The organism is Streptomyces sp. NPDC051776 (genome assembly GCF_040681345.1).
Classification (GTDB): domain Bacteria; phylum Actinomycetota; class Actinomycetes; order Streptomycetales; family Streptomycetaceae; genus Streptomyces.
This window is the reverse complement of record NZ_JBFAYQ010000004.1, coordinates 115,344-230,686: the sequence shown is the minus strand read 5'-3', so window position 1 is coordinate 230,686 and position 115,343 is coordinate 115,344. Positions and strand designations below refer to the sequence as shown.

The following is a 115,343-nucleotide window of genomic DNA, read 5'->3' as shown; positions in this document are numbered from 1 at the left end:
GCGGCCGCCCCGTCCCCTCCGTCCGTGTCCGCCCCGTCCCCGCCCCGCTTCCAGCCGTCGAACTCCTGCAGACCCTCGGGCCCGACGCCACGCGCTGGGCGCTCCTGCGACCCGTGGCCCACGACCACCCCCGTACGGATCCCGCGGAGCTGCTCGTCCAGCGCGATTGCAATCCACTCTTCCGGGTCCAGTACGCTCATGCCCGCGCCTGCGCCCTTCTGCGCAACGCTGCCGATCTGGGCATCACCCCCGACCCGTCGGCCCCCGATCCGGCAGACGGCGACCCGAAGGCGGCCCCCGCCGCCCCCGCCCCGAACGGCGGCCACCCCGCCGCACTCCTCGCCGAGTACCCCGGCGTCCTCGCCTCCGCCGCCCGCCTCCGCGCGCCCGACCGGGTCGCGCGGCACCTCGAGGCGACGGCCGACGCATTCCTCCGCCTCCAGGCGATCAGCCCCGTCCTCCCTCGCGGTGACGAGAAACCCGAGGCCGCCCACCGAGCCCGCGTCGCCCTCGCCCAGGCGGCCGGGACGGTGCTCGCAGGCGGCCTGCACCTGCTCGGCATCACCGCCCCCGCACACCTCTGACGAGGACCGAGGAAAGATTGGACCCATGAGCCGCTCCGCCCACCCCGCCGGCCCCCGCTACGCCGACGTTCTCCCCGAGGGCCACTACACCGCACCGCCCGCCGACCTCAACGAGCTGGACCCGCGCGTGTGGTCCCGTACGGTCGCGCGCGACGCCGAGGGTGTCGTCACCGTCGGCGGCCGCGACGTCAAGCAGCTCGCCGAGGAGTTCGGCACCCCGGCCTACATCCTCGACGAGGAGGACTTCCGCGCCCGCTGCCGCGCCTGGCGCCAGGCGTTCGGGGACGGTGCCGACGTCTTCTACGCGGGCAAGGCGTTCCTCTCCCGCGCCGTCGTCCGCTGGTTGTACGAGGAGGGCCTGAACCTCGACGTCTGCTCCGGCGGCGAGCTCGCCACCGCGCTCGCCGCGGGCATGCCCGCCGAGCGCATCGCCCTGCACGGCAACAACAAGAGCACCGAGGAGATCCGCCGGGCCGTCGAGGAGGGCGTCGGCCGGATCGTCCTCGACTCGTTCCAGGAGATCGTCCGCGTCGCGCACATCGCCGAGCAGCTCGGCAAGCGCCAGCGCGTGCAGATCCGGGTCACGGTCGGCGTCGAGGCGCACACCCACGAGTTCATCGCGACCGCGCACGAGGATCAGAAGTTCGGCGTCCCGCTCGCGCACGGACAGGCGGCCGAGGCCGTACGACGTGTGTTCGGCCTGGAGCACCTCGAACTCGTCGGAATCCACTCGCACATCGGCTCGCAGATCTTCGACACCTCCGGCTTCGAGGTGGCGGCCCACCGCGTCGTGGGGCTGCTGCGGAAGGTGCGCGACGAGCACGGGGTCGAGCTGCCCGAGATCGACCTCGGCGGCGGTCTCGGCATCGCGTACACCTCGGAGGACGACCCCCGGGAGCCGCACGAGATCGCCAAGGCCCTCGGGGAGATCGTCACCCGCGAGTGCGAGTCCGCCGGCCTGGCCGTGCCCCGAATCTCGGTCGAGCCGGGCCGCGCGATCGTCGGCCCCACCGCCTTCACGCTCTACGAGGTCGGCACGGTCAAGCCGCTGCCGGGCCTGCGGACATACGTGAGCGTGGACGGCGGCATGTCCGACAACATCCGTACCGCCCTCTACGACGCCGAGTACAGCGTCGCCCTCGTCTCCCGCCGCTCCGGCGCCGAGCCGATGCGCGCCCGTGTCGTCGGCAAGCACTGCGAGTCCGGCGACATCGTCGTACGCGACGCCTTCCTGCCCGCCGATCTGGCGACCGGTGACCTGATCGCCGTTCCCGCCACCGGTGCCTACTGCCGTTCCATGGCGAGCAATTACAACCACGCGCTGCGTCCGCCGGTGGTCGCGGTCAACGACGGCGGGGCGCGGGTGATCGTGCGGCGCGAGACCGAGGAGGACCTGCTGCGCCTGGACGTCGGGTGAGCGCCGGGTGGGCCTGGGCGGAAGGGGGCCCGGGCGGCGGCCGGTGCAGAGGGGATGCGGTGGTTGGGCACGGGAGGACACCGCGGCGGCCGGAACCGTATTCCGGGATGTGAGTCTCGGATTCTGGAACGGGGATAGAAAGTCCGGTCCGGTGAGTGAGACTGGTTCAGCACCTATTGGCAGGGAAGTGAGGTCGGATGATGCGTACGCGTCCGCTGAAGGTGGCGCTGCTGGGCTGTGGAGTGGTCGGCTCAGAGGTGGCGCGCCTCATGACGACGCACGCGGACGACCTCGCGGCACGCGTCGGCGCCCCGGTCGAGCTGGCCGGGATCGCCGTACGCCGCCCCGGCCGGGAGCGCGAGGGCGTGCCCTCCGAACTGGTCACCACCGACGCCACCGCGCTGGTCAAGCGGGGCGACATCGACGTGGTGATCGAGGTCATCGGCGGCCTGGAGCCGGCCCGCAACCTCATCACCACGGCCTTCGCGTACGGTGCCAGCGTCGTCACGGCCAACAAGGCCCTGCTCGCCGAGGACGGCGCGGCCCTGCACGCCGCGGCCGAACAGCACGGCGCCGACCTCTACTACGAGGCGGCCGTGGCCGGCGCCATCCCGCTGGTGCGTCCGCTGCGCGAATCGCTCGCGGGCGACAAGGTCAATCGTGTGCTGGGCATCGTCAACGGCACCACCAACTACGTCCTCGACAAGATGGACACCACCGGCGCCGGCTACAGCGAGGCGATCGACGAGGCCACCGCCCTCGGATACGCGGAAGCCGACCCGACCGCCGACGTCGAGGGCTTCGACGCCGCGGCCAAAGCCGCGATCCTCGCCGGGATCGCCTTCCACACTCGCGTGACCATCGAGGACGTGCACCGCGAGGGCATCACCGAGGTCACCACGGCCGACATCGTCTCCGCGAAACGCATGGGCTGCACGGTCAAGCTGCTGGCGATCTGCGAGCGCGCCGCCGACGGGCGGTCGGTCACCGCGCGCGTGCACCCGGCGATGATCCCGCTGACCCACCCGCTCGCCTCCGTGCGCGAGGCGTACAACGCGGTGTTCGTCGAGGCGGACGCCGCCGGCCGGCTGATGTTCTACGGGCCGGGTGCGGGGGGCCCGCCGACCGCGTCCGCCGTCCTTGGCGATCTCGTCGCCGTCTGCCGCAACAAGGTGGGGGAGACGACGGGCCCGGGCGAATCGGCGTACACGCAACTGCCGGTCGGCCACATGGGCGAGGTCGTCACGCGCTACCACATCAGCCTCGACGTGGCCGACAAGCCGGGCGTTCTGGCCCAGGTCTCCACGGTCTTCGCCGAGCACCACGTGTCCATCGACACCGTCCGCCAGCAGGGCAAGGACGGGGAGGCCTCGCTCGTGGTCGTCACCCACCGGGCGCCGGACGCCGCTCTCTCGGCGGTCGTCGAGGCGCTGCGGCAACTCGACACCGTACGCGACGTCGCCAGCATCATGCGGGTCGAAGGGGAATAGGGAGTCAAGGAACCATGCCTGCAATCGTCGACCGGCCCACCGGCACCCACCAGTGGCGCGGCATCATCGAGGAGTATCGTGACCGCCTCCCGGTGACCCCGAAGACGCCGGTCGTCACGCTCCGCGAGGGCGGTACGCCGCTGGTGCCCGCTCAGGTGCTCTCCGAGCGCACCGGTTGCGACGTCCACCTCAAGGTCGAGGGCGCCAACCCCACCGGGTCCTTCAAGGACCGCGGCATGACGATGGCCATCACGCACGCCAAGGAAGAGGGCGCGCAGGCCGTCATCTGCGCCTCCACGGGCAACACCTCCGCCTCGGCCGCCGCGTACGCCGTACGGGCCGGGATGGTGTGCGCCGTGCTCGTGCCGCAGGGGAAGATCGCGCTGGGCAAGATGGGTCAGGCCCTGGTCTACGGCGCCCGCATCCTGCAGGTCGACGGGAACTTCGACGACTGCCTGACGCTGGCCCGCGGGCTGTCCGAGAAGTACCCGGTCGCGCTGGTCAACTCGGTCAATCCGTATCGCATCGAGGGGCAGAAGACCGCGTCGTTCGAGATCGTCGACGCGCTGGGCGACGCGCCGGACATCCATGTGCTGCCCGTCGGCAACGCGGGCAACATCACCGCGTACTGGCGTGGCTACCGTGAGTATGCGGAGAGCGGCGACGCCTCGCAGCGCCCGCAGATGTGGGGCTACCAGGCCTCGGGCGCGGCTCCGATCGTACGCGGCGCCCCGGTGAAGGAGCCGGCGACCATCGCGACCGCGATCCGGATCGGCAACCCGGCGTCCTGGGCGCAGGCGGAGCAGGCGCGGGACGAGTCGGGCGGGTTCATCGACGAGGTGACGGATCGTCAAATCCTGTCGGCGTACCGCCTGCTGGCCTCGCAGGAGGGCGTGTTCGTCGAGCCGGCCTCGGCGGCGAGCGTCGCCGGGCTGCTGAAGGCCGCCGAACAGGGCAAGGTCGAGCCGGGCCGGCGTATCGTCTGCACGGTCACCGGCAACGGTCTGAAGGATCCGGACTGGGCGGTGGCGGGGGCGCCGCAGCCCGTCACGGTGCCGGTGGACGCGGACGCCGCGGCCGAACGGCTGGGCCTGGCATGACCGTCGGTGGGCGAGCCGGAAACCGCCGGTGAGAGCGCAAGCATGACCGTCGGTGGGCGAGCCGGAAACCGCCGGTGAGAGCGGAAACGCACCGGGGAAGCACGGCAGGAGACGCGACACGCTTCGTGCGCCTCCCGTGCGCCCTATGTCGGAGAGGAACCTTCCTTCGATAGGCTGGCAGTCGAACCCCGCCCCGCTGCAGCCTTCCGCCCTGGATGCGCGGCGCTGCCGCCGGGCCAGGGGATGCGTCCCGGGGACGCCCAGGGGCAGTTCTGAAGATCCACACCAAGGAGAGTCATCGAGCGATGGCCGGTCCCGCCTTCCGCGCCGCCGCCGTACGGGTGCGCACCCCCGCCACCAGCGCCAATCTCGGCCCGGGCTTCGACTCCTTCGGCCTCGGCCTGGGGCTGTACGACGACGTGGTCGTCCGCGTGGCGGACTCCGGCCTGCACATCGACATCGCGGGTGAGGGGGCGGACACCCTCCCCCGGGACGAGCGCCATCTGCTCGTACGGTCCCTGCGGACGGCGTTCGATCTGCTCGGCGGGCAGCCGCGCGGTCTGGAGGTGGTCTGTGCCAACCGCATTCCGCACGGCCGTGGTCTGGGCTCCTCATCCGCCGCCATCTGCGCGGGGATTACCGCCGCCCGCGCGGTGACGATAGGCGGTGCCGAGAAGCTCGACGACACGGCGCTCCTCGAACTGGCCACCGAGATCGAGGGGCACCCGGACAACGTCGCCGCTTGCCTCATGGGCGGATTCACGGTGGCGTGGACGGAGGCGGGGGCGGCACGGGCCATCAGGATGGAGCCTGCGGAATCCATCGTTCCGGTGGTTTTCGTGCCCGCGAAACCGGTCCTCACCGAGACCGCGCGCGGCCTCCTGCCGCGTACGGTCCCCCATGTGGACGCGGCGGCGAACGCGGGCCGTGCGGCCCTGCTCCTCGAGGCACTGACCAGGCAGCCCGAGCTGCTGTTCGCCGCGACCGAGGACCGTATCCACCAGGAGTACCGGGCTCCGGCGATGCCCGAGAGCGCGGCCCTGGTCAGCAGGCTGCGGGCGGACGGTGTGCCCGCGGTCATCTCCGGCGCGGGCCCCACGGTGCTCGCGCTGGCCGAGGACAGTGCGGCCGACAAGGTCGCACAGCTGGCGGGCGAAGGATGGGCGGCCAACCGTCTGACGCTCGACATGGCAGGCGCCAGTGTCCTGCCGCTCGCATGACACACGATTGCCGGTCTTGGAGAGGGGGAATGTTTGTTGGATCCGGTAGTGTTAACCTCATGTCTGCACCCGACACCTCCACGGTGCGGTGCTCCATGTCCCCCTGTCGGGACGACCTTCTTCCGGGAGCCTCCCAAACTGCCTGAGCAGCCTGCCTGAGCAGATTTCGAGCACGCTCCGGAAACCGGCGCGAAGAGCGCCGGAGTCATCAATTGTTCTCTCCGCCGTACTGGCGGACCACCGCCCCGGCCCGGTCCGCACACCAGGACCGCAAGCCGGACAGCACAACCGGTCGCCGAGCCAGACAGGCCGACGCCCGCTCCAGGGAAGGACCCTTCGTGAGCGACACCACCGATCTGATGGGCGTGACTGCCGACAACACGGTCGGCGCTGCCTCCGCGCCCGCCACGGACGCTGCCGCGCCTGCCGCCGGTGCTGCCACTGGTACGACCTCGCGGCGACGCCGCTCCGGCACCGGACTCGAGGGCATGGTGCTGGCCGAGCTCCAGCAGGTCGCCTCAAGCCTCGGCATCAAGGGCACCGCGCGGATGCGCAAGAGCCAGCTCATCGAGGTCATCAAGGAGAAGCAGGCCGGGGGCGGAGCCCCCGCAAAGGGAGCCGACGCTCCCGCTGCCGAGACCGAGACCAAGCCGAAGCGCCGTGCCACCTCCCGGGCCCGTACGGGTGACGCCCAGGCCGAGGCCCCCGCGGACGCCCCCGACGGGAAGGCTGCGTCGCAGCAGCAGATCGAGATCCCCGGCCAGCCGGCGAGCGACGAGCAGCCGGCCGGTGAACGCCGCCGCCGTCGCGCCACAGCGCAGGCCGGCAGCCCGGACACTGCCGAGGCGGGGACCGACACCAAGGTCGAGACCAGGACCGACACCAAGACCGACACCAAGTCCGAGGCCGCCGTGGACACGGCCGAGGGCCGTGGCAAGGGCGGCGGCGACCGTCAGGACCGCGGTCAGGGCGGCCAGGGCCAGGGCGGCGGCCAGGGCCAGAAGGGCGACCGCCGCGAGCGCGGCCGTCGCGGCAAGGGCGGCGACGACGGCCAGGGGGGTGGCGGCGGCAACCGCCAGCAGCGCGACAACCGCGGCCAGGACGACGACGAGTTCGAGGGCGGGCGGCGCGGACGGCGCGGCCGCTACCGCGACCGCAGGGGCCGTCGCGGCCGCGACGAGTTCGGCGGCGAGCCGCAGCTCGCCGAGGACGACGTCCTGATTCCCGTTGCCGGCATTCTGGACATTCTTGACAACTACGCCTTTATTCGGACGTCCGGCTACCTTCCGGGCCCCAACGACGTGTACGTGTCGCTGGCCCAGGTCCGTAAGAATGGCCTGCGCAAGGGCGACCACGTCACCGGCGCGGTCCGCCAGCCCAAGGAGGGCGAGCGCCGCGAGAAGTTCAACGCGCTGGTCCGCCTGGACTCGGTCAACGGCATGGCGCCCGAAACCGGCCGTGGGCGCCCGGAGTTCAACAAGCTGACCCCGCTGTACCCGCAGGAGCGGCTGCGTCTGGAGAACGAGCCGGGCGCGCTGACCACGCGGATCATCGACATGGTCGCGCCGATCGGCAAGGGCCAGCGTGGTCTGATCGTCTCGCCGCCCAAGGCCGGCAAGACCATGATCATGCAGTCGATCGCCAACGCGATCACGCACAACAACCCCGAGTGCCACCTCATGGTCGTCCTCGTCGACGAGCGGCCGGAGGAGGTCACCGACATGCAGCGGTCGGTGAAGGGCGAGGTCATCTCCTCGACCTTCGACCGTCCGGCCGAGGACCACACCACCGTCGCCGAGCTCGCCATCGAGCGGGCCAAGCGCCTGGTGGAGCTCGGCCACGACGTGGTCGTGCTGCTGGACTCCATCACCCGCCTTGGCCGCGCGTACAACCTCGCGGCGCCCGCCTCCGGACGCATCCTCTCCGGTGGTGTCGACTCGACCGCGCTCTACCCGCCGAAGCGCTTCTTCGGTGCGGCGCGGAACATCGAGGACGGTGGTTCGCTGACCATCCTGGCCACCGCGCTCGTCGAGACCGGCTCGCGCATGGACGAGGTGATCTTCGAGGAGTTCAAGGGCACCGGCAACATGGAGCTCAAGCTCGACCGGAAGCTCGCCGACAAGCGCATCTTCCCGGCCGTGGACGTGGACGCCTCCGGCACCCGCAAGGAGGAGATCCTCCTCGGAGGCGAAGAGCTGGGTGTGGTCTGGAAGCTCCGCCGGGTGCTGCACGCGCTCGACTCGCAGCAGGCCATCGAGCTGTTGCTGGACAAGATGAAGCAGACCAAGTCCAACGCCGAGTTCCTGCTGCAGATCCAGAAGACGACGCCGACGCCGAACGGCGACTGATACTCCGGACCCGCGGCACCGCGCCGTAACCGACAGGGCCCCCTCGTCACCGCACCGTAGCCGGTGACGAGGGGGCCCTTCGGCAGTTGCGGGACACCTCAACGAGGGCGCGGAGAGCCGCTTTTCGTGCTGCGAGCGCGTGCGGATGTTCAGGCTTACGCGCTGCTCTGTGATGCCCGTCACGCGCCCATGCCCGTTTCCTGGAGCGCGTATGCCCGAAGGGCTTGCGGGCACCTTCGGCGTGCGCTGGGAACGGCCGGACTGCGCCGTTGGCGGACGACATGAGGCCGGGATCAAGGCGACATGCGTCCGGGATCAAGGCGACATGCGGCCGGGCTCGAGGTGGTGTCCGACGAGGTGGGCTGCCATGCCTCTGCGGTCCCTGGCCGGCATGGCCGGCAAGCGACCGACTACACAGAGCATTCGGTCGAAATCGTGCTGTATCCGGATCGAAGGGCCCGCCACGGTGCCGACGGAGATTCATGCCACACGCATCAAGATCGACAACGGCTGTGACCGAGATTGCAGCTTCGGATGAATCCGCAGGTGAGAGCCGCTTTTCAGGGCTGATGTCGAGCGCGCTCCCCCGGATTCCGGGCACGAGGCGCCCAGCGGATGCCGTGCTCGCCTGAACCCCGCTCCGGGAGCCGTCGTCCTGACAGGTGACGACATTCCGCACTTGGCCGACTACGTACAGAGCTGTGTCGGTCGGGTCGGCGGGGGAACCCGGAGAAGACCAGCGAGGACTGAGGAGCACATGGCGGAAGAGGGCAGCGCAAAGGGATCACGGCCCGGTGGCATACGCGCCACCGGGCGCCGTCGCAAGCCGCCCGGTCGCGGCCGCAGGGCCGTCACCGTCGCGGCCTGGTCCGCCGTGGGCCTGACGCTGGCCGCCGGTGGCGCCCTCGGCTTCGTCTACGTCCAGCTCGACGGCAACCTCAAGGGCATCGACATCAACGCCGCCCTGGGCACCGACCGCCCGCGGAACGTCGACGACGGCTCGATGGACATCCTGGTGATGGGCTCGGACAGCCGTAAGGGCGCCAACGGGAAGTACGGCACGGACGACGGCACCTCCCGCTCCGACACCGCGATGATCCTGCATGTCCACAAGGGCCACAAAAAGGCCAGTGTCGTCAGCATCCCGCGCGACACCATCGTCAGCCGCCCGGAGTGCAAGAAGACCAAGGGCAAGGGCACGGCCCCGGCCGCGAAGCATGCGATGTTCAATGAGTCGTACCAGGTCGGAGGCCCGGCCTGTGCGGTCAAGACCGTCGAGAAGATGTCCGGCATCCGCATGGACCACTACCTCGAGGTCGACTTCTCCGGCTTCAAGAAGATCATCAACGGGCTCGGCGGGGTGCCGGTCACCACGAGCCAGGCCATCAAGGACAAGGAGAGCCACCTCGACCTGCGGCCCGGCACGCACAAGCTGAACGGCGAGCAGGCACTCGGCCTCGTCCGCACCCGCCACGCGGTGGGCGACGGCAGCGACCTCGGCCGGATCAAGCTCCAGCAGGCCTTCATCAAGGCCCTGATCACCCAGGTCAGGGAAGTCGACCTGTTCGGCAGCCCCGGCAAGCTCTACGGACTGGCGGACACCGCGACACGCACCGTCACCACCGACTCCGAGCTCGCCTCCGTCAACAAACTCCTCGACTTCGGCAAGGGCCTCAAGGGCATCGACGCCAAGAACGCGAAGATGGTGACGCTGCCCGTCGCGTACGACAAGGAAGACCCGAACCGCGTCATACCGATGACCGGGCAGGCCGATGCGGTGTGGGCGGCGCTGCGCGCGGACAAACCGATACCGGCGTCCGCGACCAAGGGAACGGTCAGCGACATGGCGGACACCGAGGGTGTCGTCAAGGGATCGTGACGCGGCTCTCCGGGGCGCGAGGGGCGGCCCCGGCCGGCTCCGTACGGGCCCCGGGCGGGTTTCATGGGTGCCCCGGGAATACCGGGGCACGTACCCCGGTTTTGGCGGACACGACCGGTCCTGGCAGACTGGTACGTCGGCCCCGGTTCACGCACGGGCAGCCCGCCCGCTGCGACCCGGAGCCCTCCCGAACCTAGGAGAACCCTTGAAGCGCGACATCCACCCCGAGTACGTCGAGACCCAGGTGAGCTGCACCTGCGGAGCCTCGTTCACCACGCGCAGCACCGTCACCGGCGGCTCCATCCGCGCCGACATCTGCTCCGCGTGCCACCCGTTCTACACGGGCAAGCAGAAGATCCTCGACACCGGTGGCCGTGTGGCCCGCTTCGAGGCTCGCTTCGGCAAGAACGTCGGGTCCGCGAAGAAGTAGCGACCCCATAGCGCCGGTCCTCGGCCGCCCTGCCCGGGCGGCCGGACCGGCGCTTTTGCGATGGCCGGACCCTTCTTTACGCAAAGGAAAAACGATGTTCGAGGCGGTCGAGGAACTGATCGGTGAGCACGCCGACCTCGAGAAGCGGCTCGCCGATCCGGCGGTCCACGCGGACCAGGGCACTGCCCGGAAGCTCCACAAGCGGTACGCGGAACTCACCCCGATCATCTCCGCCTACCGCGACTGGAAGCAGGCCGGGGACGACATCGAGACCGCCCGTGAACTCGGCGCCGACGACCCGGACTTCGCGGCCGAGGTCAAGGAGCTGGAGAAACACCGCGAGGAACTCACGGAGAAGCTGCGGTTGCTGCTCGTCCCGCGCGACCCCAGCGACGACAAGGACGTCATCCTCGAGATCAAGGCCGGCGAAGGAGGCGACGAGTCCGCCCTGTTCGCCGGCGACCTGCTGCGCATGTATCTCCGCTACGCCGAGCGCAGCAACTGGAAGACCGAGATCATCGAGACCAACGAGTCCGACCTCGGCGGGTACAAGGACGTCCAGGTCGCGGTGAAGACCAAGGGCGGCGCCCCCGCCGAGCCGGGCCAGGGCGTCTGGGCCCGGCTGAAGTACGAGGGCGGGGTGCACCGCGTGCAGCGCGTGCCCGCCACCGAGTCCCAGGGCCGTATCCACACCTCGGCGGCCGGGGTCCTCGTCCTGCCGGAGGCCGAGGACGTCGACGTCGAGATCAACGCGAACGACCTGCGGATCGACGTCTACCGCTCCTCCGGCCCCGGCGGGCAGTCGGTCAACACCACCGACTCCGCCGTCCGCATCACCCACCTCCCCACCGGCATCGTCGTCTCCTGCCAGAACGAGAAGAGCCAGCTCCAGAACAAGGAGCAGGCACTGCGCATCCTGCGCGCCCGGCTGCTCGCCGCGGCCCAGGAGGAGGCCGAGAAGGAGGCGTCGGACGCCCGGCGCAGTCAGGTCCGCACCGTCGACCGCTCCGAGCGCATCCGGACGTACAACTTCCCGGAGAACCGCATCTCCGACCACCGGGTCGGCTTCAAGGCGTACAACTTGGACCAAGTGCTCGACGGCGAGCTGGATCCGGTGATCCAGGCGTGCGTCGACGCCGACTCCGCCGCGAAGCTGGCGGCCGCGCAGTAACGGGCTCCGTGACGAACCCCGCTGGAGGATTGACGTGAACGTGCTGCTCGCCGAGGTGGCCCAGGCCACCCAGCGGTTGGCCGACGCCGGCGTTCCCTCGCCGCGCTTCGACGCGGAGGAGCTCGCCGCGTTCGTCCACGGCGTCAAGCGGGGCGAGCTGCATGCGGTCGCGGACGCCGACTTCGACGCCCGCTACTGGGAGGCCGTTGCCCGGCGCGAGGCCCGCGAGCCCCTCCAGCACATCACCGGCCGCGCATTCTTCCGCTACCTCGAACTCCAGGTGGGCCCCGGCGTCTTCGTGCCGCGCCCCGAGACCGAGTCCGTGGTCGGCTGGGCCATAGACGCCGTTCGGGCCATGGACGTCGTCGAGCCCCTGATCGTCGACCTGTGCACCGGCTCCGGCGCCATCGCGCTGGCGCTGGCCCAGGAAGTGCCCCGCTCGCGTGTTCACGCTGTCGAACTCGACGAGGGCGCCCTGCAGTGGGCCCGCAAGAATGTCGAGGGCTCCCGCGTCCAGCTCCGGCACGGCGACGCGCTCACGGCCTTCCCCGAACTGGACGGCCAGGTCGACCTGGTGATCTCCAACCCGCCGTACATCCCGCTCACCGAGTGGGAGTACGTCGCCCCCGAGGCCCGTGACCACGACCCCCAGCTCGCCCTCTTCTCGGGAGAGGACGGGCTGGACACCATCCGCGGCATCGAGCGCACCGCTCACCGGCTGCTGCGCCCGGGGGGTGTCGTCGTCATCGAGCACGCCGACACCCAGGGCGGCCAAGTGCCGTGGATCTTCACCGAGGAACGGGGCTGGGCCGATGCCGCGGACCATCCCGACCTGAACAACCGACCGCGGTTCGCCACGGCCCGCCGGGCCACACCATGACAGCGCCCGCCGGACCGCCCCCACGCCCCAAGTCCCGGAACAGAGAGGCCCGTTAGATGGCACGGCGCTACGACTGCACCGACGCGACCGACCGCATCGCCGGTCTGCGCGAAGCCGCCTCCGCCGTCCGCCGCGGCGAGCTGGTCGTGCTGCCCACCGACACCGTCTACGGGATCGGGGCGGACGCCTTCAGCTCCGAGGCCGTCGGCGATCTGCTGGAGGCGAAGGGCCGCGGCCGCAACATGCCCTCGCCCGTCCTCGTCGGCTCCCCGAACACCCTCCACGGACTGGTCACCGACTTCTCCGAGCAGGCCTGGGAACTCGTCGACGCCTTCTGGCCCGGCGCCCTGACCCTCGTCGCGCGCCACCAGCCGTCGCTGCAGTGGGACCTGGGCGAGACGCGCGGGACGGTCGCGGTGCGGATGCCGCTGCACCCGGTCGCCATCGAGCTGCTGAACGAGGTCGGCCCGATGGCGGTCTCCAGCGCCAACCTCACGGGACACCCCTCACCCCAGGACTGCGACGCCGCCCAGGAGATGCTCGGCGACTCCGTCTCCGTCTACCTCGACGGCGGCCCGACCCCGGCCGCCGTACCGTCCTCCATCGTGGACGTGACGGGCAAGGCGCCGGTGCTGCTTCGCGCGGGCGCGCTCAGCGCCGAGCAGCTCCGGGAGGTCGTACCCGACCTCGAGGTGGCCAATTGACGGCCCCTGAGGGGCGTGGCATAGCGGTCTCCGGCACGGACGACACCTTCCGCATCCTCCACGTCAGCACCGGCAACGTGTGCCGCTCGCCGATCACCGAGCGGCTGACGCGGCATGCCCTGGCGCACCGGCTCGGGAGCCGCCCCCGCGCCGCCGGGGTGCCGCCGGCGCAGCGCGGGGGAGAGGGCGCGGTGACCGGTGGGCTCATCGTGGAGAGCGCGGGCACCTGGGGACACGAGGGCGCCCCGATGGAGGCCCACGCCGCCACCGTACTGACCGACTTCGGCGCCGATCCGTCCGGGTTCACCGGCCGCGAGCTGCTCGACGAACACGTCATCCGCGCCGATCTCGTCCTCACCGCGACACGCGACCACCGGGCGCAGGTGATCTCCATGGGGCACTCGGCGGGGCTGCGCACCTTCACCCTCAAGGAGTTCACCCGGCTCGTACGGGCGATAGACCTCGCGACGCTGCCCGACCCCGCGCCCTCCGGCTCCGTCGTGGGCCGGGCCCGCGCCCTGGTCCAGGCGGCGGCCGCCCTGCGCGGCTGGCTGCTCGCGCCGAGCCCGGACGCCGACGAGGTGTACGACCCGTACGGCGCTCCGATCACCTTCTTCCGCAGCATCGGCGACGAGATCCACCAGGCGCTCGACCCGGTCGTCACGGCGCTGACCGGCGTGCCGGCGACCACCTGCCCCCCGGCCGGGAACGGATAGCCGCACACACCGCGCGGCCCCGGCCTCCCGGCCCTACATTGGGTCTCGACGCCCGGTGCACTCCTCCCTGGCAGTGCACCAACCCGAGGCCCGGAGCACGCCATGCCGGTCACCACATCAGGCAGCCAGGGGGCGCAGCCCGGCGCCCGTGCCGAACACCCCGCCACCGGCGCGCAGACGGAAGCAGCCGGAGCCGACCGCGGAGCGGACGGCGCGTTCGCTGCGGACGCCCGCTGGGGCCCGGACTTCGGGATGCTGCGCCGCCAGGACCCCGAACTCGCCGGTCTGGTGCTCGCCGAACTGGAGCGGCAGTCGGCGGGGCTGCAGCTCATCGCCGCAGAGAACTTCACCTCGCCCGCCGTGCTCGCCGCGCTCGGCTCGCCGCTTGCCAACAAGTACGCCGAGGGCTATCCCGGCCACCGCCACCACGGCGGCTGCGAACTGGTCGACCTCGCCGAGCGGCTCGCCGCCGAGCGGGCCACCACGCTCTTCGGTGCCCAGCACGCCAACGTCCAGCCGCACTCCGGCTCCTCGGCCGTCCTGGCCGCCTACGCGGCGCTGCTCAGGCCCGGTGACACGGTGCTGGCCATGGCTCTGCCGCACGGCGGCCACCTCACCCACGGCTCCCCGGCGAACTTCTCCGGCCGCTGGTTCGACTTCGTCGGCTACGGCGTCCACCCGGAGACAGGACTGATCGACTACGAGCGGGTCCGCCGCCTGGCCCGCAAGCACCACCCCAAGGCCATCGTCTGCGGATCCATCTCCTACCCCCGGCACCCCGACTACGCCGCCTTCCGCTCCATCGCGGACGACGTGGGCGCCTATCTGATCGCCGACGCGGCCCATCCGATGGGGCTTGTCGCCGGAGGTGTGGCACCGAACCCCGTGCCGTACGCCGACGTGGTGTGCGCGACCACGCACAAGGTGCTGCGCGGACCCCGCGGCGGGCTCATCCTTTGCGGCGCGGACCTGGCCGAACGGATCGACCGGGCCGTCTTCCCCTTCACCCAGGGCGGCGCCCAGATGCACACGATCGCCGCCAAGGCCGTCGCCTTCGGGGAGGCGGCGACCCCGGCCTTCGCCACGTACGCACGGCAGGTCGTCGCCAACGCAACGGCGCTCGCCGAAGCCGTCGCCGCCGAGGGCCTCGCCGTCACCACCGGCGGCACCGACACCCATCTGATCACCGCCGATGTGGCCCCACTGGGCCTCGACGGGCGCACCGCGCGGGGCCGCTGCGCCGCCGCCCGTATGGTCCTGGACTCCTGCTGCCTGCCCCAGGGAGCCCCGCCGCCCGCTCCGGCGACGGGCATCCGCCTCGGGACGGCGGCAGTCACCACGCAGGGGATGGGGGAGGAAGAGATGCGGCGGATCGCGAACCTTCTGGGGGCGGCGCTGCGGGACGACCCGGGGACGGGCGCGCAGGCCGCGGAACTCGCCGAGGCGTTCCCGCCGTACCCGGCGGAGGAGTGAGGTCCGTGACGCCGGTGGCGTTCGGGATGTGAGTGAACTCACGGGGTGGACGGCGTGCCACCGCCGCATCCCGCGGAATTCCGGGGGCCGCTGCGAGAGGGTGGGAGAGGCCGTACCGGTTCGACCGGGACGCCGGATCGTGCCCTACGTCGGTGAGCGCTCGGAGTCCTCGTTGCCAGCACCAGCGGTTTGCTGCAAGTCCCGCCCCCACGGGGCGCGTTCGGCCCCGTCCAGGGGCGCCGGCCCCGCCTGCGCGTCCGCCGGGAGGCGGTGACCATGGGCCCTGGGCGGCTGCTCGCCATCAGCGACCTGCACATCGCGTATCCGGAGAACCGCGCCCTCGTCGAGGGCCTGCGCCCGGAGTCCCCGGACGACTGGCTCCTCGTGGCCGGCGACGTCGCCGAGAAGGCGGAGGACATCTCGTGGGCCCTGGGGGTCCTGAAGGACCGCTTCGCCACCGTCGTCTGGACGCCGGGCAACCACGAGCTGTGGACCCACCGGGCCGACCCGGTCCAGCTCCGCGGAGAGGCGCGATACCGCCACCTCGTGGACGTATGCCGCGGACTCGGTGTGCTGACGCCCGAGGACCCGTACGCGGTGTGGGAGGGGCCGGGCGGGCCGGCGGTCGTCGCGCCGCTGTTCGTGGGCTACGACTACACCTTCCGGACCGAGACCGCCGCCACCAAGGAGGAGTCGCTCGCCCAGGCGGAGAAGGCGGGCGTGGTGTGCACGGACGAGTTCCTGCTGCACCCCGACCCGTACCCCAGCCGGGACGCCTGGTGCGAGGCACGGGTCGCGGAGACCGAGGCGCGGCTCGGGGACTGCGACCCGGACCTGCCGACCGTCCTGGTCAACCACTACCCGCTGGTGCGCGAGCCGACCCGGGTCCTGCGCTACCCGGAGTTCGCTCAGTGGTGCGGAACGGTGCGCACCGCGGACTGGCACGTCCGCTTCCGTGCCGCGGCGGTCGTCTACGGCCATCTCCACATCCCGCGGACGACCTGGCACGACGGCGTGCGCTTCGAGGAGGTCTCCGTCGGCTACCCGCGCGAGTGGAGTCGGCCACGGCACCCCAGCCCGCGGCTCCACGAGATCCCGGTCGGGGCGGAGGAGCGCTGCTGAGCCGGGTGAAACTGTCCCGAGCCTGTGAACTTGTCCCGGAGCGGCTGCCGTTCGTCATGAAGTCGGTCACGGAAGGGCCGGTACGGACCCGTTCGGGCCCGGCTTACGGGCATTCTGAGAAGCGGAGGATCACGGCCTGACATGCGGTGCGGCCAGGGCTACCCTCTGAGCAGCCATCCAGGGCTTGCCTGCGCGCGTCCCACCCCTGGCCTAGGGTGTGGCCTGGTAGGACCTCGAGACGTCTGGGGAATCGGTGCGTGAATATCTGCTGACGCTGTGCGTCACGGCAGCGGTGACATACCTGCTGACCGGGCCGGTGCGGAAATTCGCCATCGCGATCGGGGCCATGCCGGAGATCCGCGCCCGTGACGTGCACCGCGAGCCGACCCCGCGGCTCGGCGGGATCGCGATGTTCGGCGGCCTGTGCGCGGGACTGCTCGTCGCGGCGCACCTCCCCAACGTCGGCAAGGTCTTCGAGGTTTCCAACGAACCGCGCGCGCTCCTCTCCGGTGCCGCGCTGATCTGGCTGCTCGGCGTGCTCGACGACAAGTGGGGCGTGGACGCCCTGGTGAAGCTGGGCGGCCAGATGATCGCCGCGGGCGTCATGGTCATGCAGGGTCTGACGATCCTGTGGATCCCGGTCCCCGGTGTGGGATCCGTCGCACTCACGTCCATGCAGGGCACGCTGCTCACCGTCGCCCTCGTCGTGATCACCATCAACGCCGTCAACTTCGTGGACGGCCTGGACGGTCTCGCCTCGGGCATGGTCTGCATCGCGGCCGCGGCGTTCTTCCTGTACGCGTACCGCATGTGGTTCGGCTACGGCCTGGAGCCCGCGGCACCGGCCACCGTCTTCGCCGCGATCCTCATGGGCATGTGCCTGGGCTTCCTGCCCCACAACATGCACCCCGCGCGGATCTTCATGGGCGACTCCGGCTCGATGCTGATCGGGCTGGTGCTGGCCGCGGGTGCAATCTCCATCACGGGCCAGGTGGACCCCGACTCGCTCAGCCTCTTCTTCAAGGGATCCGAACGGGCGGCGGTGCACGCGACGGTGCCCGTCTACATCCCGTTGCTGCTGCCTCTCACGGTACTGATGGTGCCGGTGGTGGACCTGGTGCTGGCGATCGTCCGCCGCACTTGGAAGGGCCAGTCCCCGTTCGTCGCAGACCGCGGCCACCTCCACCACCGCCTGCTGGAGATCGGCCACTCCCACAGCCGGGCCGTCCTGATCATGTACTTCTGGTCGGCGCTGATCGCCTTCGGCGCGGTCGGCTACTCGGTGCACTCGGCCAACGGCTGGATCGTCCTGATCGTTGTCGCCCTCAGCGCGGTGGGCCTGCTCCTGCTGCTGATGCCGCGCTTCACCCCGCGCACCCCGAGCTGGGCGGACTCCTTCGTCCCGCCCCGCTACCGCCGCCGACGCAATACGGCGGACACCCCCGGGACCGAACTCCCGGTGCGGGAAGGGGTGTCCGCGCCGCACGCGAGCGACAACGGCAGCGCGAACGGGACGGGCAGTGCCGGGACTCCCACGACGACCCGGGTCCCGGCGGGCGCGACGGCGATCGGCGCCCGCTCGCGCAACTGGTGATCGCCGGACGCCATCTGTCATCGGCATAACACCCCATAGGGGATACCCGCGTTCGCGTCAGCTCATTGGTGCGCGGGGTAGCTCGTATGTGTGACGGGCAGCACATCAACTAGGTAAAGACCTCATCAAATAGTTTGTGATACCGTTCACGAAACCGGGTGGCCAGCACCGAAGCACCGTCGGCGGGACGGTTCCTCGGTGTGAGGTGAGACCTCGATCGGCCCCTACGCTCGTCCATGACGACACTCGCCCCAACCCCGAGCGGAGTTGCCGCCATGCAGTCAAACGACGCCCGAATGCTCCTTCGAACTGCCGTACCCACGGCCGCCGTCGGCGTGATCGCCGTCGTTGCCGGTGCCGTGCTCGGCGGCGGGAAGGGGGCGCTCGGAGCGGCCGTCGGTGTACTGCTGGTGATCGTCTTCATGGGCATGGGGCTGGCCGTTCTGCAGCGGACGGCCAAGTCCCTGCCGCACCTCTTCCAGGCCATGGGGCTGATGCTCTACACGGCCCAACTCCTGCTGATGCTCGTGTTCGTGGCCGTTTTCAAGGACACCACGCTCTTCAACCCCAAGGCGTTCGCCGCCACCCTTGTCGCCTCCACGCTCGTGTGGATCGCCGCACAGGCGCGGGCGCACATGAAGGCCAAGATCCTTTACGTCGAACCGGATCAGGCGGAGACGAGCCGTCCGCGCGCGGCGGAGTCCGCGACGTGACAGGTAGGGCCGGAATAAACATGGGCCTACGCGCCTGCTATCGTCCGATGCCAACTGCGGCATCGCGGGCGCAGGCGGCCGAGTTCCCCAGTTCCACGGGACGGAACCGGCAGCCCATGACGCTGATGCCTGACCGGTCGCTCGGCTCAGCGCCGACCAGCCGCCCCCAAGTTCTCAAGACCAGTCCAGTGCCGAACCGCGGCTGCTCGCCGCGCCGACACAACGAGGTTGCCGTACCCATGCGCCACGCAGAAGGAGCCCGCGGTGAGTGCTGACCAGAACCAGCTCGCCTTCGACTGGAGCTGCCGGATCCTGTCCGACGACGGCTGCGGCTTCCCGGCTCCCGGCCTGCACTCCTTCCTGTTCCAGCCGCTCTTCACCGTCGGCGGCTACGAGTTCGACAAGGTGATGGTGCTCGCACTGCTGGCGTCGGTCATCGTCGTCGGCTTCTTCTGGACGGCATTCGGGAAGGCGAAGGTCGTACCCGGCAAGCTGCAGATGGTGGGCGAGGCCGGCTACGACTTCGTGCGCCGCGGGATCGTCTACGAGACGCTCGGCAAGCGCGAGGGCGAGAAGTACGTCCCGCTCATGGTCTCGCTGTTCTTCTTCATCTGGATCATGAACATCTGGTCCGTGGTACCGCTGGCCCAGTTCCCGGTTTCGTCGATCATCGCCTACCCGATGGTTCTCGCGGCCGTGGTCTACATCCTGTGGATGTCGCTGACCTTCAGGAAGCACGGCTTCATCGGCGGCTGGAAGAACATCACCGGCTACGACAAGTCGCTCGGCCCGGTGCTGCCGCTCGTCATGGTCATCGAGTTCTTCTCGAACGTCGTCGTCCGGCCGTTCACACACGCGGTGCGACTCTTCGCCAACATGTTCGCGGGCCACCTGATGTTGGTGATGTTCACCGTCGCCAGCTGGTACCTGCTGAACAGTTACATGATCCCGGCCGCGGGCGTCTCGTTCGTGATGACCATGGCCATGATCGCCTTCGAGCTCTTCGTCCAGGCCGTGCAGGCATACGTCTTCGTCCTCCTGGCCTGTTCATACGTTCAGGGCGCTCTCGCCGAGCACCACTGAGCAACCGCCCCACAGCCCATATTCGTCCGGTGGCCAACCCCCACCGGTCCGCGTAAAGAGAAGGAAGAGACAGCATGTCCGCTGTTCAGCTCGCCGCAGAGGTCACCGGCTCGCTCGGCTCCATCGGCTACGGTCTCGCCGCCATCGGCCCCGGCGTCGGCGTCGGCATCATCTTCGGTAACGGCACCCAGGCGCTCGCCCGTCAGCCCGAGGCTGCCGGTCTGATCCGCGCCAACCAGATCCTGGGCTTCGCGTTCTGTGAGGCGCTCGCCCTGATCGGCATTGTTATGCCGTTCGTGTTCGGTAAGTGATCCCGCGCCGAACCGTTTTCGACGAAAGGCATTGATGTGATCGCCAACTTGGTTCAGCTGGCGGCCGAGGAAGAGCAGAACCCCCTGGTCCCGCCCGGCCCCGAGCTGCTCGTCGGAGCAATTGCCTTCGCCATCGTTTTCTTCTTCCTCGCCAAGAAGCTCCTCCCGAACATCAACAGGGTTCTGGACGAGCGCCGCGAGGCGATCGAGGGCGGGATCGAGAAGGCCGAGGCGGCTCAGGCCGAGGCCCAGGACACGCTCGAGCAGTACAAGGCTCAGCTCGCCGAGGCCCGGCACGAGGCCGCGCGCCTGCGCCAGGAGGCGCAGGAGCAGGGCGCCGCGCTGATCGCCGAGATGCGCGCGGAGGGTCAGCGGCAGCGCGAGGAGATCGTCGCCGCCGGCCACAGCCAGATCGAGGCCGAGCGCAAGCAGGCCGCCGCGGCGCTGCGCCAGGACGTCGGCACCCTCGCCACCGAACTGGCCGGCAAGCTCGTCGGTGAGTCCCTCGAGGACCAGGCCCGGCAGAGCCGTGTGATCGACCGCTTCCTCGACGAGCTCGAGGAGAAGGCCGAGGCAGCGCGATGAACGGAGCGAGCCGCGAGGCACTGGCCGCCGCGCGCGAGCGGTTCGACGCGCTGACGGACACCGCGTCCGTCGACGTCGAGAAGCTCGCCGCGGACCTGGTCGCCGTCACGGGGCTGCTCGACCGCGAGGTGTCGCTGCGTCGGGTCCTCACCGACCCGGCGCAGGCCGGCGAGGCCAAGGCCGAGCTGGTGGCGCGCCTGCTGGGCGGCCAGGTCGGCGGCGAGGCCGTCGACCTGTTGTCCGGCATGGTCCGCTCCCGCTGGTCGCGGTCGCGCGACCTGGTCGACGCCGTCGAGGAGCTGGCCGCGAGCGCCGAGTTCGTGGCGGCGCAGAGGGCGGGCACGCTCGACGACGTCGAGGACGAGCTGTTCCGGTTCGGGCGGATCGTCTCCTCGACGCAGGAGCTGCGGTCCGCGCTCACCGACCGTGCGGCAACGGCCTCCGCCAAGGCGGAGCTGGTGCGCACCCTGCTGGGCGGCCGGGCCAACCCGGTCACCGTCCGGCTGGTGGCCACCCTTGTGACCCGACCGCGGGGCCGTAGCCTGGAGGGAGGGCTGGAAGCCCTCTCCAAGCTCGCCGCCGAACGCCGGAACCGGATGGTCGCGGTCGTCACCTCCGCGGTGCCGCTCAGTGACCGGCAGCGGCAGCGCCTCGGTGCGGCCCTGGCACAGCTGTACGGCCGGCAGATGCATCTGAATCTCGACGTGGACCCAGGCGTCGTCGGCGGGATCTCGGTGCAGGTCGGCGACGAGGTCATCAACGGCACCATCGCCGACCGCCTCCACGAGGTGGCCCGGCGGGTGGCCGGCTGACCACCACCAACTCAACACGATTCACAGCGGCCCGAGTTGGGCCGTGAAGAGTCCTCTGGGGGTCGCCCCCAGACCCCCAAAAGACTTCGGGCCCAACAAGGAGAGCAGGGAACCCAGATGGCGGAGCTCACGATCCGGCCGGAGGAGATCCGGGACGCGCTGGAGAACTTTGTCCAGTCGTACAAGCCGGACGCGGCCTCGCGCGAGGAGGTCGGGACGGTCAGCGTTGCCGGAGACGGCATCGCGAAGGTCGAGGGTCTTCCCTCGGCCATGGCGAACGAGCTGCTGAAGTTCGAGGACGGCACCCTCGGCCTCGCCCTCAACCTCGAGGAGCGCGAGATCGGTGCGATCATCCTCGGCGAGTTCAGCGGCATCGAGGAGGGCCAGCCGGTGCGCCGTACCGGCGAGGTCCTGTCCGTCGCCGTCGGCGAGGGATACCTGGGCCGGGTCGTCGACCCCCTGGGCAACCCCATCGACGGTCTCGGCGAGATCGAGACCGAGAGCCGCCGCGCCCTCGAGCTGCAGGCACCGGGCGTGATGGCCCGTAAGTCCGTGCACGAGCCGATGGAGACGGGCCTCAAGGCCGTCGACGCCATGACCCCGATCGGCCGCGGTCAGCGTCAGCTGATCATCGGCGACCGCCAGACCGGCAAGACCGCGCTGGCCGTCGACACGATCATCAACCAGCGCGACAACTGGCGTTCCGGCGACCCGAGCAAGCAGGTCCGCTGCATCTACGTCGCCGTCGGCCAGAAGGGTTCCACCATCGCGTCCGTGCGCGGCGCGCTGGAGGAGGCCGGCGCCCTGGAGTACACGACGATCGTCGCGGCCCCGGCGTCCGACCCGGCCGGCTTCAAGTACCTCGCCCCGTACACCGGCTCGGCCATCGGCCAGCACTGGATGTACCAGGGCAAGCACGTGCTGATCGTCTTCGACGACCTGTCGAAGCAGGCCGACGCCTACCGGGCGGTCTCCCTGCTGCTGCGCCGCCCCCCGGGTCGTGAGGCCTACCCGGGTGACGTCTTCTACCTGCACTCCCGCCTGCTGGAGCGCTGCGCCAAGCTCTCCGACGACATGGGCAAGGGGTCGATGACCGGTCTGCCGATCGTCGAGACCAAGGCGAACGACGTCTCGGCGTTCATTCCGACCAACGTCATCTCCATCACCGACGGCCAGTGCTTCCTGGAGTCCGACCTGTTCAACGCGGGCCAGCGCCCGGCGCTGAACGTCGGTATCTCCGTCTCCCGTGTGGGTGGTTCGGCCCAGCACAAGGCGATCCGCCAGGTCTCCGGCCGCCTCCGTGTGGACCTCGCCCAGTACCGCGAGCTCGAGGCGTTCGCCGCCTTCGGCTCCGACCTGGACGCGGCCTCCAAGGCCTCGCTGGAGCGCGGCAAGCGCATGGTCGAGCTGCTCAAGCAGGGCCAGTACGCCCCGTACTCGACGGAGGACCAGGTCGTCTCCATCTGGGCCGGCACCACCGGCAAGATGGACGACGTGCCGGTCCAGGACATCCGCCGGTTCGAGCGCGAGCTGCTGGACTACCTGCACCGCGAGCACAAGGGCCTGCTGACCTCCATCCGCGAGGGCGGCAAGATGTCCGACGACACCCTGCAGGCCCTGGCCGAGGCCATCGCCTCCTTCAAGCAGCAGTTCGAGACCTCGGACGGCAAGCTGCTGGGCGAGGACTGAGCATGGGTGCTCAGCTTCGGGTCTACAAGCGCCGGATCAAGTCCGTAACGGCCACCAAGAAGATCACCAAGGCCATGGAGATGATCGCCGCGTCGCGGATCGTCAAGGCACAGCGCAAGGTCGCCGCCTCGACGCCGTACGCGAGCGAGCTGACCCGTGCGGTGACCGCCGTGGCCACCGGTTCCACCACCAAGCACCCGCTGACCACCGAGGTGGACAGCCCGACCCGGGCCGCGGTCCTGCTCGTCACGAGCGACCGCGGACTGGCGGGCGGCTACTCCTCCAACGCCATCAAGGCGGGTGAGCGGCTCACCGAGCGGCTGACCGCCGAGGGCAAGGAAGTCGTCACCTACGTCGTCGGGCGCAAGGGCGTGGCCTACTACAGCTTCCGCGGCCGCAAGGTCGAGGAGTCGTGGACGGGCTTCACCGACAACCCCTCGTACGCGGACGCCAAGAACGTCGCGGCCCCGCTCATCGAGGCCGTGACCAAGGAGACGGCCGAGGGCGGGGTCGACGAACTGCATATCGTCTTCACGGAGTTCGTGTCGATGATGACGCAGACACCGATCGACCGCCGACTGCTGCCCCTCAGCCTCGAGGCCGACGGGCAGCCGGAGGAGAGCGAGAAGACGAAGGGCGAGATCCTTCCTCTCTACGACTTCGAGCCGTCCGCCGAGGACGTCCTCGACGCGCTGCTGCCGCGGTACGTCGAGAGCCGGATCTACAACGCGCTGCTGCAGTCGGCCGCTTCCGAGCACGCCGCCCGCCGCCGTGCGATGAAGTCGGCGACCGACAACGCCGAGGAGCTCATCAAGTCGCTCACGCGGCTTGCCAATGCGGCCCGCCAGGCCGACATCACCCAGGAAATCAGCGAGATCGTCGGTGGCGCGAGCGCACTGGCCGACGCGACCGCGGGGAGTGACTGACAACTATGACCACCACTGTTGAGCCGACCGCTTCCGCCGGCGTGGCCGCGGGCCGCGTCGCGCGGGTCATCGGCCCGGTCGTCGACGTGGAGTTCCCCGTCGACGCGATGCCGGACATCTACAACGCCCTCACCGTCGAGGTCATCGACCCGACCGAGGAGGGCAAGACCAAGACCCTGACCCTCGAGGTCGCCCAGCACCTGGGCGAGGGCGTGGTCCGTGCCATTTCGATGCAGCCGACCGACGGCCTGATCCGTCAGGCCCCGGTGACCGACACCGGCGCGGGCATCACCGTGCCGGTCGGTGACTTCACCAAGGGCAAGGTGTTCAACACCCTCGGTGAGGTGCTGAACGTCCCGGAGGAGAACGGCAAGGAGACCGACCGGTGGGCGATCCACCGCAAGGCTCCCGACTTCGACCAGCTCGAGTCCAAGACCGAGATGTTCGAGACCGGCCTGAAGGTCGTCGACCTGCTGACCCCGTACGTCAAGGGCGGCAAGATCGGCCTGTTCGGCGGCGCCGGCGTCGGCAAGACCGTCCTCATCCAGGAAATGATCATGCGTGTGGCGAAGCTGCACGAGGGCGTTTCCGTGTTCGCCGGTGTCGGTGAGCGTACGCGTGAGGGCAACGACCTCATCCAGGAGATGGAGGAGTCCGGCGTTCTCGACAAGACCGCGCTGGTCTTCGGTCAGATGGACGAGCCCCCGGGCACCCGTCTGCGCGTCGCCCTGGCCGGTCTGACCATGGCGGAGTACTTCCGCGATGTGCAGAAGCAGGACGTGCTGTTCTTCATCGACAACATCTTCCGCTTCACCCAGGCCGGTTCCGAGGTGTCCACCCTGCTCGGCCGCATGCCGTCCGCGGTGGGCTACCAGCCGAACCTGGCGGACGAGATGGGCCTCCTGCAGGAGCGCATCACCTCGACCCGCGGTCACTCGATCACCTCGATGCAGGCGATCTACGTTCCCGCGGACGACCTGACCGACCCGGCTCCGGCAACCACCTTCGCGCACCTCGACGCTACGACGGTGCTCTCCCGGCCGATCTCGGAGAAGGGCATCTACCCGGCGGTGGACCCGCTGGACTCGGTGTCCCGCATCCTGGACCCGCGCTACATCTCGCAGGACCACTACGACTGCGCGTCGCGCGTCAAGGGGATCCTGCAGAAGTACAAGGACCTCCAGGACATCATCGCGATCCTCGGTATCGACGAGCTCGGCGAAGAGGACAAGCTCGTCGTCCACCGCGCCCGCCGTATCGAGCGCTTCCTGTCGCAGAACACCCACGCGGCGAAGCAGTTCACCGGCCTCGACGGATCGGACGTCTCGCTCGACGAGTCGGTCGCCGCGTTCAACGCGATTGCCGACGGTGAGTACGACCACTTCCCCGAGCAGGCATTCTTCATGTGCGGTGGCCTGGACGACCTGAAGGCGAAGGCCAAGGAGCTGGGCGTCTCCTGACCCCGGCAGATCCGGGTCAGGGGTGGGCCGCCCCCACCCCTGACCCGTACGCCCGTTATTCTTGACACCCCAGTATTGAATCTGGACACCTGCTATGCGCAGGTGGAGACCCGAGGAGCCACGTTTTGGCTGCTGAGCTGCACGTCGAGCTGGTCGCCGCGGACCGCAGTGTCTGGTCCGGCGAGGCCACCCTGGTCGTTGCGCGCACCACATCGGGTGACATCGGGGTCATGCCCGGCCACCAGCCGCTGCTCGGTGTGCTGGAGTCCGGCCCGGTGACCATCCGCACCAGCGACGGCGGTACCGTCATCGCAGCGGTGCACGGAGGATTCATCTCCTTCGCCGACAACAAGCTCTCCGTGCTTGCCGAGATCGCGGAGCTGGCGGACGAGATCGATATCGCCCGTGCCGAGCGTGCGCTCGAGCGGGCGAAGTCGGAAGCCGACGCGGCCGCCGAGCGGCGCGCCGAAATCCGGCTGGCGGCGACGACGGCGGGCAACCGCTGAGCCGCCCGGCGAACGATTGTCACTCAGCCGCGGACTGCCCTGGGACTCACCAGAGCGGTCCGCGGCTGTGGTAGATCAAGAGGTCATACTGGTCCGGTTCGCCCAGCTGGCGCTGGGTGGTACCCCCAAGCGAGGAGGTCGGTGAAGATGTTCCTCGCACTGCTGGTCAGCTGCGTGGTCATCGCACTGGTGCTGCTGGGACTGTTCGTCTTCGGCCTGCGGCGCAGGCTGATCCAGCGGTCCGGCGGCACATTCGACTGCAGCCTGCGCTGGAATGTGCCCGTCACGGAGGACTCGGACGTCGGACCGGAGTCCCACGGGCCCAGGGGCAAGGGCTGGATCTACGGTGTTGCGCGCTACAGCGGTGACCGCGTCGAGTGGTTCCGTGTGTTCTCGTACGCCCCGCGCCCCCGCCGAGTCCTGGAGCGCTCCGCGATCGAGGTGCTGTCCCGCCGCACCCCGCGGGGCGAGGAGGAACTGGCTCTGCTCTCCGACGCGATCATCCTCGGCTGTGTGCACCGCGGTACGCATCTGGAGCTGGCGATGAGCGAGGACGCGCTGACGGGCTTCCTGGCGTGGCTGGAGGCGGCACCGCCGGGGCAGCGTGTGAACGTCGCCTAGGGGGCACCCCTCCGCCGCGGACGTTCGGCAGACGGAGAGGGCGCTGTCGTGGGGGTATAGGTCAGCGGTTGTTCCAGGCAGGCTGCTTGCTCAGTATCTGCGCGGCGACATCGCGGGCCGCGTTGTCCTGGAGGCCCTGGGTGTGCTGAAGGAACCCGGCGAAGCCTGTCAGGACTTCCTCGTAACTCTTCATCCGGCCGTCTTCACGCGCGCAGTGGTGGCAGAAATCCTTCGACGGGTCGGCAGCTGCGTGCTCCTCGACGGTGCGCATGGGCATCCCGCAGCTGACGCAGGAAGGGGTGTCGTGCTCGGGCATGGGAACTCTCCTTTTGGTTCGCTCAGGCGTGCAACAGGGTCATGAAGTGCTCCACCAGCACCGTGCCGTGCGCGGCGATGACGGACCCTTCAGGGACGAACAGGTCTTTGTTGATCACGTAGTGGTGCACCAAGCCGATCCAGGTGTTGAACACGAGATGCGCGGGCAGCGTCCGGATCCGTCCTTGCGACGCCTCGGTCTCCGCGGCTGCGCACAGATAGGACGCGACGGCCGACTGCAACCCCACCCACGTGGCCCGGAACTCCGCAGGCAGCAGGGGCGCCTCAGCCACCAGTTGGCGGTAGGCGCCCTCGTTCTCCTCAAGGCACCGCAGGTGCGCTTCCAGGACGTCCCGCAGGCCGCTGCCTGAGCCGGCCAGCTCATGAAGACGATCGGTGATCACCCGGCCGATGTGCGCGGCCACCGCCAGGACGAGGTCTTCCCGCGAGGGGAAGTGCGCGAAGACCGTGCCGTGCGACACCTTCGCGGCTCTCGCCACATCCACCGTGCGGGTGTGCGCAAAGCCCTGTTCCCCCACGAGCCGGACGGCCTGGATGATCAAGCGGCGCCTCGTGGCTTCCTTCTGCTCCACGCGACTCGACATCACCACTCCTTGTTGAGTTATAACTCAACGAGTTGTAACTCAACGAAGCGGGGACTGTCAAGCGTCCTAGAACGACTGGCCGTGGCGGTGGCGGCGCCCGCCTCCCCGTGCGTGGGGTCGGTGACCGGGCCCGCCTCGAACTCCCCGCCCAGCAGCGCCACCCCCTCCGGCATGCCGACGAGCCCTGGCCCGAACCCGGCGCGCGGGGGGCCCGAGTCGTCGCCGTACGGGCTGGTGACCCGGACCGTCGGGGAGGCACCGGCCGGGGGAGGCGCCCGGGGCCCCGAGTGGTACCCGAGCCGTACGAGGACTTCTCCGGCGGTCGCGCGCTTGAGCGCGTTCGTGAGGGCTTCCTGGACGATCCGGTAGGCCGCGAGTTCGACGGGGACGGGGGGAGCGGGGGCTTCCGCGGGGCGCTCGTCGCGCAGCACGAAGCGGAGGCCGCCTGGGGTGCCGTCGCCGTACGGGTCGCTGCCGTCTCTTCGCTCTCCGGCTCGTCCGTTGACGTCGGTAACGCTGTCGGCCCCGTCGTTGAGGGCGGTGCCGGGCCGTGGGCTGCCGCTCATCGTGCGGGCGCCCTTCGTGGTGCCGTCCGGGGCGCCGCGGGCGACGCGCCCGCGCGACGGACCTGCCTCATCAGCGCCTCGAGACCGTCGAGGCGGGGCGCGGCCGACGGTCCGTCCGCGGCGCCGGCGTCGCGCAACAGCCCGATGAGGTGGCGCATTTCGGCCAGCCCCTGCACGCTGTTCTCGCGGATGCCGGTGAGGGCCTCACCCGTGGCGGCCGGGTCGCAGATCGACTGGGCCGCGGTCGCGTGGATGACGATCGCGGACAGGTGGTTCGTCACCACCTCGTGCAACTCCCGTGCCATCCGCGCCCGTTCGGCCATCACCGCCTGGGTGCGGTCCATCTCGGCGAGCGGCGCGGTCTGTTCCGCGCGCAACCGGGCGGCCTCGGCGGCCCCACGGTGGTTGCGGATGGCCGCCCCGGTCGCCGCCGGTCCGGCTGGATCCTCGCCGCGGTGATCGCCATCGCCCTGCTCCAGGGCGCGGCCTGGTACGTCGCGACCCGGACCAGACCGGTCCCTGCGGACCTGGCAGGTGCGGATGGCGTGGGTGATCGGCATCAACCTGGTGATCGCGGTGAGCCACACGATCTGGCCGAAAAAGGCCCCTGCCGGTGCAGTCGATGAGCAGCGGGACCGTTCGCTCGCCGGGCCCTGATGCCGCACCGGTTTTCCGCGCGCTCACCGCATTCGGGCAGGTGCCCCGTACGCCCGCCCCGGGTCCGTGTGGCCGCCCCGGCTGCGTACGCCCGCCCCGAGGCCGTACCCCGGGTCCGTGTGCCCGGTCCGTGCCCCGGGTCCGTGTGCCCGGGTCCGTATGCCCAGGGTCGTCCGCCCGGGGTCGTCCGCACGCGCCCGAACGCCAGGCCCCGTACGCGGCGCCTCCCCGGCTAGCGGTTCTCGCCCGGCACCCAGAGCACGTCCCCGACCTCCTTGTTCGCCGTCCTGGCGAGGATGAACAGCAGGTCGGAGAGACGGTTGAGATAGGTGGCCGTGAGGGGGTTCATGATGTCGGCGTGCTTCTCCAGCGCCGCCCACGTCGACCGTTCTGCCCGCCGGACCACCGTGCACGCCTGATGCAGCAGCGCCGCGCCCGGCGAGCCGCCGGGGAGGATGAAGCTCCGCAGCTTCTCGACCCCTTCGAGGAAGCGGTCGCAGTCCGCCTCCAGCCGGTCGATGTACGACTGCTCGACGCGCAGCGGCGGGTACTCCGGCTCCTCGACGACCGGGGTGGCCAGGTCGGCTCCCACGTCGAACAGGTCGTTCTGCACGCGGACCAGCACATCGACGATGTCCTTGGGCAGTTGGCCGAGGGCGATGGCGACACCGATGGCGGCGTTCGCCTCGTTGGCGTCGGCGTACGCCCCGATCCGCGAGTCCGTCTTCACCGTGCGGGACATGTCACCGAGGGCGGTCGTGCCGTTGTCCCCGGTCCGGGTGTAGATGCGCGTCAGATTGACCATGCCTCCGAGCCTAGTGCCGCCCCCGCCGCAGGGGCCTGTGCCCAGGGTCACGGCCGCCGCGACCGGCCGCTCCGGCCATGATCCGGCACGGCAGGTGATGCGGGCTGAACACGCTCTTCCCCCGCCTCCGACCCGCCGCGGCGGGGCCGGTCCGGTGTCCCCGACCTGTGGTGCGAAAACGGGCCAACTGCGCACTCCGGTCAACTGCGTGGCCGTCCCGGTGTGATGTCCGTCTGATGAGACGTGACGCGCATCTCTTCCGCGCCCCAGGGGTCCTCACGAGCGCTAAGGTCCGCCGGAGAGCCTATCCGTGCGGTCGCTCCGGAGAGCCTCGGGACGCCCCGCGCGCGACGAAGAACCAGAGGAGCAGCAGTGGCCAGGAAGCTCGCCGTCATCGGCGCCGGTCTCATGGGGTCCGGTATCGCTCAGGTCTCCGCCCAGGCGGGCTGGGACGTCGTGCTGCACGATGTCACAGACGCTGCGCTGGCCCGCGGCGCGAGCGGCATCGAGGGCTCGTACGAGAAGTTCGTCTCCAAGGGGAAGCTCGAAGCGGCCGAGGCGGAGGCCGCCCTGGCCCGGATCACCACGACCACCGACCTCGAGGCCGTGGCGGACGCCGCCATCGTCGTCGAGGCGGTCTTCGAGAAGATCGAGATCAAGCAGGAGATCTTCCGCAGCCTCGACAAGCTGGTGAAGGAGGACGCCGTCCTCGCCTCCAACACCTCTGCCATCCCGATCACCAAGATCGCGGCGGTGACGAGCCGTCCCGAACAGGTCGTCGGGACGCACTTCTTCTCACCCGTCCCGATGATGAAGCTCTGCGAGCTCGTACGGGGCTACAAGACCAGTGACGAAACCCTGGCCACCGCCGCTGAGTTCGCGGAGGGTATAGGCAAGACCTGCATCGTCGTCAACCGCGACGTGGCCGGATTCGTCACCACGCGCCTCATCTCGGCCCTTGCCGTCGAGGCGGCGAAGCTGTACGAGTCGGGTGTGGCCTCGGCCGAGGACATCGACGTGGCCTGCCAGTTGGGCTTCGGCCACGCCATGGGCCCGCTCGCCACGATCGACATGACCGGGATCGACATCCTGCTGCACGCGACCAGCAACATCTACGCGGAGACGCAGGACGAGAAGTTCGCCCCGCCGGAGTTGATGCGCCGGATGGTGGACGCGGGTGACGTCGGCCGGAAGAGCGGGCAGGGGTTCTACAAGCACTGACAGCCCGTCAACCTCGGGGGGGTCCCCCCAAAGGGTGAATTCGGTATCGGTTCGCTTACGGGCGGCAACTTTGCCGCGTGAGAGGCAGTCAGTTCTGTAGATGTTGACCAGGTAACGCATCACGTTCAGGGGAGCGCATATGCACATCAGGGGCGACCACACCGAGCTGGTCGTCGGGGGCCGCCTCGACGTACGCAGCGCGGCGGACGCCCGCACGGTCCTGCATACCGCCGTCGACTCCGGCCGCGGTGACCTTGTGCTCGACCTGACAGAACTCGACTCCTGGGACGCCACGGGACTCGGAGTGATCATGGGCGCGCACCGCCGGGCCGGGCGGGCCAACCGCCGCCTCGTGCTGCGCGGCGTACCGCCCCAGATGCAGCGTCTGCTGGTCGCCACCAGGCTCCACCGCATCCTCGCCATCGAGGGCGGTATCGAGGCGGAGTCGCTGCCCCGGGTCTGACCGGGCAGGCGGCCCCCGGCCCTCCCGCCGCTGTGACCTTCCGCACGGAGGGGCGTCCCGCTCGTTCCGAGAAGCCTCCTCAGGGTTTAGGGTTCGGCGTGCCGACAGGCCGGGAGGAAACCGACATGCGACCCGGATCCGGGGGGCTGTGACATGAACCCGAACAACCGGGGACCCGAAGGGTTCGACCACGAGGACCAGCGCCGCGACGCAGACCGCCGCGGTGCCCACGGCGATGCTCCGACCGCTGCGCCGCGGCAGACGTTTGCGCGGACCGTCCAGCTCGTGGCGGCCGAGTATCTGCTCACCGTCAACCCCGTCGACGGCAGCGAGATCGAACCGTGCCCGCCCGGTGCCTACCCGGGCCTGCCCGCGCGCCGCACCGCCGAGGACCGCGCCGCACGCAGCCGCGCCGCCCGGCCGCCCGAGCCGGTCGGCCCCGCCGCGCCGGAGCCCCGACCGGTCCTGGATCGGGAGGAGGAGCGGGAGCGGCTCGTACGGCTGCTGTCCCGCGGCCGCTCCGTGCGGGTCACAGGCCCGGCCGGTTCCGGTCGTACGGCGCTGCTCGACGCTGTGGCCGCCGAGTGCGCGGAGCTGGCTCCCGACGGTCTCGTCCGGCTCTCCGGCTACCACCGCACCCCCACCGACCTGCTGTACGAGCTGTACGCCACCGTCCACGACACCTCCGCGCACCGTCCCGGACGGACGGAGCTGCTGGCCGCCGTCCAGGCGATCGGGGCTGTCGTCGTCCTCGACGACATCGAGTTCGGCGGCAGCGCCCTCGACGAGCTGCTCACGTCCACCCCCGAGTGCGCCTTCCTCATCGCCGCCACCCCCGATGTGGCCGCCCCGTCCCCCGACTCGCACCTCGAAGAGGTCTTCCTCGGCGGACTCGGCCGCTCCGCATGCGTGGAGATTTTGCAGCGGGCGGTCGGGCGGCCGCTCGCGGACATCGAGACGTCATGGGCGGGCGACCTGTGGTTCGAGTCCGAGGGGCTGCCGCTGCGCTTCGTCCAGGCCGGGGCGCTGCTGCGGCAGCGCGACGAGCTGCGGGCGGCGGCGGAGGCCGACGCGTGGTCCGGTGCCCCGGACGGGACGGAAACCGGTGGGGCGGAATCCGGCGATACGGCGGAGTCGCCGGTCGCTGAGGCCGGCTCCGGCGCCGTCCCCGTGACGGGCCTGCCTCTCCCCGACGAGACGCCCACCGTGGGCACCCCCCTCGTCGACGGCACGCCTCCGATGGGCACGCCACTGCCCGAGGACATCACCAGCCTCGCCCTGCCCTCGGTCGGCCAGGCCGCGGCCCCCGCCGCCCTGCTCGGCTCACGGCTCAGCGAGGCCGCGCGGGAGGCCATGGGGTTCGCCCTCGCCCTCGGCGGCGAGTGCCCGCACCAGGCGCATCTTCCGGCGCTGGCCGGGGACACCCACGCCGACGCCGCCGTCGGGGAGCTGCTCGGCTGCGGTCTGCTCACCGCGGTCGGGTCGCACTACCGTCTCGCCCCCGGCGCCGTCGTCCAGCTCGACGCAGCGGGCTACGAGGAAGGCGCCGGGGCGCGCGCCCTGACCGCGGCTCAGCACTACGCCTGGTGGGCCGGCCACCCGTCCGTGACGCCCGAGCGCGTCGCCGTCGAGGCCGACGCGATTCTCGCCGCACTGGCCGCGCTGGTGGCACAGGGCGAGTCCGGCCAGCCGAGCGCCGCCGTTCTGCTGGCCCGTACGGTGGCGCCCGCGTTCGCCGCGGCCGGCGCCTGGGGCGCCTGGGAGCGGGCGCTACGGCAGGGTCAGGCGGCGGCGCGGGTGGCCGGTGAGGTCGCGGAGGAGGCGTACTTCCACCACGAGTTGGGCATCCTGGCGCTCTGCACCGGGAATCTGGAGCGGGCACGCGCCGAGCTGGAGGCGTCCACAGGGTTGCGCGGCGCGCTCTCCGACCGGCGCGGCGCGGTCGCGGGGCGCAGGGCCTTGGCGCTCGTCACGGACAAGGCGGGCGGATACGTGCCGGGCGTGCGGCGTACGGGAGCCGATGAGGAGGCCGGGGAGCCGCTGACGGACCCGGGCGCGATCGTCGCCGCGTCCCCCTCCGCCGGGCGCACCGCGCTGTTCAAGCCCGGCCCGGACGAGACGGCGACGGTCGTGACGCACCGGGCCGTGCCCCCCGGCAGGGCCCGGCGATCCGGCCTGCGCCGTTCGGTCGCGGGCGGAACCCGGCGCAATGCGGTCGCGGCGGGCGCGGGCGCCCTGCTGGCCGCGGTACTCGGCACGTACGTCACGATCGGCATGACGTCGGGCGACGACGGACCGGCCGACCGCGTCACCTCCGAGCAGAGCGCGAACCAGGACGACGGCAACAACGGGCTCCTGCCCCGGGACCCCTCCACGAGTGACGGGACGAGCAGCCCGCGGAAGCCGAGCGGGTCCACCTCGTCCGGATCTGCGGACGAGGCCGGGCCGAGCGGCAGCGGGGAGGAGTCGCAGAAGCCGTCGGACTCCGGCAAGCCGACCTCGTCGAAGCCTGAGGAGACCGACGACCCGCCGACGACGCCGAAGCCGCCGTCCTCCACGACGAGCCGGCCCACGACGCGTCCGCCGTCCTCGACCACTCCGCCGACGCCGAGCCAGACGCCGACGTCCCCGACGTCGCCGGGCACGCCGTCGGGCAGCGGTTCGGGTTCGTCGAGCCAGTCGGCGCCGGGCACGCCCTCCGACAGCGGTCCCGTGTCGCCGACGGAGACCAGCGGTTCGCCGACGCCGACGCCGACGCCGACGCCGACGCCGACGCCGACGACGAGTGCCCCGGCCACTGGCACGACCACGCCCTGACACAGGCCGGCAGCCCCGTGTGTCCCGGCCCTTGACGTCAACGGCCGGGACACACGGGGCTTTCCGCGCAACACACGGGGTTTCCGCGCACCGGGGGGAGGCGCGGGCCTGCGGAGTGCTACGGCCCCCGCCGGAGCGGCCCGCCGTCAGAAGAGGCGGAGCTTGTCGTCCTCCAGGCCGCGCAGCGCGTCGTAGTCGAGCACGACGCAGCCGATCCCGCGGTCGGTGGCCAGCACGCGCGCCTGTGGCTTGATTTCCTGGGCCGCGAAGACCCCCTTCACAGGCGCCAGATGGGGGTCGCGGTTGAGGAGTTCGAGGTAGCGGGTGAGCTGTTCCACCCCATCGATCTCGCCACGGCGCTTGATCTCGACCGCGATCGTCCCGCCGTCCCCGTCGCGGCAGAGGATGTCTACGGGGCCGATAGCGGTGGGGAATTCACGCCGAATCAGAGAATAGCCGTCACCGAGGGTTTCGATACGGTCCGCAAGCAGTTCCTGCAGGTGTGCCTCGACACCGTCCTTGATCAGGCCCGGGTCCACGCCGAGTTCGTGGGAGGAGTCGTGCAGCACTTCCTCCATGGTGATGATGAGCTTCTCGCCCGCCTTGTTCACCACGGTCCACACACCGTCGTCCCCTTCTTTGAGCGTGCACGGCGGGGACATCCAGTTGAGGGGTTTGTAGGCCCGGTCGTCGGCGTGCACCGACACGCTTCCGTCCGCCTTCACCAGGATCAGACGGGGGGCGGAGGGGAGGTGGGCCGTGAGCCGGCCCGCGTAGTCCACGGAGCACCGGGCAATGACGAGACGCATGGTCGGCCACGCTACTCGACACCCCGCCGTCCACGCGATTCGCCCTGGATGGACCTGTTCGGGAGTGGCCGGTTGTGTGCCCATTCTCCTGGTGCGGCTGCCATGACCCGCTTAGATTGAAGCGGGAAGTTGTCGAACGAGCACGCTGCGTGCGCGAAAACTTTCCTTCCCTGCCCGTAAGACCCCGATTCCGGGGTCGCGAGAGGAGAACCCATGTCGCTCGACGTCTCACCGGCCCTGCTTGCGAAGGCCGAGCGAGGCGAGGTCGACGAAGCCGAATTCGTCGACTGCGTCCGGACCTCCCTGCCTTATGCATGGGAGATGATCAGCTCTCTGGTGGCTCAACTGAAGGTTGACGGCGGCGAGTTCGCCGACAACCACGTGCCGCCGCCGGACGAGCAGGCGCGCGGCCAGTTGCTTCGTGCGCTGGCGAGCGACGCGATACGGGGTGCGCTGCAACGGCACTTCGGGGTACGGCTGGCGTTCCAGAACTGCCACCGCGTGGCGGTCTTCCCCCTCGACTCGTCGGTCGACGAGCGACTGGCCCGGTTCACTTCCGTACGGGGGCAGTTGCTCAATCAGTCGCCGGAGTTCAGGGACTGCTGAGGCTTCGGCTGCCGCTCCGGCACGGGGGGAGGTGCATCAGGGCAGGAGCGGCAGCACCTCGCTGCCCAGCCGCCGTACGTTCTCCTCGGTGGACGCGAGGTCGCCCGATCCCTCGACGAGTAGGGCGAACCGGTCGATGCCGGTGCGCTCCGCCGTGGCCGCCAGACGGTCGGCGCACAGCGCGGGCGGGCCCACCGGGTGCAGTCGGCACAGGAGTTCGGTGTACTCCTCCGGGTCGCGCATGCGCCGTGTCCGGCCGTCGACCGTGACATGGGCGCCCAGGCCCTGACGCAGCCAGCCGGGCATGGCCTTGGTCAGCGCCTCGACCGCGTCCCGCCGGTCGTCGGCGATCTGCACCACGCCCGCCGAGACATGGGCGGCGGAGGCGATCTCCTCGGGTGAACGGCCCGCCGCCAGCGCCGACTTCCGCCAGAGCGCCACCGCCTCCGCCTTCTCCTCGTCCCCGCAGTGCATCCCGAGCAGCATCGGCAGCCCGCGCTCCGCCGCCATACGCACGCTCGTGGGGGAGGTACAGGCGACGACGACGGGCGGGCTCGCGGGCCCGTCCAGTAATTCGTCCGGGCGCGGCACCACGGGGACCTCCCGGAACGAGAAGCGCTCGCCGTCCGCGCCGACGCGCGGCTCGCGCAGCCAGCGCATCAGCAGATCGAGGGATTCGGGGAAGCCCGACTCGTACGCCTCCAGGCCCGAGCCGAAGACCTCGAGATCCACCCAGGGGCCCCCGCGCCCCACCCCCAGTGTGAACCGGCCACCCGACGTGAGGTGCAGCAACGCCGTCTGCTCACCGAGCGCCACGGGATGGACGTTCGGCAGGACGCTGATGGCTGTGCCCACGCCGATGCGCCGGGTCCGGCCCAGCAGCAGCGCAGCGAGCGTCACGGCGGACGGACAGACCCCGTACGGTACGAAGTGGTGCTCGGCGAGCCAGACCGCGTCGAGCCCCGACGTCTCCGCGACATCGGCGGACCGCACCGCGCGGTGCAGCGCCTCCCCCTGTCCCTGGCCCGGGAATTGGGCGGCCAGTACAAAAATTCCTAAGCGCATCGCCTTCTGCCTCCTCGCGGCCGACGCGGCATTCCCCCTACTGGCATTAACGCCTGACACGTGCCAAAGGCACGGCCTCGCAAGAGTTTTTGCCGATAATCAGCGCGATACGGGTGCCCCGCGCGGCGGAAGCGATTACTCCGGGGGCGCCAGGCGGGAACTCCGTTGCGCCAAGGGGGTGTTCCGGGGGGCCAGTGGCGTTCGGCGGGCGGGAGGCGGGAGGCGGGAGGCGGGAGGCGGGAGGCGGGAGGCGGGAGGCGGGAGGCGGGTGTTCGGGGGTTCCGGTGGGAGCTCTGCCGAGTGCGAGGTGCCGTGGTCGGCGGGGCGTCCGGCGCGCTGCCCACGGTGTTCCCGGCGCGTAGGCTGGGGCGACCAGCCCGTCCCCGGATGATCGAGAGGTGCCCGTGTCTCCGCGTCGAAACCGCCCGTCCGGCGCAGGGAAGACGCCTCCCCCGCGCGGCACCGGCGACCGCCACGGGCTGGAGCGGACCGAGAACTGGCAGGGCGAGTCCTGGGTCGTCCGGCAGATCAGCGGCAGCGCCGCGACGAAGTACTACCGCTGCCCCGGATGCGACCACGAGATCCCGCCCGGTTCCCCGCACGTCGTCGCCTGGGCGCAGGACGGCACGGTCGACGACCGGCGGCACTGGCACCGGGCGTGCTGGAACGCGAGGGACCGCCGCACCACGCGGGTGCAGCGGTCCCGTAACGCTCCGCGGTACTGACCGGGCGGTCTCACGCGCCGGCGGTCATACGCCGGCCGTCACACGTCGCGCTTCTCCATCAGGGCGAAGGCGGCGACGAGCGCGGCGGCGGTCGCGCCCGCCAGGATCCACAGCAGGTCCCAGCCGGTGCCGTCGCCGCCGTCCATCGGGATGCGGTAGAGCGAGGCGAGGCCGTTCAGCGGCGAGTACTCGATGAGGGCCTCGCGGACCTTCTGCAGGCTCTCGGTCACCATGAACAGCGCCAGCAGCAGCGGCAGCAGAACGACACCGAGCATCGTGGTGATGGCACCCGCGGAGTGGCGGAGCATCGCGCCCACGGCCAGCGAAAGCAGGCCGAGGAGCGCCACGTACAGCCCCGCGCCGACGGTCGCGCCCAGCCACTCGCTGCTGGTGGCGATGACCTTGCCGGCCTCGATGGACTCCTTGGGGAGTGAGGCGTACTCGGCCGGCGGACGGCCTCCCAGCATCGAGGAGTTGATGAGCGCCGTGAGCCCGGTGGCCACGGTCGTCATGACGAACGACAGCAGGAAGAAGATCACGGCCTTCGCGCCGAACACCCGGCCGCGCGAGGGGCAGGCGGTCAGCGTCGTACGGATCATGCCCGTGCCGTACTCGGAGGTGATCACCAGCACGCCGAGCGTGATGACGCAGATCTGACCGAGCATCAGACTGAAGAAACCTCCGGACAGCACCGGCATCTGGGTCTCGTCCGAACTGCTGAGCAGGAGGGCGATGAGCAGGCCCACGCCGACGACCAGGACGAGCATGCTGCCCAGCGTCCACATCGTGGAGCGCACCGTACGGATCTTGGTCCACTCGGAGGTGAGCGCATGGCCGAAGTTGGTGCGGCGGACCGGGATCGGTGAGTGGTAGCCCGCGTGTCCGCCCGGCCTCTGCGGGCTCCCACCGTGCCCGCTCTGTGGGTGCCCGCTCTGTGCGTGTCCGCCCTGTGGGTGCCCGCCGGGGGCCTGCCGCGGGTCCGGCGCCGCCGGCGCCGGACTCTGCGGGGCCGCCTGCGGCGGCAGGGGAGCGGCGCCGTGCTGCTGGTAGGGGGTCGTCATCGGGCGTCCTCGCTGTTGCGCGTCGTCGGGTTCGGGACGGCGGGGGCCTGCGGAGCGGCGTGCGCGCCGCCGTGCGGCTGCGGCGGCTGCCACGCGGCCTGCGGTGCGCCGTACGGGTTCGGCGCAGCTGCCGGAGGGCCGACCGGGGGCTGCGCGTACGGACCGGACCCACCGGCCTGCCGCCCGGCGCCACCGGGGACCTGGCCGGGAGCGGGTGCGCCCCAGCCCTGCCCGCTGTGAGCCCTCTGCTCCCAGCCGCCCTGCTGCTGCCCGAAGCCACCGGGCGGAAACGGCCCGCCGGGACCGAACCCGGGTGCGCCCTGCGGCGCGAAGCCGCCCGCGGGCGGGCCCTGCAGCCCGGACCGCTGGTCGTCGGTCGAGCGGTAGTCCACGGCGCCCTGCGTCAACCGCATGTACGCCTCCTCCAGCGACGCCTGGTGCGGGGAGAGTTCCCACAGCCGTACGTCCGCGGCGTGCGCGAGATCGCTGATGCGGGGCAGCGGCAGGCCGGTGACGCGCAGCGCGCCGTCCGGCTCCGGCTGCACCTGGCCGCCCGCCTCCTTCAGTGCCGCCTGCAGCTTCTCGTGCTGCGTGGGGTCGCCTTCGGGGGTGCGGACCCGCGCGAAGTCGGCGGAGTTGGCCGAGATGAAGTCCTTGACGTTCATGTCGGCGAGGAGCTGCCCCCGCCCGATGACGATCAAGTGCTCGGCGGTCAGGGCCATTTCGCTCATCAGGTGACTGGAGACGAAGACCGTACGGCCCTCGGACGCCAGGCGCTTCATGAGGTTGCGGACCCAGAGGATACCCTCGGGGTCGAGGCCGTTGACGGGCTCGTCGAAGAGCAGTACCTGCGGGTCGCCCAGGAGCGCCGCCGCGATGCCCAGGCGCTGGCCCATGCCGAGGGAGAAGCCCTTGGACCGCTTCTTTGCCACGTCCTGCAGACCGACGACGCCCAGGACCTCGTCGACCCGCCGGGCGGGGATACCGGACAGCTGGGCCAGGCACAGCAGGTGGTTGCGCGCGCTGCGGCCGCCGTGCACGGCCTTCGCGTCGAGCAGGGCGCCCACCTGGCGCGGTGCGTTGGGCACCTTGCGGTACGGGTGACCGCCGATGGTCACGTGTCCGCTCGTGGGCTGGTCGAGCCCGAGGATCATGCGCATGGTCGTGGACTTGCCCGAACCGTTGGGCCCCAGGAAGCCGGTGACGGTACCGGGTCGCACTTGGAACGACAGGTTGTACACGGCCGTCTTGGCGCCGTAGCGCTTCGTCAGACCGACTGCCTCGATCATTCTCCGCCCCTCGACAGGTTCGTCGGGGCACAGCTCGGGCCCCCGTAAGGGTTAGGACGATATCGCGGCGTTGACGGTTCATCTCAAGTCGGCACCGAACCTCGAGTGCGCTACTCAGATGTGTCCGACCAGGGAGTCCCCAGTGGTGGCACATCGTCGTAGAGCAGCGGTTCCGCCTGGTCGCGGGCGTACGGCGGGAAGTTCGGCGCCGTCAGCACCCACCCCTCCTCGGCGAAGATCCGCACGCCGGATTCGCGCAGCGCCGCGTCGGATCGGGCCCGGGCGACCCAGGATTCCGGTCCGGGGCCGAGGACTTCGCGCAGCCGGGGGGAGGCGGCGAGCAGCGCGGACAGCAGGGCGCGCTGGTCGCCTCCGCCCGGGCGCGGCAGACCGTCCGGACCCGCGAGCAGGCCGCGCTCACTGACATAGAAGTAGGCGCCGCCCATGCGCTCGCCGGACGGCATCGTCATCGGGAACCGGTCGCCGGGCAGCAGCGCCCGCCGGTAGTTGAAGATCTCGCTGGTGTCCAGCGCCGCCAGTTGGGCCGGGTCCAGCCAGCTCACCACGAGCGTCGTCTCGGCGCCCGGTACGGCGTACGGCGTCGCGGCCACGAAGCCGGGCCGGCTGATGTGGGCGGACGCGCCGATCGCGATCCCGCGCACCCGGACCGGCACCATCGGCACGGCGACCGGAAGTCCGAGCCGCGTCAGCTTGTACCGGATCTGGCCCGGCGAGGCGTTGGAGCCCACCGCGACGACGGGGTGCCGGCGGCCGGTGGTTGCCTGCCCCAGGCCGGCCAGCACGTCGTCCAGGGCGGGGGCGTTCCCCGAGCCGTCGTCCGCCCGGCCGTCGTCCGGTCGCCCCTCGTCCGCGAACCCGCCGACCGTCCAGGCGCCCAGGCGGCCCGGCCGGACGTACATGGGCAGCAGGTCACCTCCCGAGAGAAGTCCGGGAGCGGGCAGAGGGCGACCGGGATAGGTGAGGGGCCGGCGGGCCGGTACGTCGGCGAGGCCAAGCGATTCCAGGCTTCGGTCCGTCACGGCTGCGTCTCCCCGGGCGGGACGGCGTTCCCCCACCAGGTCTACCCGGAACGCGGCAGCGGCGCCACGGCCTGCGCGGCGGGACGAACCGGGAGCCGCCCCACCGAGTGCGCGGTGGGGCTAACCGGAGCCGTGCCACCGAGTGCGCGGCGGGACGTACGGCCACCGGCGCCCGCAGCGATCGACGAGCCGGTCAGGCGTCCCGGCGGCGCAGGACCGCGTACCCGCCCAGCAGGGCCGCGACCACCCACAGGACCATGATGCCCAGCCCGCCCCACGGCCCGTACGGCGCCGTGTCGTCCGGCGGCGTGACCACCTGCATGACGCGGCTGCCCGCCTGATCCGGGAGGTACTGGCCGACTTTGCGCGTGGCGTCCACATTGCCCAGGACGTTGGAGATGATGAAGAAGAAGGGCATCAGGATGCCGAGCGACAGCAGCGGGCTGCGCAGCATCGCCGCGATGCCCATCGAGAACATCGCGATGAGGCCCATGTAGATCCCGGCGCCGAAGACCGCGCGCAGCACGCCGGGCTCGTCGATGGAGACGCTGTGGTCGCCCAGCAGGGCCTGGCCGAGGAAGAACGCGCCGAAGCTCGTCACGAAGCCGATGAGGAAGGCCAGGGCCGTGGCCACGGCGACCTTGCTGAAGAGCAACGTGGCGCGCTGCGGTACGGCGGCGAGTGACGTGCGGATCATCCCGGTGCTGTACTCGCTGGAGACCACCAGCACCCCGAAGACGATCATCGCGAGCTGGCCGAGACCCATGCCGGCGAAGCTCGTAAACGTCGCGTCGAAGGAGAACTGGTCCCGGGCCGGCATGTCATCGAAGCTGTTGCGGGTCACGATGCTGATGAGCGCGCCGAGCGCGAGCGAGACGGCGAAGGCCAGGCTCAGCGTCCAGAGCGTCGACGTCACGGACCTGATCTTCGTCCATTCCGACCGGAGGACGTTCGTCGCGGCCATGGTCAGCGCCCCTCTCCGTGCTTGCGGACCGACTGCGCGCGCCAGTCGGCGCCCCATGCGGGAGCTGCGGTTTCCCGGGGATCCGGCGCTCCCTGAGCGACCGGTTCCGCAGGACGGGACGGCACAGCTCCCGTGGCGTCGTTGTGCGCGTGGTACTCAACCGCCCCGGCGGTCAGCCGCATGAACGCCTCTTCCAGCGATGCCTGCTGGGGGCTCAGCTCGTGCAGCACCAGCCGGTGCTCCGCCGCCAGTTCGCCGATCTGCGCCGCGCCCCCGTCCTCCACCTCGAGCGAGCCGTCTTGCGCCGCGGTGACCCGGGTGAACCCGGCGATGTCCAGTACCTCGCGCAGCTTCTCCTGCTCGGGCGCGCGCACCCGTACGTACGACCGGGAGTTCCGCGCGATGAAGTCCCGCATCGAGGTGTCGGCCAGCAGCCTGCCCTGACCGATGACCACCAGATGGTCGGCGGTCAGGGCCATCTCGCTCATCAGATGGCTGGAGACGAAGACGGTGCGGCCCTCGGCCGCCAGACGCTTCATCACATTGCGGATCCAGTGGATGCCCTCGGGATCCAGGCCATTGACCGGTTCGTCGAACATCAGGATCCGCGGGTCGCCGAGCAGGGCCGCCGCGATGCCGAGCCGCTGGCCCATGCCCATGGAGAAACCCTTGGCGCGCTTCTTCGCCACCGCGGTCAGCCCGACGATGTCCAGCACCTCCGGCACCCGGCCGCGGGGAATGCCGTTGCTCTGGGCGAGGCACAGCAGATGGTTGTACGCGCTGCGTCCGCCGTGCACCGCCTTGGCCTCCAGCAGCGCGCCGATGTACCTCAGCGGATCACGGAGATCGGCATAGTGGCGGCCGTCGATCCGGACGTCACCACTGGTGGGGTGGTCGAGGCCGAGGACCATGCGCATGGTTGTGGACTTGCCCGCGCCGTTCGGCCCCAGGAAGCCGGTGACCATGCCCGGTCGGACTGTGAACGTCAACCCGTCGACGGCAAGCTTGTCGCCGTAACGCTTCGTCAGTCCCTGGAGCTCGATCATTCCCTCACGCTAAGCACGGATCGTGACGGCGTGCCAGGCGAACGCCTCCGGCCGGGGCAGAGCAGGGGTCAATCGTCCCGTGCCGGGCTTCGCAACGAAAAATGCACAGGGGCGGCACAGGGACGGCACAGGGACGGCACAGGGACGGCACACAGGGATCCGCGACGGATGGCGCAGCGGAAAGACCGCGGCCCCGTGCCACCTCGGGTGGCACGGGGCCGCGGTCTGCTGCGACTGCTCTCCGGGAGGGGAAGGTCAGCGCGTCTGCTGGGCCGGAACGCCGTGGGAGGCCTGCTCCTCGTCCTGGGTGCCGGCCGCGGCGACCGCGGCACCGGTCAGCGTGGCAAGCATCTCGCGGACGTTCGTGAGCTGCGCGTTGATGCTGTCGCGGCGGTTGGTGAGCGCGGCCAGCTCACGCTCGGATTCGCTGCGGATCCGGTCTGCCTTGGCGTTGGCGTCGGCGACGATGTCCTCGGACTGGCGCTGGGCGGTCTCGACCGTCTGGCGGGCGCGGCGCTCGGCGTCCGTCCGCAGCTTCTCGGCCTCCAGTCGGAGCTGCTCGGCGCGGTGCTCGATCTCCGCGAGACGCTTCTCCGCCTTGGCCTGGCGGGAGGCCAGATCGCGCTCGGACTGCTCACGACGCTTGGCGAGGTTCGTCTCGAAGTCGGCGGCGGCCTGCGCGGCCTTGGCGCGCGTCTCCTCGAAGAGGGTGTCCGCCTCCTCGCGCTTGGACTGGGCGTCCTTCTGCGCGTCCGCGCGCAGGGCCGCGGCATCGCCCTTCGCCTTCTCGACGATCCGGGCGCCCTCGTCCTCGGCCTTGGCCTTGCGCTCGGCGGCGTACGACTCCGCGTCGTTGCGGACCTGCTGCGCGGCGCCCTCGGCCAGTTCGCGGTGCTGCTCGGCGGCCCGGCGGGCCTCCTCGCGCAGATCCTTCGCCTCCTCCTCGGCGAGCCGGAGGATCTTCTCGACGCGGGCACCGAGACCGGCGTAGGACGGCTCGGCGTCGTTGACCTGGGCCTGCGCGTTCTGCGTCTCGAGGTGGAGCTCCTCGATGCGCTTCTCCAGAGAGGTGATACGAGCCAGTGCACTGTCACGGTCGGCGACGAGCTTGGTGATGCGGTCGTCCACCTGCCCGCGGTCGTAGCCACGCCGCACGAGCTCGAAGCCGAAGGGGGAGGAAGTGTCGCTCATGGGGTTCCTGTCGAATGAGACCGGTGAGGTGATAGAGGGAATCCTAGGGGCGCGAGCGGCGTGTCATCGAGTCAATGCGGGTTTGATCTGGAGAATGAACCCTCTTTTGGGTGGCTTAGCCCTCTGATTGCTTGCCACTCGTTCGGGTTGCACCTGCCCCCGCCGCCGCCTTGACACCGCTCGCGCTCGAGCTGCCGTTGGCACCCGCCTTCCCGGCACCTGGCGTCTCGAAGGACTCCAACGCCTCCAGGACGTCCTGGACACGGGAGATTTCGGCGTTGATGTCCTTACGGCGGCGTACGAGGACCTCCAGCTCGCGCTTGCCCTCGTCCACCGTCCGCTGGGCCTCCTCGGCCGCCTCGGCCCGGATGCGCTCCGCCTCCCGCTGGGCCTCGGCCTTCTTCTGCTCGGCCTCCTTGAGCAGGACCTCGGCCTTGCGCACCGCGGCGATCCGCACCTTGCTGGCCTCGCTGTTGGCCTCGGAGACCAGCGACTTGGACTTCTCCTCGGCCTCCGCGAGCTGTTCGCCCGCCGCCTTCACGAGCTTGTCCACCCGCTCGCCCGCGGACTTCATCGCCTCGGAGGTCTCGCGGCGGGCGCGCTCGTGGAGTTCCTCGACCTCGGCGTCGACCCGGGTGCGCAGCTCCTCGGCACGCTCGCGGATCGCAGTGGCGTCCCGGCGCGCCTCGCCGAGCAGGGTGTCGGCGTCCGTACGGGCCTGCTCCACCAGCCCGTTTCCGTCGTTGGTCGCCTCGTTGACGATGCGGTCGGCCTCCTTGCGGGCCGCACCCACCATCGCGTCGGCCTGCTCCTCGGCGGCGGTCGCGGCGCGTACCGCCTCCTCCTGGGCCTTGGCGACGAGTTGGTCGGCCTGCTCGGCCGCCGCGCTCAGCCGCTTGGCCGCCGCCTCGCGCGCCTCGTCGGCCTTGGCCGTCGCCTCGTCGTGCAGCCGCTCGGCCTCGGCCCGGGCCTCGGCCACGAGACGGTCGGACTGGTCGGCGGCGGCGGAGCGGCGCTGGTTGGCATCGGCACGGGCCTCCTCGCGGACGCGTGCGGCCTCCCGCTCGGCCGTGGCGAGCGCGTCGGCGGCCTCGGTGCGCATGCGCTGCGACTCGGTGGTGGCCTCGGACATGAGCCGGTCCGCCTGCTCCGCGGCCTCGCCGCGCTTGCGGGCCGCGTCCTCGCGGGCGGCGGCCACCAAGCGGTCGGCCTCGTCGATGGCCTCCGAAACGGTGCGATCGGCCAGCGACTTGGCGGCCTCGGTCTCCTCCTGGGCCTCGCGCCGGAGCCGGGTGGCGTCCCCCGAGGCCCGCTCCCGCTCCGCGTACGCGTCGGCGCGGACCCGGTCGGCCTCTTCCTGCGCCTCGGTCCGGGTGCGCGCCGCCGCGTGCTCGGCGGCCGACCGCAGACCGACGATCTCCTCCTCGGCCTGCTCGTGCAGCCCGGCCACCGAGTCCCGCACCTGCTGCGCCGTCTGCTCGGCGGCGGTGACCAGTTCGGCGGACCGGCGCTCCGCCTCCTCGACCAGACGCTGGGCCTCGGTCTGTGCCTCCTCGACCCGCTGGCGGGCCGTGGCCAGCAGCTCGTCGCTCTGCTCGCGGGCCCGGGAACGCTCCTGGTGGGCCTCCTCGCGCGCGTCGCCGAGGAGGGTCTCGGCCTCCCTGCGTCGACGGGACGCCTCCTCCTGGGCGGCGGCCAGCGCCTCGGCGGCCTCGGTGCCGGTGCGCTCGGCGGCGGCCGCGGCCTCCGCCCGTACGCGATCGGCGGTCTCCTGGGCCTGTGCCCGCAGCTCCTCGGCCTCCGCCGCCGCCTCGCTGCGCAGCCGTACGGCGGCGGACTCGGCTTCCACCCGGGTGTTGGACGCGTCGCTCGCGGCCTCGTTGCGCAGCCGCTCGGCCTCCGCCTCGGCCTGCTGCTGCAGCGAGCGCAGCCGCTCGGCGGACTCGCTCCGCAGCCGCTCCGTCTCCTCGGCCGCCTCCCGGCGCAGCCGCTCGGCCTCCGTACGGGCCTCACGCAGTGCCTCCTCGGCGGCGGTGACCCGGGTCTCGGCCTCGGAGTGCAGCCGGGACAGCTCGTCCTCGGCCTCGGCGCGCCGGTCGCGGGCGGCCTGTTCGGCCTCCTCACGAAGCTGCTGGGCCTCGTCGGCCGCCGCCTGCGAGAGCTGCCGTGTCTGCTCGGTGGTCTCGGCCCGCAGCTCCTCGGCCTCCTTGCGGGCCCGCTCCAGCGCCTCGTCGGCCTGGCGGCGCAGGGTGGAGGCGCGCTCGATCGCCTCGGTGCGGACGCGCTCGCTCTCGGTCGACGCGGCGTTCCGCATCTCCTCGGCGTCCGCCTTGGACTTGGCCAGCAGGTCCTCGGCCCTGCTGGCCGCCTCCTCGATCTGCTGGACCGCCTCCCGCCGGGCCTCGCTGCGGAGCCGCTCGCCCTCCGCGACCGCCTCGGCGCGCAGCTCCTCGGCCTCGCCGCGCAGCCGCCGCGCCTCGTCCTGCAGCTCGACGGTCCTGGCGCGGTACTCCTTGGTGTCGTCCTTGGCGGCGCCCTTGAGCTGCTCGGCGGAGTCCTGCGCCTCGTTGCGCAGCCGGTCGGCCTCGGCCTCCGCCTCGCGGCGGATCCGATCGGCCTCCTCACGGGCGGCCTTGGTGGTCGATTTGGCGTCCTCCGACGCCTTGTCGAGGACCTCCTCGGCGCTGCGGGCGGCCTTGGCGAGCGCGGCCGCGGAGTCCTCGGCGGCCCGGGAGTGGGCGGACTCCTGGGCCTCGGAGACCATCCGCTCGGCCTCGGCGCGGGCGTCGGCGCGGATCTGCTCGGCCTCCGCCTTGGTGGCCTCGGCCTCCTTGACGGCCTCGGCCACCATCCGGGCGATCTCGCCCTTGGCGGTGCGGGTCCGCTGCTCGTTCTCCGACTCGGCGTTGCTCAGCCGCTTCGCCGCGGCCGCCTCTGCCTCCTCGTGCAGCCGCTCGGCCTCGGCGCGCGCCTCGCGCAGCGCTTCCTCGGCCTCCCTCATGCGCTGCTCGGCGGTGCGGGTCAACTCGGTGGCCTGGCGGCGGGCGGAGTCGGACTCGGTGACGGTGGACGTGCGGAGCTGCTCGGCGTGGTCCGTGGCCTCCTGCGCCTGCGTGGAGGCGGCGTTCAGCAGCCGCTCGGCGTCCGTACGGGCACGGCGCAGGATCGCTTCCGCTTCTGCGCGGGCGGCCTCGCTCTCGGAGTGGAGGCGCTCGCGCGCCTGCTCGGCCAGTCGCTGGGCCTCGGCGCGGGCGGCGGCGAGGGACTGCTCGGTCTCGGCCCGGGTCTCCTCCATGAGCCGTCGGGCCTGTGCCTCGGTGCGGGCGCGGAGCTGCTCGGCCCATGCGACGTTGTCGTTGACGTGCGACTCGACGGTGGCACGGCGCTCGGCCAGCTCCTCGTCCAGGCGCTGGCGGCGGGTGACGGCCTCGGCGTGGAGATCGGCCTCGAGCCGGGCCTGCCGCTCGGCCTGCTCCTGGAGGACGCGCTGGGTCTGGGCCCGGGCCTCGCGCAGCTCGCGCTCGGCGTCGGCGCGGAGCTGGTCGGCCTGGATCTGGGCGTTCCGCAGGAGCTGCTCGGCCTGGTAGCCGAGTCCGGAGGCGTCGTAGGCGGGGCGGGACGCGAGATTGCGGCGCGCCTCGTGCAGCTTGGCGCGCAACACCTCGACCTGGTAGCCGAGGTCGTCGGCGTGCTGGACCGCCTTCTCGCGCTCGGTCCGGAGCCGCTCCATCTCGGCTTCGAACTTCGAGAGGTGGTCGTCAGCCTCGTAGCGGTCGTAGCCCCGCACTGCGCGGTCCCATCCGTCCCCTGGTCGCGTCACCGGCACCATCCCTGCCCGTCCAGGCGCCGGCCCGTTCTCCGATCTGCACTGTTGCCCTTCTCCGATACGTGTCTGGATACGTGCCTATCGGAGAATGGTGTCAGATCATCGGCGAGGCATGGGTCACAGCCCCCAACCCCTACCCCGGCCGAGCGGCCACTCTACCGGCCGGGGCTCGATGAGGTCAGTGCTCGTCACCTGCTGAAGGGGCCGCTGTGACCAGTTCGGTGAGCACGCCGTGGCAGTCCTTGGGATGCAGAAAAGTGATGCGCGAACCCATGGATCCGATACGCGGCTCGTCGTAGAGCACGCGCACGCCCTTGTCGCGGACGGCCGCGGCGTCACCGTCGACGTCGGCGGTGCCGAAGGCGATGTGGTGCACGCCCTCGCCGTTCTTGGCCAGCCACTTGCCGACCGCGGAGTCCTCGCGGGTGGGCTCGAGGAGCTGGAGGTAGGAGGCTCCGCCGTCCGAGGTCTCATTGATCTTGAGCATGGCCTCCCGGACGCCCTGCTCCTCGTTGACCTCGGTGTGGAACACCTCGAACCCGTACGTGGCACGGTAGAACTCGACGGTCTTGTCGAGGTCGAAACAGGCGATCCCGATGTGATCGATACGCGTCAGCATGAATCCAGTCCACCCTTCTCACAGTCCGTTACGCAACGTGCGCGCCATCACACCCTTCGGGCGATGACCCGGGCCTGTACCGCTCAGTACATTGAAAGTAAACCCTCGTTCACATCCTTCTCCCCGAAGGGGCCGCCCCATGACTGGTTCGACCGGCACCACCTCCGTGATCGTTGCAGGAGCCCGTACGCCCATGGGGCGCCTGCTCGGATCCCTGAAGACCTTCTCCGGGGCCGACCTCGGCGGTGTCGCCATCAAGGCCGCGCTCGACCGGGCCGGCATCGGCGGCGACCAGGTGGAGTACGTGATCATGGGCCAGGTGCTCCAGGCGGGTGCCGGGCAGATCCCGGCCCGCCAGGCGGCCGTGAAGGCCGGCATCCCGATGAACGTGCCGGCGCTGACGGTCAACAAGGTGTGCCTCTCCGGTCTCGATGCCATCGCGCTGGCCGACCAGCTCATCCGCGCGGGTGAGTTCGACGTGATCGTCGCCGGCGGCCAGGAGTCCATGACCAGCGCCCCGCACCTGCTGGCGAAGTCCCGCGAGGGCTTCAAGTACGGCGCGGTGGAGATGCTCGACTCCATGGCACACGACGGCCTGACCGACTCCTTCGAGAACGTCGCGATGGGCGCGTCCACCGAGAAGCACAACACCCGCCTCGGTATCGGCCGGGAAGCGCAGGACGAAATCGCCGCGCACTCCCACCAGCGCGCCGCGGCCGCCCAGAAGAACGGACTCTTCGAGGCCGAGATCACCCCGGTCGAGATCCCGCAGCGCAAGGGCGACCCCGTGATCTTCTCCAAGGACGAGGGCATCCGCGCCGAGACCACCGTCGAGTCGCTGGCCAAGCTGCGCCCCGCCTTCGCCAAGGACGGGACGATCACCGCCGGCTCGTCCTCGCAGATCTCCGACGGCGCCGCCGCCGTCGTGGTGATGAGCAAGGCCAAGGCCGAGGAGCTGGGCCTGGAGTGGATCGCGGAGATGGGTGCGCACGGCAATGTGGCGGGCCCGGACAACTCCCTGCAGTCCCAGCCGTCGAACGCAATCCGGCACGCGCTGGGCAAGGAGGGCCTGGGCGTGGAGGACCTCGACTTGATCGAGATCAACGAGGCGTTCGCCGCCGTCGCCGTCCAGTCAATGAAGGACCTGGGGGTTTCCCCCGAGAAGGTGAACGTCAACGGTGGTGCCATTGCCCTCGGCCACCCGATCGGCATGTCCGGCGCCCGGATCGTGCTGCATCTGGCGCTGGAGCTGAAGCGGCGGGGCGGCGGCACCGGCGCGGCCGCGCTGTGCGGTGGCGGCGGCCAGGGCGACGCCCTGATCGTCCGGGTCCCGCGGAACGGCGGCAAGTGAGCCGGACGCGAGCAGTGGGCGACCGGTGACGAGCAGCGCGAGGAGCGGAGCATTCATGGCTGATGTCCCCACCCTGGTGGAGCAGGCGAGGCAGGGGCGGCCGCGGGCCGTGGCCCGGCTGATCTCACTGGTGGAGGGGGCGTCGCCGCAGCTCCGCGAGGTGATGGCGGCCCTTGCTCCGTTGTCCGGCGGTGCCTACGTCGTCGGGCTCACCGGTTCGCCCGGTGTCGGCAAGTCGACGTCCACCTCGGCGCTGGTCACCGCGTACCGGAAGATCGGCAAACGGGTCGGGGTCCTCGCCGTAGACCCGTCCTCGCCGTTCTCCGGCGGTGCACTGCTCGGCGACCGGGTGCGGATGAGCGACCACGCCTCGGACCCCGGGGTCTACATCCGCTCGATGGCCACCCGCGGACACCTCGGTGGTCTCGCCTGGGCCGCGCCCCAGGCGATCCGCGTGCTGGACGCCGCGGGGTGCGACGTGGTCCTCGTCGAGACGGTCGGCGTCGGGCAGTCGGAGGTGGAGATCGCCTCGCAGGCCGACACCAGCATGGTGCTGCTCGCCCCCGGGATGGGGGACGGGATCCAGGCGGCGAAGGCCGGGATCCTGGAGATCGGCGATGTGTACGTGGTGAACAAGGCCGACCGGGACGGAGCGGACGCGACCGCCCGGGAGCTCAACCACATGCTCGGCCTCGGGGAGGCGCGGTCCCCCGGCGACTGGCGCCCGCCGATCGTCAAGACCGTGGCCTCGCGGGGCGAGGGCACGGACGAGGTCGTCGAGGCACTGGAGAAGCACCGCGCCTGGATGGAGGAGCGGGGGATACTCGCCGAACGCAGGGTCCGGCGGGCGGCCGGCGAGGTCGAGGCGATCGCCATGACCGCGCTGCGGGAGCGGATCGGTGACCTGCACGGGGACCGTCGTCTGGGTGCGCTGGCGGAGCGGATCGTGGCGGGCGAGCTCGATCCGTACGCCGCGGCGGACGAGTTGGTCGAGGGCGTGACGAACGGCGGCTGACCCCTCTCTCGTACACCGCCGCCCGGCGCGACCCGACGAACGGGCCCGGGCTGCTCCATTGCGGCCCCGGGCCCGTTCGTGCGCGGGGAATGTGCGCCGTGGGCGGTCAGTCGTCCTGGCCGCGGTCGTCGTCCCGGTCGCCTGTGCCTTCGTCCCGCCGGTCGTCGTCTCCGTGCCGGTGATCCTCGCGGTCGTCCCGGTCGTCCCGGTCGTCGGCGCGGTCGTCGTCACCATCCCGGTCGTCGCGGTCGTCCGCTTCCGCCGGTCCCTGGCCGACCTTGCCCGTCTTCAGGTCGACAAGCACGTCGCGCTCCTTGCCGTCCCGGCCCTGGACTTCGAGGGCCCAGGCGTAGACCGGGCCGTCGTCCTCCAGGTCGAGCGAGGTGACCGTGCCGGGGACGGCCCGCAGCGCGGCGGCGATGGCCTCGGTGGCGTCCGTCTGCGCGCCCTTCGCGGCCGCGGTCTCGCGGGCGTCGTCGGGTCCGCGGTCGTCGCTGCCGCTGTCGTCGCGGTTCTCCCGGGCGTCGTCCGCGTCGGCCCGCCGGTCGTCCAGGTCGCTGTCGTCGCGGTCGTCACTGTCGTCGCGGGCGTCGTCCCGGTCGTCGTCGGCGACCCGCAGGCTCGCGCCGGACGGCTGCTGCGCGGCCGTCGCGGCGCCGTCGCCCGTGAGCGCCACGGCGCTGGCCGTGCCACCGGCGACCAGGGCCGCCGCGGTGACGGTGGCGATCACGATGTTGCGCTTCATGAGGTTCCTCCCCTTTGCGGTGAATCGCGGTTGATTGCGATGGGGACCACCGTGCCGAAGCGAGGCTGAAGCCAGGCTGAAGGCGTCTGAAGGTTTCTTCAGGAACGTTCTGGGAGCCTGGGCGTCATGCGCTTGCTGATAGTCGAGGACGAGAAGCGGCTCGCCCTGTCGCTGGCCCGCGGACTCACGGCGGAGGGCTTCGCCGTCGACGTGGTGCACGACGGGACGGAAGGCCTGCATCGCGCATGCGAGGGCGCGTACGACCTGATCGTCCTCGACATCATGCTGCCGGGGATGAACGGATACCGGGTGTGTGCGGCGCTTCGGGCCGCCGGCAGCGATGTCCCGGTCCTGATGCTCACGGCGAAGGACGGCGAGTACGACGAGGCCGAGGGGCTGGACACCGGCGCCGACGACTACCTGACCAAGCCCTTCAGCTACGTCGTGCTGCTCGCCCGCGTACGCGCCCTGCTGCGCCGTCGCGCCCGTACGGCCGCCCCGGTGCTGAGTGTCGGGGACCTGAGCGTGGACACGGCGGCCCGGCGCGTGACCCGCCAGGACACCGAAGTCGCGCTGACCGCGAAGGAGTTCTCGGTGCTGGAGCAACTGGCGCTGCGCGCGGGCGAGGTGGTCTCCAAGTCCGAAATCCTCGAGCACGTCTGGGACTTCGCCTACGACGGGGACCCCAACATCGTCGAGGTCTACATCAGCGCGCTGCGGCGCAAGCTGGGGGCGCAGACCATCGGCACGGTGCGCGGCGCCGGGTACCGGCTGGTGGCCGACCGTGCGTAGGTTCTTCGGTTCCGTGCGCTCCCGCGCCGCGCTCGGCGCGACCGCGGTCGTGGCGCTTGCGCTGGTCGGCGCGGGCATCGCCGTGCTGATGGTGCTGCAGGGCAATCTGGACGGGCAGGTCAGCCTGCGGGCGGAGGTCGAGGCCCGGGAGGTCGCGGGAAGGATCGCCTCGGGTGTCGCGTACGACAGGCTCGACCTGCCGGACGCGGACGAGAACCCGGTCCAGGTCCTGGACGAGCGCGGCAGGCCCGTGGCCGTGAGCGAGGGGCTGAACGCGGTGAACGGCACGGCGGCAGGCTCCGGCGCCGCCGGAGGAGGGGAGAACCGGGGCAAGGGGGGCCGGCCGGAGGACCGGGCCGAGGACCGGGAAGGCCGCGAGGACGAGGACGCCGACGAACGCGCCGACCCCGGTGAGGCCGCCGGGGATCTTCAGGACGGCGAGGACGGCGAGGACGGCGAGGACAGCGAGGACAGCGAGTACAGCGACCCCGAGCCCGGAAAGAGCTCGGACGAAGCGCACATCAGCAGCTCCACCGCGACGGTGGAGGGGGAGAGCGGCGACTACCGCTTCGCCTCCGTGGAGGCGACCACGCCCAGCGGAACGACGTTCACCGTCCGCGCCGGTTCCCCGCTGGCCCCCGAGGAGGAGGCCGTCGGTGTGGTGCGCAACGCCATGCTCCTCGGCCTCCCCCTCCTGCTGCTGGTCGTCGCGGGCGTGACCTGGCTGGTCACCCGGCGGGCGCTGCGGCCCGTCGAGGGCATCCGCGGCGAGATGGCGGCGATCACGTCGTCCACCGATCTGTCCCGGCGGGTGCCGGAGCCGGACGCGCGCGACGAGATCGCACGCCTGGCCCGTACGACCAACGAGACGCTGGCGGCGCTGGAAGCCGCGGTGGAACGGCAGCGGCGCTTCGTCGCCGATGCCTCGCACGAGCTGCGCAGCCCCATCGCGAGCCTGCGCACCCAGCTCGAAGTGGGGGTCGCGCACCCGGAGTTGCTGGATGTGGGCGGCGCGGTTGCGGACACCGTACGGCTTCAGCAGCTCGCCGCCGACCTGCTGCTGCTGGCCCGGCTCGACGCGGGCGAGGGGCCCAAGCAGGGCAGCCGGGTCGAACTGGCCGCCATGGTGCGGAAGGAGCTGGGTCAGCGGCACCACGACCGCGTCCCCGTGGCCACCGGGCTGAGCGGGCCGCCGCTGGAGGTGGCGGGGTCGCGCGGCCAGTTGGCGCGTGTGCTGGGCAATCTCGTGGACAACGCGCAGCGGCACGCGGCCGGGGAGGTGCGTGTCACGCTGAGGTCCGAGGACGGCTGGGCGGTGCTGGAGGTGACCGACGACGGGGCGGGTGTGCCCCCGGCCGAACGGGAGCGGATCTTCGAGCGGTTCGTGCGCCTGGACGACGCCCGCAGCCGGGACGACGGCGGTGCCGGTCTCGGCCTCGCCATCGCCCGTGACGTGGTGGAGCGGCACGGGGGAACGCTGACGGTGGGCGACGCGCCGGCGGGCGGAGCGGCGTTCGTGCTGCGTCTCCCGGCGTCCCGTCCGGCGTCGCGAGCGTTCCGTCCGGCGTCGCGTTCAGCGGGAACGGCAGAAGCGGCGGGGACGTCAGAAGCGGCGGGGACGGCGGAGACTGCGGGGACGGCAGAATCGGCAGAAGCGGCGGGAACGGCGGAAGCCGCGGGGGAGGCGGAGACGGCGCCGGCCGTCGGCCGGCGGGGCTCGTAGGGCGGAGCCGGCCGGGCTCGTAGGGGCGGAGCCGGCCGGGCCGGTCGGACCCCTGGTACCGCCATGGGCCCGGCTGCGTCGTGCGGGGTCGTACGGGGTCGTACGGGGTCGTACGGGGTCGTACGGGAACGGCGGCCTAGCTGCGGCTCCGCTGAGAGCGCAGATGGTGGGCCACCGGGGTCAAGGACTCGCGCAGCGCTTCGAGTTCCTCGGCAGGCAGCAGATCGATGAAGTGCCGGCGCACCGACTCGACATGGTGCGGTGCGACCTTCCGCATGGTCTCGGAGCCCAGGTCGGTGAGGACCGCGTACAGGCCCCGGCGGTCGGATTCGCAGTGCTCCCGGCGAACCAGACCCGCATTCTCCATCCGTGTGATCTGATGGGAGAGGCGGCTCTTCGACTGGAGCGTCGCGGCGGCGAGATCGCTCATCCGCATCCGCTGTTCCTCGGACTCGGACAGGTTCACCAGGATCTCGTAGTCGTTGTTGGTCAGGCCGAACGGCTGAAGATCCTTCTCGAGCTGGTGCATGAGTAGCTTGTTGACATCAAGGTGGGTACGCCAGGCCCGCTGCTCCTGGTCGGTGAGCCAGCGGACATCCGTCTCGGTCTTCATAGACTGATTCTACCTAGAAAAGTTGAATTACGGACTATTGGCTGGTCAGGCAACGCCGTCCGTCCCCCCGAGACGTACGCGTGGGTGCACGCGTTCGACGTTACACTCCGCAGACTACCGCTCACAGCCCGAAGCGGCGCTGGAGGCCCCCCAGGGATCCCGGGAGTTGAGGGAGCTGCGGAGCCCCGGACTGACCGCCGTGACCGCCGCCCGGCACCCCGGCCTGATGCGGTACGACCCCGGTGTCCTGCTCGGCCATGAGTACCTCGGTGGACTGCAGCAGGACCTGCCCGGCGCCCACGAACTCGAATTGGTGCTCCTCGCCCGAGGCCCCGCCGACCCCCGTCAGCGCCCGCAGACTGCCCAGCACGCCCCGCATGTAGTGGTGGTCGTAGTGGTGGCAGGGGGATGGGCAGTCGGCCCAGCCCACAAGGGCCTGCGGGTCGACGCGGACCGGCGGCTCGACGAACTCGACGGGCCCGTTGGAGGCGGCCACGAACTTCCCCGTGCCGATGAGGGTGAGGAACCCCGGGATGATCGACTGCTTCAGCGACAGACCCGGCTGGAAGGCCAGCAGATTGCCTGAGCGGATGGTGAGGTTGCCGTCGTCGAGGTCGTAGGAGTTGACGTCGAAGGCCCGGTCGGCGAGCAGCATCTTGCCCTGGCCCTGGGCCACGACCCAGTCCTGCGCGTGCAGCGGGGAATGGAAGTTGGCCGCGACCAGGCCGTCGAAGGCGCCGTGGCCGATGCCGTTGAAGTCGATCCGCCCGTAGTAGGCGATCATCTTCCCCTTCTGCAGGAACCACTGGCCGGCCAGGTCGACGCAGAAGGTGTACGGGTTGACGTTGTCGTCGACCGGCAGCGTGTGCGGGTCGTACACAGCAGGACCGGTCACAGCTTCTCCTCCGAGGCCTGGACGAACACGGCGCCGTTCCCGGACAGTTCGAGCTGGAAGGCCTCGCCGGAACCGCGCCCGACCATGTCGCGCCAGCCGAGCGCGGTGGACAGCTTGTTGCGCACGTCGCCGTGGTGCGCGACGTACGCCTGCGGGTCGACGTGGACCGGCCGCTGCGGTATGACCGGCAGCTCGATCACCCCGCCGTGGGCCATCACGGCGACCGAGCCGTGTCCCTTGAGGGTGGTCGTGAACAGCCCCTGGCCCGTGACCTGTCCGCGCACCATGCCCATCACGCCCCCCTGCGAGCCCATGAACATCGTGCCCTGCTCCAGGGTTCCGTCGAAGGCCAGGAGCCGGTCGGACTCCACGTACAGGGTGTCGCCGGAGAGGTTGATCACCTGGATGTGGTGACCGCCGTGGCCGAACATCACGGTGCCGCTGCCTTCCACCGTCATCAGCGGTGCCGCCTCGCCCGCGACCCGGCGGCCGATCATCGAGGTCAGACCGCCCTGCCCGCCCTGCATGTTGGGCGTGAAGGTCACCTCGCCCTTGTACGCGAGCATGGCGCCGCGCTGGCTGAACATCCGCTGACCGGGCACGATCCGTGCCTCGACCATCTTGGAGTTGATCTCCCGGAACGGCATCAGACCTCGCCCCCCACCGTGTTGCGCTCGCTGGGCTGCACGTAGACGAGTCCCTCCCCCTCGAAGCGGATCTGGAAGGCCTCGCCCGAGCCCTCCCCGATGAACGTGCGGAAGTTCACGCCCGACTGGAAGTGCTGGCGCAGATTGCCGGTGTGCGCGAGGTAGGCCCCCGGGTCCACCTGGAGCGGGTACTGCGCGGTCACCCGGAGGACGACGGCCGGGCCGTCCGAGAGGATCGCCGCCTGGCCGGTGCCCTCGACGGTCGTGGTGAACAGGCCGTTGCCCTGCGAGGCGCCGCGCAGCCCGGTGAAGGTCGTGCCGGTGCGGAGCCCGCCGTCGGTGCACAGCAGATTGCTTGCCTCGACGTACAGCGTCTCGCCGCTCAGGCTCACCAGGTTGATCTCGCTTGCGCGGTCGGCGAAGAAGCAGGTGCCGCGGCCCTTCACCTCCATCACCGTGAGCTGCTCGCCGGTGAGCCGGCGGGTGACCATGCCGCGGAGACCGTCGCCCCCGCCGGACAACTTCTTGAACGCCATCTCGCCGTCGTACGCGATCATCGAGCCGTTCTTGGCCTTGACCGCCTCGCCGGCCATGTCGACGGCGAGCACTTTGCTGCCGTGCATCCGAAACTGAGCCACGCGCCGACGGTACCCGGGCGGAGGGGAGCCGCGGAGGGGCTGTCACAATGGATTCGCTTGTGCGTCCGTTCACAAACCCGAAGAGGATCTGCCCGTGGACATCAAGACGGCTTCCGCCCTCCGCCGACTGCGCCTGGTCTCCGCCCCGGAGGCCGTGTCCTTTCTGCTTCTGCTCGTCTGCTCGGTGCTCAAGCGGACCACCGAGTTCAACGCGGTGCCGGTCATGGGCGCGGTCCACGGCGTGCTCTTCATCCTGTACGTGATCTTCTGGCTCGACGCCTGGAACCGCGCCACGTGGGGATTTCGCACCGCGGCCCTCTACTTCGTCCTCTCCGTTCTGCCCACAGGCGGTTTCTTCGCCGATCGCAAGCTGCGCCATGAGGCCGAGGCGAGCGTGATCGCCGCCCGTGCCCGCAAGGAAGGCATCGTCAACGCATGATCGTCGCGTTCTCGGTCACCGCGCTGGGCGTCGGCGAGGACGTGGGCGCCCACGTCGCCGATGCCGTTCGCGTGGTCCGCGAGTCCGGGCTGCCGAACCGTACGGACGCTATGTTCACCTCGGTGGAGGGCGAGTGGGACGAGGTCATGGACGTCGTCAAGCGGGCCGTCGCGGCCGTGGAGGCGAGCGCCGGCGGGCGGGTCTCGCTCGTCCTCAAGGCCGACATCAGGCCCGGCGTGACCGACGGCCTGAACTCCAAGGTGGAGACGGTGGAACGCCACCTGGCGGAGGGCCCCGCCGACTGACGCGGGTCGCCGGCCTCCCGTCCCGGGGGCGGCGCTCAGGCGGCCTCCGCCAGCGCGATGCCCAGCGGCGTGCGCTCGTAGAGGACTTGGTGCCCGAAGCGGTACGAGGTCAGCAGGCCCGCCCCGCGCAGCGTGGAGAGATGGGCCGACACCGAGGACGGGGCCAGCCCGAGCCGCTGGGCGAGCGCGGTGGTCGTCGCGGGCTCGGCGAGCGCGGCCAGTACGGTCGCCCGGCCACGGCCGAGCAGGGCGGCCAGCGCCTGGGGCGGCCCGCCACCCGGCTCGGTCCACAGGCCGCCGGTCCCGCGCGCCGGATACACCACCGTGGCCGCCTTCGGGCGGGCGCTGCCGGGCTCCCGCGCCGGCGCGAATCCGCGCACCCCGTCCGGCCCGACGAAGACGCTGGGTACCACCAGCAACTCCTCCCCGGCCGTGATCCGCGATTCCTCGCCGTCCCCGCCGTCCTCGCCGTTCCCCTCGTCCGTACCGTCACGGACCGTGAGTGTCCCCCGGACCAGGGCGAGCCGCGGATGCAGCTCGCCGATCAGGCGCTCGGCGCCGCCGTCCGCCAAGTGCAGGGAGTGGAAGGCGATGTCCGCCTCCAGCAGTCCCTGCAGCCACGGCCAGTCCGGGGAGACCAGCGCACGCCAGGCCAGCTCCAGCAGATCCGCAAGATCGCGCACTGCACGCCCGGGATCCTCCAGCAGGGCCCGGCCCGGCGGGGCGTCGGCGGCACCCGGGGTCGCGGCGAGCGAGCGGGCCAGATCCGCGTACGCCCGGTGCGGATCCGTGCCCCGTACCTGCGCCAGCTCGTCGTCGATGACCGAGAACGGTCCGCCGGGCTGCGGGCAGAGGAAGGCGGGAACGGGGCCGCGATCCGGCATCAGCAGCCGCAGCGCCCGCAGATCCAGCCCGGCAGCGGCCGTCGCCATGCGCCGCAGCCACGGCAGCCCGTGGCCGTGGCGCAGCGGGCGCCCGAGCATGCGGACGGCCTCCCGCACCTCCCAGAGGGGGGAGACGGCGAACCGGCAGCGCAGTGGGCCCCCCTCCGCGAAGCGGATGTGGATCGGCACCGACGGCACCTCCCTCCGGGCCGGCCCTCCGGCCTGGCCCGAGAACGTTGCGTCGCCGCGCATCTACCCAGCGGACATGCCCGGCATGTCTCCTTTGCTGCTCTCGTGGATCCGCAGCGTGAGAAGGGGCTGACCGCCCTGTGGGCGGCCGCTAAGGTCGAGGCGTGCCGAAGCCGCTCAGCCTGCCTTTCGACCCCATCGCCCGTGCCGATGAACTCTGGAAGCAGCGATGGGGTTCCGTGCCGTCGATGGGCGCGATCACCTCGATCATGCGCGCCCACCAGATCCTGCTCGCCAAGGTCGACGCCGTCGTCAAGCCGTACGGTCTGACGTTCGCCCGGTACGAGGCGCTGGTCCTGCTCACCTTCAGCAAGGCGGGTGAACTGCCCATGTCGAAGATCGGCGAGCGGCTCATGGTCCATCCCACTTCGGTGACGAACACCGTGGACCGCCTGGTCAAGTCGGGCTTGGTCGACAAGCGGCCCAATCCGAACGACGGGCGCGGGACACTGGCCTCCATCACCGAGAAGGGCCGGAAGGTCGTGGACGACGCGACGCGCGACCTGATGTCGATGGACTTCGGCCTCGGGGTCTACGACGCCGAGGAGTGCGAGGAGATCTTCGCCCTGCTGCGGCCGCTGCGGATCGCGGCGCAGGACTTCGGGGACCAGTGACGCCGGGTCGCCGGTGAGCGGTCGGCGCCGGCCCGGGGCCCGCCCGAGGGTCTCCCGGCACCTGCGGTTACGCTCGTGTGCCATGAAGAAGAGCGTGCTGACCCGTTACCGGGTGATGGCCTACGTCACCGCCGTCATGCTGCTGGTGCTGTGCACCTGCATGGTCTTCAAGTACGGCTTCAAGACGGGCGAGGATGTCACCTTCGTCGTCTCGCAGATCCACGGCCTGCTCTACATCGTCTACCTGGTCGTGACCTTCGACCTGGGGTCCAAGGCGAAGTGGGACTTCGGCACGCTGCTCTGGGTGCTGCTCTCCGGGACGATTCCGTTCGCCGCCTTCTTCGTGGAGCCGAGGGTCGTCGCCCGGGTGAAGCCGCTGGTCAGCGACGTGCCGGGCCGACCGGTCAAGGTGTAGGGCGACCGCTTCGCAGCCGCCGCGCCGGCGGACTCCCGTCGACAATTACTAGGACGTCCTAGTAAATTTGCAGTATGGACGCCGACGCGATCGAAGAGGGCCGCCGCCGCTGGCAGGCCCGGTACGACGCCTCCCGCAAGCGGGACGCGGACTTCACCACGCTCTCCGGAGACTCCGTGGAGCCCGTCTACGGACCGCCGCCCGGGAGCACCGTTCCCGGCTTCGAGCGGATCGGCTGGCCCGGCGAGTACCCGTACACCCGCGGCCTGCACGCCACCGGATACCGAGGCCGCACCTGGACCATCCGCCAGTTCGCGGGCTTCGGCAACGCCGAGCAGACGAACGAGCGCTACAAGATGATCCTGGCCAACGGCGGCGGCGGGCTCAGCGTGGCCTTTGACATGCCGACGCTCATGGGCCGCGACTCCGACGATCCGCGCTCCCTCGGCGAGGTCGGCCACTGCGGGGTCGCGATCGACTCGGCCGCCGACATGGAGGTCCTGTTCAAGGACATCCCGCTCGGCGACGTGACCACGTCGATGACCATCAGCGGTCCGGCCGTGCCGGTCTTCTGCATGTACCTGGTGGCCGCCGAGCGCCAGGGCATCGATCCGGGCGTCCTCAACGGCACCCTGCAGACCGACATCTTCAAGGAGTACATCGCGCAGAAGGAGTGGCTGTTCCAGCCCGAGCCCCATCTGCGCCTGATCGGTGACCTGATGGAGCACTGCACGCGCTCCATCCCCGCGTACAAGCCGCTCTCGGTCTCCGGCTACCACATCCGCGAGGCGGGCGCGACGGCCGCGCAGGAGCTGGCGTACACGCTCGCCGACGGCTTCGGCTACGTCGAGCTGGGACTCTCCCGGGGCCTGGACGTCAACACCTTCGCCCCCGGCCTCTCCTTCTTCTTCGACGCACACGTCGACTTCTTCGAGGAGATCGCCAAGTTCCGCGCCGCGCGCCGCATCTGGGCCCGGTGGATGCGCGAGGTCTACGGCGCCACCTCCGAGAAGGCGCAGTGGCTGCGCTTCCACACCCAGACCGCGGGCGTCTCGCTGACCGCCCAGCAGCCGTACAACAACGTCGTACGGACCGCGGTCGAGGCGCTGGCCGCCGTCCTCGGCGGCACCAACTCCCTGCACACCAACGCCCTCGACGAGACCCTCGCCCTCCCGAGCGAGCAGGCGGCGGAGATCGCGCTGCGCACCCAGCAGGTGCTCATGGAGGAGACCGGCGTCGCGAACGTGGCGGACCCGCTGGGCGGTTCCTGGTACGTGGAGGCGCTGACCGACCGTATCGAGGAAGACGCCGAGAAGATCTTCGACCGCATCAAGGAGCGGGGCCTGCGGGCCCACCCCGACGGCAAGCACCCGATCGGGCCGGTCACCTCGGGCATCCTGCGCGGTATCGAGGACGGCTGGTTCACCGGTGAGATCGCCGAGTCGGCCTTCCAGTACCAGCAGGCACTGGAGAAGGGCGACAAGCGGGTCGTGGGCGTCAACTGCCACACCGGTTCCGTCACCGGCGACCTGGAGATCCTGCGCGTCAGCCATGAGGTCGAGCGCGAGCAGGTGCGCGTCCTCGCCGACCGCAAGGCCGCCCGGGAAGACGAGCGCGTCCGCACCGCCCTGGACGCCATGGTCGCGGCGGCCCGCGGTGGCGGCAACATGATCGAACCGATGCTGGACGCCGTACGGGCGGAGGCCACCCTCGGCGAGATCTGCGGCGTGCTGCGCGACGAGTGGGGCACCTACACGGAGCCCGCCGGCTTCTGACGGCCCGCTCACCGGACGGTCGCCGCCCGGCCGGATGCCGTCCATCCGGCCCGTGTGCCCGACCCGCCCGATCGGCCCACCCGGTCCCGGCGGCCTTCCCGGCCGCCGGGACCGGGCGCGCTGCGGGGAAGTCTGCGTGCACGGTGCCGCCGTCCCGGTCAGCCCAGGCGCGGGAAGCGGACGGTGAAGACCGCGCCGCCGCCCGGCGCCCCCCCCGCCTGCGGCTCCGCACCGTGGGCCAGTGCGATACGCCGGACCATCGCGAGACCGAGCCCCGAGCCCGGCAGCGCCCGGGCCGCGTCCGCGCGGTAGAAGCGGTCGAAGACGTACGGGAGATCGGCTGCCGCGATACCGGGCCCGTGGTCCCGTACGACCAGGTGCGGTACACCGCGCACCACCGTCAGCGCCGTCTCGACCGGGCCCCCGGGCGGACTGAACTTCGCCGCGTTGTCCAGGAGGTTGTTCCAGCAGCGCGAACTCGGTCCGGCTGAACTCCAGCCGCCGTCCGCCGCGTACGCCGGTGCGCGTTGCGGGGTCCACCACGAGGTCGGCGAAGGAGGTCCGAGGGGCCCCGCGGGCGTCCGGGGCCGCGCGTCGCAGTAGGGCCCGTACGCGCGCGGTCAGTTCGTCCAGCGCGAAGGGCTTGACGAGGTAGTCGTCGGCTCCGGCGTCGAGGCCGTCGACGCGCTCGCTCACGGCGTCGAGCTGGTCAGGACGAGGACGGGAGTACGGTCGCCGAGCCCGCGCAGCCGGCGGCAGACCGCGAGCCCGTCGAGGGCGGGCATGAGCACATTGAGCACTACGGCGTCCGGCTGCCACGCGGCCACGGCACTCAGCGCGTCGAGCCTGTCCGCCGCTCCGCGGACGGTGAAGCCTTCGATGAGGACGCCGTCCTCGACAGCGGCGCGTACGTCCGGGTCGTCGTCGACGACGAGGATCTTCGCGGCGCTGCCCGGCGGTGCGGGATGCGAGGGGCGACGTGCGCCGGCGGATCTCGACGGTGTGCTCATGGCACCCAAGGCTGCCAAAACGGTTCCAGGGGTGCCCAAGGCCGCAAGAGCGGGCCTCGGGGCCGCGTCGCGGAGTTCGTCATCCGCTCAGGGCATGCACACAGGTCCCGGTCAGGATGCCCTGCTCGTAGGCGCGCGCCACGAGATGCGCGCGGTTCCTCGCTCCCAGGCGGCGGCGCATACTGGCCAGCCGCAGCCGTACGGTCGATTCCCCGATACCGAGGAGGCGTGCCGCCTGACTGTCACTGGAGCCGGCGGCGACGGCACAGAGCAGCCGGTGATCGGCCGTTTCCAGTGTGTGACTCACCTGGCCTTCCTGCCGCGGTATTGCGGCCTTCTTGCTCTCGATGATCCAGAGCATCGATCGAGGCCGACCACTGCTGTCCCGGATCGCGGCGACGAGCACGGAAGCCGGCGTCCTTGTTCCGGCCGTGCCCGTGAAGAGCGTGTGGATGCGGCACTGTGAACGCCGTCCGGCGGCGAGATCGCTCAACACCTTGGAATTTCGCTCCAGTTCCGCGTCGGGCAGGAACCCCTGTATGTTCTTTCCTCGGATTTCGGACCGGATTCCCTCGGTGAACTCCGCGAAGGCGCCGTTCGCATCCGTGATCGTGAAGTCCATGTCGGTGGTGGCGTGGGCCAGCGGAGACCTTTCGTACAACACGGTCCAGCATGCTTCACGTTCGGCGAGCCGGTGACGGAGAAGCGCTACTTCGCTCGTGTCGATGAAGACGCCGCCCACGCTCCTGTCGGACGAGCCATGGACCGGGAAGCGATATCCCCGGCAGCTTCCCATGGAACCGTCGTCGCGTCGGAAGGACGCCTGGAACGGCCGAGCGGACTGCTCCGCCGTGACCGGACCCTCGCGGGCACCGAAGATTTCCGCTGCCACGTTGCCCAGTTCGGCCGGCGTCCGGCCCACGATGTCGTTCATCGTGATGCCGAGGTCCCGGGAAACTGCGGGGCTGACCCAGGTGATGCGCTGACGGGAGTCCTGGACGTAGGCGCGAATGGAGAGGAGTTCGAGGCAGCGTGCCAGATACCCTTCTTCGGGAGGCTTCGACTCCGTGAGCGGATTGTCCCGGAAAACTCTTCTCAGGATCCCGCCCACCACGATGGTTCCGTCGCCCCGCCGCACGGGGAAGAGGAAACCGTCCACGTGAGTCGTGCTGCCGAGGGCCTCCAGTGTCACCGTCCTGTGCACGGAGCCCAGCTTCTCCATCACCTCGTTCGTCCCCAGCTGCCGGAAGAGTATCCGGCCGGCTTCTCCTGTGCCGTCCACGGGGGCACCGGAGAAGCCGATGCACGCCATCATCTCGGGACTTGCCCAAAGGAGTTGCCCCCCGCCGGTGCAGAGGAAGGACAACCGGCGGGACTTCTCGGCCGACAGAAGGAATTCCTCCTCGCTTCGGACGAGAGAAGTGATGTCGATTGCGTACCCGTACGATCCGGAAACTCTGCCTTCCGGATCCTCGAGGGGACCGAGGTGTGCCAGGAGCGGCCGGCCGTTCCTGTGGAGGAGGGAGGCCGTGTTTCCGTGAACCGCCTCGCGCAGCGCTCTTTCCGCTGCCGTACCCGTACCGACGTCGAAGAACTCGGCTGTGGTGCAACCGCGTTCCAGGGACTCCTGCGCCGACGGGTCTTCGAATATTGCTCCAACGGACCGGATGATCCGGGATTCGCTGTCCGCTGTCCACCTGCTGAGAGGCAGATCGGCGAGTGCGTAAGAGGGATACATGACGGACAAACCCTTGCTTCCGTCGTGCAGTGCGCACGCAGGCGCAATTCTGCCGTTGGTACTGGATGCGGCCCGGACGACGGGTGGTCAGAGTTCCGCCGTACGGTGCTTCGGCTTTTCGGCGGTGCTCTTTCCGTCGGGGCTCACGTGCGGCGCTGCGTCCGTGAGGGAGGCAGTTCCGGAGTGAGGACATATGGCCGAGGGGCGGACAAGGAAGCTCGATCGCCCGCATCGGGCGTCGCGGTGTTCGCCGTGAGTCGGCCGTCTTCCTCGACTGTGAATCTCTGGCTGAGTGAGGATCCCCGGCCCACGGAAGGGTCAAGAGATCTTCGTGCCGCAGGACAGGCCTTCCAAAGGGGCTCCCGTGCTGCTCGCCGACCAGTGGTCTGCCCAGGGGCGCACGGTGGGTCTTTGTGCCTGGTCGCAGTGGTGCGGATCGCGGATCAGGCGCTCGCCGTCCGCACGCCCTGGGCGGTGATCGTCCGCTGACGATCTCTTTGAATGTCGTACATGACACTCTAGTGCCTAGACAACTGTTGTCAAGGCATTTGTAGGCATTTTTCCGGGTCCAGCCGAGCGTGGTCGGCGTGCACAGGCCCGCGTGGGTGCCGGGTGCCCGGGCGCTCCCATAAGGTGACTGTGATGGAACCGTCACTGAGGGGTCTCGAGGGGTATCTCGGCTTCTGGCTCCGCCGGCTGTCCGACACGGTCGCCGCCCGCCTCGAGCAGGAGCTTGCCAAGCACGGGGTGACTGTCTCGCAGTGGGACGTGCTCATCACGGTCCATCGACGCGATGCCACCACGGCCAGGGAAGTCGCCGAGATCATGCAAATCGACCCCGGCGCGGTCTCACGGCTGGTCGACCGTCTCGTGGCCAAGGGGCTCATGGCGCGGGAACTCCACCCCTCGTCGCGACGCAGCCTGTTGCTCACCCTCACCGAGGCGGGGCAGGCCCTGGTTCCCGAACTCAGCGCCACCGTAGACCGTCATGACCGTTACTTCTTCGGCCATCTCGACCAAGAAGAGCGGGCGTGGCTGACGGACTGGATCGTGAGTCTCCTCGAGCACAGCCGATCCATGCCCGACGACGATCAGTAGACGATGCGCCCCGCGTACCGCCGGTGCGACGGGGCGGCGCGGCGGCGCGGAGGCCGGGGCGCGACCACGGCGATCAGGCGCCCGTGGCTCGTGGTGCCCGACCGGATTGGCCGCTGCGTTCGCAGCGCAGGCAGGCCCAAACGGTGTGACCGTCGGGCCCGTTGGTGTCACCCCACGCCTGCGCCAACTCCTCGATCAGAACCAGGCCACGTCCGGAAGCGGCGAGGACGTCGCTCGGCGCTGACTCGTGATGGAGCCTGAGCAGATCGGCCCCCGGGCCGTGATCGCGTACGACGACATGCACGCAGCAGTGTTCAGGAGCGTCGCCGGTCAACTGGAGCGCGAGGTCGACGCCGGAATGGCTCGTCCCGTGGCGGACTGCGTTCGTCACCATCTCCGAGGTGACGACGAGCGCGTTCTCGGCCAGTTCGCCCAATCCGTAGAACTCCAGCCGCTCACCCACGAGAGCGCGAGCGTGCGCGGATGCCTGTGGTGTGCAGGACAGCTCCCACGTGACGTGCATGGCACGACTCACGGACGGCGGTTCGTGGGGGAGACCCGTCGGACGGCCGTCCCTCTTACACGGCCATGGGCAGTCACATGTCAGCGCGCCGCGGCCCTCGGGAGGGGCTCCGCGCACGGGTCCGGGCGCTCGACGTGGTGATCTTGGCACGTCAACGAGTCTGGCTCAGGGGATACGGGCGTCTCCATGCCGGCGGAAGGGGGGTGATAGCGGATCCGCCGGAAAAGGCACTGATACTGGCTTGACATGAAGCGGACCATTCGTCCCTGTGCGCTTGTTTTCAGGGAATTTCCTTGGCTTCGCCGGGTCCGAGAACTTCGTGGGGTGCTTGTTGCGGGCTCTCACCGGCAGTGCGGGCCCCGGCGCCGGACGGTCCGACGCCTCGGCGCCGGACGTCCGAAAGGCCCCGGTCCGCCGGTCAGTCCGGCCGGCCCACCGCCCCGAGTCCGCAGAGCAGGACGGCCGTGAAGTCCCGGGCCCAGTTCTCGTCCACCCGCTCGCCGCTCACCAGCGATCGGTGCACCACGGCACCCGCCGCAACGTCGAAGATCAGGTCCACGGCGCGTGCCGCGGCCGCCGCGCCCTCCGTGCCCGGCGCGTCGGGCGGCAGTTCGCCCCGGGCCTGGGCACGCTCGCGGCCGAGCAGCACCAGCCGCTTCTGGCGGTCCACGATGGCCGATCGGATACGGGTCCTCAGCACCTCGTCACGCGTCGACTCCGCGACCACCGCCATCAGCGCGGTCTTGGTCTCCGGCCGCTCCAGCAGTGCCCCGAACTGCAGCACCACATCCTCGATGTCCGCCTGCAGGTCGCCCCGGTCGGGGAGTTCGAGCTCGTCGAAGAGGATCGCGACCGCGTCCACCACGAGTTCGTTCTTGTTCGCCCAGCGTCGGTAGAGGGTGGTCTTCGCCACTCCGGCCCGCGCGGCGACGTCTCCCATCGTCAGCTTTCCCCAGCCGAGTTCGACGAGCGCGGCGCGGGTGGCGTCGAGGATGGCCTGGTCGGCCTCGGCGCTTCGCGGGCGTCCCGTACGGCCGGTGCGGCTCGTACGGCCGGAGATGCTGCACATGCGGGCGACCCTACCGCGCGGTATGCGGGGGGCGGGGTTGCTGACGCGGGGGTGGCATCAGATACGCTACGACTCGTAGCGAAACCTGGTGAGCACGCGACAGCCACAGGTGCGTGGGTGGGGACCCGGCGCCGATCAGCACCACCGTGTCCATGGCGGAAACAGGCGCTTTTCCGATCTCTGCGCGGAAGGGGGAGGATGTACTCATGCAGCCACGGAACATGTCCATGAGCGGAGTCGTCGACCTCGCCGCGGTGAAGGCCGCCGGGGAAGCCAAGCAGAAGGCAGAGCAGGCCCGGGCCGAGGCGGCCCGCGGCGGCGGGCAGCCTACGACGCCCGGCCGTCTCGTCCTCGACGTCGACGAGGCGGGCTTCGAGCGGGATGTCCTGCAGCGCTCCGCCGAGGTTCCTGTCGTCATCGACTTCTGGGCCGAGTGGTGCGAGCCCTGCAAGCAGCTCAGCCCGGTGCTCGAGCGCCTCGCGGCCGAGTACGCGGGCCGGTTCGTGCTCGCCAAGATCGACGTCGACAGCAACCAGATGCTCTTCCAGCAGTTCGGCGTGCAGGGCATTCCCGCGGTCTTCGCCGTGATCGCGGGCCAGGCGCTGCCGCTCTTCCAGGGGGCTGCCCCGGAGGGGCAGATCCGCCAGGTTCTGGACCAGTTGATCCAGGCCGCGGAGCAGCGTTTCGGAATCGTGGGCGCCCCGGTCGAGCCCGGCGAGGGCGGTGCCGAAGGGGTAGCCGAGGAGATGCCGAGTACGCCCGCCGGTCCGTACGACAGCGCGCTCGGCGCCGCGCACCAGGCGCTGGACGCCGGTGACCTGGGCGGCGCGATCCAGGCGTACAGCAATGTGCTCGCCGACGACCCGGGCAACGCGGAGGCCAAGCTCGGTCTGGCCCAGGCCGAGTTGCTGCGGCGCGTGGAGGGGGCTGACCCGCAGGTGGTGCGCAAGGCGGCGGCCGACCATCCCACCGATGTGGCCGCGCAACTCGCGGCCGCGGACCTGGATCTCGTCGGCGGGCATGTCGAGGACGCCTTCGGTCGGCTCGTCGACACCGTCAAGCGCACGGCGGGGGATGACCGAAATGCCGCCCGAGTCCGGTTGTTGGAGCTCTTTCAGGTGATCGGCGGTGACGACCCCCGGGTGGCCGCCGCGCGCAACGCGCTGGCGCGCGTACTCTTCTGACGCTTCTCACCCGGTCAGGAGTGGACCGCGGCGGGGCGGGGGAAGAATCTCGTGCCGCGAGCGACGGACGGGCCTTCGGCCCGCGTTGTACAGGGTGACGGCAGCTGTGCCGCCACCGTGACCCGCCCCGAGGACGCCTGACGTAGCGTCAACCGGGGCTTGAAGTGATCACGGCGGCCGCGCTTTACCAAAACTTGGTAATCGCGGCCGCTGTTACTGGCAGTAAGCGAAGCGCGGAGTCTTGTCCGCGTATGTGCCTATTACTCCTCCGTAATCGGGCAGTGAACCGGCGACCCTGCGTACCCGGCCGAGATGCGTCGGCCACGGATCGGTTATCCGTCCGTTACTCCCCAGTAACGCGGGCCTTGTGCCGGACCCGGTTGATGCACCACGATCGGCCACGCTCGGTCCAAACCCGCAGTCCCGGACTCCATCCGGTGCCGCGGGCCTCCTGGGTCCCTACCGAGCAGGCCGGCGGCAGTGGCGCCGGCCTTGGACAGGGGGGTCTCTGCCGAACCCTCGGCAGGGCCTGTCCAGAGAGGTTGCGCGAGAGCGTGGCCAGTGGTTGTCGCTCGGGGGTGATCGCCGGTGTGTCGGGTGCGGTTCGCGCCTCCGAGTGCGGCGGCGCTCTCCTTCCCGAGGACGTAGCACTTCTCCCATCCCAGGTCGGGCCGGCCCACCGGCCCCGCCGGAGATGTACGTCCGAGAAGGAGGAAAGTCATGGAGTCCCTGGCACGTGGCGGGACCAGATGGAAGCGGTTCGCCGTTGTCATGGTGCCGAGCGTTGCGGCGACGGCCGCGATCGGCGTCGCCCTGTCGCAGGGTGCGCTCGCGGCGTCGTTCAGCGTGTCCGGCCAGCAGTTCAAGGTGACGGCTGAGCGGCTCGAGGGTAAGGGTTTCGTCCAGTACGGGGCCTACGACACCCAGGTCGGCGGGAAGAATGTCCCCGTCGCGGTCTCCGCGTTCAAGAGCGCGCAGATCAACGGGATGTGCCAGTCCGTCGTCACGCCGGACATCCCGCTCATCGGCACGGTGACCCTGCAGCTCAACGCGGGCGGCAAGACGCCGGTCGAGGCCGAGAATCTCTACATCGATGTGGCGCAGCTCGACGCGGACGCCACGTTCAAGAACATCAACATCGGTGTCGCCGCCGGTTCCAGCACCAAGGGCCCCGGCATCAACAAGGGTGACCACGCGAGCCCCGCCGGCTTCGCTCAGGAGGCCGACAGCGCCACCCTGACCGATGTCAAGCAGACGGCATGGGCCACCAGCGCCGGAACCTTCAAGCTGAGCGGGCTCAGCATGAGGCTCCACAAGGGCGTCAAGGAGTGCTACTAGGCACTCGCCGGGCGGGTGGGGAGCGCAGGTTTCCCGCCCGCCCAACCACCCCTGAACTCTGTTGTAACAACGCCGTCCCCAGGAGCTGTTTTCCATGAGCGCCGAGTCACCAGGGCTGCGTGACCGAATTCGATACTGGCGGCTTCGCTTCCGCGGATGGCGCGGCAGCCGGCCGTTCTGGGCGGGCCTGCTGACGATTCTCGGCGGCGTGCCGATCGCATACCTGCCGTATGCCAACCTCAAGGTCGGTCAGCTCACCATCCGTATGGCGACGACGGCGGGCGCGGGCTCGCTGATCATCGGCGTACTGCTGGTGACTCTCGGCCTGACCATGTGGTTCCACCGCATCGTCCGGGTGTTCGCGGGTGTCGCGACCATTCTGCTGGCCCTGGTCTCCATCCCCGTGTCCAACCTCGGCGGATTTCTGATCGGCTTCCTTCTGGCGCTGACCGGTGGTGCTCTGTCCATCGCGTGGGCGCCGGGCGACACCGGCGGCAGGCCCGCCGGACGGACGGGCGACGAGCCCGACGCGGCGCCCACGGAGGCCGGGGACGACTACGAAGCCGGAAGGGTTGTCGAAGTGAATGGCGGGAGGCACCGTGCAGTCTGACGAGGCCCGGCCGGTCACGGCCGGAAGCGGCGACTCCCCCGTGGTTCGCCCCGTCAGAACGGGGCCGCGCCACGCGGCACCTCGGAAGTCGCTGTTCACCAAGCTGCAGATTCCGGCCGGCAAGGCGATAGCCCTGGCCGCCATGCCCACCGCGGTGTTCGTGGGCATGAGCCTGACCCCGAAGCTCGCCCAGGCGGACGAGGTTCCCGGAAACCCCTTCGCTCCCGGGCCCTGTGTCTCCCGCTCCGACGAGCCGACGGAAAAGGACCAGGACAAGGACAAGGAGCAGGCGAAGGACGAGAAGTCGCCGTCCCCGTCCGAGTCGGCGGACGCGTCGAAGTCGGCCGAGCCGAGCGACGAGCCCTCCGCGAAGCCGAGTCCTTCCGGGGACAAGGCGGACGAGGCGGGCAAGTCCGAGTCGCCGAAGCCGTCCGAGTCCGCCCCGGCCGAGGAGAGCCCCTCGCCCGAGCCGAGCCCGACCGAGTCCGACAACCCGCTGGACCCGCTGGGCATCGGTGACAAGCTCAAGGACCTCTTCGACGGCGACGACGACGAGGAGGAGGAGCCGGCTCCGGCCGAGAGCAGCTCCACGCCCTCGGCGACGCCGAGTTCCGAGACCGAGGAACCCGAGGCCTCCCAGACCGCGGACAAGCCCTCGGAGTCCGTCGACAGGACCAGGGACGCCATCAAGGACGCGGCGGACAAGGCCGGTGCCAAGGTCGAGGAGGTCGGCGACAAGGCCAAGAAGTCGGCCGAGAAGGCAACCGACGACGCCGAGGACACCGCGGAAGGTGCGACCGGGGGCCAGGACAAGGACGGCAAGAAGCCGTTCCCGTGCCCGGAGAAGGACCCCGAGGCGCTGGCCGCAGCCGACCTGGAGCAGGGCATCCCGCTGCTCCCGGACGAGGCGTGGCGCCTGGAGACCTCCAAGCTCACGCTGCGCGGCCTGGACTTCAAGGGCATCGTCGAGGTCAGGACCTACAGCGGCAAGGTGAAGAAGGTCCTGAAGTTCACCGCCGACGAGACCGACATCAAGGACCTGCACCAGATGGTGGTCGGCCCGCAGGGGAGCACCGCCCATGTGAAGGCCGCCGAGGGCAGCACCTCGAAGCTGCGCGACGGCACGGTGACCATGTACACCGAGGAGCTGAAGGGCAAGCTGTTCGGGCTGATCCCCGTCACCTTCAGCCCCGACAGCCCGCCTCCGCTGAACGTGCCGTTCGCCATTTTCACCGATGCCAAGGTGAAGCAGGCCGGTCAGTTCGGCGGCACGCTCACGGTCCCGGGCATACAGCAGTTCAGCACCCAGTAGGCCCGGACACCCGCGTACGACAAGGCGGTGGGCGGCTCCCCAGGGGAACCGCCCACCGCCTTGTCGTACGCCGCCTCAGCCGCCGAGGTGGTGCACCCGCACCATGTTGGTCGTGCCGGGGACACCGGGGGGCGAGCCCGCGGTGATGATCATGGTGTCGCCCTCGGCGTAGCGGCCGAGCTTCAGCAGCTCCGCGTCGACCAGGTCGACCATCGCGTCCGTGTTCTCCACGTACGGCGCGATGTAGGACTCCACGCCCCAGCTCAGCGTGAGCTGGTTGCGGGTCGAGACGTCTGTGGTGAAGGCCAGGATCGGCTGCTGGGCGCGGTAGCGGCACAGCCGGCGGGCGGTGTCGCCGGACTTGGTGAAGGCCACCAGTGACTTCGCGCCCAGGAAGTCGGCGATCTCAGCTGCGGCGCGGGCGACCGAACCACCCTGTGTACGCGGCTTCTTGCCCGGCACCAGTGGCTGAAGCCCGCGGGAGAGCAGCTCCTTCTCCGCGGCTTCCACGATGCGCGACATCGTCTTGACCGTCTCGATCGGGTACTTGCCGACCGAGGACTCGGCGGAGAGCATCACCGCGTCCGTGCCGTCCAGGATCGCGTTCGCCACATCGGAGGCCTCGGCGCGGGTCGGCCGCGACGAGTTGATCATCGACTCCATCATCTGGGTCGCCACGATCACGGGCTTGGCGTTCCTGCGGCACATCTCGATGAGCCGCTTCTGCACCATCGGGACCTTCTCCAGCGGGTACTCCACGGCGAGGTCGCCGCGCGCGACCATGACGCCGTCGAAGGCCAGCACGATCTCCTCCATGTTCGCCACGGCCTGCGGCTTCTCGACCTTGGCGATGACGGGGACCCGGTGGCCCACCTCGTCCATGATCCGGTGGACGTCGCGGATGTCGGCCGCGTCCCGTACGAAGGACAGCGCCACCATGTCGCAGCCCAGCCCGAGGGCGAAGCGCAGGTCCTCGATGTCCTTCTCCGACAGCGCGGGCACGTTGACGGCGACGCCGGGCAGGTTGATTCCCTTGTGGTCGGAGACGACGCCGCCCTCGATGACGATCGTGCGCACCTGCGGGCCCTCGACCTCCACGACCTGGAGCGCCACGGCACCGTCGTTGATGAGGATCGTCTCGCCCTTGGAGACGTCCCCCGGCAGGCCCTTGTACGTCGTGCCGCAGATCGACCGGTCGCCCGCCACGTCCTCGGTGGTGATGGTGAACTCGTCACCGCGCACCAGCTCGACCGGCCCCTCGGCGAAGGTCTCCAGGCGGATCTTCGGGCCCTGCAGGTCGAAGAGGACGCCGACCGGGCGGCCGATCTCCTCCGACACCTTGCGGACACGGTGATAACGCTCCTCGTGCTCCGGGTGGGACCCGTGGCTCATGTTGAAACGGGCCACGTTCATGCCGGCCTCGATCAGCGACTTCAGCTGGTCGTAGGAGTCGACGGCAGGGCCCAGGGTGCAGACGATTTTGGAACGGCGCATGAGGGCGATCCTATCGGTTTTGTTTAGGAGCGGAATATTGTGCCCGGGATACGGCCGGGAGCTAGGCGCTGACCAGGGCGTATGTCTCCGTGGCGATCTCCAGTTCCTCGTCGGTGGGCACCACGGCGACCGCCACCCGGCTGTCGTCGGCCGAGATCAGCCTTCCCGTGCCTTGGCCGGGAGTGCCCCCGGAGGCCCGCTGGGAATTGCGCACCGTGTCCAGCTCGATGCCCAGACCTTCCAGCCCGCGCATGGCGGCCTCGCGTACGGCGGCGGAATTCTCGCCCACTCCCGCGGTGAACGCGATGACGTCCACCCTGCCGAGTACCGCGAAGTACGCGCCCACATACTTCCGCAGCCGGTGGATGTAGATGTCGAAGGCGAGCTGCGCCCGCTCGTCGCCCTCGGCCATCCTCCGTCCGATCTCACGCATGTCATTGGCGCCGCACAGACCGAGCAGCCCGCTGCGCTTGTTCAGCAGCGTGTCGATCTCGTCCGTGGACATCCCCGCCACCCGGGAGAGGTGGAAGATCACCGCCGGGTCGATGTCGCCGGAACGGGTGCCCATGACCAGGCCCTCCAGCGGGGTCAGGCCCATCGAGGTGTCCACGCACACCCCGCCGCGTACGGCCGAGGCACTGGCGCCGTTGCCCAGGTGCAGCACGATCGCATTGGTGCCCGAGACGTCCCGGCCCAGCAGCTTGGCCGCGGCCCGCGAGACGTACGCGTGCGAGGTGCCGTGGAAGCCGTAGCGGCGCACGCCGTGCGCGTCGGCGGTCGCGGCGTCGATCGCGTACCGTGCCGCGGCCTCCGGGATCGTGGAGTGGAAGGCGGTGTCGAAGACGGCCACCTGCGGGAGGTCGGGGCGCAGCTCGCGCGCGACCCTGATACCGGTGATGTTCGCCGAGTTGTGCAGCGGCGCGAGCGGGACCAGCTCCTCGATGGCCGCCACGACGCCGTCGTCGATCAGGGCGGGCTCGGTGAACCGGGTGCCGCCGTGCACCACCCGGTGGCCGACCGCGGCGAGGGCGGGGGAGTCCAGACCGAGTCCCTGCCCGGCCAGTTCGGCGGCGGCCCGCTTCAGCGCGGCCGTGTGGTCGGCCACTTCGCCCTCGCCGATGCGCTCCACGATGCCGGAGGCCAACCGGTCTCCGCTGCCGTGCGCCATGTCGAGGAGCTGGTATTTCACCGACGAGGAGCCGGAGTTGAGAACGAGGACGCGAGTGGCGTTCACGCGGTCTCCGCTTTCTGTGACGGGGGCGTGGGCGGGCCGGGCGGGTCGCCCTGGGCCTGGATGGCGGTGATGGCGACGGTGTTGACGATGTCCTGGACGAGAGCGCCGCGGGAGAGGTCGTTGACCGGCTTGCGCAGACCCTGGAGGACCGGGCCGACCGCCACGGCACCGGCCGAGCGCTGCACCGCCTTGTACGTGTTGTTGCCGGTGTTGAGGTCCGGGAAGACCAGCACCGTGGCCTTGCCCGCGACCTCCGAGTCCGGCAGCTTCGTCGCGGCCACGGCGACGTCCACCGCCGCGTCGTACTGGATCGGTCCGTCCACTGCCAGGTCCGGTCGGCGCTCGCGGACGATCTCGGTGGCCTTGCGCACCTTGTCGACGTCCGCGCCCGAACCGGATGTGCCGGTGGAGTACGACAGCATCGCGATCCGCGGCTCGACGCCGAACTGGGCGGCGGTCGCAGCCGATTGGATCGCGATGTCGGCGAGCTGCTCGGCATCCGGGTCGGGGTTGACCGCGCAGTCGCCGTAGACGAGCACGCGGTCGGCCAGGCACATGAAGAAGACGGAGGAGACGATCTGGGCGCCGGGCGCCGTCTTGATCACCTCGAAGGCGGGGCGGATGGTCGCGGCGGTGGAGTGGACCGCGCCGGAGACCATGCCGTCGGCTAGGCCCTCCTCGACCATCAGCGTGCCGAAGTACGAGACGTCGGCGACGATGTCGTACGCCAGCTCGTACCCGACGCCCTTGTGGGCCCGGATGGCGGCGTACTGCTCGGCGAATCGTTCCCGCAGCGCGGAGGTGTGCGGGTCGATGAGATGGGCGCCGGTGACGTCGATGCCCAGCTCGGCCGCGCGCTTGCGGATCAGGTCCTCGTCGCCGAGCAGCGTGAGGTCGCAGACATCGCGGCGCAGGAGCACGTCCGCGGCGCGCAGCACCCGCTCCTCGGTGCCCTCGGGCAGCACGACGCGGCGGCGCCGGGCGCGGGAGCGCTCGATCAGCTCGTGCTCGAACATCATCGGCGTGACCCGGCTGGAGCGGGCGAGGGATATGCGGTGGGTCAATGCGGCCGTGTCCACGTACCGTTCGAAGAGGCCGAGTGCGGTCTCGGCCTTGCGCGGGGAGGCGGCGTTGAGCTTGCCCTCGATGCGCGACAGTTCTCCGGCCGTCGGGAAGCTCTGTCCCGGTACTGAGAGGACGGGGGTACCCGGGGCGAGCCGGGAGGCCAGCGCCATGATGTCCGGTCCCGGCCGTTCGTCGAGGGTGAGCAGTACGCCGCCGATCGGAGGGGCGCCGGCACTGTGGGCGGCGAGTGCCCCCACGATCAGGTCCGCCCGGTCGCCCGGGGTGATCACCATGCAGCCCTCGGTCAGCGCGCGCAGGAACGTCGGCAGCATCGCGCCGCCGAAGACGAAGTCCCGGACGTCGCGGGCGAGTCCGGCGGCGTCGCCGAGCAGCACCTCGGCGTCGAGCGCGTGCACGATCTGCTGCACCGTGGGCGCGGCGAGCGAGTCGTGCTCGGGGAGGGTGTAGCAGGGGACCGGCAGCCGGTCCGTCAGATGGACGGCGACCTCCTCGTGGTCGGCGCGCGCGACCCGGTTGACGATCATCGCGGTGATGTCGCAGCCGAGGGAGTCGAGCGCGGCGTACGCGTTGTGGACCTCGGCGCGCACGGAGACGGCGTCTTGGCCCTGGCCGCCGACGACCGGGATCACCGAGGCGCCGAACTCGTTCGCCAGGCGCGCGTTCAGATTCAGCTCGGCGGGGAGGTTGGTGCCGGCGAAGTCCGTGCCGAGGACGAGCACGAACTCGTACTCCCGTGCCACCTCGTGGAAACGGGCGACGAGTTGGGAGACCAGTTCGTCGGTGCCCTGCTCCGCCTGCAGCCGGGCCGCAGTGTGGTAGTCCGTCCCGTACACGCTCTCGGCGGGCTGGCTGAGGCGGTAGCGGGCCCGCAGCAGCTCGAAGTGCCGGTCGGGACCGTCGTGTACGAGCGGCCGGAAGACCCCCACCCGGTCCACATGACGGGTCAGGAGCTCCATGATCCCCAGCTCGACGACCTGGCGGCCGTCGCCGCGGTCGATCCCGGTCACGTACACGCTCCGCGTCACGTGTGCTCTCCGATCTTCGAACGCCGGATCGGCTCGGATGCAGCCGATGGAGTGGCCTTACCCTCTTGACAATACCTGTACGGATGAGTAGGAGCCGGGCCCGGGTGGAGGGGGCGTACGCAGGGCATACGCGCATCGGGGACGGGGTGGATGCGGGTCGGCGCGGGCGGTCCCGCGAGGTGGAACAGCGGTTTCCGCGAGGTGGAACAGCGGTCCGTGCGACGTGGAACAATCGAACAGGTCGACGTGAGCGACCACCCGGCCACCGAGCACCGAGCAGGAGAGTCAAGCCGATGCGCATCGGAGTTCTCACCGCAGGCGGCGACTGCCCCGGCCTGAACGCCGTGATCCGTTCGGTCGTGCACCGCGCACTGGCCGACCACGGCGACGAGGTCATCGGATTCGAGGACGGATTCAAGGGGCTGCTCGACCGCCGGTACCGCAAGCTCGATCTGGAGGCCGTCAGCGGCATCCTCGCCCGCGGCGGCACCATCCTGGGCTCCGCGCGGCTGGAGCGCGCCCGCCTGAGCGAGGCCATCGACAACGCCGAGGAGCTGTGTCGTGAACTCGGTCTCGATGCGCTGATCCCGATCGGCGGCGAGGGCACCCTCACGGCGGCCCGGATGCTCTCCGACGCCGGAATGCCGGTCGTCGGCGTCCCCAAGACGATCGACAACGACATCTCCTCCACGGACCGCACGTTCGGCTTCGACACCGCCGTCACCGTCGCCACGGAGGCCATCGACCGGCTCAAGACGACCGCCGAATCCCACCAGCGCGTCATGGTCGTCGAGGTCATGGGAAGGCACGCGGGGTGGATCGCGCTGGAGTCCGGCATGGCAGGCGGCGCGCACGGAATCTGCCTGCCGGAACGGAAGTTCAGCGTCGACAACCTCTGCAGGATGGTTGAGGAGCGCTTCGCACGCGGCAAGAAGTTCGCCGTGATCTGCGTCGCCGAGGGCGCGCACCCGGCCGAGGGCTCGATGCCGTACGAGCGCGGCGCGATCGACCAATACGGCCATGAGCGCTTCGCCGGAATCGGCAACCGCCTGGCGGCCGAGCTGGAGCGCCGGCTCGGCACGGAGGCCCGGCCGGTCATTCTCGGCCATGTCCAGCGCGGCGGGACGCCGACGGCGTACGACCGCGTGCTGGCAAACCGCTTCGGCTGGCATGCCGTCGAGGCCGCGCACCGCGGCGAGTTCGGCATGATGACGTCGCTGAGCGGCACGGACATCCGCATGGTGCCGCTCGCGCAAGCCGTCACCGAGCTGAAGACGGTGCCCGAGTTCCGCATGCGCGAGGCGGAATCGGTCTTCTGACGCCTGGGCCCCGTCCATTCGACGCTGCGCTTCCGTGGTCCGCCGAGCGCCGGAGGGCCGCGGCACGCCGCGGGCGAGCCCCCGCCGGGTCCGCATCGGGCGGGGCTGCCCAGTGCCGCTCCCGCCAAGGTGGCGGCCCTAGCCGCCGTCGCGCTCCTGCGCGTACAGCAGGGCCCAGAACAGTTCCAGCACCTCGTCGAGAAAGGCCTTCCCCGCGTCCCCCGACTGGGTCGATGTCGTGCCCACACCCCAGTTGAGGGTGCCGACCATCCGCGTCTGGTAGTCGGTGTGCAACCTGTGCAGGACGTCACCGAGTCGCTGCTTGGGGAGCGGCAGCATCTTGGCCAGGGGTTTGACGTAGGCCTGCCAGCGCGTGGTGACCGCGTTGCGCAGCAGGTCGGTGAGGGCGTCGGCGCGCCCGGTCAGTTCGATGAACGCGGGCAGCGGCAGGGCCAGGACCTCGGCGAGCGCCGTGGCCTGCCGGTCGTTGCCGGTCCAGTGGCCGGTCTGCTCGACCAGTTCGTAGGCGGCCGGGTCCATGCCGATGTGCATCGCCAGGTCGGTGGCGGCGAAGCCGCGCGCCAGCCGGTGCTCCCGCAGGGTGCTCGGCGAGCCCAGCAGATCGCCCGGCGAGCACCAGAGGGCTCCGGCGAGCGCGGTGAGTTCGGCTTCGGTCGGTGATTCGTCGCCGAGCTCCCAGGCAGCCACCATTGCCGGACTGACCTGCAGTCCGTAGGAGGCCCAGATTCCGTAGGCGACCTGGGCATGGCCCATTCCCAGCCCTTCTCGCAACCGGCGTGCGGTAGTTGCGTCAAAGGGGGGTTTGTGGGCGTCGGGTGGGGGGAACGAACGCACGCCGAAAGGCTAGGGGCTACTGGAGAGTAACTACTACGGTTCGTCCACAGAAGCTCACGACTTGTGCAATCGCACCGAGATGTCAACCTGTGACGCGCTCGCCTGCCTTCCGGCTCGCGTACCGAGGCCCCGGGCCGTGCCGTCACCGCAGAGCGGGACGCACGCCCCACTGGGCGCGGAATTCCCCTCCGGGCGGCAGAATTCTCAGCCCGTAGCCGTTGTTGAACGCATTCGCGGCACAGGAATACAGCTCAACGGCCAGTCCGCGCCGGCGGCCGTCGGGGTCGGGCAGGGTGTCTCCCGTGTAGACCTGAAGGAATTCGTGCTGCCGGTCCTGCCATACCTCCAGCGAAACTGGGCTCGCGGGAGACGTCATACGGACCACGGCCAATCCGTTGCCGTCCCGGACCAGTTCGGCGAAACCGGTGTCGAGAACGGTGTCACCCAGCCGCCGCGGCCGCAGAAAGTCGAACGCGGTCCCTTTGACCGGGACGGGCGGAGGAAGGGGAATTCCGCGCGCGTCGGTACGGAACCATTTCCGGGCCGGGAGTGTGAGCACGATGTCGTCGATGTACTCCGTGCCGAGCGTGAAATAGGGGTGGGCACCCACGCCGTACGGGACCCGGTCGGCGCCCGTGTTGCGCGCGGTGTTGGTGACCCGCAGTCCCTGCTCGGTGAGTTCGTAGGTCTGCCGCAGGCGCAGGACGAACGGATAGCCCGGCTGAGCGTGCAGGGTGAGCCCCATGACCAGCCGTGACATGCCACGCTCCATGACCTCCCAGTTCATCCACCGGGTCAGCCCGTGGATGGCGTTGGCCTGTGCGGGCTCGCTCCAGGGCAGCACCTGCTCAGTGCCGTCGAAGGTGTAGGTGCCGTGGTCGATCCGGTTCGGCCACGGAATGAGCACCTGGCCGTAGGAGGCGCCGGTCGGATAGGAATCGGCTGCGAAAGTGTCCAGCAGTTCATGGCCCCTGACCGTGTAGGACCTCAGGCCGGCGCCCAATTCGGTGACGACGAGACACTGTTCTCCGCGGCAGATCTCGTAATTCTCGCCGCACAAAGAGGACGACGGCGTCCGTTGTGCCGCCGAGCCGGATCCGGGGGCCGCTTGCGCGGGTCCCGCGCCCGTGGAAAGCAGGCCGAGACCCGTACCGATTCCCGCCGCGAGGACGCCGCGCCGGCCGGGGCGCGTGGATTCCGTTTCGCCGTGCACAGTCATTCCACCCGCTCCTTCGCAATTCCGCAGACGCTCGTGCGCCACGGTTCTCCGTCGCCTTTTCCGCCGGTCGTGCCGTTGGACCGGCCATTCCCGGTCGATCTTGACGCGTCCGTACGCGGGCGGGAACACGACACGCGTGGACAGCGTGCGGAGAGTGACCGATCCTGGAAGTACCGGCCGGACGGGCGGTGCGCGGCTCTCGGCGCGGACCGGGGCGTCCCGACGTGGACCGACGTGAAGAGGTGCGCGATGGACTGGTGGGTGTGGATCATCATCATTGCGGTGATCGTGGGCGCGCTGGCGCTGTCGACCATGGGGATCCAGGCACGCCGCCGCAGTGGTGGCGTCATCGCCGTGAAGCGGCGCGGGCGCGGCCGGACGGGTGGCCTGAAGTGACCGCCCTGATGCTCGCGACGGAGATCACCAAGCGTCCGGTGGTCACGCTCGGCGGAGACGCCGTCGCCCAGGTCAAGGACGTCGTGTTCGACGGCGGCGGCGGCCGCGTCGTGGGCTTCACCCTCAGCGGGCGCAAATGGTTCTCCGGGCCGATGAAACAGAGCCTGCCCTGGACGGCCGTCCACGGGCTCGGCCGCGACGCCCTCGTGATCGCGAACGAGGACGTCCTCGAGACCCGTACGGATGTGATGGAGAAGAGTGAGGCCCGGGGCGGCGACGTCCTGGAGTCCCGCGTCCTCACCGACGCAGGCACGGACATCGGCAGGATCGTCGATGTCGTCGTGGACCCCGGCGCGGGCGCCGATGTCGTCGGCTACGAGATCGCCCCCACCGAGGCGCTGGGCCGCCGCGCCCGCACGGTGTTCCTGCCCCGCGCGGAGACCATCGCGGTCTCCGGCCAGGCCCTGGTCGTGCCCGCCACGGTGACCGAGTACGTCGCCGAGGATCTCGCCACCTTCGAGGAGCGGGTCAGGGCGTACCGGGACCGCACGCAATCGACGGAGACGGAGGCCTGATGCTTTTCAGCCAGACCGAGGACCGGCCCGTGGTGAGCGTCGCCGACGCGACAAGGGTCGGTGTCGTCGATGCCTGTGTCGTGGACCCGGTGGCGGCCCGTGTCGTGGCGCTCCGCCTGCACAAGACCAAGGACTCCAAGCGGAACATCCTGACTCTCTCGCGCGCCCGCGCGATCGGCTCCGACGCCGTGATGGTGGAAGGCGCGGAGGTGCTCGAGACCGCCGAGGGCGGCCTCGCGGAGCTTGCGGACAAGAACCGCGACATGCCGCAGAAGCGGGTCCTCACCGACCGCGGCGACGAACTCGGCTCGCTCACCGACGTCGATTTCGACCCCGAGAGCGGCGCGGTCCTCACCCTGCACACCACGGCCGGTGACCTGGAGGGCAAGGCGCTGATCGGCAACGGCGGCTACGCCGTGGTGGTCCGGGCCGAGCTCACCCCGGCGGGATCGACCACCCCCGCCCGCGGGACCCCGGCTCCGGGCACGCCCTGACCGGCGGCGGCGAGGGCGCGCGCGCCGACGCGGCCTTCAGCCCTTGACCGCGCCGCCGAGCGTGAACCCGCCGCCCAGTCGCCCCGAGATCAGCACGTACAGCAGCACCACCGGGGTGGAGTAGAGGATGGAGAAGGCCGCGAGCTGCCCGTAGACGATGGACCCGTAGTTGCCGAAGAATGTGAAGATGGAGACGGATGCCGGGAGTTGATCGGGGCTGAGCAGCAGCATGAAGGGGACGAAGAAGTTCCCCCACATCATGATGAAGCTGTAGATCGTCACCACGGTCACCCCGGGGCCCATCAGCGGCAGCACCACCCGCACGAGCGTCTGCAGTGACGAGGCCCCGTCCGTCCAGGCGGCCTCCTCGAGGACCATCGGGACCCCATCCATGAAGTTCTTCATCAGCCAGATGGCGAACGGCAGTTGCGAGGTGGCCAGGAACAAGGCCGTGCCCCGCATGGTGTCGATCAGATCGACCTGGACGAACAGACCGTAGACCGGAACCATCACCGCGGTGATCGGCAGACAGGTCGTGAACAGGACGGTCAGCAGATACGGCCGGTTCAGCCGCGACCGGAAGCGGGACAGCGGGTAGGCCGCCAGCGCCGCACAGGCCACCGTCAGGGCCGTCGCACCGCCGCACAGCAGCAGGCTGTTGAGCATCGGTGTGAAGGTGATGTCGTCCGTCATCACCGCGGAGAAGTTGTCCAGCGTGGGCGTCTCGGGCGGCCGTACGCGCAGGGTGGCGTCGGCGTCCACGGAGGCCAGCAGCAGCCAGGTCAGCGGTACGGCGAAGGCGGACGCGAGGACGAGGAGCGCGGCGTCGGCGGCCAGACGGCGGCGGGCGCGGCGGGAGACGGGCACCCTGAGGGGCCGGGGCGGGGGCACCGGTCACACCTCCGTGCGCAGCAGGCGCAGATAGACCACCGAGAACAGCGCACCGACCAGCAGCAGGAGCAGCGCCACCGCCGTGCCGTAGCCGATCAGGCTCTTCAGGAACGCCTGGTCGTACATGAACACCGGCAGGGTCTGGCTGCGGTCGCCCGGTCCGCCGCGGGTCATGGCCCAGATGAGGCCGAACACCGAGAGCGTCTGCAGGGTGTTGAGCATGAGGTTGGTGCCGATGGAGCGGCGGATCATCGGCAGGGTGATGTGCCACAGCCGCCGGTGCCCGCGCGCCCCGTCGACCTGGGCCGCCTCGGTGATCTCCTTCGGGATCCCGGAGAGTGCGGCGGAGTAGACGAGCATCGAGAAGGCGGTGCCGCGCCAGACGTTGGCGAAGGAGACCGCGAGGATGGGGAGGGTGAACAACCAGTTCTGGGAGGGGAGATGGAGCTGGCCGAGAAGTGCGTTGAGCGTCCCCTCGCGGCGGAAGAAGGCGTAGAGCAGAAAGCCCGCGACGATCTCGGGCACTACCCAGGCGGTGATGACGATCGCGCCGGTGAGGGTGCGCACCGGCTTCGAGGCGCGCCGGAGGAGTCCGGCGAGCGCGAGGCCCAGGGTGTTCTGCCCGAGGATCGAGGAGATGAGGGTGAAGACGAGGGTCAGGACGACGGCGTTGCGGAAGTCGTCGTCGGCGAAGGCCCGCCGGAAGTTCTCCAGGCCGACGAAGTCCGCGGACGACGAGCCGGTCAACTGCATGTCGGTGAAGGCGATCCAGACGCAGTAGCCGATCGGCCCGCCGAGGAAGAGCAGCAGCAGGAGGGTGGCGGGGGCGAGCGGCAACCAGCGCAGCGGGCCGCGGGCGCGCGGCCGCGGGCGCCCCGCCGCCATTTCGGCGGCCGCCTCGGCGGGCGGCGCGGTCGCGGTGCTCATCAGGGCCTGTTCAGTACGGCGCCGTCGGTGATGGACCTCACCTGGTCGTCGTAGGCCTGTGCGGCCTCGGCGGGCGAGGCGTCACCGGTGGTGACGGCCTCCATGGCCTCGCCGATGGCGGTGGAGACCTGCGGATAGACGGGGAGCGCCGGCCGGTAGCGGGTGTACTCCACCAGGGAGGTGAAGAAGTCGATGCCCGGCATGGATTTCCTGTACTCCGGATCGGCGGCGACGTCCTCGCGGACCGCGATCTGTGCGTTGACCACGTCCCACTCGACCGCGTTCTCCTTCGTCTGGAGCTGCTCGATGAACTTCCAGGCGAGATCGGGATTGTTGGCCTTGGCGGGAATGGCCCAGGTCCACCCGCCGGACATGCTGACCTTTCCGGGCGCCTGGCCCTTCTGGGTCGGCATCGGCGCCTGCCGCAGCACGTCGGGCCACTCGGGCCACGGTTTTCCGCCGGACTTCTGCCACTGCTGGCCGATCCAGGAACCGTCGAGGTTGATCGCGAGTTTGCCTTCGGGTAGCAATTCGGTGGCCACACGGGTGTTGATGTTGGGGTCGAGGGCGTCGGACGGGTCGGGGCCGAGCTTCTCCCCGTAGACGGTCCGGACGAACTCCAGGGAGTCCTCGAAGCCCTGCCCGCCGGCGACCCACTTCTTCGCCTGCGGGTCGTAGAGCGGGTCCTCCCCCGTGCCGTAGAGCAGCATCTCGAAGCCCTGCATGGCGGCGACTTCGCCGGGTGCCTTGCCGGTGTAGACGTTCAGCGGGACGACACCGGGGACCTTCTTCTTGATGGTGCGGGCGGCGTCGAGGATCTCGTCCCAGTTCTTCGGCTGCCAGTCCCCGGGGAGCCCGGCCTTGGCGAAGATGTCCTTGTTGAACCACAGTCCGCGGGTGTCCGTGCCGTCCGGGATGCCGTACGTCTTGCCGTCCTCGGCCTTGGCCGCGGTCTTCGCCGTGTCGACGAATCTGTCCCAGGTGTCCCAGGACTCGAGGTGGTCGTCGAGCGGGCGGAGATAGCCGGCCTTGATGTCGGAGTTGATACGGAAGGTGTCCTCGTAGACCAGATCGGGCGCGGTCTTGGGGGAGCGCATCATCTGCTGGACCTTGGCGGCGTAGTCGTTGTCCGGCGCCTGGATGGGGACCAGTTCCACCTTCTTGCCGGGGTTGGCCTTCTCGAACTGCTTCTTCACCGAGGCCAGTAGTTGGTCCTTGAACCGGATCTTGTTGTCGGTGCTGCGGTTGTAGGCGACCTTCACGGTGTCGGTGTCGCTGCCGGAACCACCACCGCAGGCGGTGAGGGCGGCGGCGGTGAGGACGGCGGAGAGGGCGATCAGCGGAGCGGTGGGGCGCACGGCACGACCTCCTGAAAGCACCTGGCGGGCTGCTCGGTGACCGTACGAGCGGCTGAACGGGGGGTCAATGCCCCGGGATATCGCCTCGTCAGATCCGTGACAACGTTGTTATTCGCCATCTCTGGGAGGGAGTTCGAAGGCGAAACCGATGGGACCCCGCACCAAGAGAACTCGCTGACGTACCGTCAGGGATGGCTGAGCCAGCGGTAGCAGAGTTCGGGGCGGCCCACCTGCCCGTATTGCGGGCTGCGTTCGGCACGAGCCGCGTCCACCAGGTGCTCCAGATAGCGCCGGGCGGTGATCCGCGAGATGCCCACCGCCTCGCCCGCCGCGCTCGCGGTGACACCCTGCGCTCCCGAAGAGCGCAGGACGCGCGTGACCGCCTCCAGCGTGGGGCCGCTCAACCCTTTGGGAAGGGAGGCCGGTTGGGGGGCGCGCAGCGCGGCCAGCGCGCGGTCCACCTCGTCCTGACCGCTGGCCTCGCCGGCCGACGCGCGGAAGTCGGCGTAGCGGACGAGCCGGTCGCGCAGGGTCGCGAAGGTGAAGGGCTTCAGCACGTACTGCACCACACCGAGCGAGACCCCCTCGCGGACCACCGCCAGATCGCGGGCCGAGGTCACCGCTATGACATCGGCGGTGTGCTCGGCCGCGCGCAACAACCGTACGAGCTGCAGGCCGTGACCGTCCGGAAGATACAGGTCGAGCAGCAGCAGATCCACCGGCTCGCGCTCCAGATGGCGCTGCGCCCCGGCACCGGAGTGCACGGTCCCGGCGACGGCGAAGCCCGGCACCCGCTCGACGTAGAGCGCGTGGGCGTCCGCGGCGACCGGGTCGTCCTCGACGACCAGGACGCGGATCGGCGGGAGGCCGGTCATGCGCGCACCCGAGCGGGCAGCGGAAGCCGGACGGTGAACTCGGCGCCGCCGTCGGCCGACCGGCCGAGCGAGATCGTTCCGCCGTTGCGGCGGACGGCCTGGCGGACGAGGGCCAGGCCCAGGCCGCGCCCCGGCCCGAGCCCCGCCTTTCCAGCGGGTGCCTTGGTGCTCCAGCCGCGCCGGAAGATCTCGTCCATCTCGCCCGCGTCCACGCCCGGTCCGGTGTCCACGACCCGGATCAGCAGTTCGCCGTCCTCGGCGCGGGCCGTGACGGTGACCCTGGCACGGCGGTCCGCGCGGCCCTCGGCTGCCGCGTCCACCGCGTTGTCGACGAGGTTGCCGAGGACGGTGACCAGGTCGCGCGCCGGCACCGTGTCGGGGAGTACGCCGTCGTGGATGCTGCTGTCCGGGGTGAGTTCGAGCTCGACCCCGCGTTCGTTCGCCTGCGCAGCCTTGCCGAGCAGCAGCGCGGCGAGCACCGGTTCGGCCACGGCTCCCACCACGGTGTCGGTGAGTACCTGGGCGAGTTGGAGTTCGGCCGTCGCGAACTCCACCGCCTCGTCCGCCCGTCCCAGTTCGATGAGCGAGACGACCGTGTGCAGGCGGTTGGCCGCCTCGTGCGCCTGGGAGCGCAGGGCCTCGGTGATGTCGCGCACCGAGTCCAGCTCGCCGGAGAGCGCCTGCAGCTCGGTGTGGTCCCGCAGGGTCACGACGGTGCCGCGCTTCTCGCCGCTGGAGACGGGTGAGGTGTTGACCACCACGATCCGGTCGGTGGTCATGTGGACCTCGTCCACCCGCTGCTCGGCGGCCAGCAGCGCGCCCGTCAGCGGGGCGGGCAGGCCCAGTTCGGCGACGTTCCGGCCGACCACGTCGGCCCCGACGCCGAGCAGATCCCGCCCGGCGTCGTTGATCAGGGCAATCCGCCGCTGCCCGTCCAGCATCAGCAGCCCCTCGCGCACCGCGTGCAGTGCGGCCTGGTGGTAGTCGTGCATCCGGCTCAGCTCGGTCGCGTTCATCCCGTGCGTATGACGGCGCAGCCGAGCATTCACCACATACGTCCCGATACCCCCCAAAATCACCGCTCCCGCGGCGACCGGCAGCAGACCGGCGAGCTGCCGCTCCACCTGGGCGCTGATCCGCTCCACCGTGATGCCCGAGCTCACCAGCCCGATGATGCGCCCGTCCCCGTCGGCGCCGTCCCGAATCGGGGTGACCACGCGGACGGAGGGGCCGAGCCTGCCGGTGTAGGTCTCGGTGAAGGTGCGGCCGCGCAGGGCCTCCGCACGGTGGCCGAGAAACGTCTCGCCGATCCTTGCGGGGTTCGGGTGGGTCCAGCGGGTGCCCCGCGGATCCATGATCGTGACGAAGGCGACGCCCGCCTCCTTGCGGACCCGCTCGGCGTAGGGCTGGAGGACCACGGAGGGGTCGCCGCCGTGGATCGCGGCCCGGACGGAGGGGGAGTCGGCGATGGCGCGGGCCGCGGCGGTCGTCTGCCGCTCCGCGGCGTCCTCGGCCTGCTGGCGGGCGGTGAGGTACGCGAAGACCGCGCACCCGGCCACCACGGCCGCGACCAGCACGACCTGCATCGCGAAGAGCTGGCCGGCCAGGCTGCGGGGACGGGGGATGCGCATGGCTGCCAGTCTGCCCGGCCACCCGCGCGGTGCGGAGATCCGGTCGTGAACGAAATGAACGCAAGGGTGACGCGGGTCACACCGTGGTGGATATTCACCGGGACGCCGAAGGACGTGAGCCGCACGTTCTGCGCCAGGACAAGGAGAATCCCGTGGCTGCGCAAACCCCGCCACCCCGGCTGCCGGTGAAGACCGGAGAGAGAACGAAGCGGGACCGGACCCACTACCTCTACCTCGCCGTCATCGGAGCCGTGCTCCTCGGCATCGTGGTCGGCTTCGCCGCGCCCGGGGTGGCGGTCGAGCTCAAGCCGCTGGGCACCGGCTTCGTCAACCTGATCAAGATGATGATCTCGCCCATCATCTTCTGCACGATCGTCCTCGGCGTCGGGTCGGTGCGGAGGGCCGCCAAGGTCGGTGCGGTGGGCGGGCTCGCTCTCGGCTACTTCCTGGTCATGTCCACCGTGGCGCTCGGCATCGGCCTGGTGGTCGGCAACATTCTGGAACCCGGCTCCGGGCTCGAGCTGACCGAGGCCGCGCGCAGCGCGGGCGAGGCGGAGGCCGAAGGCGCGGCCACCTCAACCCCGGACTTCCTGCTCGGCATCATCCCGACCACACTCGTCTCGGCCTTCACCAGCGGTGAGGTGCTGCAGACCCTGCTGGTCGCCCTGCTCGTCGGGTTCGCGCTGCAGGCCATGCGGTCCGCCGGTGAGCCAATCATCCGCGGTATCGGGCACATCCAGCGGCTGGTCTTCCGGGTCCTGGCGATGATCATGTGGGCTGCACCGATCGGCGCGTTCGGCGCGATCGCGGCCGTGGTCGGCGAGACCGGCCTCGACGCCCTCAAGTCGCTGGCCGTCATCATGATCGGCTTCTACGTCACCTGTCTGCTGTTCGTGTTCGTGGTGCTGGGTCTGCTGCTGCGCGTGGTCGCCGGGATCAACATCCTGACCCTCCTGAAATACCTGGCCCGGGAGTTCCTGCTGATCCTCTCCACATCCTCGTCCGAGTCGGCGCTGCCCCGGCTCATCGCGAAGATGGAGCATCTCGGTGTCAGCAAGCCGGTGGTCGGCATCACGGTGCCGACCGGCTACTCCTTCAACCTGGACGGTACGGCGATCTACCTGACCATGGCCTCGCTCTTCGTCGCCGAGGCCATGGGGGACCCGCTGTCGCTCGGGCAGCAGATCTCGCTGCTTGTCTTCATGATCATCGCCTCGAAAGGGGCGGCGGGTGTCACCGGCGCGGGCCTCGCCACGCTCGCGGGCGGTCTGCAGTCGCACCGGCCGGAACTCCTCGACGGCGTCGGCCTGATCGTGGGCATCGACCGGTTCATGAGCGAGGCCCGAGCGCTGACGAACTTCGCGGGCAACGCGGTCGCCACGGTGCTCGTCGGCACCTGGACCAAGGAGATCGACAAGAACCGGGTGCACGAGGTGCTCGCGGGACGGGTTCCGTTCGACGAGAGGACGCTCGTCGACGATGACGGCACCGGCGGCGATGCCGCTGGCGGGCACGCGCTCGGCGGCGTGCCGGGACAGCCCGAGGGCGGCGCGAAGGAGAAGGCCTCGGTGTAACGGCAGCCGCATCCACGGCCGCATCCGCCCAAGAGAAATCCCCCGGCGAATTGACAGCCGGGGGATTTCTTTGCGTATATTGAGTCTTTCGCGACTTCGCAGAATTGAGTCACGGGAAAAGTGCTGAGGACAGCATATCCGGGTGGGAGTGGAATTGTCAAACACGGAATCACCGGACCAGGAATTGCAGGGCGAGCAGAAATTCATCGACCACGTCTACGACCGGGTTGACGCCCTGCGCAAGGAAGCCGAGGCCTCGGTGGCCGAGGCCATGGTGCCGGTCGGCAACGGGCAGCAGGCACTCGTCGAACGCGATGTCGTGGTGGCCGAACGCTCCGGGCTGCTCGCCGCCCTGAATGCGATCGACGCATCACTCTGCTTCGGCCGCATCGATCTCACCGAAGCTCCCGGCGCTCCCGCCTCCGGTGAAGACACGGAGAAAAGCGGCGGTGCCAGGGAGGGCGCCGGCGCCACGCACCACATCGGCCGTATCGGAATCCGCGAGGACGACGCCGACCGCACCCCGATCCTCATCGACTGGCGTGCCCCGGTCGCCCGCCCCTTCTACCTCGCCACCGGCCATACGCCGATGGGCCTGCGCCGCCGCCGCCACATCACCACCGAGGGCCGCACCGTCACCGCCCTGCACGACGAGATCCTCGACCTCACCGACACCACCCGCACCGGCCATGAGGACCCCTCCGGTGACACCGTCCTCCTCGCCGCGCTCAACTCCGCCCGCACCGGCCGCATGAGCGACATCGTCCAGACCATCCAGGCAGAGCAGGACCGCATCATCCGCGCCCCGCACCGCGGCGTCCTCGTCGTCGAAGGCGGCCCCGGCACCGGCAAGACCGCGGTGGCCCTGCACCGTGCCGCCTTCCTCCTCTACGAGCACCGGGAGCTGCTGGCCCGGCGGGCCGTTCTCATCGTCGGGCCGAACCCCGCCTTCCTCGGCTACATCGGAGAGGTGCTGCCCTCCCTCGGCGAGACCGGGGTCCTGTTGTCGACGCTCGGCGAGCTGTACCCCGGCGTCCACGCCACCGCCGCAGACACCCCGCACGCCGCCGCCGTCAAGGGCCGCGCCGGGATGGCGGACGTCCTCGCCGCGGTCCTCGCCGACCGGCAGGCGCTGCCCGACCCCGTCATCGCGGTCATCCACGACCGCGAGGCGCTGCTGCTGGACGCAGACCTCGTACGGGTCTGCCGCGAACGGGCCCGTGGGACGAAGCTTCCGCACAACCTCGCCCGCGAGCACTTCGAGGGGTTCCTGCTGAACGAGCTGACCGACATGCTCGCCGAGCGCATCGGCACCGACCCCTACGACGGCAGCAATCTCCTCGACCCCAGCGACATCTCCCAGTTGCGGGAGGAACTGGATGACAATCCGGACTTCCACGCGGCCGTGGACCAGCTCTGGCCGCGTCTCACCCCGCAGCGCCTGGTCACCGACTTCCTCGCGGACCCCACCCACCTCCCCGCCGAGGAAGCCGCCGCCATCCGCCGTACGCGGGGCGGTTGGACTCCTGCCGACGTCCCGCTGCTCGACGAGGCCGCCGAACTCCTCGGCCAGGACGAGCGGGCCGCGCGCGCCGCGGCCGAGCTGGAGCGCCAAGAGCAGATCGCGTACGCCCAGGGCGTGCTGGACGTCGCGTACGCCTCCCGGACGTACGAGTTCGAGGATCGGCACGACGAGGAGTCGGAGGTGCTTGGCGTGCACGACCTCATCGACGCCGAGCGCATGGCCGAGCGCCACGAGGAGGCCGATCACCGCAGCGCCGCCGAGCGGGCCGCGGCCGACCGCACCTGGGCGTTCGGCCACATCATCGTCGACGAGGCGCAGGAACTCTCGCCGATGGCCTGGCGATTGCTGATGCGGCGCTGCCCCACCCGCTCGATGACGCTCGTCGGCGACCCGGCGCAGACGGCGGAGGAAGCGGGCGCCGGATCGTGGAGCCGCATCCTCGGCCCGTACGTCGAGGACCGCTGGGAGCACACCCGGCTGGCCGTCAACTACCGCACCCCGTCGGAGATCATGGACGTCGCGGCGGCCGTGCTGCGCTCCGCGTACCCGGACTTCGAACCGCCCAGCTCCGTACGGTCCACCGGTACGCGCCCCTGGGCGTGCGCGACCGATGCCGCCGGCCTCGGCCGTACCGTGGCCGAGCACGTCGCGGAGGCCGCCGCGGACGAGGGGCGGCTCGCCGTGATCGCCCCGACCGGCCTGCACGCCGAACTGGCCGCGCATCTGCCGGACGTGACAGCCGGGGACAAGCCCGACCTGACCCGGCCGGTAGTACTCCTCCACCCCCGCCAGGCGAAGGGGCTGGAGTTCGACACGGTCATCGTCGTCGAGCCGTCCCGCTACACGACCAGTGATCTGTACGTGGCGCTGACCCGGGCCACGCAGGCGTTGGGCATCGTGCACACGGAGGGGCTTCCGAAGGCACTGGAAACGGCGGTCCGACCGCCGGTCCTTCCAGGACGGTGAAGGGCCCGCGGACGTCGTCGTCCGCGGGCCTCCGTCGGTGTGCCGGGGCAGTCAGACCGGCCGCAGCCAGATCGTGGCCAGGGGCGGCAGCACGGGCGTGATGCTGTTGGGTCGTCCGTGCCACGGCGTGGGCTCGGACTTGAGCAGGTCGGGGTTGGTGACGTCCCCGCCCCCGTACCGCGCCGCGTCCGTGTTCAGGATCTCCAGCCACCCCGAGTGCTGCCCCGGTACGCCGAGGCGGTAGTCGTGCCGGACCACCGGCGAGAAGTTGCTCACGCACAGCAGCGGATTGCCGAACGCGTCGTGCCGGGTGAAGGCGAAGACGTTGTCGTCCGCCGCCCCGCCCTCGACCCAGCTGAAGCCCGCGGGGTCGGTGTCGCGTTCCCAGAGGGCGGGCTGGTCGAGGTAGGTCCGGTTCAGATCCCGCACCAGATCGCGCACGCCCCGGTGATCGCCCGCCGAGTGGTAGGTGTCGTCCAGCAGCCACCACTCCGGGCCGTGCGCCTCCGACCACTCCGCTCCCTGCGCGAACTCCTGGCCCATGAAGAGCAGTTGCTTGCCCGGGTGCGCCCACATGAAGCCCAGGTACGAGCGGTGGCCGGCGCGCCGCTGCCACCAGTCGCCCGGCATCTTCGTCACCAGCGCCTGCTTGCCGTGCACCACCTCGTCGTGCGAGATGGGCAGTACGTAGTTCTCGCTGTACGCGTACACCATCGAGAAGGTCATCTCGTCGTGGTGGTGCTTGCGGTGGACCGGCTCCTTGGCCATGTAACCGAGCGAGTCGTGCATCCAGCCCATGTTCCACTTCAGGCCGAAGCCCAGGCCGCCGAAGCCGCCGGGCCCGGTGTGGTGGGTGGCGCGGGTGACGCCGTCCCAGGCCGTGGACTCCTCCGCGATGGTGACGATGCCGGGACAGCGCCGGTAGACGGTCGCGTTCATCTCCTGGAGGAAGCGCACGGCGTCGAGGTTCTCCCGGCCGCCGTACTCGTTGGGGGACCACTGGCCGCCCTCGCGCGAGTAGTCGAGATAGAGCATCGAGGCGACGGCGTCGACCCGCAGACCGTCGACATGGAACTCCTCGCACCAGTACACGGCGTTCGCGACCAGGAAGTTGCGCACTTCGCGGCGGCCGTAGTCGAACTCCAGCGTGCCCCAGTCGGGGTGCTCGGCCCGGTTCGGGTCGGAGGGTTCGTACAGCGGCGTCCCGTCGAACCGGGCCAGCGCCCAGTCGTCCTTCGGGAAGTGCGCGGGCACCCAGTCGACGATGACGCCGACCCCGGCCCTGTGCAGGGCGTCCACCAGGAATTTGAAGTCGTCGGGCGTGCCGAGGCGGGCGGTCGGGGCGTAGTACGAGGTGACCTGGTAGCCCCAGGACCCGCCGAAGGGGTGCTCGGCGACCGGCATCAGTTCCACATGGGTGAAGCCCAAGTCCTTGACGTAGGCGGGCAGTTGTTCGGCGAGCTGCCGGTACGACAGACCGGGTCGCCAGGAGGGAAGGTGCACCTCGTAGACCGAGAGAGGTGCCTCGTGGATCCGGCGGTCGGCACGGTGGGCCATCCACTCCTCGTCGCCCCACTCATGGCGGGAGACGGCGACGATCGAGGCGGTCTCCGGGGGGCACTGTGTGCGCCGGGCCATCGGGTCGGCCCGCAGCGTGTGGGAGCCGTCGACGGCGGCGACGTCGAACTTGTAGAGCGTGCCCTCGCCGACGCCCGGCAGGAACAGTTCCCAGATGCCGCACGACCCCAGCGAGCGCATCGGAAAGCTGGTGCCGTCCCAGAAGTTGAAGTCCCCGGCGACGCGGACACCGCGGGCGTTCGGCGCCCAGAGCGTGAACCGGGTTCCCTCGACGCCCTGATGGGTCATCGGATGCGCGCCCAGCGCGCGCCACAACTCCTCGTGACGGCCCTCGGAGATCAGATGGAGGTCGAGGTCACCGACGGAGGGCAGGAAGCGGTACGGGTCCTCGACGGTGAGCGTGACCCCGTCGTACGCGACCTCCAGCCGGTACTGCGGGATCTCGCTGAGGGGCAGCACACCCGCGAAGATCCCGTCCTCCTCGTGGATCAGTTCCGCGCGCAGCCCGCCCGCGACGACGGTCACGGAGCGGGCGAAGGGGCGCAGGGCGCGGAAGACGACGCCGCCGGGGGAGGGGTGTGCGCCGAGCAGCGCGTGCGGGTCGTGGTGCTCGCCGTGGAGCAGCCGCCGACACTCACCCGGATCCAGCGGTGGCGCGGGCCGGACCCCTGGACGGCCGGACCCGGGCCGTACGGTGCCCCGGCCGCTGGCGGTGGCGGTACCGGGCGGCGCGGTGCCGGCACCGCCAGGAGCGGACGGCACCGGGGTCGCCTCCGCTGACGGGGCGGGTCCGGCTTTCCTCACCGGAGGCACGGGAGTTGCGTCGGACGGGCGGATCTCGGGCGGGGTACGGCGGGTCACGGGGTGAGTCCTCCTCGGGGACGGGCGGGCGTCGGGCTCCGCCGTACTGCGGGCGGGGCGGCTTGCCGGCAACGGGAGTTGGAGCGGGCTGTACCGCTCCCGGGACACTCGCCCCGCCACGGGGACGGGTGACCCGAAGCCGGCGGCTCACGCTGGGAATCACTGCGGGCGCACGGGGACGTGCCCCGGTCCGGACGTACGAGCGCCACCGGGTCATGCGGAAGTCATCCGGACGACGGTCGGGGCGTGGCGCCCGGCGAGGGCAGGGCACCGGCATCGGGCCGGAGGGGCCCGGCGCTCCCGCCGCCCGGAGCCGCGGATCCCCCCGGCCCGGGTCCGGCTTCGGAGGTCGGGCGCGCCTTCGGGGCACGGCCCCTGGACGGTGGCGCCGTAGAGCCCGCCGCGTTTTCGGGGCGGGCCAGCCGCTCGATGGCGGCCATCGGCACCGGCAGCCAGTCCGGCCGGTGCCGGGCCTCGTACAGCACCTCGTACACCGCCTTGTCCGTCTCGTAGGCGCGCATCAGCTCCGGCTCCCGGCGCGGATCGGTGCCCGCCGCCTCGGCGTAACCGTCGCAGTACGCGGCCCGGTTGCGCTTCGCCCACTCCAGGGCCCAGGCGGACGAGTCGGGTCCGGGACGGCAGGCGCGGGCCGCGTAGTCGAAGGAGCGCAGCATGCCGGCGATGTCGCGGGCCACGGGCTGGACACGGCGGCGCTCGACGATGGGCCTGGCCGGTTCTCCCTCGAAGTCGATGAGGGCCCACCGGCCGTCGCGCGCAGCGCGCAGCGTCTGGCCGAGGTGCAGATCACCGTGTATCCGCTGGGCGGGCCAGGTGCGGCCGCGCCGGCCCAGTTCGGCGAGGTTGTCGAAGGCGGCGCGGAGCGGATTGCGGTACGGGCGCAGCGCGGGAACGGAGGCGGCAGCCGAGTCCAGACGCGCGATCATTCCCGCCGCCAGCAGCTCGATCTGCCGCCGGCGCAGCACGGCGGTGGGCAGAGCGTCCGCCAGTGCGGTGTGCACCTCGGCGGTGGCCCGCCCGAGCGCGCGCGCCGAGCCGGTGAAATCGGCCCCGACGGCGAGGGAGTTCAGGGCGAGCTGCCAGCCGTCGGCGGAACCGCGCAGATACGGCTGGAGGATGCCCAGCGTCATCGATTCGGCGGACGGGCTCTCGAACCATGCCGTGGGATGCGGCACCCGGTCGCACCCGGCGTGGGCGAGCGCCAGTGGCAGTTCGAGGTCCGGGTTGACCCCGGTGCCGACCCTCCGGAAGACCTTCAGGATGTACGCATCGCCGTACACCACAGAGGAGTTGGACTGCTCGGCGGTGACCGGGCGCGGGATCAGCCCGGAGGGGATGGAGGTGGACGGGGCGCGGGTGAAGCGCAGGGCCCCGAGTCGCCCCGGAACCCGGAGCCGCTCCAGCAGCAGTCCGGCGAGCCGTGGGTCGTAGAGCGCCTCGTAGACCGTACGGCCGTGCAGCGGGCCGCCCGCGGGCCGGCCGATCAGGGCGTGGGCGAGCTGTGGTGGCAGGACGGAGCGGATGCCGAGCAGAAGTTGGTAGCAATCGCCGCCGCCGATCTGCGTCCGCGACGGCGACTGCTGAGCGGTGACGAGCAGGTGGAGCAGCCCCGGCGACGCGCCGCCCGCTCCGCAGGGCAGCAACTCGGTCGCGGAGACCAGGGTGAAGCCGCTGATCGGCGTGCCCTTGCCCGCGAACCACCGCTGGTGGGGCAACCATTCACGCAGCAGCGGAACGAGTGAGGGCATCAGTGCCCGGTCGCTTCCCGTGGCCGCGTCGGGAGCACGGGACACAGGGGCAGGGGTGGCCGCGCGGGTCGGGTTGGCGCGGGTCGAGCCTTCCGACATGGCGTCGCGTCCTTTCCCCGGGCACACCACAGATGGGCAGAGTGTCCCGGATTGCGGCAAAGCTGTCCGGCGGTGCGGGACGTGTCGGGAGAGGATCGTCCGTACAGGTAGAGCGATTGGACTACTCGCTGTACGGCGCTGCTTCTGCAGCGTGGTACATGAGGAACAGAGTGCCCATGGCGGGACGGCGGAAACCGAAGCGGTGCCATCCCGCCAGATCGCGGGAGTTCAGCGTGCGATGGGCAGGGGCCGTGCCGGATCCGGGGCTGTGAGGACCTCGTCGTCCGCGGCCGCCGCGGCTGCGCTCGCCGCCCCCGCGGAGGTCGCTCCGGGCGCCCGCAGCCGGAACCAGTAGAAGCCGTGCCCGGCGAGCGTGAGCAGGTACGGCAGCTCGCCGATGGCCGGGAAGCGCACGCCGCCGATCAGCTCGACCGGGTGCCGTCCGTTGAACGTCTGCAGATCCAGCTCGGTGGGCTGCGCGAACCGCGAGAAGTTGTTCACGCAGAGGACGAGGTCGTCCTTGTACTCGCGCAGGAACGCGAGCACCGCCGGGTTGCTGGAAGGCAGTTCGGTGTACGAGCCGAGGCCGAACGCCGGGTTCTGCTTGCGGATCTCGATCATCCGCCGGGTCCAGTGCAGCAGTGATGAGGGCGACGACATGGACGCCTCGACATTGGTGACCTGGTAGCCGTAGACCGGGTCCATGATGGTCGGCAGATAGAGCCGCCCCGGATCGCAGGAGGAGAAGCCGGCATTGCGATCGGGCGTCCACTGCATCGGGGTGCGCACCGCGTCCCGGTCGCCGAGCCAGATGTTGTCGCCCATCCCGATCTCGTCGCCGTAGTAGAGGATCGGCGAGCCGGGGAGGGAGAGCAGCAGCGCGGTGAACAGTTCGATCTGGTTGCGGTCGTTGTCGAGCAGGGGCGCGAGCCGTCGGCGGATCCCGATGTTGGCGCGCATTCGCGGGTCCTTGGCGTACTCCGCGTACATGTAGTCGCGCTCTTCGTCCGTGACCATCTCGAGCGTCAGCTCGTCGTGGTTGCGCAGGAAGACGCCCCACTGGCAGCCGGACGGGATGGCCGGGGTCTTGGCCAGGATCTCCGAGACCGGGTAGCGGGACTCGCGCCGCACCGCCATGAAGATCCGCGGCATGACGGGGAAGTGGAACGCCATGTGGCACTCGTCGCCGCCCTTGGCGTAGTCGCCGAAGTAGTCGACGACGTCCTCCGGCCACTGGTTGGCCTCGGCGAGCAGCACGGTGTCGGGGTAGTTGGCGTCGATCTCGGCCCGCACGCGCTTGAGCAGGTCGTGGGTGCGTGGGAGGTTCTCGCAGTTGGTGCCCTCCTCGGCGAACAGATAGGGCACGGCGTCCAGCCGGAAGCCGTCGATGCCGAGGTCGAGCCAGAAGCGCAGCGCGGAGACGATCTCCTCCTGGACGGCCGGGTTCTCGAAGTTGAGGTCCGGCTGGTGGGAGAAGAAGCGGTGCCAGTAGTACTGCTTGCGCACCGGGTCGAAGGTCCAGTTGGACGCCTCGGTGTCCACGAAGATGATGCGTGCGTCCTGGTACTGCTTGTCGTCGTCGGCCCAGACGTAGTAGTCCCCGTACGGCCCGTCGGGGTCGGTGCGCGACTGCTGGAACCACTCGTGCTGGTCGCTGGTGTGGTTCATGACGAAGTCGATGATCACGCGCATGCCGCGCTGGTGAGCGGCATCGACGAACTCCACGAAGTCGGCGAGGTCGCCGAACTCGGGAAGGACGGCGGTGTAGTCCGAGACGTCGTAGCCGCCGTCACGCAGCGGGGACTTGAAGAACGGCGGCAGCCAGAGGCAGTCGACCCCCAGCCACTGGAGGTAGTCGAGCTTGGCGGTCAGGCCCTTGAGGTCGCCGACGCCATCGCCGTTGCTGTCCTGGAAGGAGCGTACGAGCACTTCGTAGAACACCGCGCGTTTGAACCAGTCGGGGTCACGGTCCTTGGTCGGGGTGTCTTCGAAGGTGTCCTGGACGGGCTCGTTGACGATCATGTGGTGGGTGACCCTCCGATCGGTGAGGACGGTCGCAGGGTGCATACGTGCGCGGGCGCGATGCCCGGCGTCAGGCGCACGTAGTTGTCCCTGCCCCAGTGATAGGTCTCGCCGGTGAGCTCGTCGCGCACCGGGACGGACTCATGCCGGTCCAGGCCGAGTTCCGCCATGTCCAACGAGACCGTCGCCTCCTGGGTGTGGTGGGGGTCGAGGTTGACCACGGTGAGGACGCAATCGCTCCCGGAGCGCTTGGAGTAGACGATCACCGCGTCGTTGTCGGCCCGGTGGAAGTGCATGTTCCGCAGTTGCTGCAGAGCCGGGTGACGCCGCCGGATCCGGTTGAGCGTGGTGATGAGCGGCGCGATGGTGCGGTTCTCGCGTTCGGCCGCCTCCCAGTCGCGCGGGCGCAGCTCGTACTTCTCGGAATTCAGGTACTCCTCGCTGCCGCTGCGCACCGGGGAGTTCTCGCACAGCTCGTAGCCCGCGTAGACGCCCCAGGCGGGGGAGAGGGTGGCGGCGAGGACGGCGCGCACCTCGAAGGCGGGGCGGCCGCCGTCCTGGAGGTAGGCGTGCAGGATGTCGGGGGTGTTCACGAAGAAGTTCGGCCGCATGCAGGAGGCCGCGTCCCCGGAGAGCTCGGTGAGGTAGTCGGTCAGCTCCTGCTTCCCGTTGCGCCAGGTGAAGTAGGAGTACGACTGCTGGAAGCCGATCGCGGCGAGGGTGTGCATCATCGCGGGCCGGGTGAACGCCTCGGCGAGGAAGATCACGTCGGGATCGGTCCTGTTGATGTCTCCGATGACCTTCTCCCAGAAGATGACGGGCTTGGTGTGCGGGTTGTCCACCCGGAAGATCCGCACCCCGTGGTCCATCCAGAAGCGCAGGATGCGCAGGGTCTCCCGCACGATGCCGCGCATGTCGGCGTCGAAGGCGATCGGATAGATGTCCTGGTACTTCTTCGGCGGGTTCTCGGCGTACGCGATGGTGCCGTCGGCGCGGTGGTGGAACCACTCGGGGTGCTCGTCCACCCACGGGTGGTCCGGCGAGCACTGGAGCGCGAAGTCGAGTGCGACCTCCATGCGCAGATCGCGTGCTTTCTCCACGAAGCGGTCGAAGTCCTCGATCGTGCCGAGGGCCGGGTGGACGGCGTCGTGGCCACCGTCGGGAGAGCCGATCGCCCAGGGCGAGCCCACGTCGTACGGGCCCGCGGACAGGGAGTTGTTCGGGCCCTTGCGGTAGGCGGTGCCGATGGGGTGGATCGGCGGGAGGTAGAGGACGTCGAAGCCCATCGCGGCGATGGCGGGCAGGCGTTCGCCCGCGGTGCGGAAGGTTCCGCTGACGGGAGGTCGCCCGTCCCTGACGACGGCCCCTTCCGAGCGGGGGAAGAACTCGTACCACGACCCGTAGAGCGCACGGCGCCGCTCGACCTGGAGGGGGAGGGGCCGGGAGGAGCTGACGAGTTCGCGCAGCGGGTGGCGCGTGAGGGTCCGCGTCACCTCCGGTGCGAGGGCCGCGGCCAGCCGGGCGGCGGCGGGCCGGAGTTCGTCGCGCAGTGCGTCGGCCGCCTGCAGGACGCACTCGCGGCCCTCGCTCTTGGGTACTCCGGCGGCGGCCTGTTCGTGCAGTTCCGCCCCCTCCGCCAGGACCAGCTCGATGTCGATGCCGGCCGGAATCTTGACCCCGGCATGGTGCCGCCAGGTGGCGACCGGATCACCCCACGCCTCGACCGTGTAGGTCCAGCGCCCCTCGGTGTCGGGTGTGACCTCGGCGCCCCAGCGGTCGGTGCCGGGCGCCAGTTCGCGCATCGGGGTCCACGGCCCGGCCCGCCCGCCCGGGTCGCGCAGGACCACATTGGCGGCGACGGCGTCGTGGCCCTCGCGGAAGACGGTGGCGGAGACGAGGAAGGTCTCACCGACCACCGCCTTCGCCGGGCGCCGCCCGCAGTCGACGAGCGGATGGATGTCGAGTACGGGAATGCGTCCGATCACTGGATCACCTGGAAGCGTCGCTGTTCGGGCCTTTTTACGGGCTTTTGTACTTTCTATCGGCTTCACGGAAGGGGGACGGGCTGCGGGCATGGACGCTCCTGTCCGCGTTCACTCAGGTGGGCGACTGTGTCCTGCGGGTGTGTGCGCGGCGTGCTCGTTCCGTTACCGGATGAGCCTGCCCCGGGGGAGTGCGCCCCCAACCGGCGCGGCGGCGGCTACTGTCGCGTAAGGGTAAAAACGCGCAACGGCCCCGCGGCGTGTGCCGCGGGGCCGTTCGGGCACCGGCGTCGGCCTGCCGGTGCCGGTGCGTCAGTTCTTCACTTGCACAAGACGGTTCGGCGAGCCGAGGCCCGCGTCGCCGACCTTGCCCCGGGCAGCCCGGTCCACCAGCGCCTTGGCCACGCCGGCCGGACTCGCTGACGGATGGTCGCCCAGATACACCGCCGCCGCGCCGGCGGCGTGGGGTGCGGCCATGGAGGTGCCGGAGATCGTCTCGGAGCCGGAGTGCGAGTCGTTCCAGGCCGACGTGATGTCGACGCCCGGCGCGAACAGATCGACCGTTCCGCCCCAGTTGGAGAAGGAGGCCCGCTGATCGGTCCGGTCCGTCGCGCCCACGGTGATCGCCTCGCTCACCCGGGCGGGGGAGAACAGATCCGCCGGGAGGCCGTCGTTGCCGGCGGCGACGGTGAAGGCCACCCCGGAGGCGATCGCATTGCGTACGGCCGCGTCGAGCTGGGAGTTGAGCAGCCCGCCCAGACTCATGTTCGCCACGGCCGGCTTCTTCGCATGTGACGCGACCCAGTCGATTCCCGCGATGACCTGGGCCGTGGAGCCCGAGCCGTCACTGTCCAGCACTCGTACCCCGACCACCCGGGCGTTCTTGGCAACCCCGTACGTGTCGCCGGCGATGGTCCCGGCGACATGCGTGCCGTGACCGTTGCCGTCGTTCGCGACCGCGTCGTCGTCCACGAAGTCCCAGCCGCTGGAGGCCCGGCCGCCGAAGTCCTGGTGCGCGGTCCGTATCCCGGTGTCGATGACGTAGGCCGTCACCCCCGACCCGCCGTCGCCGGGCCAGGTGTAGGACTTGTCGAGCGGGAGGCCGGCCTGATCGAGCCGATCGAGGCCCCAGGAGGGCGGGTTCCGCTGCGTCCCGGTGATGGAAACCTCGGTGTCCTGGACGACGGAGGCCACACGTGGGTCGGCCGCGAGCCGTCCGGCCTGCGCCGGAGGAAGCCGCAAGGCATAGCCGTTGAGTGCGGCGCCGTACGTATGGCGTATCGATGCCCCGTATTTGCGGGCGAGGCTCTTGCCGGCCGAGGAGGCGGCGGGCAAACCCCCTGAACCGGACTTGAGTGTGACGATGTAGCTGCTGCGGATGGCGCCGGGTGCTCCGGCGCCCACTATGCGGCCCTCGAAGGGGGCGGCCTGCGCGGGCAGCGTGACGGCGGAGAGAACTGCTGCGGTGGCCGCCGCGGTTGCGGCCGCGGACAGACGCGCGTGCGGACGTCGGGTAGTTGCCATGGGATCCCCTTCCTAGGACCTCGGTCAACCTTGTTCACAGTTTCGTCATACGTCACTCTCGACAAACCGACTTGTACGTATCTCAACAAACTCCCCACGCGGATGCACCGAACGGGCGCATGGAAGCGCGACGGGGGTTGTGCCGTGGTTGCCTCCGGTTCCGCACGGCTACCGTCGAACCGTGAAGGCCATTCGTCGATTCAGCGTGCGTCCCGTCCTTCCGGAACCCCTACGACCGCTCAGCGAACTGGCGCGCAATCTGCGCTGGTCCTGGCATCCCGAGACCCGTGAGCTGTTCCAGGCCGTCGACCCGGAGGGCTGGGAGGCCGCCGACGGCGACCCCCTGCGGGTGCTCGGTTCCGTGTCCGCCCCGCGTCTGGCCGTCCTCGCCGGGGACCGCAGATTCCTGCGGCGCCTGGCGACCGTGGCCGACGACCTCGACGACTACCTCCGAAGCCCCCGCTGGTACCAGACCGCGGACCCCGACCTGCCTGCCGCCATCGCCTACTTCTCGCCCGAGTTCGGCATCACGGCGGCGCTTCCGCAGTACTCCGGCGGGCTGGGCATCCTCGCGGGCGACCACCTCAAGGCCGCGAGCGACCTCGGCGTCCCGCTCGTCGGCGTCGGACTGCTCTACCGGCACGGCTACTTCCGGCAGTCCCTCTCACGGGACGGCTGGCAGCAGGAGCAGTACCCCGTCCTCGACCCCAACGAGCTGCCGCTGTCCCTGCTGCGCGAACCCGACGGCAGGCCCGCCGAGATCAGGCTCGCCCTGCCAGGAGGCCGATCCCTGCGCGCGTACGTGTGGGAGGCCAGGGTCGGGCGCGTACCGCTGCTGCTCCTCGACTCGGACGTGGAGGAGAACGACCCGCGCGCCCGCGACGTCACCGACCGGCTCTACGGCGGCGGCAGTGAGCACCGGCTCCAGCAGGAGATGCTGCTCGGCATCGGCGGTGTCCGCGCGATCCGCGCATACTGCCGGATCACCGGCCACCCCGGCCCGGAGGTCTTCCACACCAACGAGGGCCACGCCGGATTCCTCGGTTTGGAGCGGATCCATGAACTCGGCGCGACCGGCCTGGACTTCGACGCGGCGCTCGAAGCCGTCCGCGCGGGCACGGTCTTCACCACCCACACCCCCGTCCCGGCGGGCATCGATCGCTTCGAGAAGGATCTCGTCGCCCGCCACTTCGGCGACGGCGGCGAGCTGCCCGGCGTCGACCCCGGCCGTATCCTCCAGCTCGGCCTCGAGACCTACGACGGCGGTGAGCCGGGACTGTTCAACATGGCCGTCATGGGCCTGCGCCTCGCCCAGCGCGCCAATGGCGTGAGCACCCTCCACGGCAGGGTCAGCCGGGAGATGTTCGCCGGGCTGTGGCCGGGGTTCGACCCCGAGGAGGTGCCCATCACCTCTGTGACCAACGGTGTGCACGCGCCCACCTGGGTGGCGCCAGAGGTCCTGCGGCTCGGCGCCCGCCGGGTCGGCGCGGTCCGTGCCGAGGACGCTCTCGCCGAAGGCGGCGCGCCGCGCTGGGACGCGGTGGCGTCCGTCCCGGCCGAACGGATCTGGGAGTTGCGCAGGTCGCTGCGCGAGCGCCTGGTGACGGAGGTGCGCGCCCGGCTGTACGCGTCCTGGCGACAGCGCGGCGCGGGAACCGCCGAACTCGGCTGGATCGAAGGCGTCCTCGACCCGGACGTCCTCACCATCGGCTTCGCCCGCCGGGTCCCCTCGTACAAGCGGCTCACCCTCATGCTGCGTGACCGCGAGCGACTGACCCGGCTGCTGCTCGACCCCGAGCGTCCGGTGCAGATCGTCGTCGCGGGCAAGGCGCATCCGGCGGACGACAGCGGTAAGCGGCTCGTCCAGGAACTGGTGAGGTTCACCGACGACCCGCGGGTGCGGCACCGCATCGTCTTCCTCCCCGACTACGGCATGGGGATGGCCCAGAAGCTCTACCCCGGGTGCGATGTGTGGCTGAACAATCCGCTGCGCCCCCTGGAGGCGTGCGGTACCTCGGGCATGAAGGCCGCGCTCAACGGGGGCCTCAACCTCTCGGTGCTGGACGGCTGGTGGGACGAATGGTGTGAACCGGACTTCGGCTGGGCCATTCCCACCGCCGACGGCGCGGCCACCGATGAGGAACGGCGGGACGAGCTCGAGGCCGCCGCCCTCTACAAGCTGCTGGAGGAGCGGATCGCCCCGCGCTTCTACGACCGCGGGCCCGGCGGACTGCCCGACCGCTGGATCGAGATGGTCCGGCAGACCCTCGTCCGCCTGGGCCCCAAGGTGCTGGCCGGGCGGATGGTCCGCGAGTACGTGGAGCGGCTGTACGCTCCGGCCGCGAGCGCCCACCGTGCGCTCGACGCCCCGGCCGCGAGCGAACTGGCGGAGTGGAAGCGGCGGGTGCGCTCGGCCTGGCCGGACGTGGCCGTCGACCATGTGGAGACGGGCACCGCGGCGGCGGTCGGCGGCAGCGCGGAACTGGGGTCGACACTCTCGCTGCGGGTGCGCGTCGCCCTGGCCTCACTGACCCCCGACGACGTCGAGGTGCAGCTCGTCGCGGGGCGGGTCGACGCGGAGGACCGGATCACGGACGGGACGGCCGTGCCGCTCAAAGCGGCAGGGGGAGCGGACACCGACGGCCGTCTGCTGTACGAGGGGCCGCTCGCGCTGAACCGTACGGGACCGTTCGGCTACACCGTACGGATCCTGCCGGCGCACCGGCTGCTCGCCGATGGCGCTGAGATGGGGCTGATCGCGGTGCCCTCACCGGTCACGGGCAACGGGGCCGGTGTGCTGATGCGCTGAACCGTGCCCGCGCCACCGTGGACAGCACTTCGGCCTTCTCCCCGCGATCCGGGAGAAGGCCGAAGCGTTCACAACACACAGCACTTTGCTTGGTGAGGGCGATGCCCGGGGGCGAGGAAGGGCGTCCCCGGGCATCGCCCGGCTCGGTGTCCGGCGCTTACTTCACGTTGACGCCGGTCCAGGCGGCCTCGACACCCTTGGTCTCGGCGCTGCCTTCGCCGTAGAGGTCGTTCGCGGCCTTCACGGTGGCCTCACGAGCACCCTTGTAGTCGGTGTTCGTGGTCATGTACGTGGTGAGGGCCTTGAACCAGATCTGCTCGGCCTTGTCACGGCCGATGCCCTTGACCTCCTTGCCGTCGGCGGTCGGCGAGTCGTACTTCACACCGTTGATCTCCTTCTTTCCGCTGCCCTCGGACAGCAGGTAGAAGAAGTGGTTGCCGACGCCCGAGGAGTAGTGGACGTCCTCGTTGCCGATGCCGTCCTCCCAGTTGTCCTTGGACCCGCCGTCCTTGCTCGGCTTGTCCATGTAACGCAGCGGAGTACCGTCGCCGTTGATGTCGATCTTCTCGCCGACGAGGTAGTCGCCCACGTCCTCCTTGTTCTCCGCGTTGAACTCCACGGCCGCGGCGAAGATGTCGGAGGTGGCCTCGTTGAGGCCGCCGGACTCGCCGCTGTACTCCAGGCCGGCGGTGGCCGAGGTGACACCGTGCGTCATCTCGTGCGCGGCGACGTCGATCGAGGTGAGCGGGTGCTTGTTGCCCTCACCGTCGCCGTAGGTCATGCAGAAGCAGGAGTCGTCCCAGAAGGCGTTGACGTAGTTCTCGCCGTAGTGGACGCGGGTCGTGGCACCCTTGCCGTCACCCTTGATGCCGTCCCGCTTGTGGACCTTCTTGTAGTAGTCCCAGGTGAGCTGGGCGCCGTAGTGGGCGTCGACGGCGGCGGTCTGCCGCTCGTCCGGCTTGCCGTTGCCCCACTTGTCGTCCTCGTCGGTGAAGAGCTTGCCCTCACCGTCTTCCTTGTTCTCGAGGTCGCTCGTGGTGTGGCCGCCGCGGTCGCCGTCCTTGAGCGTGAAGCCCGAGCCTTCCTTGCTGGTGGTCAGCTTGACCTTGCCGCTGTACTGGCTCTCGCCGTCACCGGTGTGGATGGCCTGGAACTCGTGCAGCTTCTTGCCGGTGTTGGCGTCGGTGATGACGTGCAGCTTGCTGGGCGTGCCGTCCTTCTGGAAGCCGCCGGTGACGGTCTCCCAGGCGAGGACCGGCTTGCCGTCCGCGGCCCAGATCACCTTGCGGGGCTCCGCGCCGCCCTTGGCCTTGGCGCCCTCCGCCGACTTGGCGATGGAGACCGCGCTCTTCTCGGCGGCGGCCGGGGAGACCTCGGCCTTGGTGGAGGCGACGGTGATCTTCGCCTTGGTGGCCTTGGTGACGCCCTTGGTCTCGCCGCTCTTGGCCTTGTGGACGATGAGGTCGCCGCCGAGGACGGGCATGCCGTCGTAGGTGCGCTCGTAGCGGGTGTGGACCGTGCCGTCCTTGTCCTTGACGACGTCGCGGACCACGAGCTTCTCCTTGGCGCCCAGCGCCAGGGACTTGGCGGTGGCGCCGGCCTCGGCCTCGGCGGCCTTCAGCATCTCGACGCGCTGTGAGCCGGAGAGCAGCGCGGCGGCTGCACCCGAACTCTCGCCCGCGGGGGCCGCGTCGGCACCGCCTGCGACACCGGCGGCGAGCAGTGCGCCGGAGGCGACGACGGCAGCGGCGATGGCCAGCTTTGAACGACGACCTATGTGGGGGGTTGCTGAACTCACACGAACTCCTATGAAGGTGGGGGGTTAGGAGGTGCTTGGTGGAGCTTGCTCGGAAGCCTGCCACTCCTTGCACGAACATGTCAGGATGCGTGCACGATGTTGGCCGATTTTCGTTCGTTACGCAATGCTCAATGTTCGGATTGCGAACGAAGGCACCCCGGACCAAAAGGCCCGGGGTGCCGCCGCGTTCAGGAGGAGCCGATTCCGACATGAGGTCAGAAGGTCAGCTTCCAGCCGTTGATGCGGCCGGTGTCGATGCTGTAGACGTCCCGGACGCGAAGCTTCCAGGTGCCGCCCGCAGCCTCCGACGAGGCGTTGACCGTGTACGTGGCCTTGACGTTGTCCGCCGAGTCGAAAGCGTTCGCGTTCTTCAGCCGGTAGGAGGTCCCGTCCGGAGCGACCAGGTCGATCACCAGGTCACCGCGGTAGGTGTGGATGATGTCCACGTCCACCTTCAGGCTGCTCGGAGCGTTTCCGCTTCGGCTGACATTGATCGGCGACGTGACCGCCGGGCCTGCGTCCGGGATGGCCACGTCGTCGGTGTTCTCGAAGACGCTTCCGCCGCCCGTCGGGTTCACTGTCCACGTGAACGAAGTTGTACCGGTCTTGTTTGCGGAGTCCTTGACCGTGACAGTTACGTTGCTGGAACCGGCAGTTGTCGGCGTTCCCGAGATCAGTCCGGTGGAGGAGTTGATCGAGAGCCCGGCGGGCAGACCGGTCGCCGAGTAGCTCAGCGCACCGGCGTTGGTGCTGGTCGCCTTGATCTGCAGGCTGGCGGGCTGCCCCACCGTGCTGGTCTGGTTGCCCGGGGCGGTGACGGTGACGCCGTCGTTGATCCGTGTGCCCACGTTCACCGCGGCCCAGGCGTTGGCCACCGCGCTGTACGAGGAGCTGCCCTGGCCGAAGAGGTCGGCCGCGGCCTGGAGCGTTGCCGTACGGGCGCCCGCGTAGTCGGTGTTGGAGCTCATGCGCTCGGTCAGGGCCTTGAACCACACCTTTTCGGCGTTGGCCCGGCCGATGCCGGTGACCGGCTGGTTGTCGTACGTCGGCGAGTCGTAGGACACGCCGTTGATGATCTTCTGGCCGCTGCCCTCGGACAGCAGGTAGAAGAAGTGATTGGCGACACCCGAGGAGTAGTGGACGTCCACGTTCCCGATACCGGAGTACCAGTTGTCCTTGGACGCGCCGTCCTTGCTCGGCTTGTCCATGTAACGCAGCGGGGTGCCGTCGCCGTTGATGTCGATCTTCTCGCCGACCAGGTAGTCGCCCACGTCCTTGGTGTTGTTGGCGTAGAACTCCGTGGTGGCGGCGAAGATGTCCGACGTCGCCTCGTTCAGGCCACCGGACTCACCGGCGTAGACGAGCTTGGCGGTCGCGGCCGTGACGCCGTGCGTCATCTCGTGCGCGGCGACGTCGATGGAGGTGAGCGGCTTGGCGTTGCCGGAACCGTCGCCGTACGTCATGCAGAAGCAGGAGTCCTGCCAGAACGCGTTGACGTAGTTGTTGCCGTAGTGGACGCGGGAGTACGCGCCGACGCCGTCGCCGCGGATGCCGCTGCGACCGTGCACGTTCTTGTAGTAGTCCCAGGTCAGCGCGGCACCGTAGTGGGCGTCCACACCAGCGGTGGCGGCGTCGCTGCTGGTGCCGTTGCCCCACACGTCGTCGGCGTCGGTGAAGAGCGTCCCGGTGCCGGAGCTTCCGTGGTTGAGGTTGTACGTCTTGTGGCTGCCGCGGGCGGTGTCGGTCATGGAGTAGCTGCCGCCGGACTGCGCGGTCCCGATGGTGACGTCTCCGCTGTACTGGCTCTTACCGGTGCCCTCCATCACGGCCTGGTACTCGTGCAGCGTCTTGCCGGTCACCGCGTCACTGATGACGTGCAGCTCATTCGGTGTGCCGTCGTGCTGCAGACCTCCGACGACGGTCTCCCAGGCGAGGACGGGCTTGCCGTCGGCGACCCAGACCACCTTGCGCGGTGCCCGGTCGGCCTCGGTGCGCCTCGAACCGTCGCTCTTCGCGGCGCGCAGGGCCTTGGCCTCGGCGGCCCCAGCACTGACCAGGGGCTTCGTCGACGGGACGGAGACCCTCGACTTCACGGCCTTGGTCACGCCCTCCACCGCGCCGGACTTCGTCCCGTGGACGATCAAGTCGCCGCCGAGTACGGGCAGTCCGGCGTAGGTGCGCTCGTAGCGGGTGTGGATGGTGCCGTCGGCGTTCTTGACGACGTCCCGGACGACGAGCTTCTCCTTGGCGCCGAGGCCAAGGGACTTGGCAGTCTCGGCCTTGGTGGCGTTGGCCTCGCGGATCAGCTCGGCGCGCTGCGCGGGCGGGAGCTTGGCGGGCAGGGCGCCGGGGTCGGGCCTCGCGGCGATGGTCTCGCCTGGGGCCTTCGTCCCGGGGCCGGCGCTCGCGGTGCCGGACTGGACGCCGACGGCGAGCATGGCGGTGACGGCGACCACGGCACTGGTGGCGACGGCACGTCTACGGGGGTTGCGGGGGGTGCGTCTCACGCGGACTCCTTCTGCTGTGGCCGCGCCGGATCGGGCGTCGGCCCAGGGGGACCGGACGGCATGGGTTGTGCCGCCGGGGCAGAACAAGCAGTTCGCAGAACAGGTGGAACCTGGGAGAACAGGCAGTACCTGTGGGGGGAGACGTACGGCCGTGCAGGCTCGGCCGGCGTGCAGCCGTGGCACCTGTGGGGGGTGCTGAGACGCCGGTCGAGGGAAGAGTCCCACCGGACCCCCCCTGATGTCAGGAGCGCGTCAATAAGTTGGCCGGAAAACGTCCGTCTGGTAGTGATCGGTGCCCGCTATGCGAACGCGCCCCAGCGCACCCCGGCGCGTCACACAAGGCTGTCCCGCCACGCCTGATGGAGAGAGGCGAAGTCGCCCCGTCCCGCGATGAGTTCGGCGGGAGAGCCGTCCTCGGTGATGCGTCCTCCGGACATTACGAGCACCCGGTCGGCGATCTCCACGGTCGACAGCCGGTGGGCGATGACCACCGCCGTACGGCCGTGCAGCACCGTGCGCATCGCACGCTGCACCGCCCGCTCGCCGGGGATGTCGAGCGAGGAGGTGGCCTCGTCCAGGATCAGCACACCCGGATCGGCCAGCAGCGCGCGGGCGAAGGCCACCAACTGGCGCTGCCCCGCGGAGATCCGGCCGCCGCGCTTGCGCACATCCGTGTCGTAGCCGTCCGGCAGCGCGGTGATGAAATCGTGGGCGCCGATCGCCTTCGCCGCCCGCTCGATCTCCCCACGGGACGCGTCGGGGCGCCCGATCGCGATGTTCTCGGCAACCGTGCCCGAGAAGAGGAACGCCTCCTGCGTCACCATGACGACACCGCGGCGCAGTCCGGGACCCGCCAGATCGCGCAGATCCACCCCGTCGAGCAGGATGCGGCCCGCGGTGGGGTCGTAGAAACGGGCCAGCAGCTTCGCCAGCGTCGACTTGCCCGCGCCGGTCGAGCCGACCACGGCGGTCGTCCCGCCGGCGGGGAGCGTCAGATCGAACCGCGCCAGCACCTCACCGCCGGTGCCGTACGCGAAACTCACGCCCTCGAAGACCACGTCACGCCCGGGGCTCTCGGCATCCCGCGAGGGCAGCGGCCGGGGCTCGGCCGGTTGGGGCACGGACGGGGTCTGAGCGAGCAGGCCCGCGATCTTCTCCAGCGACGCGGCCGCGGACTGGTAGGAGTTGAGGAACATCCCCAGCCGGTCGATCGGATCGTAGAGCCGCCGCAGATAGAGCGCGGCGGCGGCGAGCACGCCCAGGGCCAGCGCGCCGCCCGCCACACGGTAGGCGCCCCACATCACGATGGCGGCAAGGGCGACGTTCGCGACCAGGCGCGAGGAGACCACATAGCGGGCCATTTCCAGGATCGCGTCGCCGTTCACGCGCTCATGGCGGCGGTTGAGCCCGCGGAACTCCGTGTCGTTGCGGCGCTCACGCCGGAACGCCTGCACCGGCCGGATCCCGTTCATCGTCTCCGCGAACTTCACGATCACGGCGGCGATGGCGGTGGAGCGCTTGCGGTAGATGACCATCGACCGCCGCTGGAAGGAACGGACGAGGAGATACAGCGGCCAGAAGGACAGCACGGCCGCCGCTCCCAGACCCCGGTCGAGGTACAGCAGCAGCGCGGAGATGTAGACGACCGACAGGGCGACGCCCAGCAGCTCCTCCAGGCCCTCGTTGAGCAGTTCGCGCAACGACTCGACGTCCGTGGTGGCACGGGAGATCAGACGCCCCGAGGTGTAGCGCTCGTGGAAGTCCACGCTCAGGGCCTGGGCGTGACGGAAGATCCTGCCCCTCAGGTCCAGCAGCACGTCCTGGCTGACCCGGGCCGAGGCACGGATGAAGGCGTACTGCAGCACGCCGGAGGCGAGCGAGCACAGGAGGTACGCACCGCCGACGGTGGCCAGCGGGCCGTAGTCGTCCGTGCGGAGGGACGGCACCGCATGGTCGATCGCGAGGGCGACCAGCAGCGGGCCCGCCTGCATGGCGGCCTGCTGCAGCAGCAGGAGCACGGCCGCCCTCCAGACCCGGGCGCGGTGCGGACGCAGCAGGGACAGCAGCAGCCTGCGCGAGGCTCCCTTGGGAGCGGGAAGCACATCCCGGTCGAACATGTCGCCGGCAGGCGGCGCTTCGGGCCGGGCGGGTGTGACGCCTGGGGCCGAGGGCTCGGAGGCGGCGAGCGTCCCGTCCGGGCGGTCCGGAGCGGGCTGTCCTGACACCGTGGTCGTCATCGGGAGGCACCCCCGTGGGTGGTCGTCGGGTCCGGCGTGCGGGAGGTGCCGGGGCCGGGTGCGTGGGGCGGTGGATCTGGTGCGTACGGCGATGACGCGGCGGGATCGGATACGGGCTCCTGCCCGGAGTCCGCACCGGGCTCGCCCGACATCAGCAAGCGGTAATCCGCGCTGGTGCGCAGCAGTTCGTGGTGGGTGCCGACGGCGGCGATCCGGCCCTCCGACAGCAGCGCCACGCGGTCGGCGAGCAGGACCGTGGACGGCCGGTGCGCGACCACGAGGGCCGTGGTGGTCGCCAGCACCTGGCGCAGCGCCGCCTCCACCAGCGCCTCGGTGTGCACGTCCAGCGCGGAGAGCGGGTCGTCGAGGACGAGGAAGCGCGGGGCGCCGACCACCGCGCGGGCCAGCGCGAGCCGTTGGCGCTGTCCGCCGGAAAGGCTCAGACCCTGCTCGCCGACCTGCGTGTCGGCGCCCTGCGGCAGATCGTGGACGAACTCCGCCTGGCTCACCTCCAGGGCCCGCAGCAGCGCGGCCCGGTCGGCGCCTTCCGCGCCCATCGACACGTTCTCGCCCGCGGTCGCGGAGAAGAGCGTCGGCTCCTCGAAGGCGACCGCGACGAGTTCGCGCAGGCGGGCGCGCGGCATGGCCGCGACATCCGTGCCGTCGAGGGTGATACGGCCGCCGGTCCGTTCGTGGAGGCGGGGGACGAGCGCGGTGAGTGTGGTCTTGCCCGAGCCGGTGGCGCCGACGAGGGCCATGGTCTCTCCGGGCCGGATGTGCAAGTCCACGCCGCGCAGCGTCGCCGGGGCGTCGGCGGGCGCGTCCGGGTAGCGGAACTCGACCTGTTCGAACCGGAGTCCGCCCGAGCCGGGGCCCGAGGGGACCTCCCCGACGGCGGCGCTCGTACGGACCGTCTCCCGCACGTCCGTCACCGGTGCGTCCCTCTGCGGGCCGTCCGTTTCCGGGGCGTCCGCCTCGCACGAGTCCGTCTGCCGGACGTGCGTCACCGGTGCGTCCGTCACCCGTGCGTCCGTCTGCGGGCCGTCCGTCCGCGGGCACTCCGCTACCGGGCCGTCCGTCACCGGGCCCTTGGTTTCCGGGACGTGCGTCACCGGGGTGTCCGTCTGCGGCGGGGCGTCCATCACCTCGAAGTAGCGCTCCGTGGCCGTGGCGGACTCCTGGCTCATTGCGAGCAGGAAGCCGATCGACTCCACCGGCCAGCGAAGCGCCAACGCCGTCGACAGAAACGCCACCAGCGTCCCCGCGGAGAGTCCCCCGTCGGCGACCTTCACCGTGCCGAGCACCAGCGCCGCCCCGATGGCGATCTCCGGGAGCGTGAGGATGACGGCCCAGATCGCGGCCAGCAGCCGGGCCTTGTGCAGCTCCGTCCCGCGGACCCGGTCCGACAGGGCCCGATAGGCGCGCGCCTGACTGCGATGGCGGCCGAAGCCCTTGATGATGCGGATGCCGAGGACGGACTCCTCCACCACGGTCGTCAGATCGCCGAGCTGGTCCTGCGCCCGGCGCGCGGCGACCGAGTAGCGCGCCTCGAACCACGAGCACAGGACCATCAGCGGGACGACGGGTGCCAGCAGCACCAGCCCAAGGGTCCACTCCTGGCCGAGCAGAACCGCGAACCCGACCAGGATCGTGGTCGAGTTGACGAGGAGAAACGTCATCGGGAAGGCCAGGAACATCCGCAGGAGCTGCAGGTCCGTGGTCGCACGCGAGAGAAGCTGACCCGACGGCCACCGGTCGTGGAAGGAGACCGGAAGCCGCTGCAGATGGCGGAAGAGATCCGCGCGCATCGCCGCCTCGACCCCCGCGAGGGGCCGGGCCACGAGCCACCGCCGCAGCCCGAACAGTCCCGCCTCCGCGATGCCGAGCAGCAGCAGATACCCGCCCCCGAGCCAGACGCCGCCCGGGTCGCGCACGGCGACGGGCCCGTCCACGAGCCACTTGAGCACCAGGGGGATGACCAGACCGAGGCACGAGGCGACGATCGCCACGAACGCCGCGGTGAAGAGCCGCACCCGCACCGGCCGCACATACGGCCACAACCGCAGCAAGGAGCGCACGGTGGAGCGCCGGGCTGCGGGCTCGGAACGTCCGGGCGGTGCGGACGCTGCGGAAGGGACGGGCTGATCGGCGGGGTCGGACGGCGCGGACTCTCGGCTCTCGGGCATCAGGAGCGAGACTACGGTTCACCACTGACAGCGCTCATCCGGATTTTTCGCGTGTGGGGCCGTCACCGGACACATACGGCCACCCCCGCGTCGCTGCCGCCGACCCTCCCCGCCGCTCCTCACGGCGAGTCCGGCACCGGCGCCTCCCCGGTGACCCGCAGCAGCAGCAACGACCGCTCCGGCAGCGGCAGTTCGCTTCCCGCCGCGTGGCGCGTCCCCGGCGGTTCGGACTGTTCCTCCCGCGACGTGTCCACCAGCAGCTCGTACTCCGCCGCCCATGGCGGGCCCGGCAGAGTGAAGCGGCCCGCTTCGGGATCCGCGTGGAGCACCACGAGGAAACTCTCGTCCACGACCGGCTCCCCGCGCTCGTCGCGCTGCGGGATGTCACGGCCCGAGAGATACATCCCCACGGTGGCCGTCGGCGCGTACCAGTCGGCCTCCGTCATCTCCTCGCCCCGCGCCGTGAACCACGCCAGGTCCCGCAGCCCGTCGGGCCGTTGCGGTCGCCCGGAGAAGAAGGCGCGGCGTCGCAACACCGGGTGGCGGTGGCGCAGTGCGGTCAGCCGGGAGACGAGATCGGTCAGCGGACGCCAGGCGGGGTCGTCGCGCAGCGACCAGTCGACCCAGCCGGTCTCGTTGTCCTGGCAGTACGCGTTGTTGTTGCCGCCTTGGGTGCGGCCCATCTCGTCCCCCGCGACGAGCATCGGCACCCCGGTCGACAGCAGCAGCGTGGTGAGGAGGTTGCGGAGTTGGCGGCGCCGCAGGGCGCGTACGGCCGGATCGTCCATCTCGCCCTCCGCGCCGCAGTTCCAGGACCGGTTGTCATGGGTGCCGTCGCGGTTGCCCTCGCCGTTGGCCTCGTTGTGCTTGTGGTCGTAGCTGACCAGGTCGCGCAGGGTGAATCCGTCGTGCGCGGTGACGAAGTTGACGGAGGCGTACGGTCGGCGCCCGCCCCACGCGTACAGGTCGCTGGAGCCGGACAGCCGGTAGCCCAGATCCCGTATGTCCGGCAGCGCGCCACGCCAGAAGTCCCGTACGGCGTCCCGGTAGCGGTCGTTCCACTCCGTCCACAGCGGGGGGAAGGCGCCGACCTGGTAGCCGCCCGCGCCGACGTCCCACGGCTCGGCGATCAGCTTCACCCGGCGCAGTACCGGGTCCTGGGCGATGACCGCCAGAAAGGGGGAGAGCATGTCGACGTCGTGCAGGGAACGGGCCAGCGCCGCGGCCAGGTCGAAGCGGAAGCCGTCGACGCCCATCTCCGTGACCCAGTAGCGCAGCGAGTCGGTGATCAGCCGGAGGACGCCCGGTTGGACGACGTGCAGTGTGTTGCCGCAGCCGGTGTAGTCGGCGTACCGGCGGGGGTCGTCCTGGAGGCGGTAGTAGCCGCGGTTGTCGATGCCGCGCAGGGAGAGCATGGGTCCGAGTTCACCCGCCTCGGCGGTGTGGTTGTAGACCACGTCGAGGATCACCTCGATCCCGGCGTCGTGCAGCGCCCGCACCATCCGCCGGAATTCGCCGACCTGCTCGCCCCGCGTGCCGGAGGCGGCGTACGCGGCGTGCGGGGCGAAGTAGCCGATGGAGTTGTAGCCCCAGTAGTTCTTCAGCCCCCTGCGCAGCAGATGGTCCTCGTGCGCGAACTGGTGGACCGGCAGCAGTTCAACGGCCGTGACCCCGAGCCGGGTGAGGTGCTCGATCGCGGCGGGATGGGCCAGACCCGCGTACGTGCCGCGCAGCTCGGGCGGGATGCCGGGGTGGCGCATGGTGAAGCCTCGGACGTGCAGTTCGTAGATGACGGACTCGGCCCACGGCGTCTTGGGCCGCCGATCGTCCGCCCACTCGTCGCCGGGAACGTCGTCGTGCACGACCACGCCCTTGGGCACGTAGGGCGCCGAGTCGCGGTCGTCACGCACGGTGTCCGCGACGTGCTGCTCCGGCCAGTCCCGTACGTGCCCGTACACCTCGGCCGGGAGGGTGAACTCCCCGTCGACGGCACGGGCGTACGGATCGAGCAGCAGCTTGGCCGGATTCCAGCGGGCCCCGGCCCAGGGGTCCCACCGGCCGTGGACCCGGAAGCCGTACCGGGTGCCGGGAAGCACGCCCGGGACGAAGCCGTGCCAGATCTCGTGCGTCAACTCGCCGAGCGACCAGCGGGTCTCGGTGCCGTCCTCGTCGAAGAGGCAGACGTCGACGGCCTCGGCCCCGCCCGCCCACAGCGCGAAGTTGGTGCCGGGGACCCCGTTGGCCCCGACCCGGAACCGCGCCCCGAGCGGCTGCGGGCTGCCCGGCCGTGCGGGGAGCACGGGGGCCGTGGTCCGCCTCTCTTCCTCGCTCCCTGGGCGCCCGGGAACCGTCATGGGTCCGGGAGCCGTACCGGCTCCCGCACCGGGCCCCGGCGGACCGCTGCGGTGCCCGTTCGGCTCCGCGGCGGTGGTGGCCCGCTCCCGCAGGTGCTCCTGCTCGGGTGCGCTCGACACGTGGCAGCCTCCTGCGGCTCGCGGCAGCTCGAGCGGTGGCCCGCGGCGTCCCTTCCGCGGGCCCCGACCTCTGGTTGTTCCCATTCCTGCCCGTTCGAGACCCGACCCTCACGTTTCCCTCACCGGGGGAAGATCGTTGGGATCCGCGTGAGGCTGGATGCGAGGCGCGCGTGGCGCGCACGGGCGTGGTACGCGGTCGCCGTGACGGTTGCGGCCCTGGCGGGGTGCGGGGTCCCGGAGATCGGGCTGCCCGGACCGCCGCTGCCACCCGAACAGGTCATCCAGGTCGCCCCCCTGCACGGCGCCAGGGAAGTCCGGGCGTCGGCGCCCGTCGTGGTGTCCGTGGCCGACGGGCGTCTGGAACGGGTCCGGGTCGTACGGGCCGGGGACGTGCGGCGGCGACCACTGGCCGGACGGATGAGCGCCGACGGTCTGCGCTGGCGTCCTGTCGACGACGCCGTGCTCGAAGTGGCCAGCAAATACCGGGTGGATGCGGTGGCGATCGACCGGCACGGCCGTCGTATCGCGCGCCACACCTCGTTCACCACCG

94 protein-coding genes and 4 pseudogenes (2 of these 98 cut by a window edge) are annotated in these 115,343 nt (G+C 70.5%); 53 read left to right on the top strand and 45 right to left on the bottom strand.

The window, feature by feature from the left end:
• From nrtL to AB0M26_RS05710, 25 genes are all read left to right on the top strand, one after another.
• On the top strand, window positions 1-584 hold the final stretch of the coding sequence (gene nrtL / locus AB0M26_RS05830; RefSeq protein WP_365255061.1) for an ArgS-related anticodon-binding protein NrtL. The gene continues 625 nt to the left of window position 1, outside the view; the window shows 584 of its 1,209 coding nt (coding positions 626-1,209); the start codon falls outside the window, past its left edge; the stop codon is at window positions 582-584.
• Window positions 585-609: 25 nt separating this feature from the next.
• A complete protein-coding gene (gene lysA, locus AB0M26_RS05825; protein ID WP_365255058.1) occupies window positions 610-2,001 on the top strand; it encodes a diaminopimelate decarboxylase in 1,392 nt (463 codons plus the stop codon).
• A 197-nt stretch (window positions 2,002-2,198) separates the two neighbouring features.
• On the top strand, window positions 2,199-3,491 hold the full coding sequence (locus AB0M26_RS05820) for a homoserine dehydrogenase (protein ID WP_365255055.1): 1,293 nt from the start codon (window positions 2,199-2,201) through the stop codon (window positions 3,489-3,491).
• Window positions 3,492-3,505: 14 nt separating this feature from the next.
• Complete coding sequence (thrC, locus tag AB0M26_RS05815; protein ID WP_365255052.1) at window positions 3,506-4,591, top strand: threonine synthase; 1,086 nt, start codon at window positions 3,506-3,508, stop codon at window positions 4,589-4,591.
• 305 nt (window positions 4,592-4,896) lie between these two features.
• Window positions 4,897-5,811, top strand: coding sequence for a homoserine kinase (gene thrB / locus AB0M26_RS05810; RefSeq protein WP_365255049.1), 915 nt, complete (start codon window positions 4,897-4,899; stop codon window positions 5,809-5,811).
• A gap of 338 nt (window positions 5,812-6,149) precedes the next feature.
• Complete coding sequence (gene rho / locus AB0M26_RS05805) at window positions 6,150-8,159, top strand: transcription termination factor Rho (protein WP_365255046.1); 2,010 nt, start codon at window positions 6,150-6,152, stop codon at window positions 8,157-8,159.
• A gap of 757 nt (window positions 8,160-8,916) precedes the next feature.
• Window positions 8,917-10,038, top strand: coding sequence for an LCP family protein (locus AB0M26_RS05800; RefSeq protein WP_365255043.1), 1,122 nt, complete (start codon window positions 8,917-8,919; stop codon window positions 10,036-10,038).
• Between the two features lie 205 nt (window positions 10,039-10,243).
• Window positions 10,244-10,468, top strand: a complete 225-nt coding sequence (rpmE, locus tag AB0M26_RS05795) for a 50S ribosomal protein L31 (protein WP_365255040.1) — start codon at window positions 10,244-10,246, stop codon at window positions 10,466-10,468.
• 94 nt (window positions 10,469-10,562) lie between these two features.
• Window positions 10,563-11,639, top strand: coding sequence for a peptide chain release factor 1 (prfA, locus tag AB0M26_RS05790; RefSeq protein ID WP_365255038.1), 1,077 nt, complete (start codon window positions 10,563-10,565; stop codon window positions 11,637-11,639).
• A 34-nt stretch (window positions 11,640-11,673) separates the two neighbouring features.
• A complete protein-coding gene (gene prmC, locus AB0M26_RS05785) occupies window positions 11,674-12,519 on the top strand; it encodes a peptide chain release factor N(5)-glutamine methyltransferase (RefSeq protein ID WP_365255035.1) in 846 nt (281 codons plus the stop codon).
• Between the two features lie 56 nt (window positions 12,520-12,575).
• Window positions 12,576-13,223, top strand: a complete 648-nt coding sequence (locus AB0M26_RS05780) for an L-threonylcarbamoyladenylate synthase (protein ID WP_365255032.1) — start codon at window positions 12,576-12,578, stop codon at window positions 13,221-13,223.
• A complete protein-coding gene (locus tag AB0M26_RS05775) occupies window positions 13,220-13,939 on the top strand; it encodes a protein-tyrosine-phosphatase (protein ID WP_365255029.1) in 720 nt (239 codons plus the stop codon). Before AB0M26_RS05780 ends, AB0M26_RS05775 begins: the two co-directional genes overlap by 4 nt.
• Window positions 13,940-14,191: 252 nt before the next feature.
• Complete coding sequence (gene glyA / locus AB0M26_RS05770; protein ID WP_365255267.1) at window positions 14,192-15,412, top strand: serine hydroxymethyltransferase; 1,221 nt, start codon at window positions 14,192-14,194, stop codon at window positions 15,410-15,412.
• A gap of 276 nt (window positions 15,413-15,688) precedes the next feature.
• Window positions 15,689-16,534 (top strand): metallophosphoesterase, encoded by an 846-nt coding sequence (locus AB0M26_RS05765; protein ID WP_365255026.1) that lies wholly within the window; start codon window positions 15,689-15,691, stop codon window positions 16,532-16,534.
• A 253-nt stretch (window positions 16,535-16,787) separates the two neighbouring features.
• Window positions 16,788-18,128: an MraY family glycosyltransferase gene (locus AB0M26_RS05760; RefSeq protein WP_365255023.1), complete on the top strand. Its 1,341-nt coding sequence runs from the start codon at window positions 16,788-16,790 to the stop codon at window positions 18,126-18,128.
• A gap of 275 nt (window positions 18,129-18,403) precedes the next feature.
• Window positions 18,404-18,841, top strand: coding sequence for a hypothetical protein (locus AB0M26_RS05755; protein ID WP_365255020.1), 438 nt, complete (start codon window positions 18,404-18,406; stop codon window positions 18,839-18,841).
• Between the two features lie 312 nt (window positions 18,842-19,153).
• A complete protein-coding gene (atpB, locus tag AB0M26_RS05750) occupies window positions 19,154-19,924 on the top strand; it encodes a F0F1 ATP synthase subunit A (RefSeq protein WP_365255264.1) in 771 nt (256 codons plus the stop codon).
• 74 nt (window positions 19,925-19,998) lie between these two features.
• Window positions 19,999-20,235 carry a F0F1 ATP synthase subunit C gene (locus AB0M26_RS05745; RefSeq protein ID WP_365255017.1) on the top strand — a complete coding sequence of 79 codons (237 nt, stop codon included), beginning with the start codon at window positions 19,999-20,001 and terminating at the stop codon, window positions 20,233-20,235.
• Between the two features lie 36 nt (window positions 20,236-20,271).
• On the top strand, window positions 20,272-20,820 hold the full coding sequence (locus AB0M26_RS05740; RefSeq protein WP_365255014.1) for a F0F1 ATP synthase subunit B: 549 nt from the start codon (window positions 20,272-20,274) through the stop codon (window positions 20,818-20,820).
• Window positions 20,817-21,632 carry a F0F1 ATP synthase subunit delta gene (locus AB0M26_RS05735; protein ID WP_365255011.1) on the top strand — a complete coding sequence of 272 codons (816 nt, stop codon included), beginning with the start codon at window positions 20,817-20,819 and terminating at the stop codon, window positions 21,630-21,632. The genes AB0M26_RS05740 and AB0M26_RS05735 overlap by 4 nt, the downstream gene beginning before the upstream one ends.
• Before the next feature lie 117 nt (window positions 21,633-21,749).
• Window positions 21,750-23,321 (top strand): F0F1 ATP synthase subunit alpha, encoded by a 1,572-nt coding sequence (gene atpA, locus AB0M26_RS05730; protein ID WP_365255008.1) that lies wholly within the window; start codon window positions 21,750-21,752, stop codon window positions 23,319-23,321.
• A 2-nt stretch (window positions 23,322-23,323) separates the two neighbouring features.
• Window positions 23,324-24,247, top strand: a complete 924-nt coding sequence (locus AB0M26_RS05725) for a F0F1 ATP synthase subunit gamma (RefSeq protein WP_365255005.1) — start codon at window positions 23,324-23,326, stop codon at window positions 24,245-24,247.
• A 5-nt stretch (window positions 24,248-24,252) separates the two neighbouring features.
• Window positions 24,253-25,707 (top strand): F0F1 ATP synthase subunit beta, encoded by a 1,455-nt coding sequence (gene atpD, locus AB0M26_RS05720; RefSeq protein WP_365255003.1) that lies wholly within the window; start codon window positions 24,253-24,255, stop codon window positions 25,705-25,707.
• Between the two features lie 125 nt (window positions 25,708-25,832).
• Entirely contained in the window at window positions 25,833-26,213 is a 381-nt protein-coding gene (locus AB0M26_RS05715) for a F0F1 ATP synthase subunit epsilon (RefSeq protein WP_365255000.1), read from the top strand.
• A 147-nt stretch (window positions 26,214-26,360) separates the two neighbouring features.
• Window positions 26,361-26,834, top strand: coding sequence for a DUF2550 domain-containing protein (locus tag AB0M26_RS05710; RefSeq protein ID WP_365254997.1), 474 nt, complete (start codon window positions 26,361-26,363; stop codon window positions 26,832-26,834).
• Window positions 26,835-26,895: 61 nt separating this feature from the next.
• Here the strand turns inward: AB0M26_RS05710 and AB0M26_RS05705 are convergent, their stop codons facing one another.
• From AB0M26_RS05705 to AB0M26_RS05695, 3 genes and pseudogenes are all read right to left on the bottom strand, one after another.
• Window positions 26,896-27,150: a zinc ribbon domain-containing protein gene (locus AB0M26_RS05705; protein WP_365254994.1), complete on the bottom strand. Its 255-nt coding sequence runs from the start codon at window positions 27,148-27,150 to the stop codon at window positions 26,896-26,898.
• Between the two features lie 22 nt (window positions 27,151-27,172).
• A complete protein-coding gene (locus tag AB0M26_RS05700; protein ID WP_365254991.1) occupies window positions 27,173-27,754 on the bottom strand; it encodes a TetR/AcrR family transcriptional regulator in 582 nt (193 codons plus the stop codon).
• 17 nt (window positions 27,755-27,771) lie between these two features.
• Window positions 27,772-28,754: pseudogene (locus AB0M26_RS05695) on the bottom strand (histidine kinase); the annotation flags it as partial.
• Between AB0M26_RS05695 and AB0M26_RS05690 the strand changes: the two are divergent.
• Window positions 28,755-28,977, top strand: a pseudogene (locus tag AB0M26_RS05690) (hypothetical protein); the annotation flags it as partial.
• A 232-nt stretch (window positions 28,978-29,209) separates the two neighbouring features.
• Here the strand turns inward: AB0M26_RS05690 and AB0M26_RS05685 are convergent.
• Window positions 29,210-29,782, bottom strand: a complete 573-nt coding sequence (locus AB0M26_RS05685) for a cob(I)yrinic acid a,c-diamide adenosyltransferase (RefSeq protein WP_365254988.1) — start codon at window positions 29,780-29,782, stop codon at window positions 29,210-29,212.
• A 372-nt stretch (window positions 29,783-30,154) separates the two neighbouring features.
• On the opposite strand from AB0M26_RS05685, the gene AB0M26_RS05680 reads away from it, so the two are divergent.
• The 3 genes from AB0M26_RS05680 (at window position 30,155) to AB0M26_RS05670 (ending at window position 34,283) form a co-directional block, all read left to right on the top strand.
• Entirely contained in the window at window positions 30,155-31,003 is an 849-nt protein-coding gene (locus tag AB0M26_RS05680) for a 3-hydroxyacyl-CoA dehydrogenase family protein (protein ID WP_365254985.1), read from the top strand.
• A 139-nt stretch (window positions 31,004-31,142) separates the two neighbouring features.
• Window positions 31,143-31,466, top strand: a complete 324-nt coding sequence (locus tag AB0M26_RS05675; protein ID WP_365254982.1) for an STAS domain-containing protein — start codon at window positions 31,143-31,145, stop codon at window positions 31,464-31,466.
• A 153-nt stretch (window positions 31,467-31,619) separates the two neighbouring features.
• On the top strand, window positions 31,620-34,283 hold the full coding sequence (locus AB0M26_RS05670; protein ID WP_365254979.1) for an ATP-binding protein: 2,664 nt from the start codon (window positions 31,620-31,622) through the stop codon (window positions 34,281-34,283).
• A 146-nt stretch (window positions 34,284-34,429) separates the two neighbouring features.
• On the opposite strand, the gene nucS is transcribed toward AB0M26_RS05670, so the two are convergent.
• On the bottom strand, window positions 34,430-35,092 hold the full coding sequence (gene nucS / locus AB0M26_RS05665) for an endonuclease NucS (protein ID WP_365254976.1): 663 nt from the start codon (window positions 35,090-35,092) through the stop codon (window positions 34,430-34,432).
• A 213-nt stretch (window positions 35,093-35,305) separates the two neighbouring features.
• Here nucS and AB0M26_RS05660 point away from each other — a divergent pair, with 213 nt between their 5' ends.
• A complete protein-coding gene (locus tag AB0M26_RS05660; RefSeq protein WP_365254973.1) occupies window positions 35,306-35,698 on the top strand; it encodes an SCO5389 family protein in 393 nt (130 codons plus the stop codon).
• A 36-nt stretch (window positions 35,699-35,734) separates the two neighbouring features.
• On the opposite strand, the gene AB0M26_RS05655 is transcribed toward AB0M26_RS05660, so the two are convergent.
• Window positions 35,735-36,763, bottom strand: coding sequence for an LLM class flavin-dependent oxidoreductase (locus AB0M26_RS05655; RefSeq protein ID WP_365254970.1), 1,029 nt, complete (start codon window positions 36,761-36,763; stop codon window positions 35,735-35,737).
• 404 nt (window positions 36,764-37,167) lie between these two features.
• Between AB0M26_RS05655 and AB0M26_RS05650 the strand changes: the two genes are divergently transcribed.
• Window positions 37,168-37,488 carry an ATP/GTP-binding protein gene (locus AB0M26_RS05650; RefSeq protein WP_365254967.1) on the top strand — a complete coding sequence of 107 codons (321 nt, stop codon included), beginning with the start codon at window positions 37,168-37,170 and terminating at the stop codon, window positions 37,486-37,488.
• Window positions 37,489-37,526: 38 nt separating this feature from the next.
• Here AB0M26_RS05650 and AB0M26_RS05645 read toward each other — a convergent pair whose 3' ends face one another.
• The 8 genes from AB0M26_RS05645 to mce form a co-directional block, all read right to left on the bottom strand.
• Window positions 37,527-38,549, bottom strand: a complete 1,023-nt coding sequence (locus tag AB0M26_RS05645; protein ID WP_365254964.1) for an ABC transporter permease — start codon at window positions 38,547-38,549, stop codon at window positions 37,527-37,529.
• Window positions 38,546-39,838, bottom strand: a complete 1,293-nt coding sequence (locus tag AB0M26_RS05640; RefSeq protein WP_365254962.1) for an ABC transporter ATP-binding protein — start codon at window positions 39,836-39,838, stop codon at window positions 38,546-38,548. The genes AB0M26_RS05645 and AB0M26_RS05640 overlap by 4 nt, the downstream gene beginning before the upstream one ends.
• A gap of 110 nt (window positions 39,839-39,948) precedes the next feature.
• The gene (locus tag AB0M26_RS05635) at window positions 39,949-40,878 is read right to left on the bottom strand and encodes a hypothetical protein (protein WP_365254959.1); all 930 of its coding nucleotides are present in this window, start codon (window positions 40,876-40,878) and stop codon (window positions 39,949-39,951) included.
• A gap of 193 nt (window positions 40,879-41,071) precedes the next feature.
• On the bottom strand, window positions 41,072-41,842 hold the full coding sequence (locus AB0M26_RS05630) for an ABC transporter permease (RefSeq protein WP_365254956.1): 771 nt from the start codon (window positions 41,840-41,842) through the stop codon (window positions 41,072-41,074).
• Between the two features lie 2 nt (window positions 41,843-41,844).
• A complete protein-coding gene (locus AB0M26_RS05625) occupies window positions 41,845-42,888 on the bottom strand; it encodes an ABC transporter ATP-binding protein (protein ID WP_365254954.1) in 1,044 nt (347 codons plus the stop codon).
• 255 nt (window positions 42,889-43,143) lie between these two features.
• Entirely contained in the window at window positions 43,144-44,079 is a 936-nt protein-coding gene (locus AB0M26_RS05620; protein ID WP_365254951.1) for a cellulose-binding protein, read from the bottom strand.
• A 115-nt stretch (window positions 44,080-44,194) separates the two neighbouring features.
• A complete protein-coding gene (gene scy / locus AB0M26_RS05615) occupies window positions 44,195-47,866 on the bottom strand; it encodes a polarized growth protein Scy (protein ID WP_365255261.1) in 3,672 nt (1,223 codons plus the stop codon).
• A 217-nt stretch (window positions 47,867-48,083) separates the two neighbouring features.
• On the bottom strand, window positions 48,084-48,524 hold the full coding sequence (mce, locus tag AB0M26_RS05610; protein ID WP_365254948.1) for a methylmalonyl-CoA epimerase: 441 nt from the start codon (window positions 48,522-48,524) through the stop codon (window positions 48,084-48,086).
• 166 nt (window positions 48,525-48,690) lie between these two features.
• Here mce and AB0M26_RS05605 point away from each other — a divergent pair, with 166 nt between their 5' ends.
• Window positions 48,691-49,875, top strand: coding sequence for an acetyl-CoA C-acetyltransferase (locus AB0M26_RS05605; protein ID WP_365255258.1), 1,185 nt, complete (start codon window positions 48,691-48,693; stop codon window positions 49,873-49,875).
• 55 nt (window positions 49,876-49,930) lie between these two features.
• On the top strand, window positions 49,931-50,890 hold the full coding sequence (gene meaB / locus AB0M26_RS05600) for a methylmalonyl Co-A mutase-associated GTPase MeaB (protein WP_365254945.1): 960 nt from the start codon (window positions 49,931-49,933) through the stop codon (window positions 50,888-50,890).
• 106 nt (window positions 50,891-50,996) lie between these two features.
• Here meaB and AB0M26_RS05595 read toward each other — a convergent pair whose 3' ends face one another.
• Entirely contained in the window at window positions 50,997-51,635 is a 639-nt protein-coding gene (locus tag AB0M26_RS05595) for a PepSY domain-containing protein (protein ID WP_365254942.1), read from the bottom strand.
• Between the two features lie 126 nt (window positions 51,636-51,761).
• Between AB0M26_RS05595 and AB0M26_RS05590 the strand changes: the two genes are divergently transcribed.
• Together AB0M26_RS05590 and AB0M26_RS05585 are read left to right on the top strand one after the other, a co-directional pair.
• On the top strand, window positions 51,762-52,427 hold the full coding sequence (locus AB0M26_RS05590; RefSeq protein WP_365254939.1) for a response regulator transcription factor: 666 nt from the start codon (window positions 51,762-51,764) through the stop codon (window positions 52,425-52,427).
• Window positions 52,420-54,150: a HAMP domain-containing sensor histidine kinase gene (locus AB0M26_RS05585; RefSeq protein WP_365254936.1), complete on the top strand. Its 1,731-nt coding sequence runs from the start codon at window positions 52,420-52,422 to the stop codon at window positions 54,148-54,150. The genes AB0M26_RS05590 and AB0M26_RS05585 overlap by 8 nt, the downstream gene beginning before the upstream one ends.
• A gap of 136 nt (window positions 54,151-54,286) precedes the next feature.
• Here AB0M26_RS05585 and AB0M26_RS05580 read toward each other — a convergent pair whose 3' ends face one another.
• The 4 genes from AB0M26_RS05580 to AB0M26_RS05565 form a co-directional block, all read right to left on the bottom strand.
• On the bottom strand, window positions 54,287-54,763 hold the full coding sequence (locus tag AB0M26_RS05580; RefSeq protein ID WP_365254933.1) for a MarR family transcriptional regulator: 477 nt from the start codon (window positions 54,761-54,763) through the stop codon (window positions 54,287-54,289).
• 121 nt (window positions 54,764-54,884) lie between these two features.
• Window positions 54,885-55,658 (bottom strand): AIM24 family protein, encoded by a 774-nt coding sequence (locus AB0M26_RS05575; RefSeq protein ID WP_365254930.1) that lies wholly within the window; start codon window positions 55,656-55,658, stop codon window positions 54,885-54,887.
• A complete protein-coding gene (locus AB0M26_RS05570; RefSeq protein WP_365254927.1) occupies window positions 55,655-56,305 on the bottom strand; it encodes an AIM24 family protein in 651 nt (216 codons plus the stop codon). The genes AB0M26_RS05575 and AB0M26_RS05570 overlap by 4 nt, the downstream gene beginning before the upstream one ends.
• Complete coding sequence (locus AB0M26_RS05565) at window positions 56,305-56,943, bottom strand: AIM24 family protein (protein WP_365254924.1); 639 nt, start codon at window positions 56,941-56,943, stop codon at window positions 56,305-56,307. Before AB0M26_RS05565 ends, AB0M26_RS05570 begins: the two co-directional genes overlap by 1 nt.
• Window positions 56,944-57,037: 94 nt before the next feature.
• On the opposite strand from AB0M26_RS05565, the gene AB0M26_RS05560 reads away from it, so the two are divergent.
• Window positions 57,038-57,382, top strand: coding sequence for a DUF3817 domain-containing protein (locus AB0M26_RS05560; RefSeq protein WP_365254921.1), 345 nt, complete (start codon window positions 57,038-57,040; stop codon window positions 57,380-57,382).
• Window positions 57,379-57,687: an MTH1187 family thiamine-binding protein gene (locus AB0M26_RS05555; protein WP_365254918.1), complete on the top strand. Its 309-nt coding sequence runs from the start codon at window positions 57,379-57,381 to the stop codon at window positions 57,685-57,687. The genes AB0M26_RS05560 and AB0M26_RS05555 overlap by 4 nt, the downstream gene beginning before the upstream one ends.
• A 35-nt stretch (window positions 57,688-57,722) precedes the next feature.
• Here the strand turns inward: AB0M26_RS05555 and AB0M26_RS05550 are convergent, their stop codons facing one another.
• A complete protein-coding gene (locus AB0M26_RS05550; protein WP_365254915.1) occupies window positions 57,723-58,760 on the bottom strand; it encodes a winged helix-turn-helix domain-containing protein in 1,038 nt (345 codons plus the stop codon).
• A gap of 164 nt (window positions 58,761-58,924) precedes the next feature.
• On the opposite strand from AB0M26_RS05550, the gene AB0M26_RS05545 reads away from it, so the two are divergent.
• The 3 genes from AB0M26_RS05545 to AB0M26_RS05535 all read left to right on the top strand — a co-directional run bounded on the left by AB0M26_RS05545 (window position 58,925) and on the right by AB0M26_RS05535 (window position 61,624).
• On the top strand, window positions 58,925-59,434 hold the full coding sequence (locus AB0M26_RS05545; RefSeq protein WP_365254912.1) for a MarR family transcriptional regulator: 510 nt from the start codon (window positions 58,925-58,927) through the stop codon (window positions 59,432-59,434).
• An 82-nt stretch (window positions 59,435-59,516) separates the two neighbouring features.
• Window positions 59,517-59,849 carry a DUF3817 domain-containing protein gene (locus AB0M26_RS05540; RefSeq protein WP_365254909.1) on the top strand — a complete coding sequence of 111 codons (333 nt, stop codon included), beginning with the start codon at window positions 59,517-59,519 and terminating at the stop codon, window positions 59,847-59,849.
• 74 nt (window positions 59,850-59,923) lie between these two features.
• Window positions 59,924-61,624, top strand: coding sequence for a methylmalonyl-CoA mutase family protein (locus tag AB0M26_RS05535; RefSeq protein WP_365254906.1), 1,701 nt, complete (start codon window positions 59,924-59,926; stop codon window positions 61,622-61,624).
• 158 nt (window positions 61,625-61,782) lie between these two features.
• On the opposite strand, the pseudogene AB0M26_RS05530 reads toward AB0M26_RS05535, so the two are convergent.
• The 3 genes and pseudogenes from AB0M26_RS05530 to AB0M26_RS05520 all read right to left on the bottom strand — a co-directional run.
• A pseudogene (locus tag AB0M26_RS05530) lies at window positions 61,783-62,085 on the bottom strand (sensor histidine kinase); the annotation flags it as partial.
• Window positions 62,072-62,634, bottom strand: a pseudogene (locus AB0M26_RS05525) (response regulator transcription factor); the annotation flags it as partial. The pseudogenes AB0M26_RS05525 and AB0M26_RS05530, both read right to left, overlap by 14 nt.
• Window positions 62,635-62,713: 79 nt before the next feature.
• Window positions 62,714-64,372 carry a PAS domain-containing protein gene (locus AB0M26_RS05520; protein WP_365254903.1) on the bottom strand — a complete coding sequence of 553 codons (1,659 nt, stop codon included), beginning with the start codon at window positions 64,370-64,372 and terminating at the stop codon, window positions 62,714-62,716.
• Between the two features lie 642 nt (window positions 64,373-65,014).
• Between AB0M26_RS05520 and AB0M26_RS05515 the strand changes: the two genes are divergently transcribed.
• The gene (locus AB0M26_RS05515; protein WP_365254900.1) at window positions 65,015-65,470 is read left to right on the top strand and encodes a MarR family transcriptional regulator; all 456 of its coding nucleotides are present in this window, start codon (window positions 65,015-65,017) and stop codon (window positions 65,468-65,470) included.
• A 73-nt stretch (window positions 65,471-65,543) separates the two neighbouring features.
• On the opposite strand, the gene AB0M26_RS05510 is transcribed toward AB0M26_RS05515, so the two are convergent.
• The gene (locus AB0M26_RS05510; RefSeq protein WP_365254897.1) at window positions 65,544-65,993 is read right to left on the bottom strand and encodes an ATP-binding protein; all 450 of its coding nucleotides are present in this window, start codon (window positions 65,991-65,993) and stop codon (window positions 65,544-65,546) included.
• A gap of 418 nt (window positions 65,994-66,411) precedes the next feature.
• Window positions 66,412-67,062, bottom strand: coding sequence for a TetR/AcrR family transcriptional regulator (locus AB0M26_RS05505; protein WP_365254894.1), 651 nt, complete (start codon window positions 67,060-67,062; stop codon window positions 66,412-66,414).
• 206 nt (window positions 67,063-67,268) lie between these two features.
• Here AB0M26_RS05505 and AB0M26_RS05500 point away from each other — a divergent pair, with 206 nt between their 5' ends.
• The 4 genes from AB0M26_RS05500 (at window position 67,269) to AB0M26_RS05485 (ending at window position 71,506) form a co-directional block, all read left to right on the top strand.
• The gene (locus AB0M26_RS05500; RefSeq protein WP_365254892.1) at window positions 67,269-68,246 is read left to right on the top strand and encodes a tetratricopeptide repeat protein; all 978 of its coding nucleotides are present in this window, start codon (window positions 67,269-67,271) and stop codon (window positions 68,244-68,246) included.
• Window positions 68,247-68,966: 720 nt separating this feature from the next.
• Window positions 68,967-69,584: a DUF6230 family protein gene (locus AB0M26_RS05495; RefSeq protein ID WP_365254889.1), complete on the top strand. Its 618-nt coding sequence runs from the start codon at window positions 68,967-68,969 to the stop codon at window positions 69,582-69,584.
• Between the two features lie 94 nt (window positions 69,585-69,678).
• The gene (locus tag AB0M26_RS05490) at window positions 69,679-70,194 is read left to right on the top strand and encodes a DUF6114 domain-containing protein (protein WP_365254886.1); all 516 of its coding nucleotides are present in this window, start codon (window positions 69,679-69,681) and stop codon (window positions 70,192-70,194) included.
• Window positions 70,184-71,506, top strand: coding sequence for a hypothetical protein (locus AB0M26_RS05485; protein WP_365254883.1), 1,323 nt, complete (start codon window positions 70,184-70,186; stop codon window positions 71,504-71,506). Before AB0M26_RS05490 ends, AB0M26_RS05485 begins: the two co-directional genes overlap by 11 nt.
• Before the next feature lie 75 nt (window positions 71,507-71,581).
• On the opposite strand, the gene pyk is transcribed toward AB0M26_RS05485, so the two are convergent.
• From pyk to pta, 3 genes are all read right to left on the bottom strand, one after another.
• Complete coding sequence (gene pyk / locus AB0M26_RS05480; RefSeq protein WP_365254881.1) at window positions 71,582-73,000, bottom strand: pyruvate kinase; 1,419 nt, start codon at window positions 72,998-73,000, stop codon at window positions 71,582-71,584.
• A 61-nt stretch (window positions 73,001-73,061) separates the two neighbouring features.
• Window positions 73,062-74,234, bottom strand: a complete 1,173-nt coding sequence (locus AB0M26_RS05475; protein ID WP_365254878.1) for an acetate kinase — start codon at window positions 74,232-74,234, stop codon at window positions 73,062-73,064.
• Window positions 74,231-76,345 carry a phosphate acetyltransferase gene (gene pta / locus AB0M26_RS05470; protein ID WP_365254875.1) on the bottom strand — a complete coding sequence of 705 codons (2,115 nt, stop codon included), beginning with the start codon at window positions 76,343-76,345 and terminating at the stop codon, window positions 74,231-74,233. Before pta ends, AB0M26_RS05475 begins: the two co-directional genes overlap by 4 nt.
• A gap of 293 nt (window positions 76,346-76,638) precedes the next feature.
• Here pta and AB0M26_RS05465 point away from each other — a divergent pair, with 293 nt between their 5' ends.
• A complete protein-coding gene (locus AB0M26_RS05465) occupies window positions 76,639-77,664 on the top strand; it encodes a 6-phosphofructokinase (RefSeq protein ID WP_365254872.1) in 1,026 nt (341 codons plus the stop codon).
• Window positions 77,665-77,802: 138 nt separating this feature from the next.
• On the opposite strand, the gene AB0M26_RS05460 is transcribed toward AB0M26_RS05465, so the two are convergent.
• On the bottom strand, window positions 77,803-78,438 hold the full coding sequence (locus AB0M26_RS05460) for an XRE family transcriptional regulator (protein WP_365254869.1): 636 nt from the start codon (window positions 78,436-78,438) through the stop codon (window positions 77,803-77,805).
• A gap of 223 nt (window positions 78,439-78,661) precedes the next feature.
• Window positions 78,662-79,738, bottom strand: a complete 1,077-nt coding sequence (locus AB0M26_RS05455) for an aldose 1-epimerase family protein (protein WP_365254866.1) — start codon at window positions 79,736-79,738, stop codon at window positions 78,662-78,664.
• A 249-nt stretch (window positions 79,739-79,987) separates the two neighbouring features.
• On the opposite strand from AB0M26_RS05455, the gene AB0M26_RS05450 reads away from it, so the two are divergent.
• Genes AB0M26_RS05450 through AB0M26_RS05440 form a run of 3 tightly spaced genes read left to right on the top strand, consistent with a single transcriptional unit; the run spans window position 79,988 to window position 81,203 of the window.
• The gene (locus AB0M26_RS05450; protein WP_365254863.1) at window positions 79,988-80,134 is read left to right on the top strand and encodes a hypothetical protein; all 147 of its coding nucleotides are present in this window, start codon (window positions 79,988-79,990) and stop codon (window positions 80,132-80,134) included.
• Entirely contained in the window at window positions 80,131-80,709 is a 579-nt protein-coding gene (locus tag AB0M26_RS05445; protein WP_365254860.1) for a PRC-barrel domain-containing protein, read from the top strand. The genes AB0M26_RS05450 and AB0M26_RS05445 overlap by 4 nt, the downstream gene beginning before the upstream one ends.
• Window positions 80,709-81,203: a hypothetical protein gene (locus tag AB0M26_RS05440; RefSeq protein ID WP_365254857.1), complete on the top strand. Its 495-nt coding sequence runs from the start codon at window positions 80,709-80,711 to the stop codon at window positions 81,201-81,203. Before AB0M26_RS05445 ends, AB0M26_RS05440 begins: the two co-directional genes overlap by 1 nt.
• 36 nt (window positions 81,204-81,239) lie before the next feature.
• On the opposite strand, the gene AB0M26_RS05435 is transcribed toward AB0M26_RS05440, so the two are convergent.
• The 5 genes from AB0M26_RS05435 to AB0M26_RS05415 form a co-directional block, all read right to left on the bottom strand.
• Window positions 81,240-82,094, bottom strand: coding sequence for a carbohydrate ABC transporter permease (locus AB0M26_RS05435; RefSeq protein WP_365254855.1), 855 nt, complete (start codon window positions 82,092-82,094; stop codon window positions 81,240-81,242).
• A 3-nt stretch (window positions 82,095-82,097) separates the two neighbouring features.
• The gene (locus tag AB0M26_RS05430; protein WP_365255255.1) at window positions 82,098-82,979 is read right to left on the bottom strand and encodes a sugar ABC transporter permease; all 882 of its coding nucleotides are present in this window, start codon (window positions 82,977-82,979) and stop codon (window positions 82,098-82,100) included.
• Between the two features lie 41 nt (window positions 82,980-83,020).
• On the bottom strand, window positions 83,021-84,379 hold the full coding sequence (locus AB0M26_RS05425) for an ABC transporter substrate-binding protein (protein WP_365254852.1): 1,359 nt from the start codon (window positions 84,377-84,379) through the stop codon (window positions 83,021-83,023).
• A gap of 185 nt (window positions 84,380-84,564) precedes the next feature.
• Entirely contained in the window at window positions 84,565-85,254 is a 690-nt protein-coding gene (locus AB0M26_RS05420) for a response regulator (protein ID WP_365254849.1), read from the bottom strand.
• Window positions 85,251-86,885: a sensor histidine kinase gene (locus AB0M26_RS05415; RefSeq protein WP_365254846.1), complete on the bottom strand. Its 1,635-nt coding sequence runs from the start codon at window positions 86,883-86,885 to the stop codon at window positions 85,251-85,253. The genes AB0M26_RS05420 and AB0M26_RS05415 overlap by 4 nt, the downstream gene beginning before the upstream one ends.
• 152 nt (window positions 86,886-87,037) lie before the next feature.
• Between AB0M26_RS05415 and AB0M26_RS05410 the strand changes: the two genes are divergently transcribed.
• Both AB0M26_RS05410 and AB0M26_RS05405 read left to right on the top strand, forming a co-directional pair.
• Window positions 87,038-88,459 (top strand): cation:dicarboxylase symporter family transporter, encoded by a 1,422-nt coding sequence (locus AB0M26_RS05410; protein WP_365254843.1) that lies wholly within the window; start codon window positions 87,038-87,040, stop codon window positions 88,457-88,459.
• Between the two features lie 148 nt (window positions 88,460-88,607).
• Window positions 88,608-90,950: an ATP-binding domain-containing protein gene (locus AB0M26_RS05405; RefSeq protein ID WP_365254840.1), complete on the top strand. Its 2,343-nt coding sequence runs from the start codon at window positions 88,608-88,610 to the stop codon at window positions 90,948-90,950.
• Window positions 90,951-91,001: 51 nt separating this feature from the next.
• Here AB0M26_RS05405 and glgB read toward each other — a convergent pair whose 3' ends face one another.
• The 5 genes from glgB to AB0M26_RS05380 all read right to left on the bottom strand — a co-directional run bounded on the left by glgB (window position 91,002) and on the right by AB0M26_RS05380 (window position 100,782).
• On the bottom strand, window positions 91,002-93,389 hold the full coding sequence (gene glgB, locus AB0M26_RS05400) for a 1,4-alpha-glucan branching enzyme (RefSeq protein ID WP_365254837.1): 2,388 nt from the start codon (window positions 93,387-93,389) through the stop codon (window positions 91,002-91,004).
• A 224-nt stretch (window positions 93,390-93,613) separates the two neighbouring features.
• Entirely contained in the window at window positions 93,614-95,155 is a 1,542-nt protein-coding gene (locus tag AB0M26_RS05395) for a phosphotransferase (protein ID WP_365255253.1), read from the bottom strand.
• 327 nt (window positions 95,156-95,482) lie between these two features.
• The gene (gene treS / locus AB0M26_RS05390; RefSeq protein ID WP_365254834.1) at window positions 95,483-97,276 is read right to left on the bottom strand and encodes a maltose alpha-D-glucosyltransferase; all 1,794 of its coding nucleotides are present in this window, start codon (window positions 97,274-97,276) and stop codon (window positions 95,483-95,485) included.
• Window positions 97,273-99,261 carry an alpha-1,4-glucan--maltose-1-phosphate maltosyltransferase gene (locus tag AB0M26_RS05385; protein ID WP_365254831.1) on the bottom strand — a complete coding sequence of 663 codons (1,989 nt, stop codon included), beginning with the start codon at window positions 99,259-99,261 and terminating at the stop codon, window positions 97,273-97,275. The genes treS and AB0M26_RS05385 overlap by 4 nt, the downstream gene beginning before the upstream one ends.
• A 309-nt stretch (window positions 99,262-99,570) precedes the next feature.
• Window positions 99,571-100,782 carry a S8 family peptidase gene (locus AB0M26_RS05380; RefSeq protein WP_365254828.1) on the bottom strand — a complete coding sequence of 404 codons (1,212 nt, stop codon included), beginning with the start codon at window positions 100,780-100,782 and terminating at the stop codon, window positions 99,571-99,573.
• A 181-nt stretch (window positions 100,783-100,963) separates the two neighbouring features.
• Here AB0M26_RS05380 and glgP point away from each other — a divergent pair, with 181 nt between their 5' ends.
• Window positions 100,964-103,591, top strand: a complete 2,628-nt coding sequence (gene glgP / locus AB0M26_RS05375) for an alpha-glucan family phosphorylase (protein WP_365254826.1) — start codon at window positions 100,964-100,966, stop codon at window positions 103,589-103,591.
• A 157-nt stretch (window positions 103,592-103,748) separates the two neighbouring features.
• Here glgP and AB0M26_RS05370 read toward each other — a convergent pair whose 3' ends face one another.
• The 5 genes from AB0M26_RS05370 to glgX form a co-directional block, all read right to left on the bottom strand.
• Window positions 103,749-105,389 carry a M4 family metallopeptidase gene (locus AB0M26_RS05370; RefSeq protein WP_365254823.1) on the bottom strand — a complete coding sequence of 547 codons (1,641 nt, stop codon included), beginning with the start codon at window positions 105,387-105,389 and terminating at the stop codon, window positions 103,749-103,751.
• Window positions 105,390-105,604: 215 nt separating this feature from the next.
• Window positions 105,605-107,827 (bottom strand): M4 family metallopeptidase, encoded by a 2,223-nt coding sequence (locus tag AB0M26_RS05365; protein ID WP_365255250.1) that lies wholly within the window; start codon window positions 107,825-107,827, stop codon window positions 105,605-105,607.
• Window positions 107,828-108,228: 401 nt separating this feature from the next.
• Complete coding sequence (locus tag AB0M26_RS05360) at window positions 108,229-110,133, bottom strand: ABC transporter ATP-binding protein (RefSeq protein WP_365254820.1); 1,905 nt, start codon at window positions 110,131-110,133, stop codon at window positions 108,229-108,231.
• A complete protein-coding gene (locus tag AB0M26_RS05355; RefSeq protein WP_365255247.1) occupies window positions 110,130-112,211 on the bottom strand; it encodes an ABC transporter ATP-binding protein in 2,082 nt (693 codons plus the stop codon). The genes AB0M26_RS05360 and AB0M26_RS05355 overlap by 4 nt, the downstream gene beginning before the upstream one ends.
• 227 nt (window positions 112,212-112,438) lie before the next feature.
• Complete coding sequence (gene glgX / locus AB0M26_RS05350; protein WP_365255244.1) at window positions 112,439-114,673, bottom strand: glycogen debranching protein GlgX; 2,235 nt, start codon at window positions 114,671-114,673, stop codon at window positions 112,439-112,441.
• A gap of 321 nt (window positions 114,674-114,994) precedes the next feature.
• Between glgX and AB0M26_RS05345 the strand changes: the two genes are divergently transcribed.
• Window positions 114,995-115,343: the 5' end (the start) of an Ig-like domain-containing protein gene (locus AB0M26_RS05345; protein ID WP_365254817.1), read on the top strand. 806 nt of this gene lie beyond the right edge of the window; 349 of the gene's 1,155 nt are visible here — the first part of the coding sequence; its start codon is at window positions 114,995-114,997; its stop codon lies off the right edge, out of view.

Bases quoted from the DNA above. Each gene is read 5' to 3' on its own strand.
- lysA (WP_365255058.1), top strand. From the start codon at position 610: ATGAGCCGCTCCGCCCACCCCGCCGGCCCCCGCTACGCCGACGTTCTC.
- AB0M26_RS05820 (WP_365255055.1), top strand. From the start codon at position 2,199: ATGATGCGTACGCGTCCGCTGAAGGTGGCGCTGCTGGGCTGTGGAGTG.
- thrC (WP_365255052.1), top strand. From the start codon at position 3,506: ATGCCTGCAATCGTCGACCGGCCCACCGGCACCCACCAGTGGCGCGGC.
- thrB (WP_365255049.1), top strand. From the start codon at position 4,897: ATGGCCGGTCCCGCCTTCCGCGCCGCCGCCGTACGGGTGCGCACCCCC.
- AB0M26_RS05800 (WP_365255043.1), top strand. From the start codon at position 8,917: ATGGCGGAAGAGGGCAGCGCAAAGGGATCACGGCCCGGTGGCATACGC.
- prfA (WP_365255038.1), top strand. From the start codon at position 10,563: ATGTTCGAGGCGGTCGAGGAACTGATCGGTGAGCACGCCGACCTCGAG.
- AB0M26_RS05780 (WP_365255032.1), top strand. From the start codon at position 12,576: ATGGCACGGCGCTACGACTGCACCGACGCGACCGACCGCATCGCCGGT.
- glyA (WP_365255267.1), top strand. From the start codon at position 14,192: ATGCTGCGCCGCCAGGACCCCGAACTCGCCGGTCTGGTGCTCGCCGAA.
- AB0M26_RS05765 (WP_365255026.1), top strand. From the start codon at position 15,689: ATGGGCCCTGGGCGGCTGCTCGCCATCAGCGACCTGCACATCGCGTAT.
- AB0M26_RS05755 (WP_365255020.1), top strand. From the start codon at position 18,404: ATGCAGTCAAACGACGCCCGAATGCTCCTTCGAACTGCCGTACCCACG.
- AB0M26_RS05745 (WP_365255017.1), top strand. From the start codon at position 19,999: ATGTCCGCTGTTCAGCTCGCCGCAGAGGTCACCGGCTCGCTCGGCTCC.
- AB0M26_RS05735 (WP_365255011.1), top strand. From the start codon at position 20,817: ATGAACGGAGCGAGCCGCGAGGCACTGGCCGCCGCGCGCGAGCGGTTC.
- atpA (WP_365255008.1), top strand. From the start codon at position 21,750: ATGGCGGAGCTCACGATCCGGCCGGAGGAGATCCGGGACGCGCTGGAG.
- AB0M26_RS05725 (WP_365255005.1), top strand. From the start codon at position 23,324: ATGGGTGCTCAGCTTCGGGTCTACAAGCGCCGGATCAAGTCCGTAACG.
- atpD (WP_365255003.1), top strand. From the start codon at position 24,253: ATGACCACCACTGTTGAGCCGACCGCTTCCGCCGGCGTGGCCGCGGGC.
- AB0M26_RS05710 (WP_365254997.1), top strand. From the start codon at position 26,361: ATGTTCCTCGCACTGCTGGTCAGCTGCGTGGTCATCGCACTGGTGCTG.
- AB0M26_RS05705 (WP_365254994.1), bottom strand. From the start codon at position 27,150: ATGCCCGAGCACGACACCCCTTCCTGCGTCAGCTGCGGGATGCCCATG.
- AB0M26_RS05700 (WP_365254991.1), bottom strand. From the start codon at position 27,754: ATGTCGAGTCGCGTGGAGCAGAAGGAAGCCACGAGGCGCCGCTTGATC.
- AB0M26_RS05685 (WP_365254988.1), bottom strand. From the start codon at position 29,782: ATGGTCAATCTGACGCGCATCTACACCCGGACCGGGGACAACGGCACG.
- AB0M26_RS05675 (WP_365254982.1), top strand. From the start codon at position 31,143: ATGCACATCAGGGGCGACCACACCGAGCTGGTCGTCGGGGGCCGCCTC.
- AB0M26_RS05670 (WP_365254979.1), top strand. From the start codon at position 31,620: ATGAACCCGAACAACCGGGGACCCGAAGGGTTCGACCACGAGGACCAG.
- nucS (WP_365254976.1), bottom strand. From the start codon at position 35,092: ATGCGTCTCGTCATTGCCCGGTGCTCCGTGGACTACGCGGGCCGGCTC.
- AB0M26_RS05660 (WP_365254973.1), top strand. From the start codon at position 35,306: ATGTCGCTCGACGTCTCACCGGCCCTGCTTGCGAAGGCCGAGCGAGGC.
- AB0M26_RS05655 (WP_365254970.1), bottom strand. From the start codon at position 36,763: ATGCGCTTAGGAATTTTTGTACTGGCCGCCCAATTCCCGGGCCAGGGA.
- AB0M26_RS05645 (WP_365254964.1), bottom strand. From the start codon at position 38,549: ATGACGACCCCCTACCAGCAGCACGGCGCCGCTCCCCTGCCGCCGCAG.
- AB0M26_RS05640 (WP_365254962.1), bottom strand. From the start codon at position 39,838: ATGATCGAGGCAGTCGGTCTGACGAAGCGCTACGGCGCCAAGACGGCC.
- AB0M26_RS05630 (WP_365254956.1), bottom strand. From the start codon at position 41,842: ATGGCCGCGACGAACGTCCTCCGGTCGGAATGGACGAAGATCAGGTCC.
- AB0M26_RS05625 (WP_365254954.1), bottom strand. From the start codon at position 42,888: ATGATCGAGCTCCAGGGACTGACGAAGCGTTACGGCGACAAGCTTGCC.
- AB0M26_RS05620 (WP_365254951.1), bottom strand. From the start codon at position 44,079: ATGAGCGACACTTCCTCCCCCTTCGGCTTCGAGCTCGTGCGGCGTGGC.
- mce (WP_365254948.1), bottom strand. From the start codon at position 48,524: ATGCTGACGCGTATCGATCACATCGGGATCGCCTGTTTCGACCTCGAC.
- meaB (WP_365254945.1), top strand. From the start codon at position 49,931: ATGGCTGATGTCCCCACCCTGGTGGAGCAGGCGAGGCAGGGGCGGCCG.
- AB0M26_RS05595 (WP_365254942.1), bottom strand. From the start codon at position 51,635: ATGAAGCGCAACATCGTGATCGCCACCGTCACCGCGGCGGCCCTGGTC.
- AB0M26_RS05590 (WP_365254939.1), top strand. From the start codon at position 51,762: ATGCGCTTGCTGATAGTCGAGGACGAGAAGCGGCTCGCCCTGTCGCTG.
- AB0M26_RS05580 (WP_365254933.1), bottom strand. From the start codon at position 54,763: ATGAAGACCGAGACGGATGTCCGCTGGCTCACCGACCAGGAGCAGCGG.
- AB0M26_RS05570 (WP_365254927.1), bottom strand. From the start codon at position 56,305: ATGCCGTTCCGGGAGATCAACTCCAAGATGGTCGAGGCACGGATCGTG.
- AB0M26_RS05555 (WP_365254918.1), top strand. From the start codon at position 57,379: ATGATCGTCGCGTTCTCGGTCACCGCGCTGGGCGTCGGCGAGGACGTG.
- AB0M26_RS05540 (WP_365254909.1), top strand. From the start codon at position 59,517: ATGAAGAAGAGCGTGCTGACCCGTTACCGGGTGATGGCCTACGTCACC.
- AB0M26_RS05535 (WP_365254906.1), top strand. From the start codon at position 59,924: ATGGACGCCGACGCGATCGAAGAGGGCCGCCGCCGCTGGCAGGCCCGG.
- AB0M26_RS05520 (WP_365254903.1), bottom strand. From the start codon at position 64,372: ATGTATCCCTCTTACGCACTCGCCGATCTGCCTCTCAGCAGGTGGACA.
- AB0M26_RS05515 (WP_365254900.1), top strand. From the start codon at position 65,015: ATGGAACCGTCACTGAGGGGTCTCGAGGGGTATCTCGGCTTCTGGCTC.
- AB0M26_RS05510 (WP_365254897.1), bottom strand. From the start codon at position 65,993: ATGCACGTCACGTGGGAGCTGTCCTGCACACCACAGGCATCCGCGCAC.
- AB0M26_RS05505 (WP_365254894.1), bottom strand. From the start codon at position 67,062: ATGTGCAGCATCTCCGGCCGTACGAGCCGCACCGGCCGTACGGGACGC.
- AB0M26_RS05500 (WP_365254892.1), top strand. From the start codon at position 67,269: ATGCAGCCACGGAACATGTCCATGAGCGGAGTCGTCGACCTCGCCGCG.
- AB0M26_RS05495 (WP_365254889.1), top strand. From the start codon at position 68,967: ATGGAGTCCCTGGCACGTGGCGGGACCAGATGGAAGCGGTTCGCCGTT.
- AB0M26_RS05490 (WP_365254886.1), top strand. From the start codon at position 69,679: ATGAGCGCCGAGTCACCAGGGCTGCGTGACCGAATTCGATACTGGCGG.
- pyk (WP_365254881.1), bottom strand. From the start codon at position 73,000: ATGCGCCGTTCCAAAATCGTCTGCACCCTGGGCCCTGCCGTCGACTCC.
- AB0M26_RS05465 (WP_365254872.1), top strand. From the start codon at position 76,639: ATGCGCATCGGAGTTCTCACCGCAGGCGGCGACTGCCCCGGCCTGAAC.
- AB0M26_RS05460 (WP_365254869.1), bottom strand. From the start codon at position 78,438: ATGGGCCATGCCCAGGTCGCCTACGGAATCTGGGCCTCCTACGGACTG.
- AB0M26_RS05455 (WP_365254866.1), bottom strand. From the start codon at position 79,738: ATGACTGTGCACGGCGAAACGGAATCCACGCGCCCCGGCCGGCGCGGC.
- AB0M26_RS05450 (WP_365254863.1), top strand. From the start codon at position 79,988: ATGGACTGGTGGGTGTGGATCATCATCATTGCGGTGATCGTGGGCGCG.
- AB0M26_RS05440 (WP_365254857.1), top strand. From the start codon at position 80,709: ATGCTTTTCAGCCAGACCGAGGACCGGCCCGTGGTGAGCGTCGCCGAC.
- AB0M26_RS05430 (WP_365255255.1), bottom strand. From the start codon at position 82,979: ATGGCGGCGGGGCGCCCGCGGCCGCGCGCCCGCGGCCCGCTGCGCTGG.
- AB0M26_RS05420 (WP_365254849.1), bottom strand. From the start codon at position 85,254: ATGACCGGCCTCCCGCCGATCCGCGTCCTGGTCGTCGAGGACGACCCG.
- AB0M26_RS05415 (WP_365254846.1), bottom strand. From the start codon at position 86,885: ATGCGCATCCCCCGTCCCCGCAGCCTGGCCGGCCAGCTCTTCGCGATG.
- AB0M26_RS05395 (WP_365255253.1), bottom strand. From the start codon at position 95,155: ATGCCCTCACTCGTTCCGCTGCTGCGTGAATGGTTGCCCCACCAGCGG.
- treS (WP_365254834.1), bottom strand. From the start codon at position 97,276: ATGATCGTCAACGAGCCCGTCCAGGACACCTTCGAAGACACCCCGACC.
- AB0M26_RS05380 (WP_365254828.1), bottom strand. From the start codon at position 100,782: ATGGCAACTACCCGACGTCCGCACGCGCGTCTGTCCGCGGCCGCAACC.
- AB0M26_RS05365 (WP_365255250.1), bottom strand. From the start codon at position 107,827: ATGCTCGCCGTCGGCGTCCAGTCCGGCACCGCGAGCGCCGGCCCCGGG.
- AB0M26_RS05360 (WP_365254820.1), bottom strand. From the start codon at position 110,133: ATGACGACCACGGTGTCAGGACAGCCCGCTCCGGACCGCCCGGACGGG.
- glgX (WP_365255244.1), bottom strand. From the start codon at position 114,673: ATGACGGTTCCCGGGCGCCCAGGGAGCGAGGAAGAGAGGCGGACCACG.